General features: G+C 32.8%; 96 protein-coding genes and 1 tRNA gene (1 of these 97 running past the window's edge). 50 read left to right on the top strand and 47 right to left on the bottom strand.

The genetic code is table 11. From position 1 onward, the window contains the following. The 3 genes in view from TD18_RS10800 to TD18_RS10790 are tightly spaced (at most 49 nt apart) and all read right to left on the bottom strand, a layout consistent with a single transcriptional unit that may run on beyond the window. Positions 1 to 407, bottom strand: the 5' portion of a protein-coding gene (locus TD18_RS10800) for a TonB-dependent receptor (protein WP_084205906.1). It extends 2,098 nt beyond the left edge of the window; the window shows 407 of its 2,505 coding nt (coding positions 1-407); the start codon lies at positions 405 to 407; its stop codon lies off the left edge, out of view. Further along, complete coding sequence (locus TD18_RS10795; protein ID WP_040252414.1) at positions 394 to 1,296, bottom strand: FecR family protein; 903 nt, start codon at positions 1,294 to 1,296, stop codon at positions 394 to 396. Before TD18_RS10795 ends, TD18_RS10800 begins: the two co-directional genes overlap by 14 nt. A gap of 49 nt (positions 1,297 to 1,345) precedes the next feature. Next, entirely contained in the window at positions 1,346 to 1,870 is a 525-nt protein-coding gene (locus TD18_RS10790) for an RNA polymerase sigma factor (RefSeq protein ID WP_040252412.1), read from the bottom strand. Positions 1,871 to 1,982: 112 nt separating this feature from the next. Between TD18_RS10790 and TD18_RS17430 the strand changes: the two genes are divergently transcribed. The 3 genes from TD18_RS17430 (at position 1,983) to TD18_RS10775 (ending at position 5,038) form a co-directional block, all read left to right on the top strand. Beyond that, positions 1,983 to 3,767 (top strand): hypothetical protein, encoded by a 1,785-nt coding sequence (locus TD18_RS17430; RefSeq protein WP_174435324.1) that lies wholly within the window; start codon positions 1,983 to 1,985, stop codon positions 3,765 to 3,767. Between the two features lie 31 nt (positions 3,768 to 3,798). Continuing rightward, positions 3,799 to 4,284, top strand: a complete 486-nt coding sequence (locus tag TD18_RS10780) for a hypothetical protein (protein ID WP_040252410.1) — start codon at positions 3,799 to 3,801, stop codon at positions 4,282 to 4,284. Positions 4,285 to 4,537: 253 nt separating this feature from the next. Beyond that, positions 4,538 to 5,038, top strand: coding sequence for a DUF892 family protein (locus tag TD18_RS10775; RefSeq protein ID WP_084205905.1), 501 nt, complete (start codon positions 4,538 to 4,540; stop codon positions 5,036 to 5,038). A gap of 104 nt (positions 5,039 to 5,142) precedes the next feature. Here TD18_RS10775 and TD18_RS10770 read toward each other — a convergent pair whose 3' ends face one another. From TD18_RS10770 to TD18_RS10750, 5 genes are all read right to left on the bottom strand, one after another. Next, on the bottom strand, positions 5,143 to 6,162 hold the full coding sequence (locus TD18_RS10770) for a helix-turn-helix domain-containing protein (RefSeq protein WP_040252406.1): 1,020 nt from the start codon (positions 6,160 to 6,162) through the stop codon (positions 5,143 to 5,145). A gap of 143 nt (positions 6,163 to 6,305) precedes the next feature. Further along, positions 6,306 to 8,441, bottom strand: coding sequence for an ATP-binding protein (locus TD18_RS16730; RefSeq protein WP_052461138.1), 2,136 nt, complete (start codon positions 8,439 to 8,441; stop codon positions 6,306 to 6,308). Continuing rightward, entirely contained in the window at positions 8,441 to 8,875 is a 435-nt protein-coding gene (locus TD18_RS10760; protein WP_040252404.1) for a response regulator, read from the bottom strand. Before TD18_RS10760 ends, TD18_RS16730 begins: the two co-directional genes overlap by 1 nt. Positions 8,876 to 8,885: 10 nt before the next feature. Continuing rightward, positions 8,886 to 9,443: a helix-turn-helix domain-containing protein gene (locus TD18_RS10755; protein ID WP_052461137.1), complete on the bottom strand. Its 558-nt coding sequence runs from the start codon at positions 9,441 to 9,443 to the stop codon at positions 8,886 to 8,888. A gap of 288 nt (positions 9,444 to 9,731) precedes the next feature. After that, positions 9,732 to 10,184, bottom strand: a complete 453-nt coding sequence (locus TD18_RS10750; protein ID WP_040252402.1) for a ferritin-like domain-containing protein — start codon at positions 10,182 to 10,184, stop codon at positions 9,732 to 9,734. 275 nt (positions 10,185 to 10,459) lie between these two features. On the opposite strand from TD18_RS10750, the gene TD18_RS10745 reads away from it, so the two are divergent. Together TD18_RS10745 and TD18_RS10740 are read left to right on the top strand one after the other, a co-directional pair. Then, positions 10,460 to 11,209, top strand: a complete 750-nt coding sequence (locus TD18_RS10745; RefSeq protein WP_152611363.1) for a hypothetical protein — start codon at positions 10,460 to 10,462, stop codon at positions 11,207 to 11,209. A 192-nt stretch (positions 11,210 to 11,401) separates the two neighbouring features. Further along, positions 11,402 to 11,857, top strand: a complete 456-nt coding sequence (locus tag TD18_RS10740; RefSeq protein WP_040252398.1) for an arsenate reductase family protein — start codon at positions 11,402 to 11,404, stop codon at positions 11,855 to 11,857. A gap of 15 nt (positions 11,858 to 11,872) precedes the next feature. Here TD18_RS10740 and TD18_RS10735 read toward each other — a convergent pair whose 3' ends face one another. The 5 genes from TD18_RS10735 to TD18_RS10715 all read right to left on the bottom strand — a co-directional run bounded on the left by TD18_RS10735 (position 11,873) and on the right by TD18_RS10715 (position 20,835). After that, the gene (locus TD18_RS10735) at positions 11,873 to 13,840 is read right to left on the bottom strand and encodes a DUF3857 domain-containing protein (protein ID WP_040252396.1); all 1,968 of its coding nucleotides are present in this window, start codon (positions 13,838 to 13,840) and stop codon (positions 11,873 to 11,875) included. A gap of 3 nt (positions 13,841 to 13,843) precedes the next feature. Then, the gene (locus TD18_RS10730; RefSeq protein WP_040252550.1) at positions 13,844 to 15,799 is read right to left on the bottom strand and encodes a DUF3857 domain-containing protein; all 1,956 of its coding nucleotides are present in this window, start codon (positions 15,797 to 15,799) and stop codon (positions 13,844 to 13,846) included. Next, the gene (locus TD18_RS10725; protein ID WP_040252394.1) at positions 15,771 to 19,046 is read right to left on the bottom strand and encodes a toxin-antitoxin system YwqK family antitoxin; all 3,276 of its coding nucleotides are present in this window, start codon (positions 19,044 to 19,046) and stop codon (positions 15,771 to 15,773) included. The genes TD18_RS10730 and TD18_RS10725 overlap by 29 nt, the downstream gene beginning before the upstream one ends. Positions 19,047 to 19,126: 80 nt before the next feature. Next, positions 19,127 to 19,576: a LexA family protein gene (locus TD18_RS10720; protein ID WP_040252392.1), complete on the bottom strand. Its 450-nt coding sequence runs from the start codon at positions 19,574 to 19,576 to the stop codon at positions 19,127 to 19,129. After that, the gene (locus TD18_RS10715; protein ID WP_040252390.1) at positions 19,567 to 20,835 is read right to left on the bottom strand and encodes a Y-family DNA polymerase; all 1,269 of its coding nucleotides are present in this window, start codon (positions 20,833 to 20,835) and stop codon (positions 19,567 to 19,569) included. The genes TD18_RS10720 and TD18_RS10715 overlap by 10 nt, the downstream gene beginning before the upstream one ends. A gap of 468 nt (positions 20,836 to 21,303) precedes the next feature. On the opposite strand from TD18_RS10715, the gene TD18_RS10710 reads away from it, so the two are divergent. From TD18_RS10710 to TD18_RS10640, 15 genes are all read left to right on the top strand, one after another. After that, entirely contained in the window at positions 21,304 to 22,527 is a 1,224-nt protein-coding gene (locus tag TD18_RS10710; RefSeq protein WP_040252388.1) for a phage integrase SAM-like domain-containing protein, read from the top strand. Positions 22,528 to 22,530: 3 nt separating this feature from the next. Then, the gene (locus TD18_RS10705) at positions 22,531 to 23,415 is read left to right on the top strand and encodes a hypothetical protein (protein WP_040252386.1); all 885 of its coding nucleotides are present in this window, start codon (positions 22,531 to 22,533) and stop codon (positions 23,413 to 23,415) included. A gap of 80 nt (positions 23,416 to 23,495) precedes the next feature. After that, positions 23,496 to 23,786: a helix-turn-helix domain-containing protein gene (locus TD18_RS10700; RefSeq protein WP_052461135.1), complete on the top strand. Its 291-nt coding sequence runs from the start codon at positions 23,496 to 23,498 to the stop codon at positions 23,784 to 23,786. A gap of 10 nt (positions 23,787 to 23,796) precedes the next feature. Continuing rightward, positions 23,797 to 24,012, top strand: coding sequence for a hypothetical protein (locus tag TD18_RS10695; protein WP_040252383.1), 216 nt, complete (start codon positions 23,797 to 23,799; stop codon positions 24,010 to 24,012). 2 nt (positions 24,013 to 24,014) lie between these two features. Continuing rightward, entirely contained in the window at positions 24,015 to 26,102 is a 2,088-nt protein-coding gene (locus TD18_RS10690; protein ID WP_040252381.1) for a toprim domain-containing protein, read from the top strand. A gap of 214 nt (positions 26,103 to 26,316) precedes the next feature. After that, complete coding sequence (locus tag TD18_RS10685) at positions 26,317 to 26,673, top strand: hypothetical protein (protein WP_040252379.1); 357 nt, start codon at positions 26,317 to 26,319, stop codon at positions 26,671 to 26,673. A gap of 3 nt (positions 26,674 to 26,676) precedes the next feature. Then, positions 26,677 to 26,895 carry a hypothetical protein gene (locus TD18_RS10680; protein WP_040252377.1) on the top strand — a complete coding sequence of 73 codons (219 nt, stop codon included), beginning with the start codon at positions 26,677 to 26,679 and terminating at the stop codon, positions 26,893 to 26,895. A 185-nt stretch (positions 26,896 to 27,080) separates the two neighbouring features. After that, positions 27,081 to 29,492: a type I restriction-modification system subunit M gene (locus tag TD18_RS10675; RefSeq protein WP_040252375.1), complete on the top strand. Its 2,412-nt coding sequence runs from the start codon at positions 27,081 to 27,083 to the stop codon at positions 29,490 to 29,492. After that, complete coding sequence (locus TD18_RS16725; protein WP_052461134.1) at positions 29,483 to 30,730, top strand: restriction endonuclease subunit S; 1,248 nt, start codon at positions 29,483 to 29,485, stop codon at positions 30,728 to 30,730. Before TD18_RS10675 ends, TD18_RS16725 begins: the two co-directional genes overlap by 10 nt. Continuing rightward, on the top strand, positions 30,727 to 31,218 hold the full coding sequence (locus TD18_RS10665; RefSeq protein ID WP_040252373.1) for a hypothetical protein: 492 nt from the start codon (positions 30,727 to 30,729) through the stop codon (positions 31,216 to 31,218). The genes TD18_RS16725 and TD18_RS10665 overlap by 4 nt, the downstream gene beginning before the upstream one ends. A gap of 13 nt (positions 31,219 to 31,231) precedes the next feature. Further along, positions 31,232 to 33,088 carry a DUF262 domain-containing protein gene (locus TD18_RS10660; protein WP_040252371.1) on the top strand — a complete coding sequence of 619 codons (1,857 nt, stop codon included), beginning with the start codon at positions 31,232 to 31,234 and terminating at the stop codon, positions 33,086 to 33,088. After that, positions 33,078 to 35,495, top strand: a complete 2,418-nt coding sequence (locus tag TD18_RS10655; RefSeq protein WP_040252369.1) for a DUF262 domain-containing protein — start codon at positions 33,078 to 33,080, stop codon at positions 35,493 to 35,495. The genes TD18_RS10660 and TD18_RS10655 overlap by 11 nt, the downstream gene beginning before the upstream one ends. Then, positions 35,488 to 38,577, top strand: coding sequence for a type I restriction endonuclease subunit R (locus TD18_RS10650; RefSeq protein WP_040252367.1), 3,090 nt, complete (start codon positions 35,488 to 35,490; stop codon positions 38,575 to 38,577). The genes TD18_RS10655 and TD18_RS10650 overlap by 8 nt, the downstream gene beginning before the upstream one ends. Continuing rightward, a complete protein-coding gene (locus tag TD18_RS10645; RefSeq protein WP_040252365.1) occupies positions 38,577 to 39,290 on the top strand; it encodes a M48 family metallopeptidase in 714 nt (237 codons plus the stop codon). The genes TD18_RS10650 and TD18_RS10645 overlap by 1 nt, the downstream gene beginning before the upstream one ends. Before the next feature lie 164 nt (positions 39,291 to 39,454). Then, complete coding sequence (locus TD18_RS10640; RefSeq protein WP_040252363.1) at positions 39,455 to 40,420, top strand: outer membrane protein assembly factor BamD; 966 nt, start codon at positions 39,455 to 39,457, stop codon at positions 40,418 to 40,420. Between the two features lie 98 nt (positions 40,421 to 40,518). Here TD18_RS10640 and TD18_RS10635 read toward each other — a convergent pair. From TD18_RS10635 to TD18_RS10625, 3 genes are all read right to left on the bottom strand, one after another. Further along, positions 40,519 to 40,606, bottom strand: a tRNA-Ser gene (locus TD18_RS10635). A gap of 65 nt (positions 40,607 to 40,671) precedes the next feature. Beyond that, complete coding sequence (locus TD18_RS10630; protein ID WP_040252362.1) at positions 40,672 to 41,703, bottom strand: asparaginase; 1,032 nt, start codon at positions 41,701 to 41,703, stop codon at positions 40,672 to 40,674. A 2-nt stretch (positions 41,704 to 41,705) separates the two neighbouring features. Beyond that, positions 41,706 to 42,473, bottom strand: coding sequence for a TatD family hydrolase (locus tag TD18_RS10625; protein ID WP_040252361.1), 768 nt, complete (start codon positions 42,471 to 42,473; stop codon positions 41,706 to 41,708). A 51-nt stretch (positions 42,474 to 42,524) separates the two neighbouring features. On the opposite strand from TD18_RS10625, the gene TD18_RS10620 reads away from it, so the two are divergent. The 3 genes from TD18_RS10620 to TD18_RS10610 all read left to right on the top strand — a co-directional run bounded on the left by TD18_RS10620 (position 42,525) and on the right by TD18_RS10610 (position 44,865). Then, positions 42,525 to 42,965: a retropepsin-like aspartic protease family protein gene (locus TD18_RS10620; protein ID WP_040252359.1), complete on the top strand. Its 441-nt coding sequence runs from the start codon at positions 42,525 to 42,527 to the stop codon at positions 42,963 to 42,965. Positions 42,966 to 43,007: 42 nt separating this feature from the next. Next, positions 43,008 to 43,643 (top strand): response regulator transcription factor, encoded by a 636-nt coding sequence (locus TD18_RS10615; protein WP_040252358.1) that lies wholly within the window; start codon positions 43,008 to 43,010, stop codon positions 43,641 to 43,643. A 715-nt stretch (positions 43,644 to 44,358) separates the two neighbouring features. After that, positions 44,359 to 44,865 carry a hypothetical protein gene (locus TD18_RS10610; RefSeq protein WP_152611362.1) on the top strand — a complete coding sequence of 169 codons (507 nt, stop codon included), beginning with the start codon at positions 44,359 to 44,361 and terminating at the stop codon, positions 44,863 to 44,865. A 162-nt stretch (positions 44,866 to 45,027) separates the two neighbouring features. Here TD18_RS10610 and odhB read toward each other — a convergent pair whose 3' ends face one another. Beyond that, complete coding sequence (odhB, locus tag TD18_RS10605) at positions 45,028 to 46,308, bottom strand: 2-oxoglutarate dehydrogenase complex dihydrolipoyllysine-residue succinyltransferase (RefSeq protein WP_040252354.1); 1,281 nt, start codon at positions 46,306 to 46,308, stop codon at positions 45,028 to 45,030. A gap of 65 nt (positions 46,309 to 46,373) precedes the next feature. Next, positions 46,374 to 49,130: a 2-oxoglutarate dehydrogenase E1 component gene (locus tag TD18_RS10600; protein ID WP_040252352.1), complete on the bottom strand. Its 2,757-nt coding sequence runs from the start codon at positions 49,128 to 49,130 to the stop codon at positions 46,374 to 46,376. Positions 49,131 to 49,314: 184 nt separating this feature from the next. Between TD18_RS10600 and TD18_RS10595 the strand changes: the two genes are divergently transcribed. Next, complete coding sequence (locus TD18_RS10595) at positions 49,315 to 49,803, top strand: hypothetical protein (protein ID WP_052461133.1); 489 nt, start codon at positions 49,315 to 49,317, stop codon at positions 49,801 to 49,803. Here TD18_RS10595 and TD18_RS10590 read toward each other — a convergent pair. Both TD18_RS10590 and TD18_RS10585 read right to left on the bottom strand, forming a co-directional pair. Further along, complete coding sequence (locus tag TD18_RS10590; protein WP_040252351.1) at positions 49,800 to 50,150, bottom strand: hypothetical protein; 351 nt, start codon at positions 50,148 to 50,150, stop codon at positions 49,800 to 49,802. The two genes, TD18_RS10595 and TD18_RS10590, sit on opposite strands and share 4 nt — an antisense overlap. Further along, positions 50,150 to 51,124 (bottom strand): polyprenyl synthetase family protein, encoded by a 975-nt coding sequence (locus tag TD18_RS10585; protein ID WP_040252349.1) that lies wholly within the window; start codon positions 51,122 to 51,124, stop codon positions 50,150 to 50,152. The genes TD18_RS10590 and TD18_RS10585 overlap by 1 nt, the downstream gene beginning before the upstream one ends. 124 nt (positions 51,125 to 51,248) lie before the next feature. Between TD18_RS10585 and TD18_RS10580 the strand changes: the two genes are divergently transcribed. From TD18_RS10580 to TD18_RS10545, 8 genes are all read left to right on the top strand, one after another. Continuing rightward, on the top strand, positions 51,249 to 51,854 hold the full coding sequence (locus TD18_RS10580; RefSeq protein WP_040252347.1) for a TetR/AcrR family transcriptional regulator: 606 nt from the start codon (positions 51,249 to 51,251) through the stop codon (positions 51,852 to 51,854). 3 nt (positions 51,855 to 51,857) lie between these two features. Next, positions 51,858 to 53,180 (top strand): TolC family protein, encoded by a 1,323-nt coding sequence (locus TD18_RS10575; protein WP_040252346.1) that lies wholly within the window; start codon positions 51,858 to 51,860, stop codon positions 53,178 to 53,180. Positions 53,181 to 53,194: 14 nt separating this feature from the next. Next, on the top strand, positions 53,195 to 54,379 hold the full coding sequence (locus TD18_RS10570; protein WP_040252343.1) for an efflux RND transporter periplasmic adaptor subunit: 1,185 nt from the start codon (positions 53,195 to 53,197) through the stop codon (positions 54,377 to 54,379). Between the two features lie 12 nt (positions 54,380 to 54,391). Next, positions 54,392 to 57,919 carry an efflux RND transporter permease subunit gene (locus TD18_RS10565; protein WP_040252342.1) on the top strand — a complete coding sequence of 1,176 codons (3,528 nt, stop codon included), beginning with the start codon at positions 54,392 to 54,394 and terminating at the stop codon, positions 57,917 to 57,919. 185 nt (positions 57,920 to 58,104) lie between these two features. Next, the gene (gene aspS / locus TD18_RS10560; protein WP_040252340.1) at positions 58,105 to 59,856 is read left to right on the top strand and encodes an aspartate--tRNA ligase; all 1,752 of its coding nucleotides are present in this window, start codon (positions 58,105 to 58,107) and stop codon (positions 59,854 to 59,856) included. A gap of 48 nt (positions 59,857 to 59,904) precedes the next feature. Then, positions 59,905 to 61,683, top strand: coding sequence for a chloride channel protein (locus tag TD18_RS10555; RefSeq protein WP_040252338.1), 1,779 nt, complete (start codon positions 59,905 to 59,907; stop codon positions 61,681 to 61,683). A 114-nt stretch (positions 61,684 to 61,797) separates the two neighbouring features. Beyond that, positions 61,798 to 62,037, top strand: coding sequence for a hypothetical protein (locus tag TD18_RS10550; RefSeq protein WP_316931628.1), 240 nt, complete (start codon positions 61,798 to 61,800; stop codon positions 62,035 to 62,037). A 154-nt stretch (positions 62,038 to 62,191) separates the two neighbouring features. Continuing rightward, positions 62,192 to 62,383 (top strand): cold-shock protein, encoded by a 192-nt coding sequence (locus TD18_RS10545; RefSeq protein ID WP_040252334.1) that lies wholly within the window; start codon positions 62,192 to 62,194, stop codon positions 62,381 to 62,383. A 191-nt stretch (positions 62,384 to 62,574) separates the two neighbouring features. Here the strand turns inward: TD18_RS10545 and TD18_RS10540 are convergent, their stop codons facing one another. Beyond that, positions 62,575 to 63,024 (bottom strand): nucleoside deaminase, encoded by a 450-nt coding sequence (locus tag TD18_RS10540; protein ID WP_040252332.1) that lies wholly within the window; start codon positions 63,022 to 63,024, stop codon positions 62,575 to 62,577. A 56-nt stretch (positions 63,025 to 63,080) separates the two neighbouring features. Here TD18_RS10540 and dxs point away from each other — a divergent pair, with 56 nt between their 5' ends. Then, positions 63,081 to 64,859 (top strand): 1-deoxy-D-xylulose-5-phosphate synthase, encoded by a 1,779-nt coding sequence (dxs, locus tag TD18_RS10535; protein ID WP_040252542.1) that lies wholly within the window; start codon positions 63,081 to 63,083, stop codon positions 64,857 to 64,859. On the opposite strand, the gene TD18_RS17215 is transcribed toward dxs, so the two are convergent. The 3 genes from TD18_RS17215 to dgt all read right to left on the bottom strand — a co-directional run bounded on the left by TD18_RS17215 (position 64,834) and on the right by dgt (position 69,302). Continuing rightward, the gene (locus tag TD18_RS17215; protein WP_160289466.1) at positions 64,834 to 65,007 is read right to left on the bottom strand and encodes a hypothetical protein; all 174 of its coding nucleotides are present in this window, start codon (positions 65,005 to 65,007) and stop codon (positions 64,834 to 64,836) included. The two genes, dxs and TD18_RS17215, sit on opposite strands and share 26 nt — an antisense overlap. Positions 65,008 to 65,142: 135 nt before the next feature. After that, on the bottom strand, positions 65,143 to 67,935 hold the full coding sequence (locus TD18_RS10530; RefSeq protein ID WP_040252330.1) for a T9SS type A sorting domain-containing protein: 2,793 nt from the start codon (positions 67,933 to 67,935) through the stop codon (positions 65,143 to 65,145). 20 nt (positions 67,936 to 67,955) lie between these two features. Continuing rightward, a complete protein-coding gene (dgt, locus tag TD18_RS10525; RefSeq protein ID WP_040252328.1) occupies positions 67,956 to 69,302 on the bottom strand; it encodes a dGTP triphosphohydrolase in 1,347 nt (448 codons plus the stop codon). Positions 69,303 to 69,481: 179 nt separating this feature from the next. On the opposite strand from dgt, the gene TD18_RS10520 reads away from it, so the two are divergent. Both TD18_RS10520 and TD18_RS10515 read left to right on the top strand, forming a co-directional pair. After that, a complete protein-coding gene (locus tag TD18_RS10520) occupies positions 69,482 to 72,301 on the top strand; it encodes a TonB-dependent receptor (RefSeq protein ID WP_040252326.1) in 2,820 nt (939 codons plus the stop codon). Between the two features lie 42 nt (positions 72,302 to 72,343). Further along, positions 72,344 to 73,537, top strand: a complete 1,194-nt coding sequence (locus TD18_RS10515) for a hypothetical protein (RefSeq protein ID WP_040252324.1) — start codon at positions 72,344 to 72,346, stop codon at positions 73,535 to 73,537. Between the two features lie 64 nt (positions 73,538 to 73,601). Here the strand turns inward: TD18_RS10515 and TD18_RS10510 are convergent, their stop codons facing one another. Continuing rightward, positions 73,602 to 73,961, bottom strand: coding sequence for a toxin-antitoxin system YwqK family antitoxin (locus TD18_RS10510; RefSeq protein WP_040252322.1), 360 nt, complete (start codon positions 73,959 to 73,961; stop codon positions 73,602 to 73,604). Positions 73,962 to 74,342: 381 nt separating this feature from the next. Here TD18_RS10510 and TD18_RS10505 point away from each other — a divergent pair, with 381 nt between their 5' ends. Together TD18_RS10505 and TD18_RS10500 are read left to right on the top strand one after the other, a co-directional pair. After that, positions 74,343 to 75,548: a porin gene (locus tag TD18_RS10505; protein WP_040252319.1), complete on the top strand. Its 1,206-nt coding sequence runs from the start codon at positions 74,343 to 74,345 to the stop codon at positions 75,546 to 75,548. Positions 75,549 to 75,650: 102 nt separating this feature from the next. Further along, positions 75,651 to 77,963 (top strand): inorganic phosphate transporter, encoded by a 2,313-nt coding sequence (locus TD18_RS10500; protein WP_040252317.1) that lies wholly within the window; start codon positions 75,651 to 75,653, stop codon positions 77,961 to 77,963. 56 nt (positions 77,964 to 78,019) lie between these two features. On the opposite strand, the gene chrA is transcribed toward TD18_RS10500, so the two are convergent. Continuing rightward, on the bottom strand, positions 78,020 to 79,147 hold the full coding sequence (chrA, locus tag TD18_RS10495) for a chromate efflux transporter (RefSeq protein ID WP_040252316.1): 1,128 nt from the start codon (positions 79,145 to 79,147) through the stop codon (positions 78,020 to 78,022). A gap of 108 nt (positions 79,148 to 79,255) precedes the next feature. Here chrA and TD18_RS10490 point away from each other — a divergent pair, with 108 nt between their 5' ends. After that, positions 79,256 to 79,978 carry a DUF6503 family protein gene (locus TD18_RS10490; protein ID WP_040252314.1) on the top strand — a complete coding sequence of 241 codons (723 nt, stop codon included), beginning with the start codon at positions 79,256 to 79,258 and terminating at the stop codon, positions 79,976 to 79,978. Positions 79,979 to 79,987: 9 nt separating this feature from the next. Here the strand turns inward: TD18_RS10490 and TD18_RS10485 are convergent, their stop codons facing one another. After that, positions 79,988 to 81,748 (bottom strand): Na/Pi cotransporter family protein, encoded by a 1,761-nt coding sequence (locus tag TD18_RS10485; protein WP_040252312.1) that lies wholly within the window; start codon positions 81,746 to 81,748, stop codon positions 79,988 to 79,990. A gap of 182 nt (positions 81,749 to 81,930) precedes the next feature. On the opposite strand from TD18_RS10485, the gene TD18_RS10480 reads away from it, so the two are divergent. Next, complete coding sequence (locus TD18_RS10480) at positions 81,931 to 83,625, top strand: hypothetical protein (RefSeq protein WP_152611361.1); 1,695 nt, start codon at positions 81,931 to 81,933, stop codon at positions 83,623 to 83,625. A gap of 95 nt (positions 83,626 to 83,720) precedes the next feature. On the opposite strand, the gene TD18_RS10475 is transcribed toward TD18_RS10480, so the two are convergent. Continuing rightward, positions 83,721 to 86,198, bottom strand: coding sequence for a ribonucleoside-diphosphate reductase subunit alpha (locus TD18_RS10475; RefSeq protein ID WP_040252309.1), 2,478 nt, complete (start codon positions 86,196 to 86,198; stop codon positions 83,721 to 83,723). A gap of 207 nt (positions 86,199 to 86,405) precedes the next feature. Further along, positions 86,406 to 87,395 (bottom strand): ribonucleotide-diphosphate reductase subunit beta, encoded by a 990-nt coding sequence (locus TD18_RS10470; protein WP_040252307.1) that lies wholly within the window; start codon positions 87,393 to 87,395, stop codon positions 86,406 to 86,408. Positions 87,396 to 88,086: 691 nt separating this feature from the next. Here TD18_RS10470 and TD18_RS10465 point away from each other — a divergent pair. Both TD18_RS10465 and TD18_RS10460 read left to right on the top strand, forming a co-directional pair. Then, positions 88,087 to 88,821 carry a LytR/AlgR family response regulator transcription factor gene (locus TD18_RS10465; protein WP_040252305.1) on the top strand — a complete coding sequence of 245 codons (735 nt, stop codon included), beginning with the start codon at positions 88,087 to 88,089 and terminating at the stop codon, positions 88,819 to 88,821. Position 88,822: 1 nt separating this feature from the next. After that, a complete protein-coding gene (locus TD18_RS10460; RefSeq protein ID WP_040252304.1) occupies positions 88,823 to 90,805 on the top strand; it encodes a tetratricopeptide repeat-containing sensor histidine kinase in 1,983 nt (660 codons plus the stop codon). 5 nt (positions 90,806 to 90,810) lie between these two features. On the opposite strand, the gene TD18_RS10455 is transcribed toward TD18_RS10460, so the two are convergent. Further along, positions 90,811 to 91,518 carry a DUF4412 domain-containing protein gene (locus TD18_RS10455; RefSeq protein ID WP_040252302.1) on the bottom strand — a complete coding sequence of 236 codons (708 nt, stop codon included), beginning with the start codon at positions 91,516 to 91,518 and terminating at the stop codon, positions 90,811 to 90,813. Positions 91,519 to 91,638: 120 nt separating this feature from the next. Next, positions 91,639 to 92,205, bottom strand: coding sequence for a DUF3109 family protein (locus tag TD18_RS10450; protein ID WP_040252300.1), 567 nt, complete (start codon positions 92,203 to 92,205; stop codon positions 91,639 to 91,641). A gap of 111 nt (positions 92,206 to 92,316) precedes the next feature. Between TD18_RS10450 and TD18_RS10445 the strand changes: the two genes are divergently transcribed. From TD18_RS10445 to TD18_RS10435, 3 genes are read left to right on the top strand one after another with little or no spacing between them, the layout of a single operon-like run. Beyond that, positions 92,317 to 92,904: a MarC family protein gene (locus TD18_RS10445; RefSeq protein WP_040252535.1), complete on the top strand. Its 588-nt coding sequence runs from the start codon at positions 92,317 to 92,319 to the stop codon at positions 92,902 to 92,904. 9 nt (positions 92,905 to 92,913) lie between these two features. Next, positions 92,914 to 93,117, top strand: coding sequence for a hypothetical protein (locus tag TD18_RS10440; protein ID WP_040252298.1), 204 nt, complete (start codon positions 92,914 to 92,916; stop codon positions 93,115 to 93,117). Next, positions 93,117 to 93,719: an FAD-dependent oxidoreductase gene (locus tag TD18_RS10435; RefSeq protein ID WP_040252296.1), complete on the top strand. Its 603-nt coding sequence runs from the start codon at positions 93,117 to 93,119 to the stop codon at positions 93,717 to 93,719. Before TD18_RS10440 ends, TD18_RS10435 begins: the two co-directional genes overlap by 1 nt. A 4-nt stretch (positions 93,720 to 93,723) precedes the next feature. Here TD18_RS10435 and TD18_RS10430 read toward each other — a convergent pair whose 3' ends face one another. From TD18_RS10430 to TD18_RS10420, 3 genes are all read right to left on the bottom strand, one after another. Beyond that, positions 93,724 to 95,331, bottom strand: a complete 1,608-nt coding sequence (locus TD18_RS10430) for a S41 family peptidase (protein ID WP_040252294.1) — start codon at positions 95,329 to 95,331, stop codon at positions 93,724 to 93,726. Next, positions 95,332 to 95,763: a deoxycytidylate deaminase gene (locus TD18_RS10425; protein WP_040252292.1), complete on the bottom strand. Its 432-nt coding sequence runs from the start codon at positions 95,761 to 95,763 to the stop codon at positions 95,332 to 95,334. It lies immediately after the preceding gene. A gap of 177 nt (positions 95,764 to 95,940) precedes the next feature. Further along, the gene (locus TD18_RS10420; RefSeq protein ID WP_040252290.1) at positions 95,941 to 96,531 is read right to left on the bottom strand and encodes a HupE/UreJ family protein; all 591 of its coding nucleotides are present in this window, start codon (positions 96,529 to 96,531) and stop codon (positions 95,941 to 95,943) included. Positions 96,532 to 96,821: 290 nt separating this feature from the next. Between TD18_RS10420 and TD18_RS10415 the strand changes: the two genes are divergently transcribed. The 5 genes from TD18_RS10415 (at position 96,822) to TD18_RS10395 (ending at position 99,976) form a co-directional block, all read left to right on the top strand. Next, positions 96,822 to 97,568, top strand: a complete 747-nt coding sequence (locus TD18_RS10415; protein WP_040252287.1) for a MotA/TolQ/ExbB proton channel family protein — start codon at positions 96,822 to 96,824, stop codon at positions 97,566 to 97,568. A gap of 27 nt (positions 97,569 to 97,595) precedes the next feature. Continuing rightward, positions 97,596 to 98,039, top strand: coding sequence for a hypothetical protein (locus TD18_RS10410; protein WP_040252285.1), 444 nt, complete (start codon positions 97,596 to 97,598; stop codon positions 98,037 to 98,039). Positions 98,040 to 98,055: 16 nt separating this feature from the next. Further along, the gene (locus TD18_RS10405; RefSeq protein ID WP_040252282.1) at positions 98,056 to 98,661 is read left to right on the top strand and encodes an ExbD/TolR family protein; all 606 of its coding nucleotides are present in this window, start codon (positions 98,056 to 98,058) and stop codon (positions 98,659 to 98,661) included. A 15-nt stretch (positions 98,662 to 98,676) separates the two neighbouring features. Then, a complete protein-coding gene (locus TD18_RS10400; RefSeq protein WP_040252279.1) occupies positions 98,677 to 99,156 on the top strand; it encodes an ExbD/TolR family protein in 480 nt (159 codons plus the stop codon). A 100-nt stretch (positions 99,157 to 99,256) separates the two neighbouring features. Next, positions 99,257 to 99,976, top strand: a complete 720-nt coding sequence (locus TD18_RS10395; RefSeq protein WP_040252276.1) for a porin family protein — start codon at positions 99,257 to 99,259, stop codon at positions 99,974 to 99,976. A gap of 5 nt (positions 99,977 to 99,981) precedes the next feature. Here TD18_RS10395 and TD18_RS10390 read toward each other — a convergent pair whose 3' ends face one another. The 13 genes from TD18_RS10390 to TD18_RS17210 all read right to left on the bottom strand — a co-directional run bounded on the left by TD18_RS10390 (position 99,982) and on the right by TD18_RS17210 (position 113,210). Beyond that, entirely contained in the window at positions 99,982 to 100,590 is a 609-nt protein-coding gene (locus tag TD18_RS10390) for a hypothetical protein (RefSeq protein WP_040252273.1), read from the bottom strand. Continuing rightward, positions 100,587 to 102,053: an RNA polymerase factor sigma-54 gene (gene rpoN / locus TD18_RS10385; RefSeq protein ID WP_040252271.1), complete on the bottom strand. Its 1,467-nt coding sequence runs from the start codon at positions 102,051 to 102,053 to the stop codon at positions 100,587 to 100,589. The genes TD18_RS10390 and rpoN overlap by 4 nt, the downstream gene beginning before the upstream one ends. Before the next feature lie 96 nt (positions 102,054 to 102,149). Next, positions 102,150 to 103,580, bottom strand: coding sequence for an asparagine--tRNA ligase (gene asnS / locus TD18_RS10380; RefSeq protein WP_040252269.1), 1,431 nt, complete (start codon positions 103,578 to 103,580; stop codon positions 102,150 to 102,152). A 30-nt stretch (positions 103,581 to 103,610) separates the two neighbouring features. Continuing rightward, positions 103,611 to 106,025 carry an efflux RND transporter permease subunit gene (locus TD18_RS10375; protein WP_040252266.1) on the bottom strand — a complete coding sequence of 805 codons (2,415 nt, stop codon included), beginning with the start codon at positions 106,023 to 106,025 and terminating at the stop codon, positions 103,611 to 103,613. Positions 106,026 to 106,102: 77 nt separating this feature from the next. Next, positions 106,103 to 107,380, bottom strand: coding sequence for a hypothetical protein (locus tag TD18_RS10370; RefSeq protein WP_040252264.1), 1,278 nt, complete (start codon positions 107,378 to 107,380; stop codon positions 106,103 to 106,105). A 68-nt stretch (positions 107,381 to 107,448) separates the two neighbouring features. Continuing rightward, the gene (gene frr, locus TD18_RS10365; protein WP_040252262.1) at positions 107,449 to 108,006 is read right to left on the bottom strand and encodes a ribosome recycling factor; all 558 of its coding nucleotides are present in this window, start codon (positions 108,004 to 108,006) and stop codon (positions 107,449 to 107,451) included. A 50-nt stretch (positions 108,007 to 108,056) separates the two neighbouring features. Further along, the gene (pyrH, locus tag TD18_RS10360) at positions 108,057 to 108,764 is read right to left on the bottom strand and encodes a UMP kinase (RefSeq protein ID WP_040252533.1); all 708 of its coding nucleotides are present in this window, start codon (positions 108,762 to 108,764) and stop codon (positions 108,057 to 108,059) included. A 207-nt stretch (positions 108,765 to 108,971) separates the two neighbouring features. Beyond that, entirely contained in the window at positions 108,972 to 109,946 is a 975-nt protein-coding gene (tsf, locus tag TD18_RS10355) for a translation elongation factor Ts (RefSeq protein ID WP_040252260.1), read from the bottom strand. Between the two features lie 87 nt (positions 109,947 to 110,033). Further along, positions 110,034 to 110,837 carry a 30S ribosomal protein S2 gene (gene rpsB / locus TD18_RS10350; RefSeq protein WP_040252259.1) on the bottom strand — a complete coding sequence of 268 codons (804 nt, stop codon included), beginning with the start codon at positions 110,835 to 110,837 and terminating at the stop codon, positions 110,034 to 110,036. Positions 110,838 to 111,062: 225 nt separating this feature from the next. Further along, the gene (gene rpsI, locus TD18_RS10345) at positions 111,063 to 111,449 is read right to left on the bottom strand and encodes a 30S ribosomal protein S9 (protein ID WP_040252257.1); all 387 of its coding nucleotides are present in this window, start codon (positions 111,447 to 111,449) and stop codon (positions 111,063 to 111,065) included. Beyond that, on the bottom strand, positions 111,449 to 111,904 hold the full coding sequence (rplM, locus tag TD18_RS10340; protein ID WP_040252254.1) for a 50S ribosomal protein L13: 456 nt from the start codon (positions 111,902 to 111,904) through the stop codon (positions 111,449 to 111,451). The genes rpsI and rplM overlap by 1 nt, the downstream gene beginning before the upstream one ends. A 151-nt stretch (positions 111,905 to 112,055) precedes the next feature. Continuing rightward, positions 112,056 to 113,018: an L-threonylcarbamoyladenylate synthase gene (locus TD18_RS10335; protein WP_040252251.1), complete on the bottom strand. Its 963-nt coding sequence runs from the start codon at positions 113,016 to 113,018 to the stop codon at positions 112,056 to 112,058. 42 nt (positions 113,019 to 113,060) lie between these two features. Next, positions 113,061 to 113,210 (bottom strand): hypothetical protein, encoded by a 150-nt coding sequence (locus TD18_RS17210; RefSeq protein ID WP_160289465.1) that lies wholly within the window; start codon positions 113,208 to 113,210, stop codon positions 113,061 to 113,063. A 203-nt stretch (positions 113,211 to 113,413) separates the two neighbouring features. Between TD18_RS17210 and TD18_RS10330 the strand changes: the two genes are divergently transcribed. Continuing rightward, positions 113,414 to 115,045, top strand: a complete 1,632-nt coding sequence (locus TD18_RS10330; RefSeq protein ID WP_040252248.1) for an ABC-F family ATP-binding cassette domain-containing protein — start codon at positions 113,414 to 113,416, stop codon at positions 115,043 to 115,045. Positions 115,046 to 115,343: the final 298 nt, after the last annotated feature.

Here is a 115,343-nt window from a genome sequence, read left to right as displayed (position 1 = left end):
TTCAAATCGATTTCAAAATACCCATTCTCATCAGTAAAAGCATAGGAAGATTTGCTTTTGATTGTTGCTCCTAAAAGTGGTAGATTCAATTCTGAATCTTTTAAATAACCACATAATCGCAGCGATCTATAGATGCTATAAACTAAATCACTAACCTTCTCAAAAATTAAATCAGATTGCTTTTCGAGATTCTTAATTTTTGCAGACAAACTCAAATCTTGTGGTAAAGGAATAACAGTGACATCTTCCAAAAGACTACTCTCATAATTAAAAATAATAGCGTGTTCATTAGTGATGTGTTCCAATACTTCTGTAATAGGAACTTTCTTGTCTGTATGTTGTCCCTGTGATTTAAAAATCGGAACGATACACAACATCAGAAATATGTAAAGATTAGTTCTGTCCATTCCTTATAATGACCTCATTAGTATTTTGAATTGTGTAGGTCAAATTAAGGGGCTTGGTGATCGATTTTAGAGCATTTTCGAGGCTGTTGTGTTCAAAGGCTCCAGTAAACATTAAATCTTTTTCATTAAACTGAATTAGTACATCAACATTAAACTGTTTCTCGATTTCGTTAATAACATTAGCTATAGCCACATTTTCAAAAACACTCATGTTTTTAAGCCAGTAAGGTTCGGCGATTGTAATCGTTGTTTGATGCACATTTCCAGATGTTATTACCACTTCAGAACCAGCAGGAAGTTTAATATTTTCATTGCGATAAGTAACTTGAACAAGACCTTCATAACATGAGACTTTAAAGATACTGTCTCTGGAAAGCACATTAAATTCGGTTCCCAGAACACTTACTTTACCAGATTCGGTATTAACATCAAAACGTTTCCCTTTTTCAACATCGAAGAAGGCTTCACCTTTTAAAGATAATGTTCTTTCTTTGTTCCAGTTTGACGCATTGTATTCTAACTGAGATAACTCATTTAATTTTACAATAGAGTTGTCTGGTAATGTGATGGTTTCATTTTGAGCAACAACAGTATCAAAAGTGTTTATATTATCTTTTCTCAAAAACGTAAAAATTGCAATACCAATGAGTAAAATAGCTGCAATTTTTGAAGCTGTTTTAATCCAATTTAATTTAGATGGTTTAGCCTCTAATAGGTTGTCAATAGCATCAAAAGATCTGACTTTAGCATGTGTAGCACCGTCAAAACGATTTGCTTCATCAATGATTTCTTGGTAGAATTCAGCATCATTTAAAGCATGAAAGGCTTTTGCTTCAGCTTCAGTTAAGTCATTGTTCAACCATTTTTTTATTAAGTATTCGTTCTCCATAACTATCGGTTATACTTATAAAACAACTAAGGTTTCGATTGTCCCAAGATTATTTTCTTTTTAGTTCTTCAAGCTGTTCTTTTAATTTATTGAAAGCTGCGTAAATTCTATGTTCAGCTACTTTTTTAGTAATGCCCAAAAGGTCTGCAATTTCTTTATGGGTTTTCCCGTCAACTTTACTTAAAAGAAAAGCAACTCTTTCTTCTTCCTTCAAATTTGACAATGCAGTTTCATAGCGTTTTAAAAATTCCTTTTTACGCAACACAAATTCTGGAGATTCATTGGTATAATCTTTGGGTTTTATTTGTTGGTGTTTTAAAATGATTTTTTGATGCTTAACTTCATTTAGCATCATATTGTTCGCAACGGTATATAAATAAGATTTAGCTGCTTCTGGTTTTACTTTAGCGCAATTCTCCCATAATGTAATAAAGGCATCTTGAACTTTATCTGATGGATTTAATAATTCACCATATTTATAAAACAAGATGTTACTCAAACTTTGAGCATACTTTTCATAAAGCTTTGAAAAGCGCAGTTTGTCACATATATTTTGATGTAATGACGTTCCCAATTACGATATTTTTGAAGTTTAAGAACAGAAAGATATAATTTTCTTGGGACATTTCTTTACAGAGTTGTTTTAATAATAAAGGGCACACTATTAAACCATAAATAAAATTATTATGAAAGCAATTAAACCAATCTTATTCGTCGTATTTTCAATTTTACTTACAATGACGTCATGTAGAACAGAAGACGATTTAAGCATCGATCCTCCTATTGAAGATACTATAGAAGCGAATTCAACAATAGCAAATCTGATGAGTAGAACAGCATCTAATGATGGTTCTAATGACAATATAATTGATGGAGCAAGTTGTTTAAGTGTTCAGCTTCCAGTAACAGTTACCGTAAATGGAATAGAATTAATCATTAATGATGATGATGGTTATGAGGATATTGAACATATTATTGATCTTTTTGATGATGATATAGATTCTGTAATCATTTCGTATCCAGTGACCATTATATTAGTTGATTTTACAACAGTAGTGGTTAATTCAGATTCAGAATTGGCAACTTACACTTCAACCTGTTTAGGCAATAATGAAAATGATGATGATATCGAGTGTATTGATTTTCAATATCCAATAACGGTGTCGTTTTTTGACGAGAATAACGATTTAATATCTACCGTAGATATCAATAATGACAATGAAATGTATGATTTTATTGATGACCTAGATCAATATACTGCTGTAACGATTAGCTTTCCAATTACAGTAGTTCTTGCCGATGGTACTACTCAAATCGTCAACAATATACAAGAATTGGCAACAGTTATTGAAGCTGCCGATGACAGTTGTGATGAAGATGATGATAACGATTTTGATGATGACGATTGTGATTCATGTTCTGTAAGTGATCTTGAAACGTTATTTGCTGATTGTATGGAGTGGACTGTAGATAAGTTAGAGCGAAGTGATAATGATCTTGAAGACAATTATGTAGGCTACGTTTTTGAATTTAATAACGATGGAACGCTGACCGTTACTCAAGGTGCAAATATTTTTAATGGTTCATGGCAAGCATCAGGTACAGGAAATAACATCGATGTCGTGATTAATGTTACTGGATTAAACGATTTTAATGACACATGGAATTTACATGAAATAGAGCAAGAACCAGGTGAAGTGAAAGTCGATTTAAGATTAGGTGACGATCGTTTACGATTTGAAAGTGACTGTTCAAGCAATGGAGGCATTAATGATACAGATTTGGTTAATGCTTTAACTAATGGAGATTGGTACGTTACTTATTATTTTGATGATACAGATGAAACAGCAGACTTCGCTGATTATGTTTTCAATTTTGCTACTAATAATACGGCAACAGCAACAGATACCAGTGGAGCAACAAATGGAACCTGGTCAACATCTTCTGGTGACGATACAGAGCTTGGTCTTAATTTAAATTTTGGTTCAGGTATACCACTTGATGAATTAGCAGATGATTGGGATGTTTTGGAAGTGACCAATGACATAATTAGGTTAAAGGATATTAGTGGTGGAGATGGTTCTGAAGATTTCTTAACTTTTGAAAGAACGCCTTTTGAAGGTGGAAATGGAAGCGATGATTTGACCAACATTTTATCTGATGGCTTATGGTTTGTGTTTTCCTATTTTGAAGATGCAGACGATCAAACATCAAATTATACAGGTTATCAGTTAGACTTTAATAGTGCAGGAACTGTGGTTGCCAGTAATGGTTCTAACACTAACAATGGTACTTGGATGGTGTTGAGCAATGGAAATCAATTGGCAATTGATTTTGGCACAGATCTACCTTTTGAAGAGTTCAATGATGACGATTGGGATGTGATTTCTGTTTCAGATAATGAGGTTATTATTCAAGATGTGAGTGGTGGAAATGGTGGAACGGACACTTTAACACTCCAAAAACTTTAATACAAAATAGTTAAACTTAAAAACAACAATTATGAAAAAAGGATTTTATTTCGGTGTATTAGTGATGTTAGGTTTTTCCTTAATGTCTTCAATGTGTTCAAATGATGACGATGGAGGAAGCCCTAGTAACAACACTCAACAAATTGCTCAGATAGAAAGCACAGCTGAATCTGGTTCCTGGAGAATTACAAATTTTAATGATTCTGGACAAAACGAAACATCAGATTTTACTGGTTATGCGTTTACGTTCAACTCTGATGGTTCGCTAATTGCTACAAATGGGTCTGATTCATTGACTGGAACATGGTCTGTCACAAACGACAGTAATAGTAGCGATGATAGTAGTAGTGATGACGATATTGATTTTAATATCTTCTTCCCAGTTCCTGAAAGTAATAATTTTGAAGATTTAAATGATGATTGGGATATTACTTCTGTTTCATCTACCAAAATTGAACTTATAGATATCAGTGGAGGTAATGGTGGAACTGACATTCTGGTTTTTGAAAAGAATTGATTAGACATATAAAATTGAATTAGTCAAATAGTCCCTCATCCCCAAACATTTGATTAATAGTAAGCCAACCATTAGATTATGGTTGGTTTTTTTATGTGCTTGATTCAAAATTTTTAGTATCTGTATTTGGTGTATGTCCATGTGCAATTTTCCAATGAGCAGATGCGTCAAAAATTATTTTTAATAAGTTAGTTTTCATTTGGTTTAAGTTCAAAAACGCTTTCAAATTCTTTATCTTTGGTATCAAAAATTTATGAAAAGGAACATGATGAAAAACGATTTTAAACCCTTACTAATTGAGCAGCTTTCAGATGCTTTGTGCATCGAGAAGGAAAGTGAATTATTGTTGCCTAAACTTCAATCAGTAACTACAAAGGAATCTTTAAAAGACACGCTTCAGGCACAGTTGGTAACTGTACAATCAAGTATTGAAAAACTTGAAGCCCTTGCTGAAATAGTTGAGGTTGATGTTTTAAATGCTAATTGCAAAGCAGTGAAAATTATTGTAGAAAAAGCACATGATTATTTAGAGGCTGATACCGTAAGCGATGCAGGAATTTTAAGTCATTTAGAACGTATTAACCAGTATAAATCTGCGGTTTATAATTCAGCGATACGTTTTGCTAGAGAACTCAATAATATCAAATTGCAACAAGAATTGCAGAATCTCTCTAATCACGCTTATAATATGATAGATAGGCTTGGTAGGATCGACAGTGATCAATCTGACGAAAGAGCAATTAACAGCCTTTAATTCTCCTTTAGCTTTTTTATTTAGCTAAAATAAAACATCTTAAAACGAAAAAAAGCCTCGGAAATAATATTATTTCCGAGGCTTTTTACTATTGCATATATATATTAGGCTGATACAGCTAACCTATTTTGAATTTTGTATTGATTCGGAGAACAATTGTATTTAGCTTTAAAAATTTTGGAAAAATAACTTCTACTTGAAAATCCAAGTGTATATAAAATTTCACTAATGTTCATATCTGTTGTTTTGATTAACTCTTCAGATTTCGTTACACGTACATCACGAATATAGTCGTTAACAGTAGTATTATGCATCAATTTGAAACCTTCTTGAATTTTAGATGGCGATAATCCAATCTTTTGAGCCAATTCTATAACAGTTAAATTGGTTTCAGGAAAATTGTTTATAAACTCGCTTAAGTCTTTTACCTTAGACATTTCATCTCGAGTCAAATTCCCTGTAGGATTTTCTTTGTGTTCTAAATCCAATTTATGTTGCTCAATTTCTAAAGCTAGAATGACATTTACTAGCCCTTCAATTAATAAGGTTCTTACAACACCCTCTTGTCTTACAGCTTGTAATTGTTTGATGCGTTCAGCAATTTTCAAGTTATGGGAACCAACAATTATAACGTCATTATTATAATTATTTACAAATTGTTCTTTAAGTTGGTGATTGATTATGTAGTTACCATTATTGGAATCTAAACTTACATCTACATTGATGAATGACGCTGTCACTAAGGTGTCTTTTTCAAAATAAATTATATTTTGTTCTTGAGTGATATTAGTCAATATACCTGTTTGAAAAGTCTCTAATTCAACTCTCTTATCATTTTCGTTAAATCTATGTGCTAATTTTCCTTCCGAACAATAAGCGAAATTTAAATACTTTTTAATTGGTAACTTAAAAATTAATTGGACATCTTCATTGAAGGTTAAGTCAAATTGTAAAAAAGAAATGCCACCATTTAATTGCATTCCTCTAATTGAACCATATGCCATCTCAGAATCTATTTTTAAAATATGCTCTCTTAAGTTTTTAGAATAATCTCCGCCAAGTGTTTGAGTCAAAAAATTAAAAGTATCGTTAATTTTTGTTGAGTTAATGTGTATCGTTTTCATAATTATTCAGATTGATTAATATTCTGATACAAATATGCAACGCAATTACAGCTTCGGTGTTACACAATTTCAGGATTGTGTTATATAATTTCAGGAATAGGGGTAAATCTACAGAAAACAGGGTTTAAAATAGGCAATCAGCCTTAATTGGTATGTAATTTTAGATTACCACTTGGAAGGTATATTGTAAAAATGGAACCTTTGGCGGGAATTCCTGTAGCATAGATATGTCCGTGATGTTTTAAAACAATTTTCTTACAAATTGCCAGTCCTAATCCAGTGCCTGAATATTCATTTTTATTGTGAAGTCTGTGAAATAGTTCAAAGATGTTTGAATTTTCCTGTTGATCAAATCCAATCCCATTGTCCATGATTTTAATACAGTGATAATATGTATGTGTCTTAATGAATTCTTGTGGAATTTGTTTGCTGTGAACTTTTGAATATTCAACGATGATTTTAACTGATTTCTGAGTAGATCTGTACTTAATTGCATTACCGATAAGATTGGTAAATAATTGTTCCATTAAAAAAGGAATAGCATTTATTTCGGGTAGATTGTCAATTTTAATTTGAATACCAAGATCATCAATCGTTTCAGAGAAAACATCTAACACTTCGTTAAGGACGATATTTAAATCTACCAATTCATATTCATAATCTTTATTGTCAATTCGGGATAATGCTAATAAGTTGTTTATGAGACTCCGCATTCGGGAAGATGCTTTTTCAATTTTAGAAAAATAAGTTTTAACTTTTTCACTTAAATTTTCAGCTTCAAAATCATTTATTCTGGAAATGAACATTTGAATTTTCCGTAAGGGTTCCTGAAGGTCATGACTGGCAACACGATTAAATGAATCTAATTCTGCATTACGTTGTGTTAATTCAATATTTCTAGATTTTAATTTATGCTCAATCCCTTTATTTTCAGTTATATCTTGAATAACTCCAACCATAATTTTTTTACCATCTCGCAGTCCAAAATCTCCTCTGGTATATAAATATTTAATTTGGTTGACATTCGTGATAACTCTAAATACAAAATTGATGGGTTTACTATTCTCGATAGCCTGTTTGAGTTGATTGTCATATTCTATTAAATCTTCAGGATGTGTAAACTCTCTAAATTTTTCTGCCGACATTCGAAATGACTGTGGCTCAAACCCTAAGATTCTAAAGACATTATCAGACATCTGAGAAAAATCCTCATCCATATACCAGACATAACTACCAAGTTTAGCGACCTCTTCTGCTTCATGAAAGAGTGTATTTTTAAGGTAGAGATCTTTGTTTGTTGTTTCTAATTTTTTCTGGTTAGCATAAAGTTCAGTAAGTTCAGTGACTATGACCTGAAGACCTGTTTCAACAGGAATATAGCGTACTTTAAAACTTCGGTTTTCATTGTTTATTGAAACCTCGATCACTTTTTCAAAAATTTCCTGGTTTTCAAAAGCGTAAATTAGTTGATCAAATAAATCAGACGTTTTCAAAAATGGAAACAATTCGCTGGCCTTTTTGCCTACAATGTTCTTATCAGTGACATCAGTGATTAAGGCATTTGTTTTACTGGCGTAAGTGATTCTAAAATCTTTTAGCTTGTGGTTGTCATCGAAAACAGGCTCGTAAAATATGGCAACATCATTAGTGTTTTCTAAAATTGAATCTAATACACTTGATTTTTCATTAATTATTTTTTTGGCGATATATAATTTATAAAGAGATAAAATAATTACCAGCATCGCAATTAAAGATGCTAAAATAAAAAGTATAGGTTTGGCTTTGTTTAAAGCTACAAAATGTCCGATATCTGATTTTAATTTTTCTTCATGCTCATCAATTAATGCTTGCTTGTATTTCGAGCCTTTTGAGAAGTATTGTGATATGGATTGTTCCAAGTCTTCTGTCGTGTTATCAAAAGATAAGAATACATTTAAATGGCTATATAAAGCCTTATGATTCATTAAAAAACTGTCATAAACTTTATAATTTCGATCTAAAGTTTTTATTAACGATGCATTTGAAGTTTCAATGGAATCTAAATAAGATCGTGTTAGATCTGATTTGTAATAATTGCTTTCAACATCCTTCAGGTTAAAGATGAGTTGATGAAGACTCCTGGTTTCCTGTATGTTTTTAGCAATGACTTCGCCAGATTTTTGAAGTTGAAGAATCTCAAAGGTTATAAATATGAAAATGAGAAGTAGTAAAACAATTGATATTCCGAGAGATACATTGTATTTTTTAGTTTTTGGTAATATTGTTGAAATACTTTTCATCAAATACGAAATAAAAATGTCTCACGGTTTAAGTTAGAAGTATGGTATTGCCAATTGATTTTTAATACTTTTTCGATAGATGTTTTTAATGAATTAAAATTATCAGGTTTATTAATGTAAATGTTTGCGCCATTTACGAAGGTGGTTTCTATGTCTTTTTCAGAAGATGATGTAGAATAAATGGCTATAAGAAGATCTTTCAGTTTATCTGAATTTTTTATTTCCTTAAGACATTCTAATCCGTTTTTTATTGGCATATTAAGATCTAAAAAAATTAAATGAGGCAATTTAGCATCATCAGCGTTAAGATAACTCATTAATTCGTTTCCATTTTCAAATAAAACCAACTCGGTTTCTATGTCTATAGACTCTATAGATTCTTGAAAAAATAAACGATCATCTTCATCATCGTCTGTTAAAAACACTCTAAGCATAACTTACTGTTTAAGGGTTTATTAATGCTTTCCTTTTTTGAATAATTTGTTGGAAAGTTGAGGGCGTCATGCCTGTTGTTTTTTTAAATTGTCTTGACAAATGCGCTACGCTACTATATTTTAAACGATAAGCTATTTCTGTTAACGTTAAATTAGAACGTAATAATAATTCTTTGGCTTTATCTACTTTACACAAAATTATAAAACTTTCGATTGATGTATAAGTCGTTTCAGAAAATACTGAGGACAAATAAGCATAGGAATAGTTTAATGTTTGTGATAAATAATCTGAAGTATTACAACGAATGGGTTGATCATCATCTAACATATGACTAATAACGGATTTAATACGTTCTACCAATGCCTGATTTTTGTCGTCTATTATGCTAATAGCGTATGGTTTTAAAATAGATTCCAATTCGTCAAGTAATGTCTTGCTTAAATCCTCATCAAATAAGATTTCGTTATTTCCAACCAATATATAATTTACGTTTAACACGTCTAACTTCTCCTTTAATATCGAGGCAAAAGTTTTCGAATAATCATATGAAATTAATACTTTTTTCAATCTTGCTGAATTTCTGATTAAAACAAATTTAGTTAAAATGAATCTCTCTTTGAGATAATGTTTAACTTTTGTTATTGAAATTCCTGATAGAGTTATACAAAAGCCTAAAAGCGGTATTTGTATTATCTGGTGTTATGAATAAGCATTATTAGATTTTCGCTCTAAAATGATTTTCTAAGTATTTAAGATTTGTTTCTATTAAATGAGCCTGTTTAAGTCACAAAGTGTTCACTGCAAAGGACACGATTAATGGAGTCCTTTTGTGGTGTCCATTAGATCATAATTTGATTACAAAGCTTTTTCTAAATAATTTGCTTTATCATAACTACGTTGTATGGCGTCTCTTTGTTTTTTTAAGATGCTGGTCGTTGTAGGAGGCAATAATTGATCTTCTAAAACTTCGTTATAGTCATTTAGCGCTGCTTTTTCACCATTTCTAACCTCTTCAAGCATGGTTTCTTCATTTTCTGAAGAAAATAATGCCTTTGTGTCCATCCATGCTCTGTGCAAAAAACCTGAAATACTTCCATTTTGTTTTGTTATGTCACAGCCGTTTGCAACAATTTCTTGCCTTAATTCATTTCTAAATTGAAGACGTTCTTCGGCTTTAGACATGAAAAATTTCTGGAGTGCGTTAGATTCAATATTTTCAGCAGCCTTCTTAAAACCTTGTTCTGCATCATAAGATTTTTCAAGTAATTCGTTTAATTTTTTTTCTGTGCTTTCTGAAAAAATTCCCATAATAAATAATTTAATACTATGCAGTAAAAAAAATGATGCTTACTGCTTTACATCGTTTTCAGTTTGCTTCAAATGTAAAATTTAGATGCATTTTTTATTAATGCAACTAAACGGTTTTTTGACTCAATAACACTTGAGAGATAAAATGGATTGAAGAACATGCAACTAACGCTAAGTCAAAATTCTAATGAATTAGAATACGAATGTATTGAGTCAGTTTTAAACACGATGTACACGTAATTTTGTATTCAGATTAATTTTAAAACGATAATGTCATGAATATAAAGATACTCACTCCTCTTTTTATGTGCTTAACCATATTTGTATATAGTCAAAATATTAGGTTGCAACATAATGTAAACTACGAAGCAAAACATTTGAAGCAAAACCTTAATCAATTAGGCGACAGTCTGCTTTTAGAAAGTATCAATACCATTCGTAAAGTTGATATATTTAATAAGGATTATTCTAAAACTTTTAATATTGAAAGTCATAAAACAAAAATAGATTTAAAAACATTGCCTATTGGAAACTTTATCGTTAACGTTAGAATGGGAAGAAAACATATTGTTTTGTATTTAGAAAAACATGATGACAAAAAACTGGAAGCTTTAAACAAAAATGCCAAAAACAATGTATTAATTACTGCTAATGACGACTTGAATTTTAAAACTAATAAGGCCTCATTAGTGGATGCAGTTGTCAATAAACCTCCTCATCATAAAAGTTCTTATTATTGGGTAGTCTATGAATGTAATAACAATTTTGGTTCAAGCAAAACTATGAAATTAGAAGACAAGAGAAAGGTTGATAAATTAATAGCTAGAAATAAATTAGAACGTAAAACCAAACTAGGAAAACATAATAGGCTATATGTTTTTGAAGTCTATGATGTTTCAGAATTTATGGATAAGCAATCAAAGAATCCTGAATTTTATAGGAGTTCAAATGATTCAACTCTTTTTAATGAAATACCGTTATATCATACATTCAGTCCAATACAAACTGTTGCAACGATACCATAAGTAGTGGTTTAAAATTAAAAACCTTGACACCAAAAATTTAATACTTTAAAATTGATTACTAGCAAAGCTAGATAACATAACCTCATACAATTAGAAGCTGTATGAGGTTATTATTGTTTTTAAGCTAAAACCCAACTTGAATGAGTTAATACATGTTGTTATCGCATAATATCTTAGAGAAAAATAAAAATTATGGGCATTTTAGCAACAGATAACAAACAGCTTATCTATATCTACTCTCAAGATTCACCTTTAGGATTGAAGGTACTTTCTCATGTAAGAGATATTGATAGTCCGGTAAGGATTATTAACTTAAACAAGGAATCGCTTTCAGGTATTATATGGTTAGAAATCACAGCAATGTTAGGTGTTAGTTTCTCTGAATTGTTTAGAAGGGACTTTTCTTCATTATTTGGAAAGCAATTGGAAATGAATCTCACTGCGAGTGATTGGCTAAAACTAATAGAACACAATCCGTCATTACTTTACAGACCCATTGCTATCAATGGTACTCAAGCCAGGATTATAGAGGCTAAGTACGATATATTTGATTTTTATAAATCGGATGATTCTAATAAGAAATCGGCAATCTCAACATTGAAATTTGCCAATTCAAATAATTCAAATTTTCATAAAAGCGCCATTTAATACTGAGTTCAATTTTTACTTGGGCTCTAGAATAAGCGTTATTTTATTGAAATCAGCCGCACTATTAATTACCTTTCTGTAGTCTTCATAAATATCAATGTTGACATGATTCATTCTATAGTGTTCATCGGCCACAATGGTAAGTGTGTTTCCATCTAGAGTGTATGAAGAATCAAAACTCATTAATTTTTCATTATTGTCATTGCTATACGCATTGCTTATGTTAATGTCATCCAGATTAGCTACCGAATATCCTTCAGGTATGGTAATCGAAATGGTTCTTAAATAGCTCCTTTCAAATTCACTGTCTACCGGAAGCTTACGTTCTTTTTCCTGATACAATTCAGTTTGAGCACCAATTAAATCTCCAACACTAAATAAATATTTTTTTCCCGCTTTCTCTACAAAGGCACTTGAATTAAAATCAAGAATAAACTCAAGAGGCTGTTCTCCAAACAATTTAGGATCTTCATTATTCACCTTTTTATCTAAGATCTCAACATCTTCATCCAGACTTTTAGCAAAGCTTTCAATAACATCATCTTTATCTTCGGGTTTTATCAAATCCATATATGGATGAATATAAAGCGCGTAATATCCCGTCATTGATTTTGCCAAATTAATATTGATTTTCGTAAGATCAGTTTCGTCAAATTTTACATCAATAAGCATTTTGTCAATGGTGTTTTCAGCTTTAACAGGAGCAATGAAATCAACTTTGCCCACAGCAGATTTAAAGTCGCCAATAGCAACTTCTTTTATGAATAGGCCATAGGTGTCGGTTAAATAAGCAGGTGGAAACCCATACCTTGATTCAGTTTCTGAAGGTGACATGTATTTGTTTGTCTTTGGAAAATAGAATAGAAGATCATTTAAGAAATTATTAGCTTCAAAGTCCTTGTCAAATAACATATAATTTCGTTCGCAGGTATACACAAATTCAAAAGGGATGCCGATGTGTTTAAAAATAGCAGCATATAGTTTTATAATACCTCTTTCATTGGCAACTTTATCTTTAAGAATATCTTCTAACGAGGACAATTTTTCATTTCCAGCATCTGCAAGATAAATATTGGTTTTTAAATAAGTTTCTATAGTTTTAATTTTCTGCTCAACGGTTTCGTTGGCATCATAATCAATACCTTTTAAAAACTTCTTAAGACCTGATTCCGTTTTTTTTGAAGTGTCTTTATTGTAAAAATCATAGATGTTTTGAGAAACACTCGCATAAGATGTCATATCTTTTGCATTTGTAGCTGTGTTTTCATCTAGCGCATAAACTAAGTATTTCTTTTGCGCATTATAAGCTGATAACATTTCCCTTTCAAGAGCTTCAATCCTTGGGATTTTGAAATGCCAGCGATTTTTAGTTTCAATAATGGTATCTGTTTCAACGGCTTTCAAGCCATTGTAACTTTTGAATTTAAAAATGAGATTACTGGGTGCAAATAAATCGAATTCGACATTGTTTTTTTGAAAATCAGTTTGAAAGTTTAAGCGTTTCCCTTTATAACTCGGATAGCGATTTACGACGTAATAATATTCAATAAAACTACCTTTTTCAATCCCTTCGAAAGCAAAGTACTTATAGGTTCTGTTGGTTTCTTCATCAGTTGCTGTTAAGATTTTAGATTCATCAAGATTAACAACAGTGCCTTCTTTTGTAATGACTCTGGCTTTAGTGACTTCAAGTTTTGAGTCGGAAGAATATGGTAAATAAATCTTATTGTAACCTTCAATAGCATCGTCTGAATTTAAATAATACACATTGTGTTCTAAAAAGTATTCTACAAAATCACCTTCGTCATTGAAATAAAATTCGGTAACTACTTTCTCTTTAACCGAAGCAAGACTTTTTTCTGAAAACCCTTCATTGGAATAGCTAGGATTTTCTTCCCAGTCATAACTTTCATAAAAGGGTTGCGCAAATACAGTTGTTAAACTAAACAAACAAAGGAGCGTTATTAATAATTTAGAGTTCATTTATTATTGCTTTTTAAGAACAACAACTTCTTTAAAGTTTTTTTCTGCTTTTTTAATAGCAGCATTAACTTCTTTTTGTTGTTTCGGGTTGAGAGTTAAAAATTTCATTTTCAATTGATGCGTATAAATAATAGTGTCATCAACGTTTTCATAAGCGATGTCAAAGTCAAAATACGTGTTATGTAAAGAGAAGTTCTCTGGAAGATAATCAATGGCATAACCTTCGGGAATGTTTAGAGACGTTTTGTAATCGTAAAAACATTTGTAGTTGATTTCGGTATCATTTTCTCTGTCTTCTTCAGTTTTATAATACGCTAGGTCTTGATTTAAATTGAGATTAACATAAATTTCATCTCCTAAATTTTTAATGTAATCACTTATTTTAAACGTGTAGTCTATAATGAAGCTTTTGTCATATTCAAATTTGTTAGTTTCAGAAATAGAATCCACCAAGAATTTGTTGTTACCTTTTCGAAGTTTTCTGTTGTAATACGCTTTGAGTTTTACGTCTGTATCTTCATCTTCTAACTGAACAAAATAATCTCTTTTATAATAACCTGTTAGCTCAGTTTTACTTGTGCCAAGTAGTTCTTTACCGTCGATACTAAGTTCTGTATATTCCTTAAAATAATTAGTTTCAGGAGCCATAACTGGTACTTTTTTGATTTCAAAATCAGTTTCGCTTTTAGATATTAACGCTTCTTTACCTTGAATAAAAGACGAGGGCATTTCTAAGGGTAAATAACGACCAGTAGCATCTAGAAAATAGGTTTTATCATCTAAGTCTATAGATAAAATCATGTGGTTATCAACAATTGGTGTAGGTACTTCATTGTAGCTGTAAGGAATTGTTCGCGTTCCAATCCAGGTAAGGTTACCTTGTAATCCGGCAATTTTAAGCATTTCGTACAAAATACTCGAATTGTCTTTGCAATCGCCATATTTTTTATTGAATACATCGTTCGCTTCTCGAGGAATAAAGCCGCCTAAAGCATATTCAAAATCAATATATTTTATGTTTTTTTGAGTCCAGTAGTAAATAGCTCTCACTTTTTCAATATCACGTTCCTGATCTTTGGTTAAATCATTAACTAAAGCCACTAGTTTTGGGTCAGGTGCACTAGTGTTGATGTCTTTTACCAATGAATAATACCATGAGTACAAATCGGAAACATCATTTAAAACACTTATTTTTTTATCTCCAATTTTATAATTTGTAATAATTGGAACAATGTGAGGTAAAACTCGTTTATAAGTAGGCACATTGGCTTCACTTTTAAAGCGATCTACATTTGAAAGTTCCCAGGTGTAAATGATATTTCCTCTTTTTTCTTTTTTGCTGAAGACAATATCAAAATCCTCTGTATTGAACTCCTGAAATCTAAATTCGATATTTTTATCGGCAATTAGTGTGACTTTTTTCTTTTGTATCGGAAAGAAATCACCGAAGTAAATCGGACTTAAAAAACGTGGGTTCTTGACGTTTTCAGAGTATTGTAATTTTGTTTTTCCACCTACTGAAAGTTTAGGGAAAATAAAATTGAGAGATTTGGTATCATCGTGAAATGAATTATCTAATTCATCCTTTTCAATAAAATCTTCCACTTTATAGGCTTTATATTTGCCGTTATCAAATTCATATGAGGTTGCTTCAACAGAGTTTAATTCAAAAAACGCTGAAAAATTAAGTGCTCTTTTAGAACCATACGTTGCAGAATTATCCAAATAAAGATCTTCTTCAGTAAACGATTGTTCAATAGTTATTTCATCATTTTTTAAGGCGACAGAAATAACCACTTCATCTAACAATCTCACAATATGAGATTCGGGATATTTGTTTTTGTTTAATTCAAATTCTGCCGAAAGCTGAGCTTCAACATGACATGGAATGAAAACACTCAATAGAAGTAGTGTTAGAAAATTACCAGTTTTAATTTGTTGTAGCGTACACTGTGCCATTCGAATAATATTCTGTTTTTGTAAGACGTCCTGATTCGTCATAAAATTTTGCCTCGCCATGTCTTTCATCATTTAAAAAATTAATAGATTCTTTTAGTTTACCATTAGGATAAAATCGCTCTTTTAAACCATTGTTATCGCCATAGGTCAGATGTGTTTTTGATCTTATTTTTCCGTCTTCGAAGTAAGTAGTATTTACATCGTGAACTTCGCCTTTATCATAGATCGTCAAACTTTCCAGTTGTCCGTTGTAATAATAGGTTTTGTAATCGCCTTGAATGTCTCCATTGACATATTCAAATGTTCTTGACGGTTTGCCATTATCATAAAAAGCTTCAATTTTTATGGTTTCATTGGTAATAGGAATCATTTCTTTTTCGTTTCCGTTAGAATCCTGATAGGTGTAACCAATGAGTGTGCCATAATTGTAAATACGAACTAGTTGCAGTTTACCTGATGGACTGTAAAATTCTTTTCTTAAGTGTTCCTGATCATTTAAATATTCAGTAGTAATTGAAAGATTACCGTTTTCGTGATAGGATAAGGTTTTTCCAGATTGATTACCAAATTCGTAAGAATAGACATCTTCTAATTGTCCAGATTCAAAATAATTTTTTAATTCACCATGCAAATTACCATTGCGATAATTGGCAGTGCTTTTTACGTTTCCGTTGTCGTAATACCAGGTCCATTCACCAGTCATTTCATCATTATGATAACTTCCTGTGATACCAACATTACCATTAAAATTGTAAAATGTGTAGGCGCCATGTTTTAACTGATTAACGAAGTCTGTTTCTGTTTCTTTGTTGCCATTTTGGTAATGTGTTATGCGTTTAAATTTAGAATCAGAAGTACTTAAATTAACGGTTTCGAAAGCCTGTTCATCTGTATTAAAATAAACATCTTTAATAGGTAAGCCATATTCGTACGTTGATTCACGATTTAATTTTCCGTTAACACTCATATATTGTTGAGTGCCATGCAAATCGTCTTTATGGAAAAAATTTATAGCTTCCAGAGCACCATCAATGTAATAGTATCGCCATTCGCCATGCCTTAGACCATTTTTGTACCAACCTTGCGATTTCAATTGACCACTTTTATAAAAATACTGATAATAACTGGTACTGTTTTCTGCATTGTATTCGTGAGTGCTCTCAACATCTCCTGTGCTATAATAAATTTTATGCGTTTCAATCGGACTATCATTTTCATAAGTACCTTCTTCAGAAAGTGTCCCGTTATTCGTATAGAATTTCCAGTATCCAACTTTTCCACCACTTATGTCGTATAAACCTTCTGCAGCTTTATTGCCATTAGGATGATACCCTTCATAATAAAATTCGCCTCCCTTTTTTCTTTTATCGGAAAGGATATTTCCAGATTTATCATAAAATTTATAGCTGATAATTTCTCCTTTTCTGTATTGAAATTCAGACGTTAATTTACCGTCTCTATCATAAGTTTTGTAGAGATCATCTAATTGTCCGTTGCTATAAGTGTATTCACTATTTAGAATGCCATCGTCGTAAAAAGATTGCCATAATCCGTTAAAAAAGCCATTTACAGACTGACCGACTTCTTTTTTATTTCCGTTAGTATGATAAGTTATGTATGGCCCATCGAGTTTGTCGTCTTTATAACTTGCTTCTAAAGATTTTTGTTTATTCCAGTAATACTGAATCTCTTTTCCATTTCTTAAGTTATTTTCAAATTGAATTGTGGAGTACAAATCGCCATTTGCATAATACTCCTTAAAATCGCCAACAATGATATCTTCTTTATAATCTGCTTCAAACTCAATAAGAGATTCACCGATATCAAAAAATGCTAAATACTTACCATCAAGTTTACCTTCTTTGTAGTATTTTTTTTGTTTTAAACCTCCTTTATTAATGTAGTATTTGTATTCGCCATCATAATCATCATTCTTAGAATTAGCTAATATATATGGTTTTCCATCGTCGTAGTATAATTTGTTTTTACCATTTAATTTGCCGTCTTTATATATGGCAATTTCTCTTACAGCTCCATTGTCGTGATACCACGTCCATTCATTTTCACGTTCTCCCTTATTATTGTAAAAACCTTTGCTTGATAGCTGTCCGTTGTTGTTATAAAAAGTCCAGTCTCCTATACTAACACCGTTTTTTTCTTCTCCTTCTCCTTGAAAAACACCTTCATAGTAATAATGCGTTAGTTTTGAATTGGCATTTTCATTAAAAATCCCAAACCATTTGGTAACGTAAGCTTCAACAAACGTTTCTATATTGCCAGTGTTTTTTTCGATAATTTTCTTGTAGTCTTCATTTTTTATTGAGGCATTTATGGTGTAAGTAAAGTTATCAAAATAATCGTTAGAAGCGATCCATTGGTATAAAGGGATATAATAATTATCCCAAAAACCACCATTAGCTTTAATTGTTTTTAGCTGTTCTAGAAGCGCATGATTTTGCTTCACTATAGAGATTTTTATTTTATTTTCTATGTTGTAATTAGAGTTTAATGCGACTCTGTTGTTTAAGATAAGATCAATACTTTCAAATGCGCCGTCATCGGGTGAAATACTTAAACTTGAAATGGGCTCATTTTCATTTTTTGTAGAGACTATGTCATTGACATATTTTAACAAGCTAAACGCTCTTTCAGTATCAGGTTCTGAAAGCAAACTCATATTAAAACACATTAAGGCTTGCGCCATAAGTTGCTGGCGATAACAGATGTTGCCCAATTGTAAATGCGCATTTCTGTATAAGGGATTATAAATAATTGCATTTTGATAAGCTTCTACTGCTCCAGGAATATCATCTAAATTTTCTAAAGCGATACCTTTATTATACCAAAGTTTTGGGTTTTTCGGAAATAATTTTAATGCGTCTTCATAAACCGTTAGTGCGTCACTGTATTTCTCTTGACTTGAATAACTAACCCCTTTATTCATGAGTAGAAAAAGTTTCGATGTTTGATCACAATCAGAAGATAATCCTTCATTAGTTATGTCTAAGGCATCGTCAAATTTTTCTTGAGCAATGAGATAATATGATTTTGTGGTGAGTACAGAACAATAAGTAGAATCATTTTTATGGATTGTATTTAGTTGTTCAAGAACGTTGTCATAATCCTGTTCATTGGCACTTTCTGATACTTTAGCGTAAACAATTTCATAGTCTATATAAGGAATTTTTTCCTGGCTATAGGAAGCCAAACAAAACGATATAAACAAAACGGTAACTAAATATTTCATAATTGATGTAGAATTCTATTAAATAGACAATATACTATTGTTAGATATAAAATTTGAAAAAAGAACAAATTAATTTTGGTTTAAAGCTTCTTAATTACGTGTGTTACAATTCCCCAGATTTGAAAATCACTGCTTTCTGTAACTAAAATAGAATCATAAACTGGGTTTTCAGGTTGAAGATATACACCTTCTGAAGTGACTTTTAAACGCTTTACGGTAAATTCACCGTCAATAAAACACACTGCAATTTTATTGTGAACAGGTTCTAAGCTTTTGTCAACAACCAGTAAATCACCATCATCCAATCCAGCTCCAATCATTGATTGTCCGCTCACTCTGGCATAAAATGTGGCCTCTTTATTTCTTACTAACGTTTTGTCAAGACTAATTTTATATTCTTTAAAATCGTCGGCAGGAGAAGGGAAACCAGCCGAAATACCTGTTTGAGCTAAAACAATTTCTAGAGATTGTGTCTCATCTGGAGTATAAAACTCAAGTGCGTTTTTTGGAGTTAAGAATTTTAATGACATTTTACAGTAAGTATTTCGTTAATATTGGTCGTGTATTTTGAAGAAAAACGTTCTTGTCGCATTTTCCAAGTACGTTTCAAATCTTGATTACCTAATTTTATTTTATGTGATTCGTATTTTTTATTGATACGATCGATAGTTTTCATGAGAGGTTTATGTTTCGGGTTTTCAATTGTAAATAAGTTGAGTTGTCGCTCGTTTTTTGGTACTAATCCCATTAATATAACACCTGCTTTTTTGTAATGTAAGCCTTTTTTAAAAATATCTTTTAAAGCTTCAGTAGCATATTTACTAATAATTAAGCTGGAGTCTGTAGCATAAGGCAGATTTACAATAGTACTCATAGACTGATATCTTTCCCCTGTTCTATTGTGCTTATTATTTTTGATAAATACATAAATCATATTACAACAAGAATGTTGCTTGCGTAATTTTTCGGAGCAACTGGTCGCAAATGTAGAGATGCGTTCTTTTAAATTATCAAGATCAGTATAGGTGTATTCAAAACTAGGTGTTGTAGCAATAGCTTTTTTTTGTAGAATAGGTTCTTCTAACGCTAATGTTGAAATGCCCAATAATTCTTTTTTCAAGCGCAGACCTACAACAGCCATATTCGTTCTTATCCATTCATCGCTAAGTTGTGTAAAATCATAAGCATTGATACAGTGTCTTGATTTTAATCGTTTCTGCAAGCCACGACCTATACCCCAAACCGATTCGATTTTTGTCCATTTCAATGCTTTTACGCGTTTGTCTTCAGAATCTATCACATAAACACCATTGGTTTGTTTCGGATATTTTCTGGCAATTTTATTAGCAACTTTAGACAAAGCTTTAGTTGGAGCAATACCAACACATGTTGGAACGCCTGTCCATTTTAAAACACGTTGTCGTATCTGAAGGCCATAAGCATTAAAATCATAATCCTCAAATCCTTTAAATTGTAAAAAAGCTTCATCAATGCTGTAGACTTCTACACCTGGTGTAAATTGTTCTAAAATAGACATCACACGATTACTCATGTCGCCATAAAGAGGATAGTTTGATGAAAACACACGGATATTATGCGCTTTGAAAAACCCTTCATATTTAAATGCAGGTGCTCCCATTGGTAAACCCAAAGCTTTGGCTTCATCGCTACGAGAAATCACACAACCATCATTATTTGATAAAATGGCAACAGGTTTGTTGTTGAATTGTGGCTGAAAAACGCGTTCACATGAAGCATAAAAATTATTACAATCGACGAGTGCGAACATGAGCTAAAGATAGAATAAAACTTTTGTTTTTAATTCTGTTTTTTAGGAAGAGAACGTTAAATTTTTTTGAAGTAATCGTTAGTACATTCAGGATTAGCTTCGCTAAGTTGAGGATTGACTTCGGCCATCCCAATTAGATAATCTTGAGCAAGCATAGAAACCTAACACACCAAAAAAGGTGTGTAGATTTTTTCATTCAAAGAAATCATTAAGAACCTTTGGTTCAATAATTTAATTGAATAAAAAAACCTGCAACATTTGTTGCAGGTTTCCTTTTGCAGAGAGGAAGGGACTGTTTTTTATTAAATACAGTTAATTTGTAATTCACTAATTATTAAGTTTATTATATTTTAAATCGCTTAAAATCAATTTTTTATATTTTAAAACACTATTTAAACGGCTTGAAGTGTATTGAAATAAATGCAATAATTGTGGACTAAATGTGGACTAAAATATTACATTTGTATTATGGCGACAATAAAGTTTTATATACAAAGTAAAAAAAGTCCAGCAGGTATTTATGTTAGATTTAGAGATGGACGAGCAATAGATGCTAAATCAAAAACAAAATTTGTTATTAATCCATCAGATTGGAGTTCCTCTAAAGAACGACCAAAGAATTTAAAAGATGAGGGGTTTAAGAAACTAAATTCAGACTTAACACAATTTAAATCTGAATTACTAAATCACTATAATAAAAGCGTTAATAATTCTGTAATTGATTCAAGCTGGCTAAAAGATTTTATAAACCCTTCAATGAAGCAAGGTGATATTCCTACAAAACTTGTTGATTATTTTGATTATTATGCTTTAAGCAGAAAGGATATAATTAAACCCGAAACTTTCACCAAAATTAATACTAATAAATTATTTATTGAAAAGTTTGAATTGTACAAAAAGACAGAATTTTTCATAAAAGATGTTAATTTGCTTTTTATAAAGGAGTTTAAAGAGTTTTGTAACCAACACAATTTAGCTCAAAATACCTTTGCAAGAAAAGTGAGATACATTAAGACTATTTGTCTTCATGCACGGAAAAATGGGATTGAAACTCATTTTCAATTAGATAGTATTAAGTCTAAGAATGAAAAAATTCCAATAATTTTCTTGACAGAAACTGAATATAGTAATGTATGTAAAAAGGAATATGAGTTCGAGTATTTAAATAATGTAAGAGATTGGCTAATTGTCTGTTGCGAAACGGCTCAGCGAGTGTCTGATTTTATGCAGTTTACTAAAGATCAAATTCGTTTTGATGGTGAAGATTCGTTTATTGAATTTACACAAATCAAGACAGGGACGAAAATGTCTGTTTTCGTTACTCCAAAGCTTTCAAATTTACTAGACAAAAATGGAGGTAATTTCCCAAGAAAAATTAGTGCTGCTAAATTCAATAAATACGTCAAAGTTCTTTGTAAAGAAGGAGGTCTTACTAGTCTGGTTGATGGAGCACTTAAAAACAAAGAAACTAAAATAAGAGAAGTTGGGAAGTTTCCTAAATGGCAGTTAATCTCGTCTAAAGTTGGAAGGAAAACTTATGCCAGTAATTATTTTGGAAAACTTCCAAACGAACTTATTATGTCACAAACAGGACATAAAACAGAGTCTTCATTTCTTTTATATGTAGGTAAGACACAAACATCAATGTCCAAACAACTTGCAACTGCATTTAAGAATTTAAAAAATGAATAAATTATGAAAAAACTAACGTTTAAGGAATGGTATGATGGAGACGTGACTCTTCAATATGCTAAATTCATTTATAAGGGGAAAGAGAAAAAAGAAGATAAAGAAGATAAACCCGAATTAGTTTCTTGGGATGATTTTAGTGATGAAGATGTCGATCAAATAAAGAAAAAGCAAAAGGAAATATTTCACGAAATTATAAAACTTCGGTTGGATAAGTTAAAAGTCAATTTTAAAGAATCTTATAATCGCTCTCAAATAAAGGGTGAATTGTTAGAAATAGAAAAGCAGGAATGCATCAATATTTTATCTGCTCCTATACCTCAATCACAGAAAATAATATCTAAAGAATGGAATGTATTATTTGAGTTAGACGACTTGTTAAACATTCAATATTATTTTAAGAATGTGATTTTAGGAGGAAACGATGATGGGTATGATTTTATCCAATCCCCCAATGACAAATATCAAGATATAACAAAAACACCGTCTGAGGCGTATGCTCAATTACTATTCGATTATTTTCAATGGTTAGATGATAGTTTTAAAAGCCTAGACGAAAATTCAGATCAAGAAAAAAACAATAAGTCAAAAAAAAGAGACAAGACTAAAATGTTATGGTTTCAGGTTGGATTACTTTTTGCTAATGGAGAAATGGACCGTCTTATAAATAGGTATCAAGTTGGGGATCTCGCTAGTTATGCTGCAATTTCAAAAGAGCTTGGGAATGAAAACTTTAGACCCTATATATCAGAATCTATTCATGGTTCAAATAAAAATGACAAAAATATATTTTCAGACAGAAAGAAATTGCAAAGTATAATCGATTACTGTGAGAGTGAAGGTATTTCAATTATAGATAGTTTTACAATGCGTATGAATAAATATAAATAAATCAGTACTGAAACAGTACGGTACCGCGAGAGAGTACCGATGAATTAAATGGATATTGCTTTCAAATAAATTTTAAGCAAATGAAAAACCAAAATTCAAACTCAATAACTTTTGACAATTTGCCAAGTGCTGTTGCAAAAGTTTCCAATGAGGTTTCAATTATAAGAAACCAATTAGAAGAACTCAAAAACTCATTTGAGCCAAAAACTCCCGACGAAAATCTTACTCGTGATGAAGTTGCCAAAATATTAAAATGTGACGTCTCCACTGTTCATAATTGGACAGTTAAAGGGAAGCTAAAAAAGTACGGAATAGGCAATAAGGTATACTATAAGAGAGCCGAAGTTGAAGCTGCAATTATAGCCATTTAATTTTTTTGTTATGAAGTGGTTACACGAAGGGTTAATAAACCCAGAAGCTGAATATATCAGCTTAAAGGAAATAGGAAAGCTATTTAGTCCCCCAATTTCGCAGGTCAGCCTTTGGAAATGGAAAAAGCAAGGTGAATTTAAACTCACACCTTACCTTTTTGGAAACAAGAAATTCTACAAGTTGAAAGAAGTACTTGATGAAATAGAACGTCATAAAATTTTGTAACTATGGGAGTCAACAATAATAAAGAAGATGTTTTATCGAAAATAAATTCTTACGAGGCACTAAACAGGTATTTAAAACCTTATCATAACTCATCAATGTTAAAGAAAGGGAAATTAATATCTAATCCATTTTTAGATGTTAAGCAGAAAACACCTTCCTTTAACATTTATAAGGGTAATAATGGAACATGGAGATATAAAGATTTTGCAACATCAGATGATGGTGATGTAATTGATTTAATTATGAAACTAAAAGGTGTTAATTTCAAGGATGCTTTAAAAGTATTAAGCCAAGATTTCAATCTAGTTAATGAAAACCCAAATCATAGTTTACTTGAAATTAGTCATTTTGAATGGGGTGTTGATTATATTAATTTTTGGAATTCTTACAATATTGAAAAAGAGGCATTAATTAAGTTTGACGTGTTTCCAGTTAATTTCTTCACTAGAAAATTAAAGAAAGGGTTATTTTCAAAGGTTCAATCAACGAAAGACAACCCAATATATTCTTATAAAATCAGTAATGATTGTTATAAAATTTATCAACCTTTTTCTCCAAAGTATAAATTTAGTTGGTTAGGTGTTAAGCCTGAAGGATATGTGTTTGGACTAGATCAGTTGCCAGATGAAGGTGATGTTGTTTTTATCACAGGTGGAGAAAAAGATGTAATGTCTTTTTTTTCTACAAACTATTCTGCTATTAGTTTGAATAGTGAAACTGCACTTCCTACGCAGGAATTAATTAGTGATTTAAAGTTCCGTTTTAAAGATGTTGTCATTTGCTATGATATTGACGAAACAGGCTTAGAGCAATCAAAAAAAATAGCTCAAAAGTATGGTTTGAAGAGGTTGATATTACCCAAAGAATTGGAAGAAAAATCGGGTAAAGATATATCAGATTTACTTAAACTTGGTTTAGAATTTAATTATAAAAAGTCAGAAATTGAAGATTATTCTAAAGACGAAAATTTACACGGTTATCTTCCTTTGTTACTAAAAACACAGAAGGCACTAACAGACCGTAAGTCCGAAAAAATAGCTAAAACAGAACCAATATTAACCCAAAACGGGCAGAGTATCATTTTCCCTAGAACAATTAATATAATTCAAGGTAAAGCAGGTGTACATAAAAGCAGATTAGCTGAAACTTTTTGTAGTGTGTTTATTAAGCATCAAGAATATGAAAATTATCATCTAGGCTTTAAAACGAGTATTAGTAATAAACCGACTGTGTGTTATGTTGATACAGAAAGAAATCTAACGGATCAATTTCCCTATGCAATTCAACAGATGCTTCAGAAAGCGGGTTACTCCAAAAGCGATAATCCTAGCCAACTTGATTACATATCTTTATTAGAAATCCCTAGAAAAGACCGTTTCAAGGCACTAACAGATTATTTAAATTATGTTCGTCAAAAATTTCAAGGACATTTAATAATCATTCTAGATGTTGTTACAGATTGTATTAAAGATTTTAACCGATCAGATGATAGTATGCAACTTATTGATTTAATGAATGTAGCGATCAATAAGTACGACGTCACTTTTATTGGATTAATTCACGAGAACCCAGGCAGTATAGATAAAGCAAGAGGACATTTGGGAACAGAACTTATGAATAAATCTAGCACTGTTATGCAGTTGGGTTTTGAAAAGGGTAAGAATGGAAAGCCAACGGATTTAATTTTACTCAACTTTTTGAAAGCTAGAAGCACCAAAAGATTTGAACCTATTTATTTGATGTATTGTGAAAAATCAAACGGATTATTTTTGGCTGATTCGGATCAGATTAAAGATGTTATTCATTCTCGTCATTTAAAAGCTGAAATTGATAGTGTTATTAAATTCTTAGAAGAGAATTTAAATGAACCAATAAGTAGTGGTGATTTACTAGCCTTGTTAAGTCGTGAATTTGATTGTAGTGATAAAATTATTAGGACTAGATTGAAAGAGATTGTCGAGACTAAAATTCAAATTGTAAAAAATAAAACACCCAACAACTTATTTAAAATTAAACAGGGGAAGGAAATGATATATAGTCTTGAACCAATTAATAATAGCACTGAACAGTTTTCCTTAAACACTAAGTAATTTAACAATGGAAGTTGGAAGCCCCTTATATAAGGCTTTTCCAGCTTCCATTGTTATTTTTTATCAATTTCACATAAACCAAATGTATGTTATTTTAAATCTTGTTTAAATGGAAAGTCGAATAACCTAAGCTAATATAAATTAACTTAGATTTAGTTAGCAAATCTTCTTATGAATTGAATGTTCTTCTTCCTATTTTTATAAAAAAAAGCTTATGAACACTGCTAAAGATCCATTAACTGGTGAGACATTCTTCAAACGAAGAAACAATCAAGTTTTTGCTAACCGTGAGAACCAAATAAAGTATAATAATATTAAAGCCCAAAAGCGGAGAGACTCAACAAAAGAAATAAACCAACTTCTAAATAATAACCGAAACATACTTAAAAGGGTTTTAGGTGGAGAACAAGAGGTCGTAAAAAGTTTAGATTTTTTATATGGTGCTGGATTTAATTTTGCGATTATTACCCATACTTGTAGAATTGGTGAGCAAAAATGCAACTGTATTTTCGATTATGCATATTTGTTTATTGAAGGTAATCAGGTTAAAATAATTAAACTTAAAAATTAAGTAATGGAGAATTTTATAAATACATACGAACTGGATTTTGTTAAGGACATTCCCACTGAATTTAAAAAAGTTGAGGCGAAAAATGATTCTCTAAAGCAAACAAATTTTTTATTAGTTGTAACACTCAGTTTTATCATAGGTCTTGGAGGTTTAGCAGCCTACTATAATTATTATGATAGTAAGAAGAAAATATCTTCGTTCAAAGAAATTGATAATACTTAAAGTATAAATTGATTGCACTAAATAAGAGCATACTTCCGCCAATATTTTCCATTTTAAAACCGAGATCGACCAAACGCTCGGTTTTTTTGTTTACGCTTTCGGCAAAAACTCCTAATTAACCATTGTATTTGGTTTGTGATTTCATACTTTTATTTTTTACATTAATATCAATTATTTAAAAATAAATGGCAATAAAAAAATCAGAATTATATAGCTCGTTATGGGCAAGTTGTGACGAATTAAGAGGCGGAATGGATGCAAGTCAATACAAAGATTATGTATTGGTGATGCTCTTTATAAAATATATAAGCGACAAATGGGCTGGTCAACCCTATGCACCGATTACAATTCCTAATGGTGCCAGTTTTAAAGATATGGTTGCTTTAAAAGGCTCAACCGATATTGGAGACCAAATCAACAAAAAAATTATTGCTCCAATTGCAGAAGCAAACCAGTTAGCAGATATGCCAGACTTTAACGATGTTACTAAGTTAGGTAGCGGAAAAGAAATGGTAGATAGATTAACCAATCTAATTGCAATCTTTGAAAACCCAAGTCTTGACTTTAGTAAAAACAAAGCCGAAGGGGATGATATTTTAGGTGATGCCTACGAATATTTAATGCGTCACTTTGCTACCGAAAGCGGAAAAAGCAAAGGGCAATTCTATACACCTGCTGAAGTTAGCCGAATAATGGCTAAAATAATTGGTATTGATAAAGAAGAAACCACTGCCGAAACAACAGTATATGACCCAGCTTGTGGTTCAGGTTCTCTATTGTTAAAAATAAGTGATGTTGCTAATGGTAAAGTAACGTTGTACGGACAAGAAAAAGATTCTGCAACTTCTGGTTTGGCTCGTATGAATATGATTTTACACAACGAACCAACTGCACTAATAAAACAAGGGAACACATTAGCAAAACCACTATTTGAAAACAAAGATGGTGACAACCTTAAAACCTTTGACTATGTAGTAGCCAATCCACCTTTTAGTGATAAACGTTGGAGCAACGGATTAAACTTACCGGAGGACAATCCTTATAACCGTTTTCAAGACTATGGTGTTCCACCTGTAAAGAATGGAGACTATGCGTTTTTATTACATATAGTACGCTCATTAAAACGTCACGGTAAAGGCGCTGTTATTTTACCTCACGGTGTTTTGTTTAGAGGAAATGCAGAAGCAGAAATTCGTAAAAACTTAATTAAAAAGGGTTATATAAAAGGTATTATTGGTTTACCTGCTAACTTGTTTTATGGTACAGGTATTCCTGCGTGTATTATTTTAATAGATAAAGAGAATGCCCAAAATCGAAAAGGTATTTTTATGATAGATGCGGGTAAAGGCTATATAAAAGATGGTAATAAAAACCGATTGCGTGAGCAAGATATTCATAGAGTAGCTGATGTATTTAACAACCAACAGCAAATAGCAGGTTTTAGTAAAATGGTGTCCATTACAGAGATAGAAACCAATGAGTTTAATCTAAATATCCCACGATATATAGAAAGCCAAGAAACTGAAGATATACAAGATATTGAAGCGCATTTATTAGGCGATATTCCAAATGCAGATATAGATGCACTACAACGCTTTTGGGATGTGTACCCTAACGTTAAAGGCGCTTTGTTTGCCCAAAGTAAAAGACCAAATTACAGTAGTTTAAAAGTGCCTAAAGATGATATTAAGACCACCATTTTTGAGCATCCAGAGTTTGTGGCTTTTAGTACGCAAATGGATAGTTTATTTACCGAATGGAAAACAGAAACGACAGCTACTTTCAAAGCTTTAACACAAGGTTTCAATCCAAAAGAATTAATATATAGCTTATCTGAAAATTTATTAAATCAATACACCAATAAGGCATTGATAGATCCTTATGATATGTACCAACATTTGATGAGTTATTGGTTTGAAATAATGCAAGATGATAGTTACATCATTACCCAAGATGGTTGGAAAGCTGAAACTTATAGAATTATAGTAGAAAACAAGCAAAAGAAAAAAGTAGATAAAGGTTGGACGTGCGACCTTGTACCTAAAGACTTGGTGATTAACCGGTATTTTAAAACTGAAAAAGAAACGTTAGAAACTTTACAAGCTGAAAAAGAAACTATTGCAAATGCCTTAACCGAATTAGAGGAAGAACACAGTAGTGAAGATGGTTATTTTGGAGAGATGGAAAAAGTAAACAAAGCCACTATAAATGCTCGTATAAAAGAATTAAAAAGCGAAACAGACATAGCTGATGAATTAAAAGTCTTGAAGCAATACATCGCTCTACTTACTAAACAAACCGCTACCAACAAAAAGATTAAAGAAGCAGAGGCAGCGTTAGATACTAAACTCTATGCAAAATACCCAACCTTAACAGAAGACGAGGTTAAACAATTGGTAGTAGATGATAAGTGGATGCACACCATAGAAACCACGATAAAAGACGAAATAGAACACATAAGCCAACGTTTAACCAACCGTGTAAAAGAATTAGCAGAACGCTACGAAAACCCTTTACCTCTTATTGATGATGAAGTAGAGAGTTTAGAAACCAAAGTGAACAAGCACTTACAAAAAATGGGGTTTGTATGGAGTTAACTCAAACAAAATTTAAACAAACTGAAGTTGGCTTGATTCCTGAAGACTGGGATTTAGTACCTTTTGATAAAATATTTTCATTTTATTCTACTTCAAATTATTCCAAGGCTCAAATGTCAGAGGATGATGAAGTAGGATGTATACATTATGGACTTATTCACGCAATTACAAATACTAAATATGACTTGAAAGCTGGTATCAAATACTATGTTACCTCTGAACAAGCTAAATATGAACTTGTATGTGATGGGGATGTTATTATGGTTGATGCATCAGAGGATTTGGCAGGTGTAAATAAATCCGTTGAGGTTTTTGGTGTGGGAAATAAAAAATACATATCTGGACTACATACTTATTTATTAAGAGATAAAAAATCTATGCTTGCCGATAATTTTAGAGGTATTCTCTTAAATTCTCAAACCGTAAAAAATCAAATGTTACAACTGGCGGTTGGAATGAAAGTGTTTGGAGTTTCAAAAACACAATTAATCAATGTTAAGCTTCCACTACCACCACTTCCAGAACAAAAAGCCATAGCCCAAGTATTAAGCGATACCGATATTTTAATACAAGCCATAGAGCAAAAACTCACTAAAAAAAGAGCTATTAAACAAGGTGCTATGCAAAAACTTTTAACACCTAAAGAAGATTGGGAGGTTAAGAAGCTAGGAGATATAGCAAGATATAGAAGAGGTAGTTTTCCACAGCCTTATGGTTTGCCACAATGGTATGATGAAAATAACGGAACACCATTTGTTCAAGTTTACGATGTAGATAAAAATATGCGTCTTAAATTAACTACAAAGCAAAAAATAAGTGATTTAGCTAAAGACAAAAGTGTATTTGTTGAAAAAGGAAATGTTGTAATTACGCTACAAGGTTCTATTGGAAGAATTGCGATTACCCAATATGATGCCTATGTTGATAGGACTTTATTGATATTTACTGATTATAAAGTTCCTATGAATAAGGTGTTTTTTGCATTTGTGATTCAAGAGAAATTTAGAATTGAAAAAGAGAATGCACCTGGTGGTATTATAAAAACAATAACAAAGGAAGAACTTTCAAAATTTGATATTCCTTTACCAAAAACAAAAGATGAACAAACAGAGATAGCTACAATACTTTCTGATATGGATGCTGACATTGAGCAACTAGAACAAAAGCTATCTAAATATAAAATGCTAAAGCAAGGGCTAATGCAAAACTTGTTAACGGGTAAAATTAGGTTGGTATGAGTATAGAGTTAATTGTCGGTATTATTGGTTCGGCTGTAACGCTTGTTATAGGTCTTTTTGGAGGTTTAATTACACATCGCTTTAATAAAAATTCAATAAAGCATTTTGAACAAACAGCAAAAATTGAAGAAGATAGGTTAATGAAAGAACTCTTTACAGAGTTTAATCAACGCTATGATAGAATTAATAATAAAATTGATAAAGTATCAAGACTACCTGAAGATAAATGGGAAAAGCTGAAAGAAGAAAAGAAAGAGAGGTATTCAGGAGTAGTTATTGACTTTTTTAATATCTGTGCAGAAGAATACCATTGGCATTCAGAAGGCAGAATAAATGGCAAAATTTGGGCAAGTTGGCATAAAGGAATGAATGATATTTATAGCAGAAGTCAAGTGATTCAAAATCTTTGGACTGAAGAATGTAAAAATGAGGGTTATAAATCGTATTACATTTCTAAAAAAGACGAGATTTTTACATTAAACGAATAAAACCGCTATTAATTTGAACGACAATAAATTTGAATTAAAATCTATACACCAATTAGAAAACTATCATTTTGTAGTAGAAAAATACCAAAGAGGTTACAAATGGGATATTCGTCAGGTAGAAGAGTTACTGAACGATATTGAGGAATTTGATGCTTCTAAAAATGGGTTTTATTGCCTACAACCTATTGTGATAAAAGAATTGTCAGAAAATTGTTTTGAGTTATTAGATGGGCAACAGCGTAGTACAACTCTATTCATTATTTTAAGTATTTTACAGCAAGAAAATATTCTTAAAACAGATGTTTCGCGCTTTACAATAAGTTACAAAACAAGAACAGCAAGCGAAACTTTTTTAAAAGACATACATAATTTACATTCAGTAACAGAGCAGGTAACAGAACTAAATCAAAAATCGGTTAATGCACTTTGGGAAAACTATATAGAGCTTCACAAAACAAATGATAATGTAGATAATTATCATTTCTTTATGGCTTACTACGTAATAAGGCATTGGGTAAATGACAGAAACCAAATAGACTTAAATAGTTTTAAAGATAAGTTGTTATATAATACCAAAGTCATTTGGTATAATGTAGTAAGCAATACACCTTCGGAAGAGGTTTTTATTAACTTCAATCAAGGGAAAATTGATTTAGCACAAGCAGAGTTAATTAAAGCTCTTTTTGTATTACAACTAAAAAACGAAACAAATCACGAGCTTCAAATATTAAAAATAAATCAGTTTGCGCAAGAATGGAATGCTATTGAAAACAAACTGCAAGACGATAGTTTTTGGTATTTTGTAAGCAACGATAATAGTGATAAAGACCAAGCAAATCGTATAGATTTACTTTTTAATATTGTAAAAGAAAAAGCAAATAAATCAAACGACAAACTTTTTGCTTATAGAAAGTATTTAGATGATTTTATTGAAGAAAACAAAGCACCATCCCTTACAGAAGATCCATTACAATGGTTTGAAGTAAAAAACACTTATGATATTCTTTTAGAGTGGTATAACAACCGTAGTTTGTATCACCTAATAGGTTTTATCATTTATGAAAAATTGAGTGATATTAAATCTATCATAGGGCAATATAAAGAGATAACTTCTAAATCAGTATTTAGAGAAGACCTTACTAAACTCATCAGAGAAAAATATATTGATGCAGAAAAATATCGATTAGAGAATTTAAGTTACGAAACACCCAGACAAACACATTCTATTTTACTCTTATTTAATTTGATTTCTTATGAAAATAGTGATTTTTCATATCGCTTTCCTTTTCATTTATTTAAAACTACATTTTGGAGTTTAGAGCATATTCACGCACAAAATTCTGAAAAATTTGAAACCGTTATACAAGTAGTAGATTGGGTTAAAGACTTAAAGTCATTAAATGAAAACTTCAAAAAAGCAAACGAGCATCAAGAAATAACAATTGATTTTTCTGAAATTGATGATTGCATCAAAACATTAGATACTCACGCATCTATTACAAAGGAGCTAAAGGATGTTATGAGTAGTTTAGAGACCCTAACAAATGATGTTTTTAACAAACATAGTTTAGAAAACTTGTGCTTGTTAGACGGTGTTACTAATAGCCATTTTAACAATGATAATTTTGTGAGTAAGCGAGATAAATTACTAAAAATAGATGCAGGTAGCTATTTAGATAAAAATGATAAGAGAGTAAAAGCCTTTATTCCTTTAGCAACAAAAAACATCTTCCTAAAGTATTATTCACAAGATACATTGACTTTTCAAATGAGTTATTGGGGTTATGAGGACAGAAAACAGTATGTAGGTGCCATAGCGCAAACATTTGCTTCTTTTTTTAATTTAAAATTAGGTAAAGATGGAGAGTAAACACATACATACGTTTTGGGATTTATTAAAGAATCATCAAATTGAAATACCTGTAATACAGAGAGATTATGCCCAAGGAAGAACCGAAAAAAGAGTCAATCAAATCCGTGTTAACTTTGTGCAATCCCTTTTAAAATCATTAAATGAGGATGAACCGCTTTCTTTAGGTTTTATATATGGTAAGATAGAAGGAAAAGAACAAGAACTTATTTTACAACGTAACAAAGAAGCTGTAAATGTTATGCTAACGGCAGTAAAAAGTTATGCTAACAGTTTGGATTTAGGTATTGAATACAACCTTCAAAACAAAGAGATTAGTACAGTTATTCCACATACTAAATTAATCCCATTAGATGGTCAACAAAGACTAACAACACTTTATTTACTGCATTGGTATATCATACAACGCTTGGGTAAAGATGAAGTTACTGAACAACTTAATGTCTTAAAAGGGTTTGGCTACAAAACAAGAAAATCTACAACAGATTTTTGTTTAGCAATTACAAATAGTGATAATAAACTAAATCTAGATGATTTTAATACAGACGCTTTATCAAATCGCATAATTAACAATACTTGGTTTCTGCGCAGTTGGTTAAGTGACCCAAGCGTAAAAGGTATGCTTGTAATGTTAGATGAAATTAATAAACAAGTAAATAAAGATGAAGAAATAGACATTGCTGAATTATGGAGTAGGTTAATAAATCAGAAAACAATACAATTTGACTTTTTGGATTTAGATGAATTAAAACAAACGGATGAATTGTATGTAAAAATGAATGCCAGAGGTAAATCTCTTTCAGATTTTGAACATTTTAAAGCGTGGTTACAACAAGAAACTAAGGAAGAAATTAATGAGGTAAACTGGGCATATAAAGTAGATACTGATTGGTATGACCTCTTTTGGTCGTATAAACCTAAAAAAGAATATGAAGTTGACAATACAATTTTCAACTATTTTAAAAGTATTTGTTTATTAGATTACCTAACAAAAGAGAATGAGAATAAAAGAAAATTTATTGATAGCATAGTTACAAAAAGTAATAGCTACATTGCTTTACGAGATTTTAAAGAGACTCAATTCTTTTCAATAGAAGCTTTAAACTTCTTATTCAAAACATTAAATAGTTTAAATGAGAATGATTTAGAAGTATATCAAAATTGGCTCACAGATATTTATCAATCACCGTTTACAAAAAATGACGATATAGTTTGTAAATTCTTATCAAGTGCCAGCAAAAGCACAGACTATTATGAAAGAGTTTATTATTATGCTTTTATCTTGTTTTTAAACGACATACCTACAATTGAAGAGGTTGATATAGAATACAAGTTTAAAGAATGGATGCGTATTACACGCAACTTAATTTACAATACCTACATACAGAATCCAGATAATTTTATAGATGCAATAAAATCGCTAAAAGAATTATCTAAAAATAAATTTAGTATAACAGATTACCTGCTATCAGATAATGTGAACATTACATTCTATGCTAAAAATCAAGTAGAAGAAGAAATTGTCAAACTACAATATTTCAAAATTGAAGGCTTTAAAGATGCTATAATAAAGCAAGAAAATAACAATTACTTCTATGGTCAAATAGGCTTCTTATTTAATTTAATGCCAACCGAAAACAAAGATAGTTTGGAAATGTTTAATCTTTATGCAGATAGAGTTTCTTATTATTTTGATGAAAGTATTGAAAAACAACATTGGGAATTGCAACGTAAGTTGTTAATGAAAGGTGATTATTTTGTCCATATCTCTAGTAATAAATTTAGGTTTAATAAAAATGATGCAGGAAGTTTAAGAGCAAGAAATGATAATTGGAGAAAAGTATTCAATGCTAATGATGATGATTATTCGTTTAAAACATTTAAACAAGTAGTTCAAAATAATGAGAATGTTATTGATAGTTCTATTGTATATGATTGGAAAAAGTACTTTATAAAATATCCTAAAGTAATGTCATACTGTAATGAAACTTTTATAGATTTTTATCACGATTTGGATATTCGTTTAATAAAGCAAAAAACCTATAACGGTAAACACGCAGATTTATATTCTTATATATTGTATTTACATTTTGAAAAACAGAACAATGATTTTAAAGGTTTTAGCTTTAAATATATCGATGTAAATAATTTTAGAACTAATACTAATATTCCTTTTTTTGCTATTAATAATAATGGTAGAGACTTTATTGAAGTTTACTATTATCCAAATGGTGAAGATAAAACAGGAACATATAAAATAGAGCTAAAAAGCAAGTTGGATAATGAGTTTCTTGACGAATATATTAGCAACTCAAAAGAGAGAATAATTCCAATTAAAAACATAAGTGCAGTAGAGGAATTTATTGAAGACTTATCTAATGCATTAAAAAATTATCAGAATGAGTAAAGTAGGTAGTGTAGAACGTATCACTCAAAATAGAGTAGTAAAATTATTTCAGTCAGCATTAGGTTATGCCTATTTAGGTAATTGGGAAGAAAATAGAGAGAATAGTAATATCGAAGAAGAGTATCTAAAAGCCTATTTAATTAAAAAAGGATATAATAATGCTCAAATTACTAAAGCCATTTATGAGCTAAAAACAACTGCCAATAATTTTAGTGATAGCCTATATACTACTAATAAAAATGTGTATGAGTTATTGCGCTATGGTGCAGATATAAAAACAGAAGTTGGTAAAAATACCGAGAAAGTACATTTTATAGATTGGAAACATTGGGATAAGAATGATTTTGCAATTGCAGAAGAAGTTACCATAAAAGGCAATAAAACCAAGAGACCAGATATAGTTATTTATGTTAATGGGATTGCATTAGGTGTTTTAGAACTAAAAAGAAGTACAATTCCTATTGGTGAAGCTACAAGACAAAGCAATGTAAACCAACAAGAGGGTTTTATCAAAAATTTCTTTTCAACTATACAGTATATATTTTCTGCTAATGATACAGAAGGATTGGTTTATGGAACAATAGGAACGCCACAAAAATGGTATCTAAAATGGAAAGAAGATATTCAAGATAATAGTCGTCTTATATCAGACAAGTACCTATTAAAAATGTGCGATAAAAAACGCTTTTTAGAAATCATCTACAATTTTATTGTCTTTGATGGTGGCGTTAAAAAACTTCCAAGAGTTCATCAATATTTCGGTATTAAAGAAGCTCAAAAATATATAGATCGTTACGAAGGTGGTATAATTTGGCACACTCAGGGAAGTGGCAAAAGTATCGTGATGGTATATTTGGCAAAATGGATTTTAGAAAATAATCCAAATGCAAGAGTAGTTGTTTTAACTGACCGAGATGAGTTAGATAAGCAAATAGAACGCGTGTTTAAAGATGCAGACGAAAAAATTTATCGCACTAAAAGTGGTAAGGATTTAATGCAAAAATTAGGTAATCCAACGCCAAGATTATTATGTTCTTTAGTTCATAAGTTTGGAAAAAAAGATACAGGTAACTTTAATCAATTCATTAAAGAATTAGAAAGTCAACCATCACAAACAGTAGGTGAGCTATTTGTATTTGTGGATGAGTGTCATCGTACACAAAGTGGTCGCTTACATCGCACCATGAAAGCGATGTTACCCAATGCAGTTTTTGTTGGATTTACAGGCACACCTTTATTAAAGAAAGATAAGCAAACAAGTTTAGAAATATTTGGTAAGTACATACATACCTATAAATTTAATGAGGGAGTTGAAGATGGTGTCATATTAGATTTAGTTTATGAAGCAAGGGATATAGATCAACGTTTAACTTCTCAAAAAAGAATAGACGAATGGTTTGAAGCTAAAACAAGAGGTTTAAACGATTTTCAAAAATCTGAGATTAAGAAGAAATGGGGAACCATGCAAAAAGTGTTAAGCAGTCGATCTCGAATGGAGAAGGTGGTAGCAGATATTGTTTTTGATTTCAACTTAAAACCTCGTTTATCTTCTGAAAGGGGAAATGCAATTTTGGTTGCAAGCTCCATTTATGAAGCGTGCAGATATTATGAACTGTTTCTGAAAACACCTCTAAAAAACAAATGTGCTATTGTTACATCATATAGTCCGCATACAAGTGATATTACAACCGAAGATACTGGAGCAAGTACAGAAACTGAAAAAGAGTTTATGTATAATTTATACAATGACCTTTTAGGTTCAAAAACCACCGAACAATACGAAGATTGGGCAAAAGCAAAGTTTAGTGATGAGCCTGCTAATATGAAACTCTTAGTTGTAGTATCTAAATTATTGACAGGTTTTGATGCTCCAAGTTGCACATATTTATACATTGATAAGAGTATGCAAGATCATGGCTTATTCCAAGCAATATGTAGAGTAAATAGATTAGATACCGATGATAAGCAATTTGGTTACATAGTAGATTACAAGGATTTATTTAAAAAGGTTGAAAATGCTGTTGCAGTATATACTACCGATTTGGATTATGATGAATTTGAAGCTAAAGACATAGATATTATGCTTCAAGACCGTGTGAAAATTGGTAAAGAAAGATTGGATAATGCTTTAGAAGAAATACATATTTTATGTGAACCTGTTGCTCCTCCAAAAGACACCTTAGCTTATATTCACTATTTCTGTGGAAATACTGAGATTGAATTAGAGTTAAAAGCAAGAGAAACACAGCGTACTGCCTTATATAAAAAAACAGTATCCTTAATTCGTGCCTATGCAAATATTGCTGATGAAATGGAAGAAGCTGGTTATACAGAACTTGAAGTTATTAGCATAAAGAAAGAGTTAAACTATTATTTAAAATTACGTGAAGAAATAAGACAAGCAAGTGGCGAAACATTAGATTTAAAAACCTACGAAGCAGATATGCGTCATTTGATTGATACTTATATACAAGCAGATGAGCCTGAAGTAATTTCTCCCTTTGCAGATATGCCTTTATTAGATATAATTGTTAAATCAGGTATTGCAGATGCTATAAATTCTATGCCTGAAGGTATCAAATCTAGTCAGGGAGCAATAGCAGAAACAATCGAAAATAATGTTAGAAAAAAGATCATTAAAGAGCATTTAATAGATCCAGCGTTTTTTGGTGAAATGTCTAAACTTTTGGCTGAAATAATAAAAGAACGAAAAGCAAATGCCGTTAGTTACGCAGAATATTTAGAAAAGATTGCAGCATTAGCTAAAAAAGTGAATGAAGGCAAAAGCGAAGAAACACCAGAAGCATTAGTAACCATTGCACAACGAGCTTTGTATAATAATTTAGATAAAAATGAAGTTTTAGCAATGCAAATTGATCGTGCTGTGAAAAATGTAAAAAGAGATGGTTGGCGAGGTAATTTACCCAAAGAGAGAGAAATAAAAGCTGAGATATATAAACAATTAGCAACTTATTCAGTTGAAACAGGAATAGATATAGCAAACGAGCCACCTGAGCCTTATGGGATGGAAAATAAAGTTGAAGTAATTTTTAATATTATAAGAGAGCAAAGAGAGTATTAATGGATCAAATTGAATTAGGAAATATTAAAATTGAAGTAGAACAAAAGGATATAGAAAATATCCATTTAAGTGTTTACCCTCCACATGGTGCTGTTCGTATTTCTGCTCCAAAGCGAATGGATTTAGATACAATTCGTGTCTTTGCATTAAATAAATTAAAGTGGATTAAAAAGCAACAAAACATTTTTGAAAATCAAGCAAGAGAAACGCCACGTGAATACTTAACAAAAGAAAGTCACTACTTTTTGGGTAAACGATATTTATTAGAAGTAATAGAACGTAATCAACCTCCACAGGTTGTTTTAAAACATAATGCCATTGTATTATATATCAGACCAAATACTTCAGAAACAAAACGAGCTGAACTTATAGAAGAGTGGTATCGCAATGAATTAAAAAAAATTGCACCAAAACTAATATCGAAATGGGAAAAAGTAATTGGTGTTAAATCGAATGAGTTCGGCGTTAAAAAGATGAAAACTAAATGGGGTACTTGCAATACAAAAGCAAAACGAATATGGCTCAATTTAGAGTTAGCAAAAAAACCGTTAGAATGTATTGAGTTTATCGTTATTCATGAGTTAGTACATTTATTAGAAAGAAGTCATAATGAAATATTTGTTGGGTATATGAATGAGTTTATGCCTAAATGGAGGTTTTACAGAGATGAGTTAAATAGATTGCCTTTTAAGCATTTAGAATGGAAATATTAACTATCAAAAACTTGATAGAAAGATCCTGTTTGAAACACCATTCACAGATTTAAATAATCAAGGGATAACAGGTGTGTTTAATAATGACGTAGATGTAATTAAGATTGTAATGATTATAGATTTAATTAGCGAGAAAGCTGTGTTGTCATAGAAAAGTAAAAATTATGAGTGAATATTCTTTAAATTCAAATCATGTACCAACTCTCACAAAAGCATGGAGGCAATTCTATGAAAACAAAAAGTATGATAAATGTCTTAAATGTCTTTTTAAATTAAACAAACTTAGTCCATCAAAAGAAATTTCTATAAACATTGCGGATTGTTACTTTAATCTTAAAGATTATAATAAGGCATTAGAATACTATAATAGGGATATTCTTAATCTTTTAGAAAAAGAAGTACCATTAGCCAGTAACATTCCTGTCCGTATAATGTCTCGAAATATGGAAGTAAATGATAATAAATGGATTGCAATTAGCTTGTTATTTCCATTACCTAATTATGATTTTGATCAAGAGTATTTAAAAGATTTATATTCAATTGAATTATTTTTTGAATCTTTCTACCCTTATAAATATGAATCGGATACACAATTATTAAATTTTATAATTAGTGAACTTAAAGTAAATTCTTCTGATTTCTCTTCAGAACATGACAATGTGTTTTACAATAAACTAGTTCAGCTTAGAAGTTCTTTTGGACATAAAAGTTATGGTTTGAAAGATGAAGATTTAAAAGAAAAAATTAAAAAAGGTATTATTACTAAAGAAGAATTTTATGCGGATAAATTATTAGTGTATAGATTAAATCAAATTTTGAATTTCGGAAATCATAGAGGAAAAACAATAATAGATATTTTACAATCAAATCCTGATGACTTAATTTATTATATTATAAATCTTACCCATTTTTCAGTGGATCCTCGCATTTTCTTGGATAGTAAAATAATATGCAATAAGAATTATTATTTTGCTCTTGAACTAAATTTGATGAAAATTAAAGTTTTGGCACAAGAATATGACGATGATAATTATGATTTTTATTCTGAACAAGATTCCTATGAAGACATTTATTTTGAAGGAGGAGGAGGTGATGAATGGTCAGATCCTTTTACCTTCTGGGGTGGGTAATTTTAAACAAACCAACTTAATGTGGGCTAAATGTGGACTAAACCTTAAAATATAAAACCCTAAATAATTGAAAATCAATTTATAGGGTTTTATATCAGCAGAGAGGAAGGGATTCGAACCCTCGAAACGCTTTTGGCGTTTACACACTTTCCAGGCGTGCGCCTTCGACCACTCGGCCACCTCTCTCTTTAATTATGTGAGCGCAAAGAACAGTAAAATTTCTGAATGCTTAAAATTTGAGTTTACTTTTTTTAACTCATTTCGCCACGTAGAGATGTTTCAAAAATGGTTTTAAATGTTTTTATTGAAATATCTTCTCCCAACATAAACATCAATTTGGTTAGAGCAGCTTCTGTAGTGATGTCTTTTCCAGAGACTAAGCCTATTTGTTTGAGCTGAGAACTGGTTTCGTATTGTCCCATCATCACACTGCCTCCAGAACATTGTGTCACATTTATTATTGGAATTCCTTTTTTGATGGTTTGTTTCAGAAGATCTATAAACCATGATCTTGTTGTGGTATTTCCAGCGCCATAAGTTTCTAAAATCACACCTTTAAGGTCAGAGGTGTTTAGTATGCTTGCTAAAATGGGTTCAGAAATACCAGGAAATAACTTTATGAGCGCAATATTGGTGTTAAAGATTTTATGTACGACTAATTTTTTTCTAGTATTTGGTTTGAATAAAACATCCTCTGAAACGTTCAGATGTACACCAGATTCTGCTAAATGCGGATAATTTAATGATTCGAAAGCTTCAAAATGTTCAGCATTAATCTTGGTGGTACGGTTACCTCTGTACAGTTTGTATTCAAAATAGAGTCCGACTTCGCGAATTACAGGCCTTCCGTTTTTCTGAAGCGATGCCATTTGAATGGAAGTGATTAAATTTTCTTTAGCATCTGTTCTCAAATCACCAATAGGCAATTGCGATCCTGTAAAAATGATAGGTTTCGCTAAATTTTCAAACATAAAACTTAAAGCAGAAGCCGAATAGCTCATCGTGTCACTTCCGTGTAAAACGACAAAACCATCAAAGTTGTGGTACGCTTTTTCAATGATTTCGGCAATCTGAACCCAGTAATCTGGATGCATATTGCTAGAATCAATAGGATCGTCAAAAGAAATGGTATTGATATCACAATCTAATAATTTTAATTCTGGAATACGATCGAGTAAGTTTTCAAAATCAAACGCTTTTAAAGCTCCAGTATCAGGATCTTTAATCATACCAATGGTTCCTCCAGTATATATTAATAAAATATTAGGTTGTGACTGCGACATGATTAAATGCTAAATAGTTCTTTTGAGTTCTGAGTTGTAATTTCGGCAATTTTTTCTTCGGAAACGCCATAGATTTCAGACAATTTTTCTAAAACCTTTGTGATATATGAACTTTCATTGCGTTTTCCTCTGTATGGTTTTGGCGCGAGATAAGGCGAATCGGTTTCTAAAACAATATGCTTCAGATCAATCTGATTTAAAAACTGATCTATTTTTCCGTTTTTGAAAGTTGCCACACCACCAATGCCTAATTTCATATTATACGACATGGCTTGATGCGCTTGTTCTAAAGTGCCAGTAAAGCAGTGAAAAATTCCGAAGAGCTCATCGTCTTTTTCTGTTTCTAATACCTCAAAAATATCATTAAAAGCCTCTCTGCAATGAATCACAATAGGTAATTTATAACGTTTTGCCAATTGTATCTGATGTTTGAATGCTTTCTTCTGAATTTCTAAAGTTGAGGTTTCCCAATACAAATCAATACCGATTTCGCCAACAGCATAAAATTTACGTTTGGCAAGCATCTCTTCAACGTGTTTTAATTCGTCTTGATAATTGGCTTTTACAGAGGTTGGATGTAAACCCATCATTAAAAACATGAGGTTTGGATAATCTGCCTCTAGTTGAAACATGGCTTCGGTATGCGTTGAATCTATTGCAGGAATAAAAAAACGGGATACGTTGGCATCTAAAGCACGTTGAATCATCTCATTTCTATCATCTTTAAAAGCATCACTGTATAAGTGCGTATGTGTATCTGTAATTATCATGATGCAAAAATAAATGTTTTATAAGACTATATTTGTAAAAAAGTAATTGATATGGAAAGCTTGCAGGAATTCCTTTTAAATAAAGGATATACTAAAATAAAATTGCACTTAACAAAGACCAACCATTTTGAAATAATTGCAAAAATTAACGGACAAAAAGGTTTGTTCATTTTAGACACTGGAGCCTCAAGTTCATGTGTTGGTTTTGAAGCCATAGATACCTTTAAGCTCAAGGCAAAAGAAAGTGATATTAAAGCGGCTGGAGCAGGAGCTACAGATATGCTGACTCAAATTTCCAAGCGTAACAAATTAAAGATTGGCAAGTGGAAAAAAGATAAAGTTGCGCTTATCCTTTTTAATTTGTCACATGTAAATACAGCCTTAGTCAACCATGATTCTAAACCTGTTGACGGTATTATTGGAGCTGATGTACTTAAAAAAGGCAAAGCTGTAATCGATTATGAAAAAAAATATTTGTATCTAAAATTATAAGATTTTATTTATCTTTATAAAAATCCCTCATACTAATTGCCAATGCCTACATCTATAATCATTGCAGATGACCATCCGTTAATTCTCAAAGGTCTTAAAGATTTCCTTCTTGAAAAAGAATATAATGTGATTGCCAGTGCAAAAAACGGAAAAGAAGCCTTTACTCTCATCAATGCACATAAGCCAGAGATTGCTATTTTAGATATTCAAATGCCATATCTTACAGGTTTACAGGTGGCTCAAAAATGTAAAGAAGCAAGCTTAATTACTAAAATCATCATTATCACTTTTGAAAAAAGCGAAGAGATTTACAATGAAGCCAAGTCATTAGGGATTTACGGTTATATATTAAAAGAATTTGCCATTGAAGAAGTAGAACATTGTATCGCTAATGTTTTAGAAGAAAAATCGTATTTCAGTCCAGAACTCATTGAATACTTGGAAATAAAGCAACTACCAGACGAATTAAAATTGTTGACAGAGACGGAGTTGCGAGTGTTACAGCTTACTGCTAAAAACAAAACAGCCAAAGAAATAGGTGCGATTATAGGTTGCTCTAACCGAACGGTTGAAAAACATAAAAGTCATATTCGGGCAAAATTGGAATTATCTTCTAATGCAAATAGCATTGCAATTTATGCCAAAGAACAAGAAGCATATTTATCAAAATATACGTAGTTCTACGTATTGTTTGATACAGAATTAATGGCGAAGTTTGTGGAGCTATTAATTCTTTAGGGGGAATTATTGAATAAAAGCCTTGAATTGTCATTGATTCAAGGTTTTTTTATGTAAAAAATCGAAATATACGTAGTTCTACGTATTGTGCTGCATTGAATTAATAGCGAAGTTTGTATTGCTATTAATCAATTTTCCTTTTGAAATAAAGGATTAAAGCTCTGAGTTTTTACAATTCAGAGCTTTTTTTATGCTCTTTAAAATTTTAACATTTAATAACAGGTTGTTTTTCAGGTATTTAAAAATAAAATTTGGGCTTGTACGTAGTTCTACGTATTGCGCTGTGTGGTTTTATTACCGAGTTTTACACTATGTTATTTATATAGGGATTATGAATAGCAACTAATTACTCTTAATTAACAAGATAATTAGTTATAGGGTGTAAAGTTCTGGGATAATCTTTATCCCAGGGCTTTATTTAAAAAAAAATCAATTTAAATCGAAATATAATGGATACGATGAAACACAAAACAAGTCTAACCAACAAAATATTTATAACAGGCTTAATTGTTAGTGCTGTTGTAATCATTACCGTAAATATTCTTGTTAATTTTTTTTAGTTATTAGTTAGTTATTTTTATTAGGGAGAAAAAGCGCATTCCAAATCTTCGGAATGCGCTTTTTTATTTATAAATTGAAATCAACAATTCAAAAAATGAGAACATTAGCGATATGTATGTTATGCAGTATTTTGTTTTATAGCTGCAAAAATGATGACGATAACAACTCTAACGACCCAATAGACCAATTGCCGCCACCAACACAGACTGGTGAAAATATGTTTGGCTATCTTCTCAACGGTACACCTATATCAATAACTAATTCAAATCAAGTAAGTTCCTTTTATCAACAATTACAACTTCAAATAAGCAGTGGCTTCATTAATCCAGATTTAAATATCTCATTGATATTGCTGGCTAATGGACCTTTGCAAGAAAATATGGATTACAGTCTAGTAAATAATTCAATGATTATAATTAATAATGAATCACAGAATTGCTCTTACGATATCGAAGATACCTATGCAGGAACAATCACTTTTACAAATATAGACGAAACCAATTTTATTATTTCTGGAATTTTCGAATTTTCTGCAGTTACAGATGATTGCGAAATAATAAACATAACAGAAGGACGATTTGACGTTCAATATGCGCCATAATATTTTTTAACTATTTTTACGCAATAAGTTAGCATAAAAAAGCGCATTCCAAATCTTCGGAATACGCTTTTTATTTTAAAGTAGTAATTATTTATCGAAAACTCATTAATTAGAATTAAGAGATTCCTCATCGCTTTGCGCTGTCGGAATGACAACTTAAAATTACATTTCTAAAGCTTTCTTAATGTTGTTGTCCATTAATAATTCTGTTGGGTTTTCTAAAGCTTCTTTAACAGCTACTAAGAAACCTACAGATTCTTTTCCGTCAATAATTCTATGGTCATAAGATAAGGCCACAAACATGATTGGTCTGATTTCAACTTTACCATCAATAGCCACTGGACGTTCAACGATGTTGTGCATACCTAAAATTCCACTTTGAGGCGGATTAATAATTGGTGTTGATAACATACTTCCAAAAACGCCACCATTAGAAATAGTAAATGTTCCTCCTGTCATTTCATCAACAGTAATTTGTCCGTCACGAGCACGAATAGCCAAACGCTTTACTTCAGCTTCAACACCTCTGAAACTTAAGTTTTCAGCATTTCTAATTACAGGAACCATCAATCCTTTTGGTCCGGAAACCGCAATACTAATGTCACAGAAATCATAACTTAGCATTTCTTTTCCGTCGATCATAGAGTTAACTGCAGGATACATTTTTAATGCACGAACTACAGCTAATGTGAAGAAACTCATAAACCCAAGTCCAACGCCATGCTTCGCTTTAAAGTCTTCTTTGTATTGTTTACGTAATTCAAAAATAGGTGACATGTCAACTTCGTTAAAGGTCGTTAACATGGCAGTTGTATTTTTAGCTTCCACTAAACGCTCAGCAACTTTACGACGTAACATCGACATTTTGCTACGTGAGGTTCCTCTGTTTCCTCCAGTTGGAGTTCCCATTGAAGGCACAGCATTCACAGCATCATCTTTAGTAATACGTCCATCTTTTCCTGTTCCAGAAACCGAAGCCGCATCAATTCCTTTTTCAGCAAGGACTTTTTTAGCTGCAGGACTAGCAACTCCTGAAGCATAAGTTTTATTAGCTGGATTAGGAGCTTTTTCATGATTTGATTCTTTTGCACCTGAATCTAAATCCTTCATTAATTCTTTAGTTTCTGCCTTATTAGCACCTCCTTCGTCACCACCACCTTTATAAGTTTCAGGAACATCTTTTGATGCTTCTCCACTTGGCTTTTCAGCAGCAGTATCGATCAAACATACAACAGCTCCAACTTCAACAGCATCACCTTCTTCAGCTTTAAGTGTAATCGTTCCGCTTGCTTCTGCAGGTAATTCTAAAGTAGCTTTGTCGCTATCAACTTCAGCAATGGCTTGATCTTTTTCAACATAATCTCCATCTGATACTAACCATTCAGCGATTTCAACTTCTGTAATTGATTCTCCTGGAGAAGGAACTTTCATTTCTAAAATCATCGTTCTATAATTTTATTTTAAGCGTTTATATATGTTTTCAATTCCAAATAAAGGAATTTAATAGTCTAACGTTGGTTATTTTTAGTTTTATCAAAGACGTAATTAATAACTTCCTGATGACGTTTTTTAGAGCGCACACTACTACCAGCAGCAGGAGCTCCATAAGGCCTTCTGGATGCAGCTCTAAATGATTTAGCTTCTTCCAAATGCATTAAGATATGACTATAAGCTCCCATGTTTCTTGGCTCTTCCTGAGCCCAGACAATATCGTCGGCATTTTTATATTTAGCAATAGCATCTTTAATTTGTTGTTCAGGTAATGGGAATAGTTGTTCTATTCTTACAAGTGCAACATCATCTCTTTTCAGTTCTTCACGTTGTTCCAGTAAATCGTAATAAAACTTACCCGTAACAAATACTAAGGTTTTTACGTTATCAGCTTTAACAGAGTTGTCGTCAATAACCATTTGGAAACTTCCGTTAGCAAATTCATCTACAGAAGACACCACTAAAGGATGACGTAATAAACTTTTAGGTGTAAATACGATTAAAGGCTTTCTAAATTCAGCTTTCATCTGTTTACGTAGCAAATGATACATGTTTGCTGGCGTTGTACAATCCATTACAAACATATTGTCTTTAGCACAAAGTTGTAAGTAACGTTCCATACGACCAGAAGAATGCTCAGCACCTTGACCTTCGTAACCATGAGGTAGTAACATCACCAATCCGTTTTGAAGCTTCCATTTATCTTCAGCAGCAGAAATGTATTGGTCTAACATAATTTGTGCTCCATTACTGAAATCACCAAATTGCGCTTCCCAGATCACTAAGGTTTTCGGACTCGCCATGGCGTAACCATAATCGAAACCTACAACGCCATATTCTGAAAGTAATGAGTTGTAGATAAAGAATTTGCCTTGAGTATCACTAATTTGATTGAGTAGCAATATTTCTTCTTCACTATCTTCAACTTTTACAACAGCATGCCTGTGTGAAAATGTTCCACGCTCTACATCTTGTCCAGAAATACGAACGTCGTAACCTTCCTCAAGCAATGTACCATAAGCTAAATGTTCAGCCATAGCCCAATCTAATTTATCTTCATCAAACATGGTTTGACGTGATTGCACTAGACGTTCTATTTTGCGAATGAACTTTTTATCTTTAGGTAAATTAGAAATCACTTTTGTGATTTTTTCTAAACCTTCTTTAGGGAACGTAGTATCAATAGGCTGCATCATTTCATCTTCAACAACCGTATGATAGTTTGTCCACTCATCTTCCATAAATGGTGTGATGACTGTTTTATCTATTTTTCTGGAATCTTCTAATTTAACTTCCAGTTTATCTTTGTATTCTTTTTCTAATTCTGAAACGTAATCCTTAGTGATAACGCCTTCAGCTATAAGTTTCTCAGCATAAATATCTCTCGGATTTTTATGTTTTGAAATGGCTTTGTATAATTTAGGTTGCGTGAAACGAGGTTCGTCACCTTCATTATGACCATATTTTCTATAACCTAATAAGTCGATAAACACATCTCGCTTAAATTTCATTCTAAAATGAAGCGCAAATAACATCGCATGCACAACTGCTTCCGCATCATCAGCATTGACGTGCATCACTGGTGATAAAGTTACTTTACCAACATCTGTACAATAGGTACTTGAACGACCATCAAGATAATTGGTTGTGAATCCAATTTGATTATTCACGACAATATGAATCGTTCCGTTGGTTTTATAGCCATCTAATTGCGCCATTTGAACGACTTCATACACTAAGCCTTGACCAGAAATAGCAGCATCTCCATGAACAACTATTGGAAGTACTTGTGAAGGATCTTCACTATACTTGTCATCCTGTTTTGCTCTGGCAATACCTTCAACAACAGCTCCAACAGTTTCTAAATGCGAAGGGTTAGGAGCAATGTTTAAGTTAATTTGTTTTCCACCATCAGTCACACGATTACTCGTCCATCCTAAATGGTATTTTACATCACCATCAAAGACTTCCTGTTCATAATCTTTACCATCAAATTCACTAAAGATGTCTTTGGCCGATTTTCCAAAAATATTTGTAAGCGTACTCAAACGACCACGATGCGCCATTCCCATTACAAATTCTTTGACACCATGATTTGCAGCATTCTCAATGAGTGAATCAAGCGCAGGAATTAAAGATTCATTTCCTTCCAGCGAGAAACGTTTTTGTCCAACATACTTCGTGTGTAAAAAACTTTCAAATGAAACCGCTTCATTTAATTTTTTGAGAATGTATTTTTTTTCTTCAGCAGAAAATTTAGGCTGATTGTCGTTGATGTTTAATTTATTTTGAATCCACTGAATTTCTTCAGGCTTTCTGATGTACATGTATTCAACACCTATCGATTCACAGTAAATTTTTTCTAAGTGATCAACAATATTTTTAAGTGTTGATTTTCCAATGCCTAATATTTCACCAGCAGAAAATACGGTATCCATATCGCTTTGCGAGAGTCCGAAATTCTCAATTTCCAGTGTTGGTGCATATTTTCTTCGCTCACGAACAGGATTGGTCTTTGTAAATAAATGACCTCGATTTCTGTAACCATCGATGAGTTTCACCACTTGAAATTCTTTTTGAACATGTTCTGGAATTTGTGTGGTAACACCTTCGGTAATTTCACCATCCATTCCATAACTTTCGCTTCCGAAGTCATAACCCTGGAAAAATGCTCTCCAGCTTGGTTCAATAGAATCAGGATTTTTTTGGTATTGTTCGTATAAATCAGCAAAGTATGCTGTATGTGCTGCGTTTAAAAAGGAATATTTATCCATTATTTGGTATAAGTCATTTTCGCTTCAACAAAATTTAGTCAAAAATACAACATTTACTAAAAATAGGTGTGTTTTTGGTATATTTATAGATGTAATTTAACTCAAATTTTAGATAATGAATTTTTCCTCACTTTTAAATGGCAAAACTTGCCTAATTGTTCTGCTTTTTTTGAACAGCTTTTTAATGTCTTTTTCTCAAAATACGGATGATATTGATTCTCAAAATATCGATTATACTGATAATTTTTGGGATCATGTTAGATTTGGAGGTAGTGTTGGCTTGAGTTTTGGAGATGGTTTTTTTAGTGGAACAATAGCTCCAATTGGTATGTATCAGTTTAATTCGAAGTTTGCTACAGGTGTCGGACTCAATGCTACATACAATAAGCAAGACAATTTTTTTAAATCTACAATTTTTGGTGCTAGTGTTATTGGATTATACAATCCGATAAGAGAATTACAAGTCTCTGCTGAATTTGAACAGTTAAACGTTAATCGAAAATTTGAAGATTCAAGATTTGAAAATGATAATTACTGGTATCCAGCATTGTTCATGGGAATAGGTTATGGCAACCGAAATGTGACTTTCGGCATTCGATACGATTTGCTTTACAGTAGAGAGAAAAGTATTTATGCCGATCCTTATATGCCTTTTGTAAGGGTTTTATTTTAAGCGTATGTATGGCGAAACCAAACCTTTTGCCACTCGCGTTGTAAGATTAAAAACATGACATCTTCTGATAATTTTAAAGTATCACTGCCATCAAGTTGTTTTATTTTATGTTCAGCAACATCAACGATGTAAAGGAGGTTGAGGTAGTCTGCAAACTTCTCTTGTATGAGTTTAAATATAATTTCATGAAGCAAATATTTTAAACTCGAAGGCAAAATGGTATCTTCAAAATCAAGAGCAATATTTGCCAATAAAAAATCTTTATTAATTTGTTGTATAAATTTTGAATAGAGCTCTAAACTTTCAGCTTCTGAGATTAAATCATCAAACGATTGTGGTAATTGCATTATACATTTCTGGTCATTAAATTAGTTCCAAAGGTCTTTAATATGTGTTTATTTTCTTCTGAAATTTTCAAATGCTCTAAAACTGAAAATGCTTTTTTCGTATAATTTTCAATCTCTTTTTTTGTGGCTTCTGCCGATCCGCTAGATATAAAATAGTGCTTAACCGTATCTATTTTTTCGCTTGGGTCAGACGGATTTACACTGTACAAATGCTCTAACTGTCGTTTGTCTTCTGCACTGGAGAAGTTTAAAGCATTCAGGTAAAGATAAGTCTTTTTATTTTCGATAATATCACCTCCAACTTGCTTTCCAAAAGTTTCTGGATTGCCAAAAGCATCTAAATAATCATCTTGTAACTGGAATGCGATACCCAAATTTTTACCAAATTCATACATCGAATTTTGACAACTTTCTGAAGCTTCAGCAACAATAGCTCCCATTTTCATGGCAGCACCTACTAAAACAGCAGTTTTATATTCAATCATTTTTAAATATTCTGGAATGGTGACATCATCACGCGTTTCAAAATCAACATCATATTGTTGTCCTTCACAAACTTCAAGTGCTGTTTTGCTGAATAATTTTGCTAAACTCTGAAACACTTTCGGCTCATAATTTTCAAACAACTGATAGGCCATTATAAGCATAGCGTCTCCAGAGAGTATCCCAGTATTGATATCCCATTTTTCATGAACGGTTTCCTTGCCACGACGTAAAGGCGCATCATCCATAATATCATCGTGAACCAAAGAAAAATTGTGAAAGACTTCAACGCTTAAAGCGGCATCAAGTGCTTTTTGATAATCACAGCCAAAAATTTCAGCAGTCATTAAGGTTAAAGTCGGTCTTAAACGTTTACCTCCAAGCTTAATTATATAATATATCGGATTGTAAAGCGAGGTAGGTTCTTTAGGCTTTATAAACGTGTCCAAATGATTCAAAAAAGCCTCTTGATAAGATTGTATGTTCTGCATTGTACAAAAATAATGTAAATGCCTAAATCTACAATCACACTTTAACTATATGTTAAAAAAACCATAAAACCAAGGAAACTATTTTTGTTTTTAAAGTTTCCTGTTGTAGATTTGCACTCAAATTATGAGAGAACAAATTATACATAAGTCGGCTGAGCTATTTTTAAGTTTAGGATTCAAAAGTGTTACAATGGATGATATAGCTAGTGAAATGGGTATTTCAAAAAAGACGATATACGTGCATTTTGAAAACAAAACCAAATTAGTTGAAGCTGTAACATTTACCCTCTTTTCGAATATTTGTGATGGAATTGATTGTATTTGTAATGCATCACACAATCCTATTGAAGAATTGTATGACATTAAAATGTATGTGATGAATTATTTGAAAAATGAAAAGACATCACCTCAGTTTCAACTCAAAAAATATTATCCTAAAATATACCAAATTCTTCATCTTAAACAATTTGAGAAGATGCATGAATCTGTAAAAGAAAGCATTCAAAAAGGTGTAGATACTGAGCTCTTTAGGTCAAATATCAATGTAGATTTTATTTCCAGAATGTATTTTAATGGGATGACAGGAATTAAGGATGATACTATTTTTCCAAAAGAAAAATATACTATGGAATATCTCATGGAAAGTTATCTCGAGTATCACTTAAGAGCTATCGTAACGACTAAAGGAATGACCGTATTAAATAATTTTATTAATAAGAATCAATCATAAATCATGAGACAATCACTCATTCTATTTATAAGTATAATCACTATGTCTATAGGCTATACTCAGGAAATTTCTAATAGTTTGTCGCTAGAAGAAGCTATAGCCTACGCTTTAGAAAACAATAGACAATCTAAAAATGCGAGTCGAGACATAGATGCTGCCATAAAACAAAAGTGGGAAGCCATCGCATCAGGTTTGCCACAAATAAATGGTAACGTAAGCTATATTAACAATATAGAGCGTCAATTTCCTGGAATCGATTTTAATAATGATGGCTTTATAGATATTGGTGCAAAGCAAAATATCACGCCTTCAGCCACTTTAAACCAACTTATTTTTGATGGATCTTATATTGTAGGGCTGCAATCTGCAAAAGTGTTTTTAGAAATTTCAGAAAATGCCAAGGTAAAAACCGATTTAGAAGTCAGAAAATCTGTTATTAATGCTTACGGAAATGTATTATTAGCTGAAGAAAGTTTAAAAATTTTCGAAAGAAATGTTGATGTCTTAGAAAAAAATTTAAATGATATCACAAAAATTTATGAAAACGGACTAGAAGAAGAAGAAAGTGTAGAACAACTCAAAATCACACTTTCAAGCGTTAAAAGTAATCTAAGTAACACCAAAAGATTAAAAGATTTGTCCTATCAGATGTTAAACATAACCTTAGGTTTAGACATTAATAGTGATACTATATTAACAGATAATCTGGAAACACTTGCTCTAAAAAACATGCAATTAGAGCTTTTGGAAACTAATGAGGATGTAAAAAATATCATAGATTTTAAGATTGCAGAAAATAATAAAGTATCTAAAGAACTTTTAGTGAAACTGGAACAAAGTAAATCACTTCCAACATTAAGCGGATTTTTTACAGGATCGTACATAGGCAATAATGAGAAGTTTCGATTTTTTAGTAATAGTCAGCCATGGGTCGGAACAGCAGCTTTTGGGTTAAATTTAGATATTCCAATATTTGGTTCTGGTCTTAAAAGCGCTCGTACACAACGTGCCAAAATAAATTTAGAAAAATCTGAAGATGATTTAATCGAAACCGAGCAGATGATAAAATTACAAATTGCATCTTCTAAAAGCGAATACAAGTTTGCTATTGAAGATTACGAAAATAAAAGAGAAAATTTAAATCTTGCTGAACGTATAGAGACTAAAAATCAAACTAAATTCTTTGAAGGCATTGGTTCTAGTTTCGAACTTAGACAAGCACAAACTCAACTATATACTGCACAACAAGAGTTTTTACAAGCGATGTTAGATGTGATTAACTCTAAGGCTGAACTAGAAACCATTCTAAATACACCAATCAATTAACAAAAACATACCCAATGAAACAAATCATAACATTTGCATTTATAACTCTTTTTATTTTCTCTTGTGGAGGTGATAAACATAAAAGTGTTGAAGATATTATTGCTTCAGGCAACTTAGAGCAAATCAGACAAAAGAAAATCGAGCTTGATGCTCAAAAGCTAGAATTAGAAAACCAATTGAAGCAATTAAGTGTTAAAATTAAAGCATTAGATCCTCAGGAGAAAATTCCTTTAATCACCACGTTTGCTGCAAAAGAAAGCGAGTTCGTTCATTTTGTTGAATTGCAGGGAAGTGTCGATACAAAGAAAAATTTGTTGATTTATCCTGAGTATTCAGGTGTATTGACAACCGTTTTTGTAAAAGAAGGTCAAAACGTTACCAAAGGACAAACCTTGGCAAAAATTGACGATGGAGGTTTAAGTCAGCAAGTTGCACAATTGCAAATTCAAGCCGATTTGGCCAAAACAACTTTTGAACGTCAAAAACGGCTTTGGGATCAAAATATTGGTAGTGAAATTCAATATTTACAGTCTAAGTCAGCTTACGAGTCACAACAAAAGGCGGTAAATCAACTTCAACAACAAGTCGCTAGAACACTTGTAAAAGCGCCTTTTACAGGAACTATTGACGATGTAATCACTGAACAGGGAAGTGTTGTTGCTCCTGGTCAAGCCTTGTTTCGTATTGTAAATCTTGATGACATGTACATTGAAACAGATGTGCCTGAAAGCTATATTACATCAGTCACTGAAGGAAAAACAGTGAAAGTAGACTTTCCGGTTTTAGGAACGACTATGGATGCTAAAATTCGTCAGGCAGGTAGTTTTATCAATCCGGCAAACCGAACATTTAAGATAGAAGTTGCAGTTCCAAATACTGATAAAAATATTAAACCAAACCTAACGGCTAAATTGAGAATTAATGATTACACCAATGATAAAGCCATTTTAATACCATTAAGTATTATTTCAGAAAATGCTGAAGGAGAACAATATGTCTATACAATTTCTAATAAAAATGACAGTATTGCTTCAGCTAAACGTACCATTATTACTACTGGTAAAACCCAAGGTGATGATATAGAAGTGCTTTCTGGCTTAACGAATAATGATGAAATAATTCAAGAAGGCGCACGAAGTGTAAAAGACGGACAAGAAGTGAAAATTCTTCGAATGGAATCGAACCAAGCCAGCAACTAAATTTGGCATCAAATGAGCAAGAAAAAGAAAAAAGTAGATAAAGAGTTTGTACTGTCGTCTTGGGCAATTAATAACAAGACCACCATGTATGTGCTAATTACTCTAATTTTAATATTAGGTACAGGTGCGTATTTTAGTATGCCTCGTGAGAACTTTCCTGAAATTAAGGAAACTAAAATTTATATCAGTTCGATTTATCCTGGAAATACTGCTGAAGATATTGAGAAGTTAATTACTGATCCTATCGAAGATAAATTGAAAACCGTAAGTAATGTCGTTGAAATCACTTCAACATCTCAAGAAGATTACTCTATTGTTATTGTTGAGTTTGACGAAAAAATTTCTGTTGAAGCTGCTAAACAGAAGGTTAAAGATGAAGTAGATTCGGAAACAGCTGGAGAAGACTGGCCAACTTTTAATGGTGCAAAAGTTGAACCTAATGTTTTTGATTTGAGTATGTCTGAGGAAATTCCAATTTTGAATATCAACATTTCTGGTGATTATCCTGTTGATAAACTGAAAGAATATGGCGAATATCTTGAAGATGAAATAGAAAGTCTTTTGGAAATCAAGCAAGTAGATATTAGAGGTGCCCAGGAAAAAGAAGTTGAGGTTGCCGTAGATATTTACAAAATGATGGCTGCACAAGTAAGTTTTAGTGATATTATTAATGCCATTAACAACGAAAATATGACCATGTCGGCAGGAAATTTGATTTCAAGTGGACAACGTCGTACCATTAGAATTCTTGGTGAAATTGAAGATCCAAAAGAGCTTGAAGATTTTGTAGTTAAAAGTGAAAAAGGGAATTCAATTTATCTAAAAGATATCGCGAAAGTCACGTTTAAAGATGAAGATAGAACCACCTATGCAAGAGAGTTTGGAGCACCTGTGGTGATGCTCGACGTTAAGAAGCGAGCTGGTGAAAATATGGTGGCTGCTGCAGAAAAAATTCAAACTATTGTTGATGCTGCTGTTGCAAGCAGGTTTCCTCCAGATTTAAAAGTGACCATAGCCAATGATCAATCTGAAAAAACGATTGGCCAAGTTGATGATTTAGTGAATAATATCATTTTTGGAATTATTTTAGTAGTTACCGTTTTAATGTTCTTTTTAGGATTTAAAAACGCCTTATTTGTCGGATTCGCCATTCCAATGTCAATGTTCATGTCATTGATGATTTTAAACCTTTTAGGATATACCATGAATACCATGATTCTCTTCGGATTAATTATGGGTCTGGGAATGTTAGTAGATAATGGTATCGTCGTTGTAGAAAATGTTTACAGGTTAATGGAAGACGAAGGCATGAGTCGCGTTGAAGCAGCAAAGAAAGGAATTGGCGAAATAGCATTTCCAATTATTATATCTACGTTAACTACAGTTGCTGCCTTTGTACCACTTGGTTTATGGCCAGGAGTTATGGGGCAATTTATGATTTATTTCCCAGTAACGCTGTCGGTAGTTTTAGGCTCTTCTTTATTTGTGGCTATCTTTTTCAACTCTGTGTTAGTATCGCAATATATGACCGTTGAAGACAAAGAAATGCCTTTGAAGCAAATCATAAAAATTACGAGCATTATCGCTGCTACTGGAATATTGATATTGATTTTTGGAGGAGAATATAGAGGTTTAGGAACCTTGATGATTGTGACTTCAATCTTACTTTGGGCTTACCGTTTATTCCTTAGAAAATGGGCTAATAATTTTCAGACTAAAACCTTACCCAAACTAGAGAATTTCTACGAAACCACACTGAGAGTTGCCTTGTCAGGAAAACGTCCTGTACTAATTACCATCGCAACTGTGATTTTATTATTTATTGCCTTTGGAGGATTTGGTGCTTCTATCGGGAGTCAGCGTACAAAAGTGGAGTTCTTTCCAGATAATACGCCAAATCAAATCATTGTTTATATAGAGTATCCAGAAGGTACTGACATTCAAAAAACCAATGCCATCACTAAAGATATAGAACAGCGAGTTTACAAAATTTTAAACGATCCTGTTTATAAAGATGGTGATTATAATTTCTTAACTGAAAGTGCTGTTTCTCAAGTAGGAGAAGGCGCAGGAAATCCTCAAACTGATGGTGGTTCAGCCGCAGAGATGCCGCATCGAGGAAAGATTACGGCAACAATGCGTGAATACAAATATCGTAAAGGAGCAGATAGTCATGAATTACTGAAAAAAGTTCAGGATGATTTAGATGGTATTTATCCAGGTGTTGCTATTTCAGTAGAAAAGGATGCTGTTGGACCACCTGCAGGTTATCCAATTAATATTGAATTAGAAGGAAAAGATTATGAAGAACTCATCGCCACGGCCGAGCGTATGCGTGATTTTATAAACACTAAAAACATAAGGGGAATTGAAGAATTAAAAATTGATGTCAACCGTTCAAAACCATCAATGCAAGTGAATGTTGATCGTAAAAAAGCTGGTGAATTAGGGATTTCCTCAGGGCAAGTTGGACAACAATTGCGAAATTCAATTTTTGGTGCAAAAGCAGGAATTTATAAAGAAGCTGGAGACGATTATGATATTTATGTGCGTTTTAATGAAGAAAACAGATACAATAAAAGTGCCATTTTTAATCAGAAAATCACCTTTAGAGATATGGCTTCTGGCCAAATTAGAGAAATTCCGGTTTCTGCTGTCGCTAGTCAAAGTAATTCTTCGGGATTTAGTGCCATTAAACATAAAGACGTACAGCGTGTTGTTACTGTATATTCTGCCTTAGCGGCTGGCTATACTGATGCAGGTGCAATTGTATCTGAAATTCAGAATGAAATGAAATCTTTTGAAGGGAAACCTGAAGGCGTTAAAATTGATTATACGGGACAAATTGAAGAGCAAAACAAGCAAATGGCCTTTTTGATGTCTGCTTTTTTTATCGGACTCGGACTTATATTCTTTTTATTAATCTTTCAGTTTAATTCAATTTCAAAACCTGGAATCATTATGTTGGCTATTTTCCTAAGTTTGATAGGTGTATTTGGCGGATTAATAATAACTGGTAGCGCGTTTGTAATTATGATGACCATGATGGGAATCATTTCTTTGGCAGGAATTGTTGTGAATAATGGTGTGGTTCTTTTAGATTATACGCAACTTTTGGTTGATAGAAAGAAAATTAAACGAAATCTGGATAATGATCAGTTTCTTGAAAAAGAAGATTTATTAGAAGCCATTATTAAAGGTGGTAAAGCAAGATTGCGTCCTGTGTTACTTACAGCAATTACAACCATTTTAGGATTAATTCCGCTAGCAACCGGGTTAAACATCAACTTCTTTACTTTATTTAGTGAGTTCGATCCAAACATCTATGTTGGTGGAGATAACGTGATTTTTTGGGGACCATTGGCATGGACAGTTATTTACGGATTATTTATTGCAACCTTTCTTACATTGGTTGTTGTGCCCATATTATTTTACCTGGTGACACGTTTTAAAATGTGGATTAAAGGTGCTAATTCAACAACAGAAGTTGTGCCTAAAGAAACATTTAATATGGATAAAAGAATTGAAACTCAATTCTAACAGAACACATTGAGTTATTTATCAATGTGGAAGAACCTTTTATGGAATGAAAAAGGTTTGATTAATAGCGGAAGAAGCCATAACGTAATGTTATGGCTTTTTCATTTTTATAGTCCGTTAACTTGATTAAATTTGCATCTTTAAATACCTGAGCATTAAGTGAAGGTGTCATTCAATTTTTTACTATGTACAGAAGTCATAATTGTGGTGAATTAAGAGCATCACACATCAATACAGAAGTGACCCTTTCAGGTTGGGTTCAAAAATCAAGAGATAAAGGATTTATTGTTTGGGTAGATTTACGTGATCGTTACGGTATCACACAATTGGTGTTTGATGAAGAACGCACATCTAAAGAAATGATGCAGCAAGCTCAAGAGTTAGGTCGTGAATTTGTAATTCAGGTGAAAGGAACTGTGATTGAACGTGCCTCTAAGAATCCAAACATTCCAACTGGAGATATTGAGATTTTGGTTTCAGAATTAACGATTTTGAATGAAGCTAAATTACCTCCTTTTACAATTGAAGATGATACCGATGGTGGTGAAGAACTACGTATGAAGTATCGTTATCTTGATATTCGTCGTAATCCAGTAAAAAACAGTTTGATTTTCAGACACAAAGTTACTCAGGAGGTTAGAAACTATTTATCAAAAGAAGGATTTATTGAAGTAGAAACACCTTACTTAATTAAATCAACTCCTGAAGGTGCTCGTGATTTTGTAGTGCCTTCTCGTATGAATGAAGGGCAGTTTTATGCTTTACCACAATCACCTCAAACGTTTAAGCAATTACTTATGGTTGGAGGCATGGATAAGTATTTTCAAATTGTCAAATGCTTTAGAGATGAAGATTTACGTGCCGATAGACAGCCAGAATTTACTCAAATTGACTGCGAAATGGCATTTATAGAGCAAGAAGATATCTTAAATGCTTTTGAAGGTTTAACGCGTCATTTATTGAAAGAAGTTAACGGCGTTGAGGTCGAAAAATTTCCAAGAATGCTTTATGACGATGCGATGCGTCTCTATGGAAATGATAAGCCAGACATTCGTTTCGGAATGGAATTCGGAGAGTTAAACGAGGTTGCTCAACATAAAGATTTTGCTGTGTTTAATTCTGCTGAATTAGTTGTTGGAATCGCAGTTCCTGGTGGCAATAGTTATACGAGAAAAGAAATTGATAAACTTATCGATTGGGTAAAGCGTCCGCAAGTTGGTGCTTTAGGAATGGTGTACTGTAGATGTAATGACGATGGAAGCTTTAAATCTTCCGTTGATAAATTTTACGATCAAGACGATTTGGCAAAATGGGCTGAAAAAACTAGGGCTAAACCAGGAGATTTAATTTGTGTGCTTTCAGGAGTTACTCATAAAGTAAGAGCACAATTAAGTGCTCTTCGTATGGAATTAGCTACGCGTTTAGGCTTAAGAGACCCTAAGACCTTTGCACCACTTTGGGTGATGGATTTTCCGCTTTTAGAATGGGATGAAGATACAGAGCGTTACCACGCGATGCATCATCCGTTTACATCACCAAAACCTGGTCAGTTAGAATTATTAAAAACAAATCCAGGAGCCGTAAAAGCTAATGCTTACGATTTAGTGCTTAATGGCAATGAAATTGGTGGTGGTTCAATTCGTATTCACGATAAAGAAACACAAGCTTTAATGTTTGATTATTTAGGTTTTTCACCTGAAGAGGCAAAAGCACAATTTGGGTTCCTTATGGATGCTTTCCAGTATGGAGCTCCTCCTCATGGTGGACTCGCATTTGGATTGGACAGATTAGTGGCTATTCTTGGCGGACAAGAAACGATTCGGGATTTTATTGCCTTCCCAAAAAACAATAATGGTCGAGACGTCATGATTGATGCTCCTGCTCCAATTGATGATGAACAATTAAAAGAGTTGAGTTTAAAACTCAACTTGAAATGATAAATTAAAAATCCTGCTTCTTGCAGGATTTTTTAGTAGATTTAATCAATGCAAACACAGTCCATCATAAGACGTATTTTATTGCTGAGATATAAATACATTTCACAAAAAAACTTTGTGTTTTTGTTGGCTATGCTTATTGGTTTGTTGTCAGGTTTAGTGTCTGTAACCATTAAAAATATTACTTACGGAATCGAATGGATGCTAGACCATCTTGCTATAGTGTCTAGAAATAGTATTTACTTTATTTTACCGGTTATCGGGCTTTGGTTAGTGTACCTCTTTGTAAAATATGTGTCTAAACAAAAAGTCGAGCACGCCATACCAAGTATTCTCTTTTCATTGTCTAAGAAGAATGGACTACTCAAACGAAGTAAAATTTATTTACCCTTAATTACAGCACCAATCACTGCTGGTTTTGGAGGTTCTGTTGGGTTGCTTGGTCCTGCAATAGCTTCTGCATCTGCTGTAAGCTCTAATATTAGTCAGTTGTTTCATGTCGATAGAAAAACAAGAACCTTATTAATTGGCTGTGCTGCAGCTGGAGCTATCGCCTCTATTTTTCAATCGCCAATCGCAGCTATTATCTTTGCCATTGAAGTATTTAGTCTTGACTTAACGTTTGCATCGTTATTACCTTTATTAATTGCTTCAGTATCTTCAGTTTTAACCTCTTATTTTTTTGTTGGAAACAGTGTGCTCTTAAATTTTAATGTGTCAACACCTTTCGCTTTAAGAGACACTTTGTTTTTTATCATTTTAGGTATTGGTACAGGAATAGCCTCAATCTATTTTTCAAAAATCTATTTTGCAGTTTATAAATTTTTTGAACGCTTTAAAACTAGCGGACAAAAACTTATTGTAGGAGGTTTGACTATTGGTGTGATGCTCTATTTTATTCCGCCACTTTATGGTGAAGGTTTTGGATTTATAAACGATTTGCTCGATGGCAATCATCTACACGCTTTAGGAAAAACTCCTTTTGATGATTACTTAAGTAATATTTGGGTGGTTATTGCCTTACTTATCGGTATTACAATATTTAAAGCAGTAGCGATGACCACAACTTTTGCTGCTGGTGGCGCAGGAGGAATTATAATTCCTACAATGGTTATGGGAAGTGCGTTGGGAAACGTGGTAGCAAAAATTATTAATAACATTGGCTTAGGATTTCAGGTATCAGAATCAAATTTCACACTTATTGGTATGGCAGGATTAATCGCAGGAGTACTTCATGCACCTTTAACAGCTATTTTCTTAATTGCAGAAATTACGGGTGGTTACCAGCTATTTGTTCCTTTAATGATAACCGTATCGATGTCTTTTATTATTACTAAAAACGCCATAGATTATACCATATATACCAAAGAGCTTGCCGAAAAAGGCGCTTTATTAACGCACGATAAAGATCAATCTGTTCTAACCTTAATGCGCTTAGATAGTGTAATAGAACAAGATTTTACAGTTCTTTATCCAGAGATGACTTTAGGAGAAATGCTGCATCAAGGTGTCGCCAAATCCAGTCGTAATTTATTTCCTGTGGTGAATATTTATCGTCAGATGGTTGGTATTATTTTACTAGATAATATACGAGATGTTATGTTTGATCAAACGCTTTATGAATCAACTACGGTTGAAACGTTTATGCATAATCCACCAGAACATATTTATTATGAAACAGATTCCATGAAAATGGTCATGAAAAAGTTTCAAGATACAGGTGCCTGGAATCTTCCTGTAATTAAAGATGGAATTTATTATGGCTTTGTTTCCAAATCTAAGCTCTTAACAGCCTACAGACGAGAATTGATTAATTTTACATCTTAATGAATTCTATGAGTGTAATACAGTGCAACCGAAATCTAACATAGATCACAAACTAAATAGCTTTAGACCATGTTTGATGTCACCAATTAAAACAATTTAATTAAAGACAATCCTATGATGAAATATATAATTCTTATAGCCTTTTTAGCCTCTTTTGGAAGTATAGTCTGTGGTTTTTTACTTGAAGTAGAGTATTCTCAAAAGCTTATTGGTTTTGGAGTTTTAGGACTTGCGGTCGTTGTTTTCCCTTTATTCTCTTACCATCGCTGGAAAGATAAAAATGTTAAAGATTATATGCTGACCAGAGAAAACTTAGATAAAATGCGAGAAAATCAAAAGGAGAAAAAGTACTAGATAATAGACTGGGGCTTGATTTATTTACGACATTCTTAAAAAAGTGTTTTTTAATTTGTTTATTTTCAATAATTTAAAAAATTACAATAAATTAACACATGGCATCATTTTATGCCGTACATTTGTATCTTAATTAACATATATTTTTATTACAATGACTGGAACAGTTAAATTTTTCAATGATTCAAAAGGATTTGGATTCATTACCAACGACGAAACAGGAAAAGACATTTTCGTACACGTATCAAACCTTAATGGTGTTGAATTGCGTGAAGGCGATAGTGTAGAGTACAACGAAGAAGAAGGAAGAAAAGGGATGGTTGCCGCTAACGTGCAAGTTCTCTAAGAATATACTTTATTACAGTTTCAACGTCTAACGAAAGTTAGGCGTTTTTTTTGTGTAATTTTTTGGGCGTTCCCACAAGGGTCAGGCTCTCGGCAGTCGCTTTTTTACTGTCGCCTTGAGCGTAGTCGAAAGGTCTATAAAATAGTAAAAAGAGCTCCAACAAAGCCTCCATCCTTAACGCAAATTGCAACTTAGTTCAAATTTCGTTTTTCAATAAAGAAACGCTTCAGTAATTCGGATGCTTCATCAGCTAAAACGCCACGAATTACTTCAGTTTTAGGATGAAGTGTTGTGCCTAAAGTTTTAAATCCGCGTTGATCATCACTGGCACCATATACAATCTTAGAAATCTGACTCCAATACAAAGCACCTGCACACATCTGGCAAGGTTCTAAGGTGACATATAATGTACAATTGGTTAAATACTTTCCGCCTAAAAAATTAGCAGCAGCAGTAATGGCTTGCATTTCAGCATGAGCAGTGACATCGTTTAATAATTCTGTGAGATTATGAGATCTGGCGATAATTCTATCATTTATCACAATCACTGCGCCAACAGGAATCTCACCTTTTTCAAATGCACTTTCAGCCTCAATTAAGGCTTTTTTCATAAAGTACGTATCGTCAAACGGGTTTTCCATTTATGAGGAGAATTCTTAATCAAAAATACAATTTCAAATGGTACATTTGTAATGGAATGAAAAAATTATTAGATCATATTAATTTTCCTTCAGATTTAAAACTATTAAATCCAGATGAGTTGCCACAGCTCGCTCAAGAGTTGCGTGACTTTATTATTAATATAGTAGCTACTAAGGAAGGACATCTTGGCGCAAGTCTAGGTGTTGTAGAATTGACTTTAGCTTTACATTATGTCTTTAATACACCTGAAGATTTATTAATCTGGGATGTTGGACATCAAGCGTATGGCCATAAAATACTAACAGGTAGAAAGGATGTATTTCATACCAATCGCCAGTTTGGTGGTGTTAGTGGATTTCCTAAACGTGATGAAAGTGACTATGATGCTTTTGGTGTCGGACATTCGTCAACGTCTATTTCTGCTGCTTTAGGAATGGCTATTGCATCCAGACTTAAAGGAGAAGACAAACATCATATCGCTGTTATTGGAGACGCATCTATTGCTAGCGGAATGGCCTTTGAAGGATTAAATCATGCAGGTGTAACTGATGTTAATTTATTGGTGATTTTAAATGACAACGCTATTGGTATCGATCCAAGTGTTGGTGCTTTGAAACAATATTTAACCAATGTTAAAACAGGAAAAGAAAAGCAAGACAATGTATTTGAAGCACTCAATTTTGATTATTCAGGACCTATTGATGGTCACGATTTAACTACGCTAATTTCAGAATTGGAGCGCTTGAAAACAGTTAAAGGACCAAAATTTTTACACGTCATAACAACCAAAGGAAAAGGTTTAAAGCAAGCTGAAGCTGATCAGGTCAAATACCATGCACCTGGAAAATTTGATGCTCTAACTGGAGAAGTTCCTTTAAAATCTAATACCAAACAACCGCCAAAGTTTCAAGATGTTTTCGGACATACTATTGTTGAATTGGCAAAAGAGAATAAAAGAATCGTTGGTATAACGCCAGCAATGCCAACAGGGAGTTCTTTAAAGTTTATGATGGAACGATTTCCAGAACGTGCTTTCGATGTTGGTATCGCAGAACAACATGCAGTTACGTTAGCTGCAGGAATGGCTACCCAAGGCTTAATTCCTTTTTGTAATATCTACTCTACGTTTTTACAGCGTGCTTACGATCAAGTCATTCACGATGTTGCGTTACAAAACCTTCCTGTAATTTTTTGTTTAGATCGTGCAGGTTTGGTTGGTGAAGATGGTGCAACTCATCATGGCGTGTTTGATTTGGCGTATTTAAGATGTATTCCTAATTTAATTCTGTTTGCACCTAGAAATGAAATAGAGTTACGTAACATTATGTTTACAGCTCAATTAGGATTAAATCAACCAATTGCCATCAGATACCCTAGAGGAAGGGGTCAAATTATGGATTGGAAACAACCGTTTTCCAAAATTGAGATAGGAAAAGGAGAGGAATTAAAAGCAGGGAATAGTGTAGCCATTTTAAGTATCGGAACCATTTCAGAGATGGTTACTAATTCGTTGGAAAATATCGAAAATAGTGATGCTTTTGCTCATTATGATATGAGATTTTTAAAGCCTTTAGATAAAGATTTGTTACATAAGATACTTCAAAAATATAAACGTATAGTTACCATTGAAGATGGAACTGTTTCTGGAGGATTTGGTAGTGCAATTCTCGAATTTGCATCCAAACACGATTATAAAAATACCATACAAATAATAGGTATTCCAGATGCGTTTGTTGAACATGGAAGTAAAGAAGAATTACAACAATATTTGAATATTGATGAATCCAGTATCTGCGAGATATTGAATACTACTCTTGAACTTGTAAATCGGTAGTCGCTATGTCAGACTGATCGCTTGTATTGTATAATTCAACAGAATTTTGATGTTTTGCAGATTTATTATTTGCGATATCATTTAACATAATTAAAAAGGCTAAAGTCACAAAAAAGATAACAACAATAAATTGGGCATTTTTTCTCATGATAGTAGGTTTAATGATTTGGGCTTATCAATATAAGTAATAATAAAGATTAAATGCAAATATAATCGACGAAATGCATTAAATAAAAAAGGGAACCGCTATGGTTCCCTTTTTTATTAGTATAACAAGTATATGTTATTTAATAATAATTTTCTTTGTTTCGACCACATTACCAACGCTAATATTTACAAAGTAAATCCCAGAATCCAGATTTAAATGCAGTTTATTTCTAGAATTAGACATATTGATTTTAGTGGTGTGAACTTTTTGTCCGTTAATGTTATAGATGTTCACATCAGCATCTCCAAGGTTGCTCTTAGAAGCTACAGTTATTTGACCATTGGAAACTGTTGGGAATATTGCAATTAAATTAGAATCCAGCTGACTTTCAAGTACGCTCAAAGGAGCAGCAGTAAACTGACTTGTAAACATGCCTCTACCATGTGTGGTTGCTAAAATGGTATTATCAGAAGTTCTTAAATCAAGATCTAAAACGGTCACATCACTCATTCCATTATAAGCTTGAACCCAGTTGGGATTAGTTACCGTATAGTCATCAGTTACCCAAACACCGAGTTCGGTACCAATAATGACTTCTTGAGGACGCAAGGGATTTTGTAAAATACATTTCACAGGTAAATCTGGTAAGTTTCCTTCAAGACTTCTCCAGTTAGCACCTCCATTATTAGTAAACCACACACTTTGTACTCCATAATTGTGCATGGTTACAAAAAGTTCGTTTTCATTCTCCCCAAATTCTATATCAGAAACACTTCCGATAAACGTCGGACTTCCAATGGTGCTGAAAGTAGGAGCACTATCGGCATTTATAACTTTTAAAAGTCTTCCGTTTTTTAAGCCAACAATTAATGTAGCTGTATTTGTTGGAGAAACTCCTCCAGTTGAATATGGATTCAATTTAAATGCAGATGGAGCAGAATTAAGTAGTGGATCAGAAAGAAATGATGAATTTAAAAGTGTTTGATTATTAACATTGGTGTATCTTCCTATTCTTCTATTTGAACCTGAAGTAGCGTTTGTATATAATACATTTCTATTATCATCAAGTTCTGCTTGATTTATAAAATCTCCACCTGCTGCATTTACAATGGTGTAAACGTTCGAATTCACATTAGGATAATCTGAAAAAATATGGACTTGACCTGGATATGAAGTAATAAGATAGGTTCCATCTTTACTAATCTCTGTGTAAGCACCATCTCCAGTTCTTGGATCAACAAAAGCATTTGCACCAACTCCAGCATCAAATGTCATTTGTGTACCATTATCTTGAGTTCCTCCTGCAAGGTCATCACCATCTAAGATATCAACCTGATTAATATCTCCATAGTAAAATTGTACTGTGTTGTAATCTCTATTTCTTGCCTGAATAGCGTTTGTATTTCCAGGATTTGAATTAGCCGCAAAAATATCTGGAGAATAATATACGCCTCCATCATTTCCAAAGACAGCCTCTGTTCCATTGGTACCAGGTCTAAAAACTATGGCGTGTTGATCTGCATGAACTAAAGGTACTTGTAAGCTACTTAAGAGATTATTGTTTGACCATTTTGAGATTTGGTCCCATGAAATTCCAAAGTTAGTTGACCTGTACAAATCTATTCCGCCTACATACAAGTTATTGTTTTCATCTGCTTCAATAGGTAAATCGTAAAAGGCTTGTCCTCTTGTATAATCATCGTCAGGTTGACCAGTATCCACGGGATTTGGCTCTGAAGGTAAGGCACTTACGGTTGAAAATGCATTGTTTGTGAAAAACAAATCTGCGCCACCTCTATTAACTGCAACCCAAAATAAATTTGCATTAGTTTGAGACGCTTCTAGTTCAGTTCTTGCTGCACCAGTAATTGTAGCTTCAAGTGTAAAAGTAACTCCGTCCGTCGACTTATAAATATCTCCTCCTGCATCTCCAAAAGGAGTTCTCGTAGTAGTAAACCAAATATTATTGTTGATATCTAGCTCAATATCACAAGGATTTTTAAAGTTATTATTAGAATGTCTTATATCGAATCTATTCCAGTTTGCACCACCATCATTCGACTTATATAAGCCCATTTCATCTAAGCTATGAAAGTTATTAGGACTATTTGCAGAGTCGTAAGAAGCACTCGAAATTGCTGCATATATTTCTGTAGTTCCACCATTGTCTCTTGCAACGATATCATTCACATAGAAAATACCGTTGATGTCTCCAGTTGCTGAGCTAAAGCTATCATATCCTCCTAAGATATTGGTCCAAGTATTACCTGCGTCTGTTGATTTCCAGACGCCTCTTCCTACCGCTTGACCAGTAACAAAGGATTCACCAGAAGCTATGTAAAATGTATTTAAATCGTTAGGGTCGAAAATAATTGCGGTTACAGAAATATTAGCTTGAATATTTACTTGAGTCCATGATGAATTAGGATCTGTAATATCATCATTAACCCATAAACCTCCTGAAACACCTCCCGCAAATACGCGTGTATAGTCATCAGCTGGATTTGCATTTCCTACATCATTAGGATCAAACATAATACCTCTTGTACGTCCACCTTGATCATTAGGCCCTCTGTCAATCCAAGGATTATTAGCATCTCCTCCAACACCTCTGTTCAAAGCCGATCTTTGAGATCTTAACTCTGCCTGAACAGTCATAACTCGCTCTGGCATTGGTTTTCCTGTTGCAGGATCCATAGTCAGTTCCCACATTTGTTCGTTATAAGCATTTGGTGGTAAACCTAAGGCCTTTCTTTCAGCTCTTGGCAGCATTTTAGTTTCTTTGAAGGGACTATTTTCTAAATACTCTTCGTGCTGCTGTCGTAATTTTGCAATGGCATCTTGTTCTTCAGTGTTGTTATTCAACAATAATATTGCAACAGAAGACACTATTACAATTGAAGTAAAAATTAGTAATTTCTTTTTCATCTTTTTCAATTTTTCTTTTTTTAATTATAATGGTTTCCTTTTAATTTATTAAACGTTAATATGGCATTTCTATCAGACAGTTTAGAGATGTAAAAGCATACAGACAATAAATTGTCGTACATATCATCTTTTCTTAAGTCTATATTTTTAGGAAAAACTTTCAAAATTAATTTATCAAAACTAGAAGACGACCCAGTAAAGTTGTTTGAAATAGCAGTCGTAAAGATGTCTAAAAGCTCATTAATAACTTTAAAACCTGCAATTTCTTTATCAATAACGTCTTTAGATTGATAAATATTTTCTACACTCAGTTTAATAATATCTTTAATTTGTGCTTCATATTTGCTATGATCTAAGAGTGCCTTAGAATATATTCCATTTAAAATATCTTCTTCATTCGCCATAAATATGTCTACAGCTTCACTAATTAATGTGTTAATTGCGAGTGCTCTTAAGTAACTTACCCTGTCTTGAGTGGTAGCTAAAGAGTTGTATTTTGTGGTGTTTATAGTAGCCCTTACGAGGTTAATTAAATATTCAAGAGCATATTCTTCTTGAATTAAACCAAGATTTATTCCATCTTCAAAATCGATAATCGTGTAACAAATATCGTCTGCAGCTTCTACTAAAAAAGCCAGAGGATGTCTGCAAAAACTGATATCATTTTCGGCACCTCTTTTAATTAAACCAAGTTCTTTAGCAACATCTAAAAAAGCTAGGGTTTCGCTTTGAAAAAAACCATATTTTTTATCTGCAATGTGCGAAGTAGGTTTTTTGGGGAGAGATTCTTTTGGGTATTTCATAAAAGCTCCCAATGTGGCGTAGCTTAATCGCAATCCGCCCTCTCGTCCTTGCCTGCTTTCGGTTAAAATTTTAAATCCGTTGGCGTTGCCTTCAAAATCACAAAGATCTTGATATTGCTTTTCGGTTAGCTGATTTCTGAAACGTTTGCCTTTACCCGTTTTAAAAAATTCGCCTATGGATTTTTCACCACTATGCCCAAAAGGAGGGTTTCCAATATCGTGAGCTAACGATGCTGCAGCTACAATAGTTCCAAAATCGTTTGCTCGATAACCTAAAGAGTCTTTAAGATGTGGATGTTTTTCCAGAAGCTTTTGTCCAACTTTTCTTCCAAGAGATCGTCCTACAACACTAACTTCTAAACTATGTGTTAATCGTGTGTGAACGAAATCGGTTTCAGATAATGGGATGACTTGCGTTTTATCTTGAAGGCTTCTAAATTCTGAAGAAAAGATAATTCGGTCGTAATCAACCTCAAAGCCCAAGCGCGTTTCATCCTGCTCTTTTCGTAACCTTTTATGTGTGTCACCAAAGCGTTTAAGAGATAAAAGTTGTTCCCAATTCATAGTAAATTTTTAAGACTATGCAAGATAACACTTCAATGTTAAATTATCGTTTCCTTAGAATAAAAAAAAGAAAGATCTCATAACGTTGCCATAACTTTTTTATCATTTAGGTTTAACTTCTAATTAACCTTGACTTTACACAATGACAGTTTCTTTGCACCAACAAATTAAAACGAATAATGAGAACATTTGTACTACTAACCATATTGTTTTTTACATCACTGGGATATACTCAAAATACGGGGTCTATTGCTGGAAAATTAATTGATAAAGAATATAATAATGAACCTTTAGCATTTGGTAATGTACTAATTAAAGGAACAACTACTGGAACAACATCTGATATTGATGGTTTATATAGTTTTGACAACTTATCACCAGGAACCTATATTTTGGTTTTTAGTTTTGTTGGCTATGAAACTCAGGAAATTACAGTTGAAGTTGTTGCGAATAAAGTTACAGAGGTTAATGTGCCAATGGGAGCAAGTGCTGCATCTTTAGATGAGGTTATCATTACGACTACAACTAGAAAAGAAAGTGAAGCAGCATTGTTATTAGACCAGAAGAAAGCGGTAGAAATCAAACAAAGTATTGGAGCTCAAGAATTGTCAAGAAAAGGTGTTGGTGATGCAGGTGAGGCTGTATCTAAAATATCGGGAATTTCTAAGCAAAGAGGTTCTAGTAATGTATATGTAAGAGGTCTCGGTGACAGATATCAAAATACAACAATGAATAACCTGTCTTTGCCTTCAACAGATGTCAATAAAAAGAATATTGATTTAGATTTATTTTCAACAGATGTTATTGAAAATATTTCAGTAAGTAAAGCCTATACGCCTTCATTTTATGGTGATTTTGCTGCTGGAAACGTCAATATCAATTCAAAAGAATATACAGGGAAAGGTTTTTTTAATCTATCCTTAGGATCTGGTGTTAATTCTAATGCCATAGGAGAAGATTTTGTTAGAAGTGAAGGCACCAGTTATTTCGGATTCTATAATAGGTATGATAATAATCCTTTTGCAATTGTACTGTCTCATGGAGTTGATCCTGAAGCATCCGAAAGTCAGATAAATTTTAATGGTGCAGTTGAAGGAGGTTATTCTTTCGACTTTGACGAAGATACGCGATTAAGCTTTTTTGCTACGGCTAGTTTTTCAAACGGTTCTGAATACAGAGAAGGTGTAGCACGTGATTTTACTAACGTACTCAAAGTGGATTATCCAAATGTTTCTGAATATGAATATTCTACCACAACAACAGCTTTATTGAATACAACGTTTAAAATAGATAACTATAACAAAATCAATTTTAACTCTTTATTTATAAACAGTTCAGGTGATGAGGTTGGATATTACGGAACACAAGGTCAAGGATTTAATAGAGATGGAATTGCAAGTGTAGATCCAAACGATATTGGGTTTTACACCATGAACGTTCAGTTTAATCAAGATCGTGTTCATGTCAATCAAATTTTAGGAAACCACAAAAGTGTAGACGAAACGTTTGAACTAAATTGGGGATTTGGATACAACAAAGTGTTTTCTAATGAACCTGATAGAAAACGTATCAGCTTAGAAAACTATCAATTTGCTTTAGACACAGATCCCAATACAAATCCGGTATTTTATACCAATATTCCCTTTGATAATCAACGTTTTTTCCAGAGTATTGAAGACGATGAGTATAATGCATTCCTTAATTTAGAATATAACGTTTCAGAAAACGTAAAACTGAATTTTGGATATAATGGAAGAACTAAAGAAAGAGGCTTTAATAGTATTCGTTATGGTTATGACATTGTAGATAGAAACGCAACACCTATTCTTGATGTTAATAACCTGAATACCATTTTTAATGTAAACAATATTAATATTCCTGATGGTTCTGGTTTATATGATGTGATTGTATTGAATCCAATAAACAATGATATTGGAAATACGAACAGACCAGGTTTGCCTGAAAACACCTATAAAGGAAAACTAAACATTCATGCAGGTTATATCAATGCAGAACTATCTGTTGGTGATAAATGGTTATTTGTTCCAGGTATTCGATTAGAATCATTTCAACAAGATATCACGTATGATGTAATTAACATCAGACAAGATGATCCAGGTTTCAGAAGTGTTTATGAAAATTTAATCTTACCAAGTTTAAATATTAAATACGCCTTAACTGAAGATTCAAACTTGAGATTTGCTTTCAGTAAAACAGCATCATTACCTGAATTTAAAGAAGTAGCACCTTTTGTTTATGAAGATGTAACGGTTAGATATGGTGGTAACCCAGATTTATTAGGAGGTGTTGATGGTAACGGACCTACATATTCGGAAATCTACAATTTCGATTTAAAATACGAATGGTTTATGAGTACTGGAGAAATAGTATCCTTAGGAGCATTTGCAAAACAAATTAATGATCCTGTTAACAGAGTTGTAGCTGCTGATGCTACAGGAACTCAGCGTTATTTCAGAACGGGAGAGTCTGCTGATGTAGTCGGATTAGAACTTGAATTACGTAAAAATTTAACGATAAATGAAAATGAAGATCCAGTATTAGCTTTTGGATTTAATGGATCATATACATTCACTGAGCAAGATTTGAAGGATATCTCAGGAACGTTCGGAACAGCATTCAATAGAAGTACAGAGGAATTAGAAGGCGCTTCAAAATGGGTGTTCAATACAGATTTGTCATACAGTCCAACAATTAAAAACTTTAAACCTACGGCAACTTTAGTCGCGTCTTATTTTTCTGATAGGATTTATTCACTAGGATCAGGTAGCTTAGGAAACATTGTTGAAAAATCGGTCCCAACATTAGACTTCGTATTTAAAAGTCCGATTACTGAAAACTTAGACCTAAGTATTTCTGCAAGAAATTTATTAGATCCAGATGTTTCTTTAGTAAGAGAAGGAACAGGAAGTGGAGATATCACGATTAGCGAATACAACATGGGTGTCAACTTAGGAATGTCACTTAAATATAAATTTTAATACATATATAATTATTGAACTTAATACTTAAACTTTAAAACAATGAAAACCAATTTATTTTATTTACTAGCTTTTGCTTTAATCTTCATGGGTTGCGAAAGCGATGATACATCAGATATTATTATCAATGATAATAGTATAACTAACAATGGCGGAAGCACAAGTAATCCAGGAGCTATCTCATTAGCGGGTGTTTATACTTCTGATTTAAACCTAATTGCCAGTGAAGAGTATATCATCTCTGGTCCATTATTAATAACATCTGGTGCAACACTAAATATACCAGCAGGAACGACTATTAATGTTGAGCCTGTAGGTGTTAATGCTTATATCGCAATTTTACCTGGATCAAAAATTGAAGCAGTAGGAACAGCTTCAAACCCAATTGTATTTACTTCTAATGCAGGTAATCCTGGATCTGGAGATTGGGGAGGCATTGTGATTTGTGGTAATGCACCAATTAACTCTACTGCAGATGGATCTACAGATACAGCTACTACTGAAGTAGGAGGTTTGTCTTACGGAGGAAATAATCCAAATGATGATTCAGGGACATTAAAATATGTACGTGTTGAATATGCTGGTGGAGCGATTGATGGAAACGCAGAATTAAATGGAGTGTCTCTGTACGCTGTTGGAAACGGAACTGAAATCGATTATGTACAAGTTTATAAAGGATCAGATGATGGTTTTGAATTTTTTGGAGGAACGGTTAACGCTAGTCATATAGTGGTTACTGATGCTGAAGATGATTCAATTGACTGGACAGAAGGGTTTACAGGGACTTTGACAGATGTGTATATTGTTCAAAACGCTGGTACAGATCACGATAGTGGTTTTGAGTGTGACGGTTTTAATACTGATTTTTCTAATGAAGCTGGCTATTTCTCACGACCAACGGTAACTAATGTAACTGTTATTGGTGATGGTGACTCTGGTCGTGCTTTCAGAATGAGAGCTGGTTCAAGAGGAATATTTTCAAATGTAACTGTAGATAACTTTGGTAGAGGCATTGTTATTGAAGATGACGAGCCTGGAAGTGCAACAAGTGCTGGTGTAGTTAGTGGAGACTTGTCTTTTACTGATATTTCTTTCACAGCATCAGTAGGAACTCCATATACTGGAAATGATTTAGAAAATGCAGTTACTGAGGCTGATGTTATTCTTGGTAGTGCAGCAAATGCTACAGGAACTAACTTTGCAACTTGGGGAGCTGGTTGGACAAATAATAACTAAGGTTAATTAGTTTTAATTTTACATATAAAAAAAGCATATGCTTTTTTTATATGTAATTTAATGTTTAATTTCGAATGGCAACAGATGTTTTGTTGTCCCATTCGGTAACACTTGTTACAGCATTATTTGTATAATCTACTTCTTTTAGTGTGGTATCATTCCAATAAAACCACTTGCCGACTTTTTTCCCATTATCATAATTCGCTGAAATACTCTTTTTACCTTCAGTATCGAAACTCAACCACTCACCATGTAATTTACCATCTAAAGTGTAAGCTCCTGTCTGGCTTACCAATCCATTGTCATGATAATAAGTTACATCAATTAAATTGGTGTTTTTGTTAAGTTCTAATTTTCTCTCTTGCTGAGCAAAAGAAACCATACTGATTAATAAAACGAATACAAGCAATACTCTTTTGTTCATAATTATGGGTTTAAAAATTATTTAATACTCAAATATAAAGATTAGATAATATTTAAGCAACAATTTGGTAACATTAATTTTACATTAAACCAGTAAAACACTGTAAATCAATTGTTTGAAAATTTATACAATAAAGTTAAAGTTTAATAATTAGTTAATACTAAGATGACACTGTAATTAAACATCTCATTTACATTTGTTCTTGTCTCATGAGACATATTAGTTTCGTATAATCTATTAGTTTTTGTCGACTAATTATCATGAATTCTAATGACTGCCTTTGGCCAAGGCAGTTTTTTTGTTTTAAAAATTTAATAATTAGGAAACGATTAGTTAACATTAAAGTTGGTTATTTGTGCACGACAAAAACTATTACTTATAATGAAACTTAAAATTACTCTAATCACTTTTGTGCTTTGTGTATGCTCATCGATCAACGCTCAAGAAATTAGTGACACTTCCTTTGGCAAGGGAATGATAAACTTCGTTGCAAAAGACAGTTCTTTCAGTGTAAAATTTGCACCTCGTTTCCAAGTGCGTTCCATCTCATCATGGGATCATGATGGTGATCAATACGGTAGTCCTGAACATAATTTTATTGTAAGACGAGCCCGATTAAAGTTTGATGGTTTTGCTTATAGTACTAAACTTAAATATAAGATTGAACTTGGATTATCTAATCGAGATATTTCTGGAGCTAATGCATATAATAGAAATACACCACGTTACATACTCGATGCAGTAATCATGTGGAATTTTGCTGGTAACTGGGAACTTTGGGCTGGTCAAACAAAATTACCAGGAAATGTTGAACGTGTGGTTTCTTCTGCAAACCTTCAGTTAATTGATCGCTCTTTATTGAACAGTAGGTTTAATATTGATCGTGATTTAGGAATTCAATTACGTCATAAGACCAAGTTAGGAGTAGATTTTTTAATGCGAGAAAAATTATCAATTTCACAAGGTGAAGGGCGAAATGTTTCTGAAGGAAATGAAGGAGGTTTGCAATATACAGCTCGATTAGAATTTTTGCCTTTTGGAACATTTAAATCTAAAGGTGATTACAGTCAATCTGATTTAAAGCGTGAGCAAAAACCAAAATTAATGTTAGGCATCACCTATAATTATAATCAAGATGCTGTTCGAGAGAGAGGATTTGCAGGAGATTATATGTTGAGATCTGATGGTTCTCTTTATGAAACAGATCAAACTACTATTTTTGCTGATGCAATGTTTAAATACAAAGGATTTTCATTTATGGGTGAGTATGCTAAACGTACAGCTGACAATGAAATCGCAACAGAGTTGGATGGTGTTACTCCCACAGGTGATGTTGTTTTAACAGGAAATGCTTTAAATGTACAGGCTGGATATTTATTTAAAAGTAATTACGAAATAGCAGCTCGATTTACAACCGTTAGTTTTGAGCGCATTACAGAAACGCTTCCAAGGAAACAGTATACCTTAGGAGTTAATAAATTTGTTGTCGGCCATAAACTAAAAGTACAGTCGGATATTAGTTATACAACCATAAATGGTAACGAGGATAACATGACTTTTAGACTTGGTTTTGATATTCACTTTTAACGTGTTAAAAGATAACAATTAGATAACTTTAAACTTAAATGAACTAAAGATATTTGCAAACTTATTTTAAGTAAATTTGTAAACTTATTTTAATTAAAAATCATGGATAATATTTACTTGTTAATGTTAATTGCTATCACAGTTTTAGCAGTTGCTGACATCGTTGTTGGCGTAAGTAATGATGCGATTAATTTCTTAAACTCAGCCATTGGTTCTAAAGCCATTTCCCTGCGCACCATTATGATTGTTGCTAGTTTGGGAATATTTATTGGAGCCGTATTTTCTAGTGGAATGATGGAAGTTGCGAGAAAAGGCATTTTTGTGCCAGCCCAATTTGAATTTGGTGAAATCATGCTCATTTTTATGGCGGTGATGATTACCGATATCTTGTTACTAGACTTTTTCAATACTTTAGGCTTACCAACATCAACGACCGTTTCAATTGTTTTCAATTTACTTGGAGCAGCTGTAGTAATGTCGTTAATTAAAATTAGTAATTCTGAATCTGAAACATTAGCAGATCTAGCCACATATATCAATACCGATAAAGCCATTGAAATTATCTCGGGAATTCTGCTTTCAGTGGTCATTGCTTTTTCTGTTGGAGCCCTTGTACAATGGGTTTCTAGACTTATATTTACGTTTAATTATGAGAAAAAAATAAAGCATTTTGGTATAGTTTTCGGTGGATTAGCTTTAACAGCAATTACCTATTTCATTTTCCTTAAAGGATTAAAGGGAACACCTTATTATAGTGAATTAAAAAGTTTAGTAGAAGGCAACGAATTTTATATTATTGTTGGAAGTTTTATCTTCTGGACTTTGTTTTCATTCTTATTTGAAATGCTGACTAAACGTACAGTTTTATTGGTGGTTATTGCTGTGGGAACTTTTGGATTGGCATTGGCGTTTTCTGGAAATGATTTGGTGAATTTTATAGGTGTCCCAATGGCAGCTTATCATTCATACGAGGCATGGATAGCAGGAGGCATGGACGTTACCATGTCTATGGCGGTTTTAGAGAAAAAAGTCCCTGCCGAACCTCTATTGCTTTTTATTTCAGGAGCTATTATGGTTCTGACATTGTGGTTTTCAAAAAAGGCTAAAACGGTAGCAGAAACAGAAATAAGCCTTTCACGTCAAGGCGAAACTCATGAAAAGTTTGAACCTAATCGCCTGTCGAGATCAATTGTTAAAGGAACAACTCAATTATCAAACTATTTTGGTATCGTTATACCGAATTCAATTCAAGAAAAAATAGGAAAGAGTTTTGAAAAGCCAAATCAAATTGCATTAACTAAAGATCAAAGTATTGATGCTCCTGCATTCGATATGATTCGTGCTTCAGTTAATTTAATGGTTGCTGGTGTGTTAATTGCTATAGCAACATCTATGAAATTACCGTTATCAACAACGTATGTCACATTCATGGTGGCCATGGGTACGTCACTTGCAGATCGTGCTTGGGGAAGAGAGAGTGCTGTTTATCGTGTTGCGGGTGTTTTAAATGTTATTGGCGGATGGTTTGGTACTGCAATAGGTGCATTTATTGCTGCTGGTATTGTAGTGTTTTTAATCAATTGGAATCCAAGTGTGATCATCCCAATTTTACTATTACTTACCGTTCTTTTGTTATACAGAAATTATGTGTCTCACAAAAGAAAATCCTCTAAAGTTATTGACGAGGATAGCCTTAAAAAAGCAGAAAGTAGTTCACTTCAAGGTGTTATTCAAGAAAGTGCTAAAAATATTGCTAATGTTGTTAAAAGAACTAATAGAATTTATTCAAATTCTGTAGTGGGATTAGCAAAACAAGATTTAACAATTCTTAAAAAGAGTAAAAAGCAAGTTGTAAAACTAACAGCTGAGGTAGATGACTTAAGAGACAATATTTTTTACTTTATAAAGAATTTGGATGAATCTAGTTTAGAGGCCAGTAATTTTTATATTAATGTGCTAGGTCATTTGCAAGATATGTCTCAATCACTCGAATATATTTCTAAAGTAAGTTATAAGCATATTAATAATAACCATAAGAAGCTTAAGTTTAGTCAAATAAAAGAATTAAAAGAATTAGATGATAAACTTGAGATATTATTTAGTGATACCGAAAAAGCTTTTAAATCGGAATCTTTTGAACAAATAGGAAATATTCTAAGTGAGAAGAAAGAAGTATACGATTTGGTTAAGGAAAAAATACACAAGCAGGTACAACGCACAAGAACTGAAGAGTCAAGTCCTAAAAATACAACCCTTTATTTTGGTTTACTTCTTGAAACAAAAGATTTGCTTAATGCGACAATGAATTTATTGGATGAATATCATAATTCTTTTGATAGTTCTGTCGAACCAGCAAAAATAACTGTTGTTGATGAAATAACTGAAAAAGGAGAATCATCTGACCAAGAAGAGTAAGTCTTAAAAGCAGTAATTTAAATATAAGCCATCATTGTCATTAGTGATGGCTTTTCTTATGGTGCTAAAGTGATTAATATATATCCCAAAACAGCACCAATTACTATAGTCCATATTGTACTTATTGTTGTTTTAAAGGTGATAAAAATCGCTATTAGAGCAATTACAATACTTTGCCATTCGATAAGCGTTTCTTTCGCCATTATAAGTAAAACAGCAATCATTACAGCTACAGCTGCCACATTAACAGAATCTAAAAAATAGCGAAGGATAATAGATTTGCGCATTCTGGGTATGAATGGATTTAAGAGTAGTACAAATAAAAATGAAGGTAAAAAGATACCTGTAGTAGCTGCCAATGCACCAGTAAATCCTGATAGTTGATACCCAATAAATGTTGAGGTAGATAACACAGGGCCAGGAGTAAATTGACCTATTGCGATAGCATCAATAAGTTCAGCTCTCGATAATAATCCTGTGGTTACTAATTCTGCATCCAGATAGGCAAAAAGCACATAGCCACTACCATAAAGTATCGCTCCAACTTTCAAAAAAATTAAAAAGAGTTTTCCAGCCGAAACCTTGGCAACAATACTGTTTATACCTAAACACATTAAAATCGGAGAAATTGAATTAAGATGAGTCGCTGTTTTAGATTTTAAATAGAAATACAACATGCCTACAACACCAGCAAATAACAGCGCAATCACTTCATTAATACCTAAGAGACTAGCACTTAACACCAATAGGCCAAGTATGATGAGCTCTATACTTTTAATTGCCTTTTTACTTAATTTTAAAATTGCAGATGCTATAATGGCCAGAACAGCTGGTTTAATACCATAAATGAAAGGTTCAACCTCTGGTAGTTGTCCGTATTTTACATAGAGATATGCTAAAAGCGCTGTAATAATGGTTGCGGGAAAAATAAAAGCGATACCTGCCACAAAAAGACCTGATTTACCTGCTCGTTCAAAACCACAATGCATGGTCATTTCGGTAGAGTTCGGACCAGGTATTAGATTAGTAGTTCCTATAAGATCAAGAAAATAATCTCTTGTCATCCATTTGCGCTTTTCTATAATTTCATCTTCCATCATTGCAATGTGCGCTGCAGGACCACCAAATGCAAAACAACCTAATTTAAAAAACACCAAGGCAACTTCTTTGAGTTTAGGATTCATAATTAAAATCTTCACAGGTTGAAAATAATATCAAGTTCTTGTAGTTCAAATATAGTATTCTTCAGTTAACATCAAATAGTTTAAATTAGTGGATCTAAAATAACAATTATGACCTTACGTACCCTCTTGCTAGTTCTGGTTTTCAGCATTCAATCCATTGTAGCTCAACATATGAGTGGTGCATTACTTTTAGAAAAAGCAATTCAATATCATGATCCCTTTGATAATTGGCAAACATTTCAAGGTGAATTTAATGTTGTTATGGAAATGCCTGAAAATCCTAAAAGAATAAGTCAAATAAGCATCGATCTTCCATCTGAATATTTTAAGGTAAAAGCAATTCAGGATTCTGTTACAACAGAATACATAATTGATCAAGGAACTTGTTTAATTTCTTTGAATGGAAAGACCGATTTAAGTAAAGCTGAATTATTTTCAAACAACCTGAGTTGTGATCGCGCAACGCTTTATAAAAATTATTACACCTATCTCTATGGTTTACCTATGAAACTTAAAGATAAAGGCACAAATATTTCTGAAACTGTAAATCGAAAAACGTTTAAAGGTAAAGATTATCTGGTGTTAAAAGTGAGTTATGATGAATCTGTAGGAAGTGATGTCTGGTTTTTTTATTTTAATCCTGAATCGTTTGCTATGGAAATCTATCAGTTTTTTAAGACCGATGAAAACGGGAACTTGAAACCAGATAGTGGCGAATATATCATGTTGTCTGAAACTGAAACTGTAAACGGAATTGTTATGCCTAAAATTAGAGCCTGGTATTATAATAGAGATGATGCTTATTTAGCTACAGATATTTTAGAAAAATAATGTAAAATATCAATAACCATTGTCGAGCAAACTATCTTTTCTACCATATAATAATTCGGCTACTTCAATCAATTTTTTATTCATATCGTTAACGTTGGTGTAATCATTAAATAGCGAAGAAGCCATTTCAGCCGAAATTAAATTTTCTCTGATTAATTTGTCTATAGATTTATTGCTTTTTCTAATGTTCTCTTTGGCTTCCTTTTTTAAGTTAAACAATTTTTTTGCGTAGACTTCAGTATCCTCAGCTTTTCTAAACAGATAGATAATTCGCAACACTTTAATGATTTTTTTTCTGAAACCATCGTACTCTTTCAACATATACGGATTATCTAAATCTAAAGACAAATTAATGTTTTTATTAAGTTCTCCAGCATCTTTAATAATCTCAACCATTTTACGATTAGCGATTTTAATATCACTTATAGCTATATTTTCCTTTTTATTTAGTGTTAAATCATTTTGGGCAGTTATGGCGTATCTAATGATTTCACCATAAATAGTTTTTACCTTTTTGTAGTAAAGTTTATCTACGTCAGTTTGTAAGTTTTTTGTGGACTTTTTGACAATGTTTTTTATTTTTTCATCAGATATTATATCGTCTCTATGAATATTTAACGCATGTGCAACGATTTCAAAAACGGCATTTTTATATAAATATTTGGATTCATTAATCAGTGCAGAAATAACAGTACCTGGGAATTTTAAAACTGCCTCATTTAGAAATTTTGGTTCATCAATATCTTTGTGTTCGTTGTCTTTGAAGAATTTTAATAAAATTCGTTCTAAAGCTTTAATAAGTGGAATCATAATAATAACTCCAATGACATTAAATATGGTATGAAACAGTGCCAATTTTAAGGTATAATCTGTAACGCCTATGTTTGCGAACTCAGACAGCTTATTAACCAATTGTGCTAATGGGTATATTAAAATTAAGGCCACAATTCCTGTCGCCAAATTAAAAATGAAATGTGCACCAGCCAATCGTTTTCCGGCTATATTAGAACCTATAGATCCTAAAACTGCTGTAATAGTTGTGCCTATGTTGGCTCCAATTGCTAATGCCAGTGCATTTTCATATTCAATTTGTCCAGCTGCTAATGCCGTTAAGATTAAAGCCAATGTGGCGCTACTTGATTGTAATACTGTTGTAATAATGATTCCCAACAAGGCATAAATAATTACGCCTTTAAATCCTGAAATAGCATATTGCGTTAAATCGATGTAATCTTTAAAGACATCAAAGCCTTCTTTCATGAAATGAATACCCAAAAAGAAGAATCCCAATCCTGCTAAAATCTTGCCTAAGCCTTGTAATGAGGTCTTTTTTTGAACAGAAAAAATAACCCCAAACACCAATAAAGGCATTGCTAATGCCGAAATATTAATTTTCAAACCAAATGCAGCAACTAACCATGCTGTTGCTGTCGTTCCTATATTTGCCCCGAAAATAAGACCGATGCCTCCAGATAAACTAATAAGTCCTGCACTAATAAATGAAATTGTAATAACGGTTACTAAGGAGCTTGATTGAATTAAGGCTGTTACTACAGCACCAGCAGTGATGCTTTTATATAATTTGTCTGTTGCTTTTTTTAATACATTTTGTAAGGGGCCTTTAGTGAAAACTTTAAACCCATCCTCTAGCATGATCATCCCAAAAAGTAAAATTGCAATTCCTGCTGCAATTGTTTTAAAATTCGGATTAGAGTAAAGTACTATAGCTAATAGTAGTAATAAAAAAGCAAATAGTATTTTTCTTATCATTTCAGTCCATTGTGGTTTTGTAAAACTAAATATAAAAATAATCTAGTACTGATGTACTCTCTGTAGTCAATAACTTTCGAATACGGTATTGAAAATTATTAAATAAAATACAATTCTTTTTTGATGACAATTTTATTATTAAACGATGATACACTAAACCGAACTATTTAAATACACTTATTATGAAACAACACTCATTTTTTAAGGGTTATCTAATTCCAGTTTTAGTAATTATGCTAATTTGTATTGGTTGTGAAAAAGACTCTACTAATGAAGCACCACTTGGTGATGAAGATGGTGCCTTTGAAATGTTTCAAATCATGCAAAGCATCAATACAGAATTTGTACGTATTGGAGAAGAGCAAAATTTAGTGCCTTATGTTGCACTCGACCGTGTGGTTGCTTTTGCTGAAGCATTAGAAGGCGTAGAACATGCATTCAAGGTAGATACTGGATACCTTCACGTCACGACTTATAAAGGCTTTACATCTTCAATACAAATTGATGAAGTGGATGAAAATGGCAAATCGCTATATAGAGGTGCCGAAAGTGGCACTTCAGCATTAAAGACATTCAGGACTCAGCAGCTTAATAGTGATTGTGTAAATAAAATAGAAAATAAAAAAGTACTTTTATTTGCGGCAGCTCACGACGACTTTTATTATACTGGTGAATATGAAACACGTGTTGTTAATCTTATACAAAATAGTGATTTAGATCTTGAAGTAACGGTTTTAAAAGAAGAACAATGTACTTGGGAAGTGACGAAAACGTTTGACCAATATGGTATGGTAGTTTTAGACACTCATGGAAGTCCAACTCATGTACAATTGGGTAATGATTTATCGTTTAACCCACAAAACATCCCAACCACGAGACAAGAGTTTATCAATGCGCTTGTTGACCAACTTGGTACTGAAACGGTTCTAGCCATCATTAATCGAAGTTTGGGAGTAAGTATTTACTATAAGTATAACCCAAATACCGTGTTAGATAATTTATGGGGAGAATATATGAACAATCAAAACATAAAGCGCACCCTAAACTTGACATCTAAAGGAATACGTAGTGTACTTCCTAACTTAGATAATACGATTGTGTTTTCAAATGCTTGTTATAGTGGTTTTAACGCATTTTCGTATATAAATCATAGAGGGAATACCGTAAATACAGATCCCATACAACCTGCTTGGATGAGTAAAAATCCTATTGCTTACTATGGTTACGAAGCTGCTACTGGTGGAGTATCCTATCGAGTTCTTGATGAACCAACATGTAAAACCAGTGCAGATTCGTTATTCAAATCTCTGTTTTATGATAAGGAACCTACAGGTTCAGCGCACTTGTTTTATGGCACAACGCTTTATGAAGAACCTGGATCTAATACTAAAGATTTTCAAAGAATAAATTATGGGCCTTTATATTTTAAACAATATGGCAATGAAGATTACTGCTACGAGACTTGTGAAAATGAAGAGGACTCTTATTTTACAGCTAGTATTTCTGGCTTATCTTTAGAAGAATTTGAAGCGGAATCGTTTAATTATTATGCGAATGCTCAAGGAGAAGGCTCTTTGTTGCTTTCTGGAAGACGCGAAGCAGATGGTGTGTTTTTGTCCCATACTATAAATCTCAGAACATTTAATTATCAAGGTGTTGGCACATATCCAGTTGGTGCTGCAAGCGAATCAAATGAAGGTTGGGATGCCAGTCTAGTCATCCACAATAATATTTATTATGATAGTTTTGATCCACCAACAGGTTTTGTAACCATTACTGAAGAATGTGACACCTATATCAAAGGCGTATTTAGTGTATTGGTTCGTAGAGATGGAACTGAAGTTACATTAAACGGTAATGTTTTCATTAATTTTTAGGAAAAAAGATAACGTGAATACTGGTAATAAATAGAACTAATAAAAAAGCATCTCTAATGAGATGCTTTTTTTACTTATAACAAATAGTTTCAGGTTTATGAACCACACATTAAGCAATCATCACCTTCAGCTTCTTTAGCCTGAGCAATTAGAGCTTTCATTTCTTCAGCGCTCATGGGTTCTACTTCTACTTTCTCAGCAGTCTTTTTTGCAAATTTTGCAGCAGTTTCAGCAGCTTTCATTTGTTTTTGTGCTACATCATCTACAGCTACATCTTGTACTTCAGCAACTGGCTCTGCTTTTGCTTGTCTGGTAATTGTAACTTTTTTAGCATCGACAGCACTCTTGGTACGTAAGTAATACATTCCGGTTTTTAAGCCGCTTTTCCATGCGTAAAAGTGCATAGATGTTAATTTAGCCATAGTCGCGCCTTCTAAGAATAAGTTAAGCGATTGCGACTGATCAATAAAGTAACCACGTTGACGAGACATATCTATAATATCTTTCATAGATAGTTCCCAAACGGTTTTGTACAATTCTTTAATATCCTGAGGAATGCAATCTACATTTTGTACAGACCCATTAGCTCTCATGATTTCGTTCTTTAAATCTTCATTCCAAAGTCCTAATTCAACTAAATCTTCTAATAAATGCTTGTTGACAACAATAAATTCACCAGATAGTACACGACGTGTGTAAATGTTAGACGTATAAGGCTCAAAACATTCATTGTTTCCTAAAATTTGAGATGTAGATGCTGTTGGCATTGGAGCAACTAAAAGTGAATTACGAACACCATGTTTTAAAACTTGCTTACGTAATTTAGCCCAATCCCAAAGTCCGCTTAATTCTTCATCTTTAATACCCCAAAGGTTGTATTGGAATTCGCCTTGACTGATAGGAGAACCTTCATAACTTTCGTAAGGACCATCAACTTTAGCTTCTTCCATACTTGCTGTAACTGCAGCAAAATAAAGTGTTTCAAAAATATCGTGATTTAATTTTTTAGCTTCATCACTCGTAAATGGCATTCTCAACTTGATAAAAGTATCAGCCAATCCTTGAACACCTAATCCAACTGGTCTGTGGCGGAAATTAGAATTTTCAGCTTCTTTTACAGGATAGTAATTTCTATCAATCACTCTGTTTAAGTTTTTCGTCACACGTTTCGTGATTCTGAATAACTCTTTGTGATCAAATTCTCCGTTTTTAACAAACATTGGTAAGGCAATCGATGCTAAATTACATACAGCAACTTCATCTGGAGACGTGTACTCCATAATTTCTGTACATAAGTTCGACGAACGAATGGTTCCTAAATTCTTTTGGTTCGACTTACGGTTTGCTGCATCTTTATACAACATGTAAGGTGTTCCGGTTTCAATTTGTGATTCTAATATTTTTTCCCAGAGTTCTCTCGCTTTAATCGCTTTACGACCTTTACCTTCAGCTTCGTATTTAGTGTATAATGCTTCAAATTCTTCACTGTGTACATCGCATAAACCTGGACATTCATTTGGGCACATCAACGTCCATTCTCCATCTTCCTGTACACGTTTCATGAATAAATCTGGCATCCACATGGCGTAAAACAAGTCACGAGCACGCAGTTCTTCAGCACCATGATTCTTTTTCAAATCTAAGAAACTCATAATGTCTGCATGCCAAGGTTCGATATACATGGCAAAGCTTCCTTTACGTTTTCCACCGCCTTGATCTACGTAGCGAGCCGTATCGTTAAATACTTTCAGCATTGGGACAATTCCATTACTGGTTCCGTTTGTACCAGCAATATAACTTCCTGTAGCTCTAATATTATGAATAGATAAACCGATTCCTCCAGCAGATTGTGAAATCTTAGCCGTTTGTTTTAAGGTGTCGTAAATTCCATCAATGCTGTCATCTTTCATAGTTAATAAAAAACAAGATGACATTTGAGGTTTAGGTGTTCCTGAGTTAAATAAAGTTGGTGTAGCGTGTGTAAAATACTTTTTAGACATTAATTCGTAAGTCTCAATGGCTGCTTCCAAATCGTCAAGGTGAATACCAATGGATACTCTCATTAACATGTGTTGTGGACGCTCGGCAATTTTCCCATTTAATTTTAAAAGGTAAGATCGTTCAAGCGTTTTAAATCCGAAATAATCATAACCAAAATCACGGTTATAGATGATAGCAGAATCCAGTTTGTCTTGATTTTCGCTAATGACCTTATAAACTTCGTCACTCAACAAAGGTGCTTTTTTACCTGTTCTCGGATTTACATACGTGTATAAATCGGTCATGACCTCACTAAAGGTCTTTTTTGTGTTTTTGTGTAAGTTAGAAACTGAAATACGAGCAGCTAAACGTGCATAATCAGGATGAGCTGTCGTCATTGTAGCCGCTTGCTCAGCAGCTAAATTATCTAATTCACTTGTAGTTACACCATCATACAGACCGTCAATCACTCGCATTGCGACTTTAATAGGATCTACAAGTTCATTGAGGCCATAACAAAGTTTACGGACTCTTGCCGTAATTTTGTCAAACATTATAGGTTCTTTTCTTCCGTTTCTTTTAACTACATACATACGTTACACATTTTTTAGTTTTTTCTGAAGCCACCATTCAGAAAAAGGGATTAGTTAGCTACTATTAATCAGTAGGAGGCTGATTAATAGCTGATTAATTATTAGTTGTTTTTATATTGAAATTAAAACTGGTTGTAAACCTTTTGTTAGTTGGTATAACTAAAGAAACACGATACCAGTTAAAATAATTCTGCTTTTGTTTTAGTTCTAGAAATCGAAACTATCTGAACCAAAATCATATTTGTTTTCTTCTTCTTCTTTGTTAAGAACACCAGCTTTTTGATATTCTGATACACGTTTTTCGAAGAAGTTCGTTTTTCCTTGCAATGAAATCATGTCCATGAAGTCAAAAGGATTAGCTGTATTGTAGACTTTTTCACAACCCAAATCTTGAAGTAAGCCATCAGTTACAAATTCTAAGTATTGTGACATTAATTTAGAATTCATACCAATTAAACTTACAGGAAGAGATTCTGTAATAAATTCTCTTTCAATATTTAAGGCGTCTACTAAAATTTCTTTAATGCGTTCTTTTGGCACTTTGTTTACTAAGTGATGTTCGTGTAAGTGAACGGCAAAGTCGCAGTGCATACCTTCATCACGAGAAATCAATTCATTAGAGAATGTTAAACCTGGCATCAGTCCACGTTTTTTCAACCAGAATATTGAGCAAAATGAACCCGAGAAGAATATACCTTCAACAGCAGCGAAAGCAATTAAACGCTCAGCAAAACTTGGAGATTCTATCCATTTTAATGCCCAATCTGCTTTTTTCTTAATGGCTGGAAATGTCTCAATAGCATTAAAAAGCATTGCCTTTTCTTTTTCGTCTTTAACGTAAGTATCTATCAATAATGAGTAGGTTTCACTATGAATGTTTTCCATCATAATTTGGAAACCATAGAAAAATTTAGCCTCACTGTATTGTACCTCATTCACGAAATTCTCAGCAAGATTTTCATTTACAATACCATCACTTGCCGCAAAAAATGCCAATACATGCTTGATAAAGTAGCGTTCATCATCTGTTAATTTTCCTGTCCAATCAGTTATGTCTTGATGTAAATCAATTTCTTCAGCAGTCCACATACTTGCTTCAGATTTTTTATACCATTCCCATAAATCATGATGTTGAATTGGGAAAATCACGAATCGATCCTTATTTTCTTGTAAAATTGGTTCTACAACTTGAGACATATTTATTAGTTTTTTTATTAAAAAATTAACTGAAAATTTTCGGGTGATTTGGGACTAACAAAGATTCAAAAATGTATGAGATATTTCACCTTTTTTCATGAAACCTTTTCAACAAGTTTTTAACAATTCGGAATTCTCAAAAAAATTAAAGATTTGTTAAAAATAATTTTAAAAACCTGATAATCAATATAATAAATAAATACAAAAAGTAAGTATTATCCTATTAAATATGCTGTTGTAATGCATGTTTACTGTGTTGTTTAGATTGTAAAATCAGACCTGAAATTAGAACAAAAAAAGAGAGCTTTTATAGCCCTCTTTAATCCCTAATAATTAATTAAACTAACTAAAATTATGTACTGAATAATAGTTGTATGAAGACCTTAAATTAAAAAGTCAGGTTTGACCCTGACTTTTAATGATTAATAGCATTTAATCAAATAGTGAATCCCCACGATCACTTTTTTTATACCTATTAACACTTATTGGTCATTTAATTTGTTAAACAAATATCAAATTTTTTAGAGGATACCTAAATTGAATTTGTGTGGTTGGTATTGAAAACTGTATAGTTGGTAAGTTCAGTTTTTACAACACCTTTAAAAGACTTTTTTAAGCATAATACACATAAAACTTAGCTAACCATACATATTACAAATGATTTGTTTTATAATATTATATATTTGATATTATGATAAAAGCTGTAATCGTTGATGACGAGCCAAAAGCCATACAAAGTTTGTCTTGGGAGCTCTCTAATTTCAGAACCGACATTGATGTTATAAAAACTTTTTCTAATCCGGAGGAAGCCATAGCATATCTCAACAGCAATACGCCAGATTGCCTGTTTTTAGATATTCAAATGCCAACGATGGACGGGTTTCAGTTTTTAGAAAAATTATCAAATAAAGACTTTGCTGTAGTCATCACTACGGCTTATGATGAATATGCTATTAAGGCTTTGAAACACGAAGCAATAGATTATTTATTAAAACCGATAGATTCTGATGACCTCGAAGCGACCATTGAAAGAATTAAAAAATTCAATTACAGGGCTTTGAATGTATCAAAAATTGAAGAGGTGCTCACCAATTTTAATGGCAAGCTCGATAAAAAGCGCATTACGATTAATACTGATGGGAAGCTTATTTTTCTGAATATTGATGACATTCTATACGTAGAGTCTGATGGAAACTACAGTACTATCATTTTAGAAGAAGCTCAAAAGTTAGTCATTACAAAAAAATTAAAAGAAGTTGATGCTATTTTACCAGAACACTGTTTTTTCAGAATTCATAATTCATATATAATTAACCTGAACAAAATAAAAGAGTTTATTAAAAGTGAAGGTTATGTTGTGATGCAATCCAATCACAAAATTCCAGTAGCCAGGCAGCGAAAGTCTGATTTTTTAGAGAAATTATAAGATGAATCATCATTTGGATATAAGCTTTAATACTATAGCCAGAATTAAACGTGTTTTAGTTTTGTTTTCTTGCTTTTTAATAGCTTTAAATATTCATGCTCAATATGATTTAAATTCAGATTTTGCTTCACAATTAGAATTTATTACAACATCTAAACCTAGAGATTATAAGGTATTAGATTCACTGTTTTCAAAATTTGAAAGGGATACTTTAAAAATGAATGTTTTAGTTCGTAAATCTAAAGCGCTCAATTATCCCGATGGCGAAAGTTTTGCTTTAAACCATTTAGGTGTATTCTATAGAAATAATTCACTTTACGAGAAAGCCATTGATATGCATGTAAAAGCAAATGCGCTTGCTGCAGAAGTTGGCAATCTTGAATTGAGAATCATCAATCTCAATAATATTGGTGTAGTTTACCGACGTATGGATCTTGTGAAACCGGCTTTAGATTTCCATACAAAAGCGCTTGATATTGCCAGATCTGCTGATCAACCTTCTGAAGAAATTAAATACAATATTGCAGTATCTCAAAATAGTATTGGTAATATTTATCTGGTTCTTGAGCAATATGAACTAGCCATGCGTCAGTTTCAAAAATCAATTGAGATTGAAAATGAGTTGGGTAATAGACTTGGTTTGGCTATTAATTACCAAAATATAGGTTTTGCTTATGAAGCGCAAGGTGAGCTTGAAAATGCGCTGAGAAATTATAAACGTTCTTTAGATTATAACAATCAAATCGATTCTGAACTTGGGCGCGTCATTTGTTACAACAGCATTGGAAAAGTGTACATTAAGCAAAAAGAGTTTAATGATGCAAAAGTTATTATTGAAAAAGCACTGGAAAAAGTCTTAAATATTGGAGATCACTTTTATATCGCATCTTCATATATCAACTTAGGATGGGCTCAGAAACATTTAAAGTTAAATGATTTGTCTGAAATTAATTTAAAAAAAGGTTTAGGTATTGCGGAAAAGTATGGTCTTAAATCATCTATTGTTGAAGCCCAGAAACATCTATCAGATTTATATGAATTGACGAACAGACCTGATTTAGCGCTTAATGCTTACCGAGATGCAGTAAATCTTGAAAAGACAATAGCCAATGAACGTAATTTAAGATATGTAAATGATGTTATTATTCAGTATGAAAACGAAGCCAAGAATAATCAAATTAAAGCGTTAGCAGATGAAAATGAACTGGTAAAATCCAGACTTGAGCGCAATAAGAAGTTGTTCTGGTATTCGATGTTGGCATTGGCTATTATTGGAGCAATTATGGTTGCTTTGTACAGAACCAGACAACTGCAACAAGAGAAACAAATTCTAACTTTAGAACAGGATATGTTGCGAAGTCAAATGAATCCACATTTCATATTTAATTCGCTCAACTCTATAAAATTATACATCATAAATAACGAAAAGGAAAATGCGGTTTACTATCTAAATAAATTTTCAAAACTCATCAGAAAGATTTTAGTCGCCTCCACAGAAAAAGAAATCTCTCTAGAAGATGAACTCGATACCATGAAGCTTTATATGAATATTGAGAATATTAGATTTTCTAATGCTATACATTTTGAAGTCAATATTGATGACAAAATCAATACTTCAGGAATAAAAGTGCCATCTATGATTTTACAACCATTTTTAGAAAATGCGCTTTGGCATGGTTTATCATCTAAAAAAGAGGATGATAAAAAAATCATTCTTAATGTGTATCAAACGAATGCAAATTTAGTGACCATTTCAATTGAAGATAATGGCATCGGAAGAGCACAATCATCAAAGATTAATAACGATAAACTATTAAAGCGAAAATCTGTTGGAATTTCATTGACCAAGGCAAGGTTGGCTAACTTTTCAAAAGGATATATACAGGACTACAAAATTACGATTGAAGACCTTTATGATCAACACCGAAACGCTTCAGGCACAAAGGTTATCGTAGAAATCCCTACACAGTCTATAGCGTCATAAACTTTTTAATTTCCAAAAGCTCCCATCATGGAGCCATATGTTGTGGTGTCGATAGAGAAATCAGTTTTATCAAGACCTACACATTCCATAGTCATACTGTTTTTATCTTTTTTCTTGTCGATAAATATCATTTGCATCATAAGTCCGTTCTCAGCATATTTTTCTATCAACTCTGGATTAAATCCTTTAGGTATATTTTTCATGTCTGCTCCCCAAATTTGATGGAAACTAAATGGCACTTCGTTTGTAATATAAAACGTAATTTTAGAATCGTCATTTTCACCTTCAAAACCTTCACAGTGGTAACCCAAAATAGTTTTTGATCCAATTTTTTTAAATGTGAAATCCGTAGTCGAATCGTCAGATGTAAAATGGTTTCCTTTCAGACTTGATTTTTGCACCATTTTCTTCCCCATCATTTCCATAAACATTGCGCTGACACTACGTTCGTTATCCATAACCATAAACATTTTAGCATCATTATTATCTTCCATCATTGCAGAGGTGTCAAAGCCAAAATATGAAGCATCTTTTTTAAGATAATAATCGAGCTGTGCATCTTTATTTTTATGTGTTATTTTTAATTTATAAACGTAGTCAAAATCATAAGTATTTGGTAGGTCAGCCTTAGATTTGGTTTGGGCTGTAATGTGTCCTAAGAAAATAAAAAAAGTAACTAAAAAAGTAAGCTTAACGGTGTTTGTGGTTTTCATAAGTTTAAATGAATTATGGAATTAACTAATTGATAACCTGAAAACTACACAAATAAAGCGTAGATGTTGTACACTATTGTGTAATTGGTTGAAGATATTGTATTGTTGGCAACTAGCCGTTTATTTGTAAGTTTCAGCTACTTTTTCTAATTCTTGATACCAATCTTCGCCAAATTTTCTGATGAGTGCTTCTTTTACAAACTTGTAAACTGGAACTTGTAATTCTTTTCCCAAAGTGCATGCATCATCACAAATTTCCCATTTGTCATAATTAACTGCAGAAAATTCAGAATAGTCTTTAATCCGAATTGGATATAAATGACAAGAAACGGGTTTCTTCCAAGAAATTTCACCTTGATTATAAGCCTCTTCAATTCCACAAAGTGCTGTTTTTTTCTCATCAAAAATCACATATGCACAATCTGCTCCATCGATTAAAGGAGTTTCAAAATCTCCGAATTCTGTAGTGATATGTGTGCCTTGGGCTTCAATGGCAGCGATTCCTTCTTTGCGTAAAAACGGTTTCACTTTTGGGTAGATGTCTTTTAGGATTTCTATTTCTTCAGAATCTAAAGGAGCACCAGCATCACCATCAATACAACAGGCACCTTTGCATGCCGAGAGGTTACATACAAAATCTTTTTCAATAATACTTTCAGAAACAATTGTTTTCCCTAACTGAAACATGGCTATTTTGGCTTTTTACGTAGCCGTAAAAATAGTTAAACTTTACCATTTTTTAACGTTATAAATCTGTCTTAAAGACTTACTTTTGCCGAAAATTTGAGAGTCATGGATATTCAATTGAATTTTAAAGAAATATTTACAGCGTTCATGGTGTTGTTTGCAGTTATTGATATTGTTGGCAATATTCCCATTATCATCGATTTGCGCAAAAAAGTTGGACACATTCAAAGTGAGAAAGCCTCAATAATTGCAGGTGTGATTATGATTGTTTTCTTATTTATAGGAAAAAGTTTACTTAATTTAATTGGTATTGATGTCAATTCATTTGCAGTTGCAGGTGCTTTCGTTATCTTTTTTATCGCATTAGAGATGATTCTTGGGATTACATTGTATAAAGATGATGGCTCAGGCGCAATGACAGCTTCAGTATTTCCTTTAGCATTTCCTCTCATTGCTGGACCTGGAAGCTTAACTACACTCCTATCATTAAGAGCAGAATTTGCTATTGAAAACATTATTATTGCTGTTATTTGTAACGTTATTGTTATCTTTATTGTGCTTAAAACCTCTGCAAAAATTGAACATGTTTTGGGTAAAAATGGAATAAATATTATCAGAAAAGTATTTGGTGTGGTATTATTAGCTATTGCAGTAAAACTCTTTGCACATAATATTAAGGCCCTTTTTGAACTTGTATAAATATCTAAAATGAAATTTTTCACCATCATTGTTACTATAATAGCTATTGTTTTAATTGGATATAATAGCACCGAAATTGATTTTGAAGCACCTTTTGAAGGGCAAAGCGTCGTTGCATTAATTACCATTTTCGCTTCGCTTTGTGCTATAGCTTTGTTACAGATTTTGAGGCTGTCTAAAAAAGTTGATCAAAAACTAAAAAACAATTCCTAATGTTTGATGCACTTATTGTTGGAGGTGGAGCTGCAGGTATGTCATGTGCTTTGGTTTTAGGGTCTGCTAAGTCTAAACCTTTTGCTGAAGACAAACGCATTGGAATTGTGATGCATCAAAGAGCGTCTCACTTACAAACCGCTTTATTTAATAATGTTTTAGGTTTAGCGCCAGGAACTACAGGAGCTTCTATATTAGAGGATGGTAAAACACAATTGTCGCAATTGTATCCTCATGTTGAGCAAATTGAAAATGAAAAAGTAATTTCTATTGCTAAAACTCCGCAAGGATTTACAGTAACCACAAACAAAAATGCATATGAATCAAAATTAGTAGTGGTCGCTGTTGGTTATACTAATTTAATAGATATTAATGGTATTGAAATGTATGTAGAACCACATCCAAGGGCAGCTATTGAAAAAGAGCGCATCTGGTTAAAGAACCACAACCATTTGGTTGAAGAAAACCTTTATGTTGCAGGAACCATGGCTGGATGGCGAAGTCAATTTGCTATAGCTTCAGGAAGCGGAGCACAGGTAGCTACAGATATTTTAACGCTTTGGAATGATGGTAAGCATACCAAAATTCATGATAAAATTTAGCTAATTATTCGTTTAGAGTTTCGCTGGATTTACTTAATAAAATGACCTCTTCAATCATCGTGTCTGTTTCATTGATAATTTGTTCTGAAACATTACTGCTATACAGTTGACTTGCCAGCTCAGCTTTTATAAGTGTTTTCATTTGTTCATGATAATTAATAAATGAAATACTAGTCCGTTCCTTTAAATTAAGGAAATCCTGAAATTTTTCAACCATTACATCACTAACATCAAAGCTACTAATAAACTCTGAAGCGTTTATGTTATCGTAAATTGTTCGGTCTTTATCTAACTCTTCAAACACAAAGTTGCTAACATAACCTCTGCGTTTAATATAATTAAGCGTTTCATTTTGGGCACTAATATCTAATGGTACAAAAATATCAGGAATGATGCCTCCACCTCCATATACAATTTTCCCATTAGGTGTAGTGAATTTCAGTGAGTCTGAGATTTCGATATTTTCAGAATTTTCAAACTCACCATTGCTCAAACGTTTATAATAATCATTATGATAATCGTTGTTATTGCCATTGTCATAAGGACGTTGAATTGAGCGACCTGTTGGTGTGTAATATCTAGAAACCGTTAATCTGACAGCACTACCATCACCTAAAGACATTTCACGTTGTACTAAGCCTTTGCCATAACTTCTACGTCCAACAATAGTGCCTTTATCATTGTCTTGTAAAGCTCCGGCTACAATTTCACTGGCTGACGCTGAATTTTCATTAATTAGAATGTAAATGTCACCTTCTTCAAAATCACCACGTCTGGTAGCATAGCTTTTTTCAATTTTGCCTGCTTTATTTTTAGTAAATAAAATAAGTTTATCATCTTCTAAAAACTCATCTACTATTTGTTCGGCTATACCAAGAAACCCGCCAGGATTATCACGAAGGTCTAATGCTAGTTTTGTGGCACCTTGATCTTGAAGTTGATTTAAGGCTTTTTTAAACTCTTTATATGTTGACTCTGCAAAGCGATTAATTTTAATGTATCCTAAGTTGTCAGTTAGCATATAAGCCGCATCAACACTCTTGATTGGTATGTCTGAATATTTAACTTTAAAGGTCAATAATTCATCTTCTCCTGGACGATACACCTTAAGCGTAATCTTACTATTTTTTTCGCCTTTTAATTTTTTAACGATAGCTTCATTAGTCCATTCCCGACCAAAAATAGAATCACCATTAGCCATAATAATTCGGTCACCACCTTTAATTCCAGCTTTTTCACTTGGTCCACCTTCAATAGGTCTAATTACAGTAACCGTATCTTTATAGGTATAAAAGCTAACGCCAATTCCAATAAAGTCACCTTTCATATTATCGGTAACCCGTTGCATTTCACTTTTTGGAATGTAGATGGAATGCGGATCAAGATTATCTAAAATACCATTAACTGTGACGTCAACGATACTATCTGTATTAACCTGATCAACGTATTCATAATCGATATAATCAATGAGTCGGTTGAGTTTATCTTTTTTACTGTTTGTCGTAAACAAACGATCAGAAGTATCTGAAAAATTTAGTTTTCCTCCAATAAATACACCAGCAGCAATGGCAATTCCTAATAATAATGGTATGTATTTTTTTTGAAAGTTCATTTATGCCTTTAGATTTTCAATAAGTTCAAGAGTTATTCCAGCTTTTTTAAGAAACTGAAGCCCAGAATCATCTTTATATCCTTCGTGATATACAACACGAATTATGCCAGCCTGATGTATAAGCTTACTGCACTCTTTACAAGGTGAGAGCGTTATGTATAAAGTAGCTCCTTTACAAGATTGCGTTGAAGCGGCTACTTTTAAGATGGCGTTAGCTTCGGCGTGAAGTACATACCATTTTGTGTACCCATCATCATCTTCACAATAGTTTTCAAACCCAGTTGGTGTTCCATTGTAACCATCAGAAATAATCATTCGATCTTTTACAATTAGTGCACCTACTTGTTTACGATTACAGTGGGAAAGTTTTCCCCATTCTTTAGCAATTCTTAGATAGGCTTTATCGTATCGAAGTTGTTTCTCTTTCGGCATTATATGTCTTTAAAATGTATATAACGAATATAAACGGTTCATATTTTAATTACAATAGTATATAGACTAATACATAACTACATTTCAAAAGTAATGATTATAAAAAAGGGATACACACTAAATTTTTGAAGTTTACGTTAAAGTTTTACCAAAATACAAGTTGCCGTCTTAAATTTTTTAAGAGAATAATTCATTCGTAATAAGTATTGGTAATACGCTTCCTAACACAATTGCTGAAATTACCATAATCCAGTCACGCCTAGAAAATCTAAAAATAGTCTGGCAAATAAAGCTTAAAAAGATTACAATAAACGCAATGATTAGTTGTCCGATTTCTATACCTAAAGCAATTTCTAATATGGCGAGCAATTTGTTTTCAGATGCAGATATTAAACCATTGAGTTCATTGGCGAATCCAAGCCCGTGAATGAGGCCGAAAAATAGGGTTATAAAAAAGAGAAATCCAAATTTGCTTTGATGTGTTTTTTTTCCAGAAGTAAAAATATTAAAGAGCGAAACGATTAAAATTGTCAATGGAATTAAAAAGGATGTGACTCTTATATTTAAGCTTACGATATTGTAGGTAACTAAACTTAAAGATAAACAATGACCAACCGTAAATATAGTTATGAGTAACAAAATGCGTTTCCAGTCTTTAAAAAAATAAGGAAGTGATAATACAATCAAAAAAAGAATATGCTCATAAGCATTGATATGAACGACATGGTAGATGCCATGCTGTAGGTTTGATATAAAGTTATCGATCATGGTTTAATTATTTGGGTTATTTCAAAGTTACATTTTATAATTTATACTTGAAATTAAAATGTAAAAGAAAAGCATACAGTACAAATACCTTAACATCACTTAAATATTATTAGTAATATTTATCATGAAATAAGAAATGCATAATATTTTTATTTAAATTCGTATTAAAGTAGAATTTACTAAGGAGCTTTATAACGTTAAACCTTTTTACTCTAATGTGAATTTTATTTTTTAATTACAATTTTTTTATATCTTTAACGCTTAAACTAATAAAATTAAGAACTAGAACGATGAAAAGACTATTTTCTATCTTAGCCATAGCAGGATTAATGGCTTTCACTACTACTGTAAATGCTGCAACAAAGATTGCAACTACACTACAAGACGCAGATGTACCTACTGAAGAACTATCTTTTACGCAACAAGTAAAAGAGCGTTTTATTGAAGGTGGACCATTCTTTATGGGAATTGTATTGCTGTGTTTAATCTTAGGATTAGCAATCGCTATTGAAAGAATTATTTATTTAAATCTTGCAACTACAAACACAAAAAAATTAACTCAAAATGTTGAAGAAGCTCTTCAATCAGGTGGAGTTGAGGCAGCTAAAGAAGTTTGCAGAAACACAAAAGGACCTGTTGCTTCCATTTTTTATCAAGGCTTAGATAGAGCAGATGAAGATATTGATGCTGCCGAGAAAGCTGTAGTCGCTTATGGAGGTGTTCAAATGGGACAATTAGAAAAGAATGTCTCTTGGATTTCATTATTTATAGCATTAGCACCAATGCTTGGTTTCATGGGAACTGTACTTGGTATGATTGATGCTTTTGATAAAATTGAAGCTGCAGGTGATATGAATCCATCATTAGTTGCAGGAGGTATTAAAATTGCCTTATTGACAACAGTATTCGGTCTTATCGTAGCTATTATTCTTCAGATTTTTTACAACTATATCATTGCAAAAATTGACAGTATCGTTAATGATATGGAAGATGCTTCAATAACTCTTATGGATTTATTGGTAAGACACAAAAGGTAATAACCAAATTATTAAATCATAGATAATATGAATATTCAAAAAATAATCAAAATTGGTGCTTTAGTAATTGGTCTGATCGCAGTATTCTTTTTAGTAAGAATTATCATGCTTGGTGATGAAGCAATTGAAGCAGATGTTGCCAACCAAGGCATACTATCTGGATTCATTACTTTAGCACTTGTTGTACTAGCAATCGCTGCAATTTCAGCAGTAGTTTTCAGTCTGGTAAATTTAGTTAGCAATCCAGATAAATTAAAAAAGGCACTTCTTTCTTTAGGTGTATTTGCTGTAATTCTAGTTTTAGGATATGTGATGTCTTCTGGACAAGAAAGAATATTAAGTGATGGCACAACGCTTACTGCTGCACAATCACAAATGATTGAAGGTGCTATTAAAGCATTTTATATTTTAATTATGTTAGCGGCTGGACTGATGCTGTTTTTCGGAGTTAAAAAGATGTTAAGTAAATAATAATACAAACTAAATTATGGCAAAACGATCAGCACCAGAAGTAAATGCAGGATCTATGGCTGATATTGCATTCTTATTACTCATATTCTTCCTGGTAACTACTACAATACCTAAAGATTCAGGTATTACCCGTAAGTTGCCTCCAATTGAAGAAAATGATGAGGATGTAATTATTAAGGAAAAAAATATTTTTACCGTACTATTAAATGGTAAAGATCAGCTTTTAGTTGAGGATCAATTGATGGAGATTAAAGACTTAAGAAAAGCTGCTGTAAAATTTCTTGATAATGGAGGAGATGGAACATGTACGTATTGTAAAGGTGCCAAAGATCCTAAATCATCAGACAATCCTGATAAGGCTATTATTTCTTTAAAAAACGATAGACAAACTTCATATGCCGCTTATATTACTGTTCAAAATGAATTGGTTGCAGCATATAATCAACTTCGTAATAGGAGAGCCTTAGAATTAGGACCAAAAAAAGGATTTTCTGATATGGATTTCCTAGCGATGGAAAAAGCTTACGATGATCCTAAATTTATTGGTAACAAAGAAAAACTCAAAGAAGTTATTGAGCAAATCAAAATTGAAATACCTCAAAAGCTTTCAGAAGTAGAATAAATTAAAACATAGAACATGTCTAAATTTAAAAGTAAAAAAGATAATAGTTTGCCTGCTGTAAATACAGCATCTTTACCAGATATTGTATTTATGTTATTGTTTTTCTTTATGGTTGTAACTGTAATGAGAGAGGATAATCTATTAATCGAAAATAGACTTCCACAGGCAGATCAAGTTGAAAAATTAGATAAGAAATATCCTATTAGTTATATCTATGTAGGAAAACCAGCAAAAGGTTACGAGAAATTTGGTACAGAAGCCCGATTACAACTGAATGATAAACTGGCTGAAATTAGTGAAATTCAAGCGTTTATCAATTCTGAAAGAGCAGCTTTAAGAGAAGAATTAATACCAAAGCTTACGGTATCATTAAAAGTTGATAAAGAAGCAAATATGGGTATTGTAGGAGATATTAAGAAAGAGCTAAGAAAAGCTAGTGCATTCAGAATTAACTATACGACTGCTACTGGTGATGCTACAAAAAACTTAGATTAAGTATTTTCTATTCATAATAATTAAAGCATCCTAAATTTTAGGATGCTTTTTTTGTTCTTACCTCTTAATATTTTAAGGCCTATTGCGTTATATTTGTACTATGAAAGTTACGTTTTTCTACTTCATTATTATGCTTTTAGGTTGTTATGTGACTGAAGCACAAAATGTATCCAAACCTAGTGTTGAAATTGACACATCAACCGTTGTAGATCATAAGTATAGAGAAGATCAGTTTTATATTTCTGTAACTTATAATTTACTTGGAAACAAACCTGAAGGTGTTTCACAAAGTGGTTTTTCAAGCGGATATCACTTCGGATTTATCAGAGATATGCCAATCAATAAGCGAAGAAATTTGGCTGTTGGTGTCGGCATTGGATTATCTTCAAATTCTTATAATCAAACCTTGCAAATTTCAGAAGTGAATAATCAATTTCAATATGTTATTCTGGATGATAACGAAATTGAATACAGTAAAAATAAATTCACGACGTATTTGGTTGAGTTTCCAATAGAGTTTAGATGGCGAACATCTACAGCAACAGACTATGACTTTTGGCGAATATATGCAGGTATAAAGTTAGGTTATGTGTTATTCAATTCTTCTAAATTTAATAGTCCTACAGGAGATATTAAATTATCTGGTATAGACAATTTCAATGCGCTTCAGTATGGCTTAACGTTTAGTGCGGGTTATTCAAATATTAGTTTCCACGTGTATTACGGCCTTAATGAGATTTTTAAAGATGCAGCTTTAGCTAATGGTGAATCTATTAATATGAATTCGGTGAGAATAGGGTTGATGTTTTATATCTTGTAAAAATCCTAAATCCAGTAATTTAATAAAACCATCTGTGGCATTAATCCTACAAAAAAACCAATAATTAACTCCGTTGGTGTATGTGCCTTTAGATGTAATCTTGAAGTCGCTATGGCACCTAAAATAATACACATTAAAGCGATCGTTCCGTTTATATTAATTTTAAAATGTATAGCTAAAGCCACAGCAAACATAAAAAAGCCTGTTGCGGCAATCATATGAATACTTGCTTTAAACTTCACAACTGCTAATGCAAAACAGGTGATTGTTGATATTAAAATACCAATAAAAAAGAAATATAACTCAGGGATTTCATTCTGAGGAAGTACTCTTATAAGTACTAAAGCGATGATAAGACCGTTCAATAAAAGTGGCAGCTTCCGTTCATCAGTCGTTTCAAGATGTACTGAGTTGACTTTTCTTAATGTTTTTAGAAGGTAAAACAATAACATGGGAAGAACAACGGTTAAAATTGTAACCGAAAACAATTTTGCTTTAAGAACTGGATCTGGAATAAAACGAGGTGTTTTTGAAAAATAGAAAATAACACCTAATAAGGGCATTAATAGCGGATGAAAAATATACGATATGCTTTTAAGAAGCTGACTTGTCATATCTTCTTTCTCAATCTGGCTACAGGAATATCTAATTGCTCACGATATTTTGCAACGGTACGACGTGCAATTGGATAGCCTTTTTCTTTAAGAATAGAAGCTAATTTTTCGTCTGTAAGAGGTTTTCGCTTATTTTCTTCTTCAATAACCGTCTCTAAAATTTTCTTAATTTCACGAGTAGATACTTCTTCACCTTGATCGTTAGTCATAGATTCAGAGAAAAATTCTTTAATCAATTTGGTGCCATAAGGTGTATCGACATATTTACTGTTAGCTACACGAGATACTGTAGAAACATCCATATCAATTTCATCTGCAATATCTTTTAGAATCATCGGTTTAAGTTTGCGCTCATCACCTGTAAGAAAGTATTCCTTTTGATAATGCATTATGGCGCTCATCGTTACAAAAAGCGTTTGTTGACGTTGTTTAATAGCTTCTATAAACCATTTGGCAGCATCTAGCTTTTGTTTAATAAATAAAACAGCATCTTTTTGTGACTTACTCTTATCTTTCGATTCTTTATAGCCCTTCATCATGTTGCTGTATTCTCTGGATACATGAAGTTCAGGCGCATTTCTTCCGTTGAGTGTTAAATCTAATTCGCCATCAACAATTTTAATGGCAAAATCGGGAACGACATGTTCCACCATTTTATTGTTTCCCGCGTAAGAACCACCTGGTTTCGGATTAAGACGTTCAATTTCTTCAATAGCATCTTTAAGTTGCGCTTCGGTAATATCAAATTTTTGAAGTAATTTTTTGTAATGTTTTTTTGTAAACTGATCAAAAGCTTTATCAATAATATCACAAGCGAGCTCAATATCTGGCGTTTTTTCTTTTCTGTGCAGTTGAATGCTTAAACATTCCTGTAAATTTCGGGCACCAACACCAGCAGGATCTAACTGATGTACGATATTTAAGATTTGTTCTACTGAAGCTTCATCTGTATAAACCCCTTGTGTAAACGCCAAATCATCAACAATATCGCTTAATGACCGACGAATATAACCGCTTTCGTCAACGCTTCCAACTAGGAATTCAGCAATATTATATTCTTCGTCGTCAAGTCGAAAGGTATTTAATTGATTGGTTAAATGCTGTGTAAATGACGTTCCTGCAGCGTAAGGCACATTTTTATCTTCATCATCAGCACTATAATTATTGGCTTGCGTACGATAATCTGGAATTTCGTCGTCGCTTAAATAATCATCTACATTAATGTCGTCAGCTTCAATGGTTTCATTATCGTTATATTCATCATCAGAATTGTCAAACTCGTCCATGTTATCTTCAAATTCATCTTTAGATTCTTTGCCATCTTCCAAAGCTGGATTTTCCTCTAATTCTTGCTTTAAACGCTGTTCAAATGCTTGCGTTGGCAACTGAATCAACTTCATAAGTTGAATTTGTTGTGGCGACAATTTCTGCGATAATTTAAACTGTAAATATTGTTTAAGCATGTATTGAATTTGGTGTTGTAGTAAAGTTAAAAAAAAACAATCTATATTTTTATGTAAACATAGATTGTTTTAGTCAATTTTTATGCCAAATAAAGTTTAAAATTCTGCATTTTGAGGCGTTCTAGGATAAGGAATGACATCTCTAATATTTCCCATGCCTGTTGCGAACATCACTAAACGCTCAAACCCTAGTCCGAAACCTGAATGTACAGCAGTTCCGTATTTACGTAAATCGAGGTACCACCATAATTCTTCTTCGTCGATATCTAACGCTTTCATTTTCTCTTTCAATACGTCTAAACGCTCTTCACGTTGTGATCCTCCAACCATTTCGCCAATTCCAGGAAACAGAATGTCCATTGCGCGAACTGTTTTTCCATCTTCATTTAAACGCATGTAAAACGCTTTAATATTTGCAGGATAATCGAATAAAATCACTGGACATTTAAAATGTTTTTCAACGAGGAAGCGCTCGTGTTCACTTTGTAAATCGGCTCCCCATTCTTCAATAATGTAGTTGAATTTCTTTTTCTTGTTTGGTTTACTGTTCTTTAAAATATCAATCGCTTCGGTGTAACTAACGCGTTTGAAATTATTATCGACAACAAATTTTATTTTTTCAATCAGGCTCATTTCTGAACGCTCAGCTTGAGGTTTCGTTTTTTCCTCATCCAGTAAACGGTTTTCTAAAAACTCTAAATCTTCACAATTATGTTCTAAAACATAACTTAAAACCGATTTCATAAAGTCTTCAGCCAAATCCATATTTCCAGCTAAATCCATAAAGGCAACTTCGGGTTCAATCATCCAGAATTCTGCTAAATGTCGTGATGTATTAGAGTTTTCAGCTCTAAATGTTGGTCCGAAAGTATATACCTTACCTAAGGCCATCGCGTAAGTTTCAGCTTCTAATTGACCAGAAACTGTAAGATTGGTTTCTTTTCCGAAGAAATCTTTTTTGTAATCAACATTACCATCATCAGTCAATGGCGGATTTTTAGTATCTAAAGTGCTTACCCGAAACATTTCTCCTGCACCTTCGGCATCACTTCCAGTAATAATTGGTGTGTGCATATAGTAAAAGCCGTTATCGTTGAAATACTTATGAATCGCAAAAGAGAGTGACGAACGCAAACGCATTACAGCACTAAATGTACTTGTTCTGGTACGCAAATGTGCATTTTCGCGTAAAAATTCAAACGAGTGTTTTTTAGGTTGGATAGGATAGTCTTCAGGATGAGAATCTCCTAAAATATCAATTGAACTCACTTGTATTTCTACCTTCTGACCTTTCCCTTGACTTTCGACTAAATCACCTTTGATATGAACTGCAGCTCCAGTTGTAATTCGTTTAAGAATGGCCTCGTCAGTGCTTTCAAAATCAACAACGCACTGGATATTATTAATTGTAGAACCATCATTTAAAGCTATAAATCTATTCGCTCTGAAGGTTCTTACCCAACCCTTAATTTCGATAGGTTGTAACTTAATATCTTGTGTTAATAATTGTGAAACTGAATATGTCATTTTTATTAATTTTTATGCAAATATAAATGTTTATGAAATGGAATCTTCTTCTGAATCAACATCGTCTTCATCATCTTCTGGTATGATATTTATTGCAGGTTCTTTTAGGACTTCTTTGTTGGCAATATTTCTTTCAAGAGACAATAGTAAAGAAGGTAACAACAATAAATTCGATAACATAGCAAATAGGAGTGTTGCTGAAACTAATGCACCTAAAGCCTTTGTGCCTCCAAAACTAGACGTTGTAAAGACGATAAAACCGAAGAATAATACGATAGAAGTGTAAAACATGCTAACACCTGTTTCCCTTAGAGCTGCGTAGACCGATTTTCTAATTTTCCAGTGATTCGCCTGTAATTCTTGTCGGTATTTGGCCAAAAAGTGTATGGTGTCATCCACAGAAATTCCGAAAGCGATACTAAATACTAATATAGTTGAAGGTTTTATAGGAACATTTAAAAAGCCCATCAAGCCTGCTGTAATTAGTAATGGCAATAAGTTTGGAACCAATGACACAATTATCATTCTGAAGGATCTAAACATATAAGCCATAAATACTGAAATAAGAAAAATGGCTAGACTTAAGGAAATAACCAGATTTCTAACCAGGTATTTTGTTCCTTTTTGAAAGACTAAAGCTTTACCAGTCATGGTAACTTCGAAGCGATCTTTAGGAAATAACTTATCAATTTTAGTTTGAAGATTTTCTTCTATACGCTCCATTTTATCAGTACCAATGTCTTTCATAAATGTTGTGATACGCGCATATTGACCAGTACTATCAACAAAATTTTTAAGCATATCTACATTAGAAGATGAGTTTTTAGCGTAAGATAAAATAAAGCTGTTTTCCTGACTTGTAGGTAACTGATAATATTTCGGATTGCCATTATAGTAAGCTTGTTTGCTATATTTCACCAAACTTACTGCTGAAATCGGTCTGGATAACTCTGGCGTTTCAATAATAAGTTCTTCCAGTTCGTTCATGCGCTTAAGCGTACTTAGTTTCATGACACCTTTTTTGCGTTTAGTATCAATCATAATTTCTAGAGGCATGATGCCATTAAACTCACTTTCAAAAAATTTAATGTCTTTAAAGAACGCTGCGTCTTTTGGCATGTCTTCAATAAGACTTCCAGAGATTTTAATTTGATAAATACCAATAATACTGGCAATTAAAAGCACTAGCGACGTGATATAAATGGTAATTTTTTTATGCTTTACCATACGTTCAATCCAATCTACAAAACCACCAATCCAACGTTTGTTCAAATGCTCTAGATGTCGTTCTTTAGGATATGGTAAAAAGGTATAAATGATTGGTATAACCAATAAACACAACATAAAAATAGCGAGAATGCTCAACGATGCTACAATACCAAATTCTTTGAGTAAGGTACTTTCTGTTAAAATAAAAGTAGCAAAACCAGAGGCTGTTGTGACATTAGTCATTAGTGTAGCATTACCAATTTTTGTAATGACACGTTGTAATGATTTCACTTTATTGCCATGAAGTTTAACCTCGTGCTGGTATTTATTGATTAAGAAAATACAATTCGGAATTCCAATAACGATAATTAATGGCGGAATCAAAGCCGTTAATACTGTGATCTCATATTTGAGTAATCCTAAAATTCCGAAAGTCCACATTACACCAATACAGACTACGATAAGCGATATAAACGTCGCTCTAAATGAGCGAAAGAATAAGAAGAAAATTAAAGAAGTAACTCCTAGTGCTAAACCGATGAAAAGACCAATTTCATCTACAATATTTTGAGAGTTTAAAGTTCTGATATAAGGCATACCAGAAACTCTTACATCAAGATTGTTTTTGGCTTCAAATTCATCTATTTTCTCCTGAAGGGAGAGTAGTATAAAATCTTTTCTCGCTGAAGTATTTACAATATCTTTTTTAAGATAGATGGCTGTTCGGATGGTTTTGGTGTCCTTATTAAACAGAAAATTATCGTAAAAGGGATACTGCTTAAAGAGCTCATCCTGAAGCTTATCGATTTGCTCGATAGATGTAATAGAATCTTTAATGAATGGCTCTAAATCGAATTTTTCAGCTTCATTATTTTTTACTAATTTCTGAAGGTCTTTGATTGAAACAACCGTTTCCACTTCGTTGTAAGATTTAAAATCTTCCGAAAGTTGGTTCCAGGCATTTAATTTTTCAACCGTAAATAGTGTCGGGTCTTTAACACCAAGAATGATAAGATTTCCTTCTTCGCCAAAAATATCTAAAAACTCATTATAAGTCACATTGACTTCATGATCATCAGGTAGTAAATTAGCTTCAGTGTAGGTAAAACGCATGTGTTTCCACTGGTAACTAAAGAAAATAGTTGCCACTACAATACTAATGAGTATGCCAATTTTATTACGTAAAATTAATCGCGCAATAACTTCCCAAAAACCTGTTGAAAATAATTTAAACATCTACCTATTAAAAAGGAGCGACAAAGGTAGAAAAAACCAAAGGATATGCTCTATAAATTAATGCTAATTTATTGTTATTATAAGCTAACATTAAAAGTGAATTTAGCGGCTAAATTATCGGCAAATTCAGGTAAATGATATCCTCCATATCGATAGGCGAAACTTAGACCGAAACCAAACAGCAATTTATTGATTTCAAAACCGGCTTCAGAGTAGCCTTTGTTAAGAGTGCCAAATGTAATATTTTGATGTCGTTCGATATCTTGCATATTCCCTAAAGCAAATCTCGATATTAAAACCAGTTGTGGTCTGTAGCGTTCAGTAATTCTGAAAGGTTTTACAAAATGCTTTATCTGAAGTGTTGCAAATCTATCTGAGAAGAATTCATTAAAATACATGGTTTCAAAGCTATTAATACCTGCTACAGAAAAGCGCTGTAAAACTGTTTCTTTGGTTATATTATTTGGATAAGCATGGTACAAATGCGTTAATGGCGTATTTCCAGTCGCAAGTCCGCTACTCAATACAATTTCAGAAAAGACCTTGTCATTATGGGTTATTTTATATCGTGTTCTAAAATCGACTTTAAAATAATTAAAATCTCCTTTGAGCACATTTTTAAAGCTTTGTGTTAATTGAAGCGTGAATTTAGGAAAACCCTCTTTAGTTTGAGTTACTTTGTCTTTAATAGTTTCAAAATGACTAAACGGACTCCATTGTGCACTAATTTTGGCAGTTGAAATATCAAAACTTCTAAAGCTTTCATTTCCAATGACAAAATTATAACTGTAAGTTGGTTCAATTTTACTAATGGCGAATTCAGTTTCAGTAACCAGATGATTGGTAAGTTTATGTTCAATATTAATCGCTTTGGTAATGTGTTTATGGAATAAATCTATATTCAATAAACGTGGTTCAAAAAACTGAAAAAAGCGTTTGTCAGTTAAGAAACTTGAACTTCCTGTTTCTTGTAAATCATCAGTATAGGAGAGGTTGATCCAAGTATCGGTAGCTTCATTAATTCTAAAACCACCTCCAATTCTGTATTTGAATCTATGATCTTTGAATCCGTAAACAACATAACTGTTGATGCGGTATTTTTCTGAAAATTCGTCATTAGTTATACCACCTAAACCAGTTCTAAATCCTTCGTATTGATTAAATTTTACTAAATACCGAAGATCTACATTTAAAAATTTGGTTGGGAAATAACCATTTCCAAGATATTTGAGATAATCAATTTTAGAAATCGTATCATTTTCAATAGCTGAAGAATCTCTTTGGATTGTAGGTTCCTGAGAGTGTAGTGCATAAGAGCCTAGTGTTATAAGTAATAAAAGTAAACACTTATGCATTGATAATTTTATAATGGATTAATAAAATTGAATAAAAAAGCGACATTTAACAGGTCGCTTATTTAGGTTTATACAGTCATAATTTCTTTTTCTTTGACCTCGAAAATATCGTCTATTTTTTTAACGTATTTGTCTGTCATTTGTTGTATATCAATTTCAGCATTTTTTTGCTGGTCTTCAGAAGCGTCTTCTAAATTTTTAATATCGTGATTAGCTTCTTTTCTAGCACTTCTCACACCAATTTTAGCGTCTTCAGCTTCGGCTTTAGCTTGCTTAGATAAATCACGTCTGCGTTCTTCAGTTAAAGGTGGTACATTAATAATGATGGTTTCACCATTATTCATTGGGTTGAAGCCTAAATTGGCAATCATAATACCACGCTCAATTTCTTGAAGCATACTTTTTTCCCATGGTTGAACTGTAATGGTTCTACCATCAGGTGTGTTAACGTTTGCGACCTGAGATAATGGTGTTTGAGAACCATAGTAATCCACCATCACACTTCCCAGCATTGCCGGACTTGCCTTTCCTGCTCTAATATTTACAAATTGTTTTTCAAGGTGTTTGATAGCACCATCCATAGCTTCCTGAGCTGTATCTAATATAAATTTTATGTCTTCGTTCATTTTAAAAAAACTTTTATTCGTAAACCATTTATCAAAATATAAGCCAAATATTATAAATTCACTTTAGTTCCTATATTTTCTCCGGAAACCACCTTGAGTAAATTTCCTTTTTTATTCATGTCAAATACAATGATTGGGAGCTTGTTTTCTTGACTAAGTGTGAATGCTGTAGTATCCATAACCTTAAGTCCTTTTCGCAACACGTCATCAAACGTAATATGGTCAAACTTTACAGCAGTTAAATCTTTTTCAGGATCTGCATTGTAAATCCCATCGACTCGAGTGCCTTTTAAGATTACATCAGCTTCTATTTCAATAGCTCTTAAAACCGCAGCAGAATCTGTAGTGAAATAAGGGTTTCCAGTTCCTCCACCAAAAATAACCACACGTCCTTTATTCAGATGACTCATGGCTTTTCGTCTGATAAACGGTTCAGCAACCTCATTAATTTTAATAGCAGTTTGTAGGCGTGTTTTAACACCAGCGTCCTCAAGGGCATTCTGTAATGCCAATCCGTTAATTACAGTAGCTAGCATTCCCATATGGTCACCTTGAACTCGATCCATGCCGTTCATAGCACCAGCAACACCTCTAAAAATATTTCCACCACCAATAACAATGGCGACTTCTACTCCTAAATCTGTAATTTCTTTAATGTCTTTAGCGTATTCAGATAAACGCTCAGGATCAATTCCATATTGACGTGAGCCCATTAGAGCTTCACCAGATAATTTGAGTAGAATTCTTTTGTATTTCATTTGGTCGTCTTTATTGCCTTTTAAGGTCAAATGTAATTCACCATATTAAAAATAACTTACGAATAAGTTATTTGCCTTGGCTCATTTCATAATTGTGTTGAAAGTTTAGCAAATATAATCATTATTGTAATTTAGAAAAGTAGAATTTGGATATAAAAAAACCTCTCAGTTATTGAGAGGTTTAATTTTATAAAAATAGTGAACAGATTATCCAACTGTAGCACGCTTAAATCCAGTAACTGAAACATCACCATAAGATTCAACATACTGAGCAACAGTTTGCTTTTCATCTTTAATAAACTTTTGATCTAATAAACATTGTTCTTGATCTAAAGTTGTGTTATCAGAAATGAAACGCTCCATTTTACCTGGTAAGATTCTGTCCCAGATTTGTTCTGGTTTGCCTTCAGCTTTTAATTCAGCTTTTGCAGCTTCTTCAGCTTCAGCAATAACTTCAGGAGTTAATTGCGCCATAGAGATGTAGCTTGGTACATTCTTTAAAGTTTTTCCTAAACGTCCTAATTCGATATTATCTTTTTCAATAACTGCGATTCTAGCTTCAGTTTCTGATGCGATAAATGCAGGATCAAAATCTTTGTAAGATAGAGTAGTAGCTCCCATTGAAGCCACTTGCATAGCAACATCTTTCACTAAAGTTTCAACGTTATCTACTTTTGCAGATAAACCAACTAGAGCAGCAATTTTATTGATATGTACATATTGTCCAACATAAGGTGCATCTAATCTTTCGAAAGCAGTGATGTCTAATTTTTCACCGATAACTCCAGTTTGCTCGATTAATTTTTCAGCAACTGTCATGCCACCAAAATCAGCAGCTAAAAACTCTTCTTTAGTGTTGTGGTTTAAAGCTAGTTCTGCTAATTCGTTTGCTAAGGCTACGAAGTTTTCATTTTTTCCAACGAAATCCGTTTCACATCCTAATACAATTGCAACACCAGACGTGTTATCTGCATTAATTTTTGCGATTGCAGCACCTTCAGAAGAATCTCTGTCGGCTCTTTTCTCTGCAACTTTTTGTCCTTTTTTACGAAGTACTTCAATGGCTTTGTCAAAATCACCTCCAGCTTCAACTAAGGCTTTTTTACAATCCATCATACCAGCTCCAGTGGCTTGTCTTAATTTATTTACTTCTGCGGCTGTAATTTTTACAGTATTTTCCATAGTGATATAAAATTTAAAAAAGTCGTTTAATTCGTAGTTCTGAAAGAAAACAATTAAACGACTTAATTATATTGTGTAATTGTTAATTTATTCTTCTTCGTTAGCTGCAACTGGTGCAGCAACTTTAGCTTTTTTCTCAGTTTTAGCTTCTTTTTTTGCTGCTGGTGATTTTTCACTCTTAGCATCTTTTTCAGCTTTGTCTGATTTTCTTTCAGATAAACCATCTGCAACTGCTGATGTTACAACAGACATGATGCAGTTGATAGATTTAGAAGCATCATCGTTAGCAGGAATTAAATAATCAACTTCACGAGGGTCAGAGTTTGTATCGACCATTGCGAAAATTGGAATGTTTAATTTTTGAGCTTCTTTAATTGCGATGTGCTCACGTTTGATATCTACAACAAATAATGCTCCAGGCAAACGTGTCATATCAGAAATAGAACCTAAATTCTTTTCTAATTTAGCTCTTTGACGATCTACTTGTAAACGCTCTTTTTTAGAAAGCGAGTTGAATGTTCCGTCTTTCTTCATACGATCAATCATAGCCATTTTTTTAACAGCTTTTCTAATTGTTACGAAGTTAGTTAACATTCCACCTGGCCATCTTTCAGTAATGTAAGGCATGTTTACAGCACCTGCTTTTTCAGCAACGATGTCTTTAGCTTGTTTTTTTGTAGCAACAAATAAAATCTTCTTACCAGAAGCAGCAATCTTGTGTAATGCTTCAGAAGTTTCTTCAATTTTTGCTTTCGTTTTGTAAAGGTTGATGATATGGATACCGTTACGTTCCATATAAATGTAAGGCGCCATGTTTGGATCCCATTTTCTTGTCAAGTGACCAAAGTGTACACCTGCGTCAAGTAAATCTTTTACTTCTACTTTTTCCATGTTGTAATTGTTTACGTTCTATTAAATTAGCAATGATTAAGTGGTCGCTTTCGCTCGCCTTCATCATTTAGATGCTAAACTGTACCTGAACTCGTTTCAGGATTTTTAATGTTTGCTGAAAAATTTCAGCGGTTGTAATCTAAAGCTGTTCTGATGAATAACCAGAACAGCTTTTGAAATTTTTTATATTCCGAAGAAAATTCAGAATAATAAAAAAGAATAGGATTAACGTTTCGAGAACTGGAATTTCTTCCTTGCTTTCTTCTGACCGAACTTTTTACGTTCAACCATTCTTGGGTCTCTAGTTAATAATCCTTCTGGCTTTAATATTAGTCTGTTTTCTGCATCAATCTCACACATTGCACGAGATAATGCTAAACGGATCGCTTCGGCTTGGCCTGTAATGCCACCACCATAAACGTTTACTGTAATATCAAAGTTGCCATCGTTGTTAGTCATGGTTAAAGGTTGGTTTACTTTGTACTGCAATGTTGCAGTAGGAAAATAAGCCGCCATGTCTTTTTTGTTTACCGTGATCTTGCCTTTTCCTTTAGCAAGGTACACACGAGCAACAGCCGTCTTTCTACGACCGATTTTGTGAATTACTTCCATTAGTTAACTTGGTTTAAGTCAATTGCTTTTGGTTTTTGAGCTTCATGTTTGTGCTCTGAACCAACTACAACGTTTAAATTACGGAATAAATCTGCACCTAATTTGTTTTTAGGGAGCATTCCTTTTACTGATTTTTCCACGATTCTTGCTGGATCTTTTCCAAACAATTCAGTCGCAGTTAAACTTCTCTGACCACCTGGATAACCTGTGTGACGAATGTACGTTTTGTCATTCCACTTGTTACCTGTTAAGTTGATTTTTTCAGCATTGATAATAATTACATTATCTCCGCAATCAACATGTGGTGTGAAGTTAGGCTTGTGTTTACCTCTTAAAAGTATTGCTACCTTAGAAGCTAAACGACCTAGCGTTTGATTTTCAGCGTCAACCAAAACCCACTCTTTATTAACAGTAGCTTTGTTTGCTGAAATCGTTTTGTAGCTTAATGTGTCCACACTTATTCATATTAATTGCCTGTACACGACAGACGGTTAAACTTTTCTCTCTCAAAAAGAGTTTGCAAATTTACGATTAAATATTTGATTACCAAACAGACGTAAGTGTTTTTTATAGACAAAAATATGAGCCGTTTGAATTATTTAGAATTTAAGCTTTCACAGTCGCTCGTTGCAATCTGTCGTTAATTGATTTTCCTAAACCAACATCTGGAAAACGTTCTGCTATAATAAGGTCTAAATCTTGTTTGTCTAATTGATGTAAGGCATCATACAATTTTGAAGCAGCTTCCTGCAAATCTGTTGCTTCTGAAAGGATAATCTGAAATGCAATAGCTTCGTGTTCTGAAGATGTATTAATGGCTAAAATACCAATGCGTTTATCGCTATGATTTTTGATGGCTTCGGAAAGGTTATCTACTAAAATCGTTTCAGTCTTTGGCGCATAATGGCGATCGAGCATTCCTGGCGCATCAGGAGCGATTTCTTTTTTGTTTTTGATTTCTATTGGTCCAACGATAGCTTCGATAGCTTCAATTGAAGTTGAGCCTAAACGGTAAATAATGGGTTCATCACCATTAAAACCAATGATGGTCGATTCTATGCCGCGTTCACATGGTCCACCTTCGAGTACCATTTTGATATCATTTTTAAAATAGTCATTGACGTGCTGAGCAGTAGTCGGACTAATACTTCCAAACGGATTTGCGCTAGGAGCAGCCAATGGAAAATTTAAGGCATTTAATAATTCCAGAGCTACAGGATGATTAGGAATTCGAACTGCAACCGTATCTTTTCCTGCAGTAATTAGATCTGGAATGTTTGAATTTTTAGGAAGCACAAGCGTTACAGGTCCAGGCCAAAACGCATCTGCTAGTAATTGTGCCTTTTCTGGAATGTAACGTACAATGGTTGGTAAGAGCTCAACAGAAGGAATATGAACAATCAACGGATTAAAAAACGGACGCTTCTTGGTTTCAAAAATACGTTTAATTGCTTTTTCGCTGAAAATGTTTCCAGCCAAACCATAAACCGTTTCGGTAGGAATTGCTACCAGTTCGTCATTACTGAGAATAGTAACTGCTTTTGATATGTCTGTTGAAATAATACTCATATTTGCTTTCAGACCACAAAATTAGTTCAAAATCTAATACATCTAAGAATTGAGTTGTTTATTTTTATTTTCTTGCTTTTGTTGAAAAAGTGCATAGCCCAAGATGACCATTTCGATACCTAATATAGCGATTTTAGCTTTTTTACTCTTGGTTAATGCACTCGTTAGTCCGAGTACTTTAGTAATTATCATGATAGTTAAATTTTAAGTTTATAATCAGTTTACGTATTGGTTAAAAATTGGTTTTATTCATGTCTAATATAGTTTGTACAAGACGTAACACTTGACTTATATAAAGTTAGAATTAACTGAAATGATTCAAATCATTATTTTATGTACCAATTTATAAATAATGAGTTACCATTTACTAGATTTGTAGGCTCAAATTTTAAGTAATGATTTCAGTAGATAATTTAGCAGTAGAATTTAGTGGTCACACCTTATTTAGCGATGTGTCGTTTACGATTAATGCAGATGATAAAATTGCCTTAATGGGTAAAAATGGTGCAGGAAAATCGACCATGATGAAAATTATCGCAGGTGTTCAAAATGCCACTCGTGGCCATGTGAGAACGCCTAAAGATGCTGTTATTGCTTATTTACCACAGCATTTATTAACGGAAGACAACACCACTGTATTTGATGAAGCGTCTAAAGCGTTTAGTCATGTGTTTGCTATGCGTGATGAAATGGAAGGCTTGAACAAACAGCTCGAGACCAGAACCGATTATGAATCGGATGAGTATATGAAAATTATCGAACGTGTCTCTGATTTAGGTGAAAAATATTACGCCTTAGAAGATGTGAATTACGATGCTGAAGTGGAGAAAGCACTCAAAGGTTTAGGTTTTAAGCAAGCTGATTTTACAAGACAGACCAATGAGTTTTCTGGTGGCTGGCGAATGCGCATTGAACTCGCTAAGATTTTATTGCAAAAACCAGATTTGATTTTATTAGATGAGCCTACCAACCATATTGATATTGAATCGGTGATTTGGCTTGAAGATTTTTTAGTGAATAAAGCCAATGCTGTCGTGGTGATTTCTCACGACAGAGCCTTTATTGATAATATTACCAATCGTACGATTGAAGTCACCATGGGTCGCATTTACGATTATAAAGCCAAGTATACGCATTACCTGCAATTACGAGAAGACCGAAGAGCCCATCAAATCAAAGCGTATCAGGAACAGCAAAAATTTATTGCAGATAATCAGGCATTTATTGACCGATTTAAAGGAACATATTCAAAAACCAATCAGGTCTCCTCCCGAGAACGCATGCTTGAAAAGTTAGAGATTATTGAAATTGATGATATCGATACGTCGGCTTTGAAATTGCGATTTCCACCAACGCAACGTTCAGGAGATTATCCTGTAACGGTTAAGGATGTGTCTAAATCGTATGGAGATCATGTGGTGTTTAAAAATGCGAATATGTCGATTGCCAGAGGCGAAAAAGTTTGTTTTGTCGGTCGGAATGGTGAAGGGAAATCGACCATGATCAAAGCCATTTTAGGCGAAATTGATGTGGAAGGCACTTGTGCTTTAGGACATAATGTGAAGGTTGGTTATTTTGCTCAGAACCAAGCCGCTTTATTAGATGAAAATCTGACTATTTTTCAAACAGTTGATGAGGTTGCTAAAGGTGATGTGAGAACGCAAATTAAAAACATTTTAGGTCGCTTTATGTTTAAAGGCGATGAGATTGATAAAAAAGTGAGTGTCTTGTCTGGTGGAGAGAAAACCAGATTAGCGATGGTCAAGCTGTTGCTCGAACCTGTGAATGTCTTGATTCTGGATGAGCCTACGAATCACCTCGATTTAAAATCGAAAGATGTGTTGAAAGAAGCCCTTCAAAATTTTGATGGGACGCTAATACTCGTGTCACACGATCGTGATTTTCTTCAAGGCTTGGCTAAAAAAGTCTTCGAGTTTAAAGATCAGCGTGTGATTGAACATTTTGAAACGATTGATGCGTATTTAGAGCGTAATAAAATTGAGAGTATCAAAGCGCTTGATTTATAGTTGAAACTTGGTTATTTGTTGATTTGTTAAGATGTTGTTTTCAGAAATCTGTTGATTATTGAGATTCTTCCACTTCGGTCGGAATGACATACAAATTATTATTTAAGTAGTTAATAGGTTTATGTGTTGATTTGTTAAGAGGATGCTTTCACAAAACTGTAGATTATTGAGATTCCTCCACTTCGGTCGGAATGACATACGAATTGTAGTTTAAGTTGTTAATACGTTGATTTGTTTAGGTGTTGAGTTGTGTTCATCGCTTCAGAAATTTCTATTTTTACTAACCACTAACCACTAA

The sequence above is a fragment of the Psychroserpens mesophilus genome (assembly GCF_000826645.1).
GTDB classification, from domain to species: Bacteria; Bacteroidota; Bacteroidia; order Flavobacteriales; family Flavobacteriaceae; genus Psychroserpens; species Psychroserpens mesophilus.
This window is presented reverse-complemented; position numbering and strand designations above follow the sequence as displayed.

Coding starts and splice junctions, on each gene's coding strand:
- TD18_RS10795 (WP_040252414.1), bottom strand. CDS start 1,296: ATGGAGAACGAATACTTAATAAAAAAATGGTTGAACAATGACTTAACT.
- TD18_RS17430 (WP_174435324.1), top strand. CDS start 1,983: ATGAAAGCAATTAAACCAATCTTATTCGTCGTATTTTCAATTTTACTT.
- TD18_RS10780 (WP_040252410.1), top strand. CDS start 3,799: ATGAAAAAAGGATTTTATTTCGGTGTATTAGTGATGTTAGGTTTTTCC.
- TD18_RS10775 (WP_084205905.1), top strand. CDS start 4,538: ATGAAAAGGAACATGATGAAAAACGATTTTAAACCCTTACTAATTGAG.
- TD18_RS10770 (WP_040252406.1), bottom strand. CDS start 6,162: ATGAAAACGATACACATTAACTCAACAAAAATTAACGATACTTTTAAT.
- TD18_RS16730 (WP_052461138.1), bottom strand. CDS start 8,441: ATGAAAAGTATTTCAACAATATTACCAAAAACTAAAAAATACAATGTA.
- TD18_RS10760 (WP_040252404.1), bottom strand. CDS start 8,875: ATGCTTAGAGTGTTTTTAACAGACGATGATGAAGATGATCGTTTATTT.
- TD18_RS10750 (WP_040252402.1), bottom strand. CDS start 10,184: ATGGGAATTTTTTCAGAAAGCACAGAAAAAAAATTAAACGAATTACTT.
- TD18_RS10745 (WP_152611363.1), top strand. CDS start 10,460: ATGAATATAAAGATACTCACTCCTCTTTTTATGTGCTTAACCATATTT.
- TD18_RS10740 (WP_040252398.1), top strand. CDS start 11,402: ATGGGCATTTTAGCAACAGATAACAAACAGCTTATCTATATCTACTCT.
- TD18_RS10735 (WP_040252396.1), bottom strand. CDS start 13,840: ATGAACTCTAAATTATTAATAACGCTCCTTTGTTTGTTTAGTTTAACA.
- TD18_RS10730 (WP_040252550.1), bottom strand. CDS start 15,799: ATGGCACAGTGTACGCTACAACAAATTAAAACTGGTAATTTTCTAACA.
- TD18_RS10725 (WP_040252394.1), bottom strand. CDS start 19,046: ATGAAATATTTAGTTACCGTTTTGTTTATATCGTTTTGTTTGGCTTCC.
- TD18_RS10720 (WP_040252392.1), bottom strand. CDS start 19,576: ATGTCATTAAAATTCTTAACTCCAAAAAACGCACTTGAGTTTTATACT.
- TD18_RS10715 (WP_040252390.1), bottom strand. CDS start 20,835: ATGTTCGCACTCGTCGATTGTAATAATTTTTATGCTTCATGTGAACGC.
- TD18_RS10710 (WP_040252388.1), top strand. CDS start 21,304: ATGGCGACAATAAAGTTTTATATACAAAGTAAAAAAAGTCCAGCAGGT.
- TD18_RS10705 (WP_040252386.1), top strand. CDS start 22,531: ATGAAAAAACTAACGTTTAAGGAATGGTATGATGGAGACGTGACTCTT.
- TD18_RS10700 (WP_052461135.1), top strand. CDS start 23,496: ATGAAAAACCAAAATTCAAACTCAATAACTTTTGACAATTTGCCAAGT.
- TD18_RS10695 (WP_040252383.1), top strand. CDS start 23,797: ATGAAGTGGTTACACGAAGGGTTAATAAACCCAGAAGCTGAATATATC.
- TD18_RS10690 (WP_040252381.1), top strand. CDS start 24,015: ATGGGAGTCAACAATAATAAAGAAGATGTTTTATCGAAAATAAATTCT.
- TD18_RS10685 (WP_040252379.1), top strand. CDS start 26,317: ATGAACACTGCTAAAGATCCATTAACTGGTGAGACATTCTTCAAACGA.
- TD18_RS10680 (WP_040252377.1), top strand. CDS start 26,677: ATGGAGAATTTTATAAATACATACGAACTGGATTTTGTTAAGGACATT.
- TD18_RS10675 (WP_040252375.1), top strand. CDS start 27,081: ATGGCAATAAAAAAATCAGAATTATATAGCTCGTTATGGGCAAGTTGT.
- TD18_RS16725 (WP_052461134.1), top strand. CDS start 29,483: ATGGAGTTAACTCAAACAAAATTTAAACAAACTGAAGTTGGCTTGATT.
- TD18_RS10665 (WP_040252373.1), top strand. CDS start 30,727: ATGAGTATAGAGTTAATTGTCGGTATTATTGGTTCGGCTGTAACGCTT.
- TD18_RS10655 (WP_040252369.1), top strand. CDS start 33,078: ATGGAGAGTAAACACATACATACGTTTTGGGATTTATTAAAGAATCAT.
- TD18_RS10650 (WP_040252367.1), top strand. CDS start 35,488: ATGAGTAAAGTAGGTAGTGTAGAACGTATCACTCAAAATAGAGTAGTA.
- TD18_RS10645 (WP_040252365.1), top strand. CDS start 38,577: ATGGATCAAATTGAATTAGGAAATATTAAAATTGAAGTAGAACAAAAG.
- TD18_RS10640 (WP_040252363.1), top strand. CDS start 39,455: ATGAGTGAATATTCTTTAAATTCAAATCATGTACCAACTCTCACAAAA.
- TD18_RS10630 (WP_040252362.1), bottom strand. CDS start 41,703: ATGTCGCAGTCACAACCTAATATTTTATTAATATATACTGGAGGAACC.
- TD18_RS10625 (WP_040252361.1), bottom strand. CDS start 42,473: ATGATAATTACAGATACACATACGCACTTATACAGTGATGCTTTTAAA.
- TD18_RS10620 (WP_040252359.1), top strand. CDS start 42,525: ATGGAAAGCTTGCAGGAATTCCTTTTAAATAAAGGATATACTAAAATA.
- TD18_RS10615 (WP_040252358.1), top strand. CDS start 43,008: ATGCCTACATCTATAATCATTGCAGATGACCATCCGTTAATTCTCAAA.
- TD18_RS10610 (WP_152611362.1), top strand. CDS start 44,359: ATGAGAACATTAGCGATATGTATGTTATGCAGTATTTTGTTTTATAGC.
- odhB (WP_040252354.1), bottom strand. CDS start 46,308: ATGATTTTAGAAATGAAAGTTCCTTCTCCAGGAGAATCAATTACAGAA.
- TD18_RS10600 (WP_040252352.1), bottom strand. CDS start 49,130: ATGGATAAATATTCCTTTTTAAACGCAGCACATACAGCATACTTTGCT.
- TD18_RS10595 (WP_052461133.1), top strand. CDS start 49,315: ATGTCTTTTTCTCAAAATACGGATGATATTGATTCTCAAAATATCGAT.
- TD18_RS10590 (WP_040252351.1), bottom strand. CDS start 50,150: ATGCAATTACCACAATCGTTTGATGATTTAATCTCAGAAGCTGAAAGT.
- TD18_RS10585 (WP_040252349.1), bottom strand. CDS start 51,124: ATGCAGAACATACAATCTTATCAAGAGGCTTTTTTGAATCATTTGGAC.
- TD18_RS10580 (WP_040252347.1), top strand. CDS start 51,249: ATGAGAGAACAAATTATACATAAGTCGGCTGAGCTATTTTTAAGTTTA.
- TD18_RS10575 (WP_040252346.1), top strand. CDS start 51,858: ATGAGACAATCACTCATTCTATTTATAAGTATAATCACTATGTCTATA.
- TD18_RS10570 (WP_040252343.1), top strand. CDS start 53,195: ATGAAACAAATCATAACATTTGCATTTATAACTCTTTTTATTTTCTCT.
- TD18_RS10565 (WP_040252342.1), top strand. CDS start 54,392: ATGAGCAAGAAAAAGAAAAAAGTAGATAAAGAGTTTGTACTGTCGTCT.
- aspS (WP_040252340.1), top strand. CDS start 58,105: ATGTACAGAAGTCATAATTGTGGTGAATTAAGAGCATCACACATCAAT.
- TD18_RS10555 (WP_040252338.1), top strand. CDS start 59,905: ATGCAAACACAGTCCATCATAAGACGTATTTTATTGCTGAGATATAAA.
- TD18_RS10550 (WP_316931628.1), top strand. CDS start 61,798: ATGATGAAATATATAATTCTTATAGCCTTTTTAGCCTCTTTTGGAAGT.
- TD18_RS10545 (WP_040252334.1), top strand. CDS start 62,192: ATGACTGGAACAGTTAAATTTTTCAATGATTCAAAAGGATTTGGATTC.
- TD18_RS10540 (WP_040252332.1), bottom strand. CDS start 63,024: ATGGAAAACCCGTTTGACGATACGTACTTTATGAAAAAAGCCTTAATT.
- dxs (WP_040252542.1), top strand. CDS start 63,081: ATGAAAAAATTATTAGATCATATTAATTTTCCTTCAGATTTAAAACTA.
- TD18_RS17215 (WP_160289466.1), bottom strand. CDS start 65,007: ATGAGAAAAAATGCCCAATTTATTGTTGTTATCTTTTTTGTGACTTTA.
- TD18_RS10530 (WP_040252330.1), bottom strand. CDS start 67,935: ATGAAAAAGAAATTACTAATTTTTACTTCAATTGTAATAGTGTCTTCT.
- dgt (WP_040252328.1), bottom strand. CDS start 69,302: ATGAATTGGGAACAACTTTTATCTCTTAAACGCTTTGGTGACACACAT.
- TD18_RS10520 (WP_040252326.1), top strand. CDS start 69,482: ATGAGAACATTTGTACTACTAACCATATTGTTTTTTACATCACTGGGA.
- TD18_RS10515 (WP_040252324.1), top strand. CDS start 72,344: ATGAAAACCAATTTATTTTATTTACTAGCTTTTGCTTTAATCTTCATG.
- TD18_RS10510 (WP_040252322.1), bottom strand. CDS start 73,961: ATGAACAAAAGAGTATTGCTTGTATTCGTTTTATTAATCAGTATGGTT.
- TD18_RS10505 (WP_040252319.1), top strand. CDS start 74,343: ATGAAACTTAAAATTACTCTAATCACTTTTGTGCTTTGTGTATGCTCA.
- TD18_RS10500 (WP_040252317.1), top strand. CDS start 75,651: ATGGATAATATTTACTTGTTAATGTTAATTGCTATCACAGTTTTAGCA.
- chrA (WP_040252316.1), bottom strand. CDS start 79,147: ATGAATCCTAAACTCAAAGAAGTTGCCTTGGTGTTTTTTAAATTAGGT.
- TD18_RS10490 (WP_040252314.1), top strand. CDS start 79,256: ATGACCTTACGTACCCTCTTGCTAGTTCTGGTTTTCAGCATTCAATCC.
- TD18_RS10485 (WP_040252312.1), bottom strand. CDS start 81,748: ATGATAAGAAAAATACTATTTGCTTTTTTATTACTACTATTAGCTATA.
- TD18_RS10480 (WP_152611361.1), top strand. CDS start 81,931: ATGAAACAACACTCATTTTTTAAGGGTTATCTAATTCCAGTTTTAGTA.
- TD18_RS10475 (WP_040252309.1), bottom strand. CDS start 86,198: ATGTATGTAGTTAAAAGAAACGGAAGAAAAGAACCTATAATGTTTGAC.
- TD18_RS10470 (WP_040252307.1), bottom strand. CDS start 87,395: ATGTCTCAAGTTGTAGAACCAATTTTACAAGAAAATAAGGATCGATTC.
- TD18_RS10465 (WP_040252305.1), top strand. CDS start 88,087: ATGATAAAAGCTGTAATCGTTGATGACGAGCCAAAAGCCATACAAAGT.
- TD18_RS10460 (WP_040252304.1), top strand. CDS start 88,823: ATGAATCATCATTTGGATATAAGCTTTAATACTATAGCCAGAATTAAA.
- TD18_RS10455 (WP_040252302.1), bottom strand. CDS start 91,518: ATGAAAACCACAAACACCGTTAAGCTTACTTTTTTAGTTACTTTTTTT.
- TD18_RS10450 (WP_040252300.1), bottom strand. CDS start 92,205: ATGTTTCAGTTAGGGAAAACAATTGTTTCTGAAAGTATTATTGAAAAA.
- TD18_RS10440 (WP_040252298.1), top strand. CDS start 92,914: ATGAAATTTTTCACCATCATTGTTACTATAATAGCTATTGTTTTAATT.
- TD18_RS10435 (WP_040252296.1), top strand. CDS start 93,117: ATGTTTGATGCACTTATTGTTGGAGGTGGAGCTGCAGGTATGTCATGT.
- TD18_RS10430 (WP_040252294.1), bottom strand. CDS start 95,331: ATGAACTTTCAAAAAAAATACATACCATTATTATTAGGAATTGCCATT.
- TD18_RS10425 (WP_040252292.1), bottom strand. CDS start 95,763: ATGCCGAAAGAGAAACAACTTCGATACGATAAAGCCTATCTAAGAATT.
- TD18_RS10420 (WP_040252290.1), bottom strand. CDS start 96,531: ATGATCGATAACTTTATATCAAACCTACAGCATGGCATCTACCATGTC.
- TD18_RS10415 (WP_040252287.1), top strand. CDS start 96,822: ATGAAAAGACTATTTTCTATCTTAGCCATAGCAGGATTAATGGCTTTC.
- TD18_RS10410 (WP_040252285.1), top strand. CDS start 97,596: ATGAATATTCAAAAAATAATCAAAATTGGTGCTTTAGTAATTGGTCTG.
- TD18_RS10405 (WP_040252282.1), top strand. CDS start 98,056: ATGGCAAAACGATCAGCACCAGAAGTAAATGCAGGATCTATGGCTGAT.
- TD18_RS10400 (WP_040252279.1), top strand. CDS start 98,677: ATGTCTAAATTTAAAAGTAAAAAAGATAATAGTTTGCCTGCTGTAAAT.
- TD18_RS10395 (WP_040252276.1), top strand. CDS start 99,257: ATGAAAGTTACGTTTTTCTACTTCATTATTATGCTTTTAGGTTGTTAT.
- TD18_RS10390 (WP_040252273.1), bottom strand. CDS start 100,590: ATGACAAGTCAGCTTCTTAAAAGCATATCGTATATTTTTCATCCGCTA.
- rpoN (WP_040252271.1), bottom strand. CDS start 102,053: ATGCTTAAACAATATTTACAGTTTAAATTATCGCAGAAATTGTCGCCA.
- asnS (WP_040252269.1), bottom strand. CDS start 103,580: ATGACATATTCAGTTTCACAATTATTAACACAAGATATTAAGTTACAA.
- TD18_RS10375 (WP_040252266.1), bottom strand. CDS start 106,025: ATGTTTAAATTATTTTCAACAGGTTTTTGGGAAGTTATTGCGCGATTA.
- TD18_RS10370 (WP_040252264.1), bottom strand. CDS start 107,380: ATGCATAAGTGTTTACTTTTATTACTTATAACACTAGGCTCTTATGCA.
- frr (WP_040252262.1), bottom strand. CDS start 108,006: ATGAACGAAGACATAAAATTTATATTAGATACAGCTCAGGAAGCTATG.
- pyrH (WP_040252533.1), bottom strand. CDS start 108,764: ATGAAATACAAAAGAATTCTACTCAAATTATCTGGTGAAGCTCTAATG.
- tsf (WP_040252260.1), bottom strand. CDS start 109,946: ATGGAAAATACTGTAAAAATTACAGCCGCAGAAGTAAATAAATTAAGA.
- rpsB (WP_040252259.1), bottom strand. CDS start 110,837: ATGGAAAAAGTAGAAGTAAAAGATTTACTTGACGCAGGTGTACACTTT.
- rpsI (WP_040252257.1), bottom strand. CDS start 111,449: ATGGAAGTAATTCACAAAATCGGTCGTAGAAAGACGGCTGTTGCTCGT.
- TD18_RS10335 (WP_040252251.1), bottom strand. CDS start 113,018: ATGAGTATTATTTCAACAGACATATCAAAAGCAGTTACTATTCTCAGT.
- TD18_RS17210 (WP_160289465.1), bottom strand. CDS start 113,210: ATGATAATTACTAAAGTACTCGGACTAACGAGTGCATTAACCAAGAGT.
- TD18_RS10330 (WP_040252248.1), top strand. CDS start 113,414: ATGATTTCAGTAGATAATTTAGCAGTAGAATTTAGTGGTCACACCTTA.